Source organism: Candidimonas nitroreducens (assembly GCF_002209565.1).
Classification (GTDB): Bacteria; Pseudomonadota; Gammaproteobacteria; order Burkholderiales; family Burkholderiaceae_B; genus Candidimonas; species Candidimonas nitroreducens.
The window spans coordinates 56,957-167,400 of record NZ_NJIH01000013.1 but is presented as its reverse complement, the minus strand read 5'-3'; the positions used below and the strand labels follow the sequence as shown (position 1 = coordinate 167,400).

Here is a 110,444-nt window from a genome sequence, read left to right as displayed (position 1 = left end):
GGTGTAGTCGGGCGGTGCAGCGGGTGCGGCAGCGTCAGGCACCAGCCCCGTGAAAGGTACGGGTTCGGCCGGCCGGTAGAGATCCGCCATCGTCGCAGGCGTCGTCTGCATTGGGTTGACCTGCTGACCAGCAAGATCAACCATAGACGCCGGGTCATACTGCGGGCCGACGAACCGACCAGGGGCTTGTGGCCCCATCTCGTTGGCTGCCATCGCCGCGCGCTGGTCTACCGGGCCGGCAATCTGGGCACGACGCTGTGCAGTGGGTACATTCAGCCCAGGCACGGGCATCACCGCGCCGCCAGGTGCCGCAGGCTGCATGCCACGGGCAGCCGTGGGCGTGTCCAGATCCTTCGGCCAGCGCACCGTGTCCCCGTTGGGCGCCACAGACACGTTCATGTCTGAGCCAAGGTCGGGCGTTGCCTTCGGCGTGGAGTCAGTCAGATCAATCTCGCCTGTCTCTGTGCGGGGCGGCCTCGTGCGCATGCTCGCGTGCAACGCCATGGGCGCGGTGGTCAGTGCGCCCTGCGCCGCGGCGGCACCAACTCCTTGCCATAGGTCTTGGCCGGGGTTTACTTGCTGAAGCTCCTGGTTGCGGGCGTAGGTTCCATAGCCCTGGCTCGCGCCCTGCCCCACCGATTCCGTGGCGGTCGTGCGAGCTATCGTGCCAAGACGCCCCAAGCCGAACCGCTCCGGTAGCGTCGCTCCACCCAGCATCGACCGCTCAATCGTGGCCCCGCCAGGGACGAACGACAGGGCCGCAGCTGCGGCCGTAGTCTTAGCGTCCGCCCGCCCAGCCATTTCTGACGCCTGGTCTACCGAAGCGCCGTGTGCCCGCGCCTGGTCATAGGTATCCTGGCCGACTGCAGCACCCTGCATCTTGGCAAAGCCACCGACACCGGCTGCTGTACCCGCCACGCGCGCGGCGCCATCCCCAAGCCCAAGCAGCTTCGCGCCACCCTGAACCAGCTTACCGGCGCCACCCGCAGCGAGGAACTGAACCCCAAGCGGGATGGCGTCCTGCAGCGCCAGCTGGGGATTGTCCCAGTAGTTCTGCACGAGCGCCTTAGCCTCGGCTCCTAGCTGACCAGCACGGCTGGCCCCGCTATTCCTGGCGCGTTGTGCTGCGATCTGGATGTTGCGGTCTGCGCTAGCCTGCCGGTTTTGCAGTCCCTGGGATTCCATGGAGCCCAGGTCGTTGGATAGGCCACCAAAGAAATTGGTAACGGGATTATCGTAGGCATGCACGCCAGGGATGACAGCTCCACCGACCTCACCGGCGAGTTTGCCCAGGCCCAGCACAGCCTGGCCGCCGGCGATGGCCGTGTCGCCAAGAGCCTGGCCCCAGGTGCGGTTGTAGCCCTTGAACTGGTCGGCTATCGCCGCATAGTGCGGTGAGTCGGGGGTAATGCCATTGGACGCGGCAACGGCCTGCGTGATCTCATCGTCGGTGAGATTCGGCAGGCCGCCCAGCGCTTGGCGCAGCTCGACAAGGTTCATGTCACATTCCCATGTTCAGGCCATACTGGCTGGACGCATCCGGCGGCGCATTCGCGGGGATGACATAACCACTGCTCGGCGTACTGCCCAATGCACCCGCTGCCGGAGCGGCGCTTGGTGTAGCCATTGGTGCGGGAGTGCCCTTACCTTTGTTCAACTCGATCAACGCCTTAAGCGCGTCTGGCGTCACATTCAGCGACGGGGTGCCCGGCGCAGCGCCTTTGTTCTTCGCCACTATCTGCGCAGCGATCATCGCGGTAAGCGGATCTTTGTTATAGGCTCCGATGGGAGACATGCCAGGCACTGTTACGGGCGGTGCATACCCCACCCCATACGTGCCATCGCCATTGGGTATTCCATACACTGTCGACAACACCGTGTTTCCGTTCTTGTCCACGCCACTGATGGTGCGTGGCTGCGCGCCCTGTGGGTGGGTTTTCGTCCAGTCGAATTGCTGTTGCTGCAAATCAAACTGCTTGCCGCGCAGGGTCAGCCCCTGCTGTGCCACACCGACGTTGGCCATAGCCGCCGAGTGCGCCAGATCCTGGCCCCGCTGCGTAGTGGCTATCTGTGCATCAGCGATAGCTTTCCGTTGGGCCAACTGGTGCAGCGCCACCGCGTTGGCCGACGAACTCATGGCGGCGTTCTCGGCCATGTCGAAAAACGCGCCCATATCCTTGACCGGTTGGTCAAAGGTCTTGCCGGCCGCCGTGGTGGTGCGAAGCACCATGGCCCCGTTGCCATTACCCACCAGCGCAATCTTGCTGCCCGTGGGCGCGAGCGATGCGTTGTACGCCTGGATCACCGCTTGCGGATCCCCTGTTGCCCGCGCCTGGGCCACCGTGTCATAGAGCGCCGAGCGCCCCGTAGCCAGCGCGTCCGAATACGCCCTGCCATAGGCATCAGCCAGTTGAGGGTTACCGTATCGGTTGGCGATCTCCATGCGGCGCTGCATCTGCATGACCGGGGTGTTCTGGATCGCCGCCGCAGAGTTCGCCTGATCCTTGTCAGTAAACGTCTGGCCCGCCACCGAGAACGCGGGCGTCATCTGCGCGCTACCCCCATACGCCTGCTGCGCTGCCTGTGCGGTTTTCTTGTCCACATAGGTCTGGCTGCTACCGTCGGGCGTGGTCACCACGTAAGTCTGCACAGGCTTCACGGGCTGGCTGGTGGCCTGCAGTTCGTCCTGCATCGCCTGGTCTTTCTTGAGCTTGGCGACTTGCAGGTCATGCAGCTCCTGCTCGGCTCGCATCTTCTTACCAGTGATGAAGCCGTTGACCAACCCCGCGGCGAACGATCCCATTGCACTTGCCATAGTGTTCTCCTATTAGATCGCAGACGCCAGCTTCGCCGCGTTCGGCGATGCTAGGAAGTAGCCCGCACCACTACCCAGGGCGCTCATAAGCGGGTCGGTCTGCATGGACGCCTGTACCTGCGCCTGGTAGAGATTGGTGTACTCGTTCGCGGCATTACCTGCGGCAGTAACCCCCAGGCTGCCATAAGCCGCTGGCGTCCCCATGGTGCCGGCGGCTGCACCCGATGCACTGGTCTGCGCACCAGACGCTGCGGTGTTAGACCCTGTAGCCAGACCGTAGGACGCATTACCTGCACCCACTAAGCCGCGGCCAAGGTTTGCCACCCCCGCGCGTTCATTCCATGATTGCTGCTGGGCCTGCTCGCGCGCCGTGTTGCCGGCCGCGCCCACTGCCGCAGCGTTCGTGATGGCCTGCCCACGCATCGCCGATGTGTAAGCCCCCGAGTTCGGGTTTACGCCCATGCCAGCGAGCGTGCGCGCCAGGGCGGCTTGCGATGTCGCATTGGCGTTAGCCTGAGTCGCCATCGCGTCGCGGGCGAACTGCTCATAGTAGGTGGGGGTAGAGTCTTGCATAGCCTGGTCAGCCAAGCTTTCTTCGACCGGACGGAATACCTGCTTCTGGTAGTCGAACAAGTCTTTGCCCTGGGCGGCTTCTTCCTCAGCCAGACCCAGCTCGCGCTGGGATACCTGGTTGGAGATGTCATCAACCTTATCCTGGCGGCTCATGTAGTAATCCATCAGCGACTGCTGCTGATCCAGCTCGCGGTTGGATATCGCACTATTGGCCGCGATAGCATCTTTCGTCGCAGCAGAGGTGTCAGGTATGTCAGGTGCGCACATGGTCACCTCCTAAGATCTTTGTGTACTGTGTGCCCACGGGCTCGTAACCCATGCGCTCGATCATCGGGCCAACCTCGTTGACCAGCTTCACGGATACGTTCAACTCCCGCACACCCAGCTGCTCCAAAGCATGCTCCGCGTAGCGGATCATCGAGATACCCAGCCTGCCCCGCCGGTGCTCCTTGGCCAGAAACAGCGTGTCCTCGGTTGCCATTAAGGTTTGGGTGTGCATTGATCGGGAGATATACAGCCCATAGTTGCCGACCAAGGCGCCATCGATGTGGCGCGCGACGATAAGTAGATACCGCCCCTGCCACTCCAGATCCAACGCGCGGTTGTAATCTGGATTGAACTCAAGCCCCTGGCGGTGGCGCTCTGTCTCGCGCCAGTGCTGCAGGTGCAGCGCTTTCAACCCGTCCAGGTCGTCTGCCAGCCGGGAACATTCGACCAGGTAAGACCCCACGCGCTGGGGGGCAACGCCCTCAATGGAGATAGGGCCGTTGTAGCAGCGTGTAAGAACGTCCGCCGTCAACCTGGCCGCTACCTCGGGTGTCAGTGTTTGCCCCAAGTAGCCGCCCACTACATCGCAGAGAATGGGTCGGATTGGTAAGTCCATGTATTCATTCTGCTAAGTTGCTACTATTTTACCATCTTGATGGTACTAACGACGAACCTCGACGAACTCCCAGCCGTCATCCAGGTAGAACGGGTACTGGCCCTGCGGCCAGGGCTCGGCAGGCGGTGCGTCCTCGGTGTACTCACACCCGTCTGGGCAATCGTCGGGGTGATCCACCCAGCCTGCGTACTGCAAGAATCCGTTGTAGAGATAGACCATCACGACCCCCCATCAATCGGCTTAGGGTATTTCTGTTTGACCGCTTGGCACGCATCAATCCACTGCTCCACCTCGGGCGGCAGCGGGGTACCGGCGTCACGCATGGCCTGCGCGAGCTTGTAGATGGCATCAAGCTGGTCGCGCACGGGAGGATATGCACGGGCGCGAAGCTCCCTGTATGTGGGGGGCACATACCCCGTGTTATGCCGGATTTTCAATGGTGAACTCTTTATCGAGATAAGGGTGCGCCACGACCCTGACGCGGTACGAACCGGGAGCGTCAAACTCTAGGTCGGCGTGATCATCAGCGCAGTCGTAAGTTGTGCCATCGATGATGATCGCGCACGGCACGGGCAGTTTCGTGAGTGTCTTGCCAGTGAGCTTAGTGGCTTGCGTCGGCCGCAAAGCGGGGACTCCGGTTAGCACGTAATGCGTGTCCGGGTGTGCATCACTCTCGATAAGCTCGCCGCGCTCTACCATAGCAGCGCCAGGGATTTCATCCAGGCTGACACGGTAGAGTATGCGGCCCTGCGCGTCTGTGTGTATGTAGAATTTTTCCATCAACGCTGCCTCATGAAAGCCCACATTTTTAAGCTCGTGCCGATGGAGGAATAGTACGTACCTGTGTTGTAGGTTTGTATGGTGATCGTGATGGAGCCGCCCACACCTGGGCATATGCATGCACAGGACGCATTAAAAGGGACATATATGTAGTTATAGGAATCCCCACTTTCACCACCTGACGTAAACGTGGTGGTTGAACTCTGTATCGTCCACCGCGCCCACTCGCCACCATTTAGGAGGATACGCAAAGACTTGGTAGCATCCGGAGCACCGGAGTTTGTCTGTGAGCCTATGCCTACCTGGACGAGGATGAATAAGTCACCACCGGGAAATGTTAGAGATGACTGTGCAGCAGTATTCCACGCATCATCCCAAGGCACACCAGGCGCGCCAAAATCCCAAGTCGCTGCTGTAGTGATTGCATTGCCCGCGATATTCGCCGTGTTGATGACATTGGCCTGGCTTATTGTCAGCGTACCGTTGACGACCGAAAACCCTGGCGCATAAATCTGGCCATCGTAAGTGACCTGAAGGTACCTGCCGCTATTGGCATTGCCAATCAACAGGCCACTAGGCCCGAGGTAAGTCCCCCAGCTGCCAGCTGCTGGCCATGCATAACCGGTATACGCGCCTGTTACGAACTGCCCAGCACGCAGGTTTCCTGTAAACGTTCCGGTGGCGCTGCTAATGTCACCCGCAAATGAGCCCGCGGTCGCATACACAGTGCCCTTAATGACGGCCTGCATGAATGTGGCCGTACCGTTGTTGGCGAGCTGCCAGCCAACTGTAGACCCATCATAGTTACTAGAGTGGATGCCGTCCGCATCGATAGTGTTGCTGCCTATCTGGCCAGCCGTGGCGTACACAGTGCCACGCACAATGACATTGTTAAACTCCGCAGTGCCAGCACCGCTGATGTGGAACCCAGACACACCGGACAAATAGCCAGTAGACTCAATATACTCACCCACCGCGATCTGGCCTGCGGTGATTTTCGCCGCCGACACATTGGCAATGTTCGCGTCGTCCACAGCCAGCAGCCCGATCTTGGCATGGTCAATAACGCCATTAATCAGAAAGGCATTGGTCACATACACGCCAGGGGCAGCAGCGACGCCATTGACCGTTGTGGGTGTGGTCTGAATAAAAAACGGCGAGGCTGGGGCTACACCGTCCGATGCAGGCCCCGTGACCAGGAACCTGTCGGACAGGACGGCGAACTCTGTGGAGCTACCGTCATCCTCTGCAGGCGTGCTGGCAAGGCCATAGCCAGACACATAGCCATCCACGCTCGTTTTTATTGCGAGTTGATCCAGCAAACCCGACGTGTCAATGCCGCTGGTCACCGCATCCGTTACTGCCTGCACGTTCGGAGCGGTGCTGCCCTGGACACCCTCGACAGCGTTGAACGGACTTGTGCCTGCATCCGACACTGCCCGAACCCAGTAGTAGAACGTGGCGTTCTCGCCCACCGGGTCGGGATAGATCGTGCCATAGACCTGCGCGATTAGAACCGCATCCCCCAGTGCCGAGGTCGAAGACCGCCACACCTCGAAGTATGCGAGCCGAGTGTACCCACGAGCGAAGTTCCAGGACACGATGTTCGTGGACACCGCACCCGCCACGACGAGCCCGGTGGGGGTCGGTGGCACAGCCGGCTCGGGATTAGCTCCAGGGCCAGACACGGCAGCAGGCGTGGACTCCCGGTATATAGCCTGCGTCACCGCGGGCGTCATGACCCCAGCGTTCAGCAAATCACGCAGCGTGACACTGCGATCCATGCCGTCACCACGGGCGCCCTGGTGTACCTCGATCCACTCCTTCATTGCCTTGAGTATCGTGGCTGTATCCGCCGAGCCGATGTCGGGGATAGAGGGTGTGCGCGAGGCTTTGCCGTATTTCTGCGAGGCCATCACAAGTCCACTATCGAGTCACTCACCGCAGCGCGCAGCACCCGGCTGGTGCCACTCAGCTCAATCTCCCAGCTTCGAGCCAGCCTGTCGGGGAGAATAAACGGTTCATCGGACTGAACCGTCTCGGTATGCATCAGCGTGCCGTCGGCAAAGAGCTTGAACGTCACTGGGTAGTCACCCGTGACCCGACCAGCGGCAACGCCATACAGCGGGGTAACCACCTGCTGCGAGTGCCATGTATACGCGAGCGGGTCGCCGCCGCGGAACTCATGGATGTGGTCGCCTACACAGACGTACAGCTTGTCCGATACCGTGTCCCGATACATCGCCGTGAACGAAGTGTCGGGCATATCCGTCCATTCCTGCGTCGTTGGGCTGAACCGGAACGCACGGCGCCCCGAGCCGGGGTCATATGTGCCGATGTACCAGCCCTGGTGCCAGCACCCGATGATGGTTTCCGGATGCAGCGCTTCCCACTGCTTGGTAGTGAACAGGCCCTGCGTCAACACCTGCTCTCCGGCCGGGCCGATAGAGCACAGCCCTTCGGGGGAAGCCCACACGACATCGCCGCCCGACGCCACGGCATCGCCACCGGCTGTCGCCACGATGCTGGCCTTGGACACACAGGGCTGGAAGAACTTCGCCGGCGACACTGAAATATTTGCCGGATCCGTGCCTGTCATCAAGAACGGTTGACCCGTCGTCAGCACCACCAGAGTGGTTGCGAACCAGCCTAGGCCCACCACGGGGAAGTTCACCGTCTGGCGATAGCCCCCCGGCCACGCCTGGGGATAGAACGGCACGCAGAACAACACGTCGTAGCCGTCGGCCGCCGCCATCATGCCGTTCGGGCCAGCCGTGAGCGCGAACATGGTGTCGGGTGGCGTGTCCCAGTTGATGCTCGGGCACACTTCGTCGCCCAAGTCCGCGGCATCGATTGTGTCTGTATACGAGGTCTGGGCGATGGGGATTTCGTCGACGAAAATATACACACCCGCCTGGGCACGATAGATGCACTTAGTGCCCAGCACCGCACCGTTCGTCGCTGCAGTCTCTAGGTCGTCAAGCTGGACGCCCTGCCCGATGACGATATCCAGCGTGGCAGGCAGCGAGGGCGGCCCCTCGCGTCTGTCCTCGTTCTTGAATGTGTAGATGTACTCGCGCGTCTCGCTACCGGCGCCGACGGGGGGATCACCCACTGCAGAAAGCGTCGGTGCCATCGTCGGGGCAGGAACAGCGAGCGGACGCGACGCCGATGGCAGATCACTGCCCGCGGTGCCTATGTCGTTACGGGTGTACTTGGGTACGCCGTCGCCTGTCCATGCGGTGAACTCGGCCGTATCGTTGGCGATGGGGCCTTTAACGACATCCACAGCAATAGTCCAGCAGAACCAGTACTGCGTCGCGCTCGCCAGGGCCTGGCCGAATCGATAGATAGTCTGTACACCTGTCTTGGCCAGCGCCAGAATGTCAGCCGTGCCCTCAATCGGGCTGATACCGCCGTGCTCCGTGTTCACGTTGTCAGCCACCTGGGCATTGCCGTCGGGCAGCATGCGCTGATCCACGCGAGGCCGGATGCCGGAGAACTTGTCCCAGACCAGATTCATGATGCTGCCTTTGCTTGGCCGCCTAGCGCAGCTTGAAACAACTGCAAGTGCGCCGACGCCTGTGCGGCGTAGGTCTGGTCGTTGGCATTCTTGTTGAACGCGCGGAACACAACATAATCCACAGCAGCGATATCGTACCCATCGGGCAGGCCAAACAACTCGTTCGGGTCGTCCAGGGCAGTCTTGCCGCTGTTGAGCACGGCCACTGGTGCAGGAATGACGGACGCCTGAGCATAGACCTTTGTGCCAGCCACTACCGGCGGGTTCACATCGAACACAAACTCGTTGCCGGCATCCATCGCATACTCAGCTACCGCACGAGCTGTGGGCGTCACACTGCGCCAGGAGGGGAATGCGCTGTCGAGTATCGGCCGAGACACTAGCCGAATGGTGGCGCCCGTGGGCTTGTCCACCCCACTCGTTGTGTTCACATTACATAGCAGCTCCATCAGCCGAACCCACCGGGTGTCGGGATCAATGACACGCAGATCCTGGCGCGCGCCTTCGGCAAGAGTTAGAACCATGTACTGCGACGCCGACGGCGGCACGAGCTGCGCGATCTGTGTCTGGGCGTCGTTGATCCAGTCGGACATCTCTTTCATCGTCCAGCGTACAGCCGAGTAGTCCTTAGTGATGAACTGCACGCGGTCAATAATAGATTGGGTCGTCTTGTTCATCGTGCCCCCTGTACTTGTAAGACGCCTTTAACGTACAGCTGCAGGCCATTTATTTTGTCGGCGCGCCTGGCGTCGTCGGTAGCCAGCTGCTGATAGCTTGCTGCGCATGCTGCGAAACCTGAGATCCAGTCGGTTCCGGTGCCATCAATGCTGCCGCCGGCGGCGGAATGCGAGGCGGCGGCACGGGCACGCTTGGCAGCGGACAAACGCTGCTGCAGCCGCTGAGCAGTATCAGATAAGGTAGAAACTTGAGTAGCCGTGGAATCGACCAGTGCTTGATAATCATGATCGGCTTTCTCCGTAATATAGGCATACTGGGCGTCAGCCTGGCGCGCGGTGGCCTGGGCCATTGAGTTTGCAGTGGCCAACCCCGCAGTGAGTTTGGCGGCATCGCGCTGCGCGCTTAAGCTGCGGACGTGATAGCCAGCGAAGAAGCACCCCGCCGCAATGACAAGCGTGGCCGCAATATCTATGAGCCATGCGTATGGTTTCAGCCCATCGAACATAGCCATTCCTCTGTATCCCGGCGGTTAACCAAACCCTGGTATTTCCTGCCGCCGGCCAGTACCCACTTTCTATATTCAGTGCAAGCGCCGCGCTTGTCGCCGGCGTTAATCTTGCGCAGCAGTGTCGACGACATGAGGTGCCCCTCGCCCTCATTAAATGTGTAGTCGATCAAGGCACCTTCTTCTACATTGCTTAGCCGCACCTTGACGTGTCTATGCACAGCAGCCGTAGCCTTGGCAATGTCCTTGTCCTCGAACGCCTGGCACTCGGCCTCGGTATAGACCTTGTGAGGGATCACGTCGGGGCCAGTGTGACCACGGCACGCAGTCCATGTTCCATTGACATCTTGGTACGCGGGGTAGCTTGTGCCCTCGAAGTAGCCAACCAGTGCACCGGCTATAGCTACTGCGCTGGCACCGCCTGCGATTAGCTGCAACAGCCTAGTCTTTATTACCGGCGGAATCATTTACGTAACTTCCTAGCAGCGTTCCACAGCCAGCCAACAACCAGCAAGAGTGTGTAGAGCGCGGTGAGGATATACATCCAGTTTTGCCAGGTGATGCCGAGCAGCGTTGTCGAAGTGACCACCGCAGGCGGTGCCGCGGCGGCGGGCGCAAACTTGGAATCGACGGCAACATCAACCGCTGCCCTTGCGTACTCAACAACGGTCTTGATGATTTCCGGCACACTCGTCATGCAGAACCCCCATTGGCAGGCCAGCCTGTGGTAATGTCGTAGGCCACGAGCTGCTGATACGCAGTCTGAGAAACAGAATCTTTGATGGCATTGACTGCGGTGTAATGGGCCTTACCCGCGTCGAAACACGCTTGAACGTGCATACCTATCGCATCAGCAATGGTGACAAGATCATCCATGCTGATCGTTGCGTATGAGTTGTCGGGCTGTAGAAAGCTAACTTCGGTGAGCCCCAGACGTTGACCGTTGAAGACAGCATTGCTGATTCTGTTTTGGTCGTCGATGGTGGTTCTGACCGACATACCATTAGGCAAAGTGACGCCGCCCGTCTCGACCTGAAATTTCTTGGCAGAAATCGCGGCAAGCACCGCTTGCTTCGTGTCGTCGTCAGACCATGGCGTCGTACCCCACTGTTGATACCACTTACCGTCAGTCATCTGCGGGTCTACCTCAGCAACCTCCGCATATTCCACAGCGGGCATAGCAGTAGGCTCTACCCAAACGATGCCATCGGGCAACGCAGCAGTGCTTAGGTCTTTGGGCCAAGAGATATTCGGGTAGCTCTTGCGAAGATCTACGGGGTATTCAGTGATTTTGTCGTTTTCTACACGAGCAAACATAATCAATATGCCCCCGTTCTTTCGTTTACCCACGCTTCTGCCGCAGCTAGTTTGTCACTCGACAAAATGCCGCCATAGACAATGAAGCTATAAATGAAATTCTTCGTGTTAAATCCCGATGTATAAGGCTTACCAAGAAAAATTTGTGTACTTACAGGTGTGCTGCTAATAGTCGCGCTGGCATAAGTCGACAGACTTGCGTTAGTCCCGTTGGATCTCGCAGTCACGCTAGACAATGAGGACTTGGTGGCCCGAAGCGTCATGACGCTCTTTGTCGTTATCGAATACGACCCACCCTTAAAGTTACCTACATTAGATCCGCCGTTATCCCAATAGCCCCACCCCATGCCGGAACCAGGTACAAATTCCAGCTCCCACCCTTGCTCGTTGGACGAACTTGTCATCGCCGTGAAGATATAAAATGGGTACGAAAGATATCCTGTAAGACTGCCAATTACTACGCTTATGCTTGCTGTAGCGCTAAAAAACGCAGGAGAATAAAGCCCGTTCACAGAACTAGATGGATAATTCAACCGATAGCACCCATCACTATCCTGGGACAATTTGATGCCAGAAGCCGCAGACAGAATGACAGGCCCGCTGGGGTACGTGCCACTATATTTCGGGTAGACCTTGGAAACTGTCTGGCCAACGGCTGTAATAGAACTGCCATCAGATTGTTTTAACGTGCTGAAATCAGTCAGGTCATAAACCGCGCCCGTCGTGACACCATCACCGAATAAAATATCGCCAATGGTCGGGGCCGATGGTTGTCGTGCGGCAAGCAGTAGAATGTCGCTACTCATGCTATCGCCTGCCCCAGCACAAATATCATGTTCGTACTGGTGGTGGAGTCGCGCTTTACACCAAGCAAGTCCACACCGCTACTTGTTAACTCAGGTGCAGTGCCGCTGTCGTCGAACTGAGTCCCGGACGGCCAAGCTACTGTATGCGCCCCGCCATCCTCTATGCGCAAATAAACGACCTGCGACTCCCCCGATGCAGGCGCATTGGAGAACGCAAAGGTTGTGTCTCCAGTAACCGTCATTGTGAATTCGGTCGCGCTGGATAGGTCTATGGTTTGACTACCAGACACATTACCCAGCGCGGAGACGTTAAACCGCATCGCCTGGGCAAGGCCGTTATCGGCGTCTACCTTGTCACGGAACGCCTCCATATCCTGCGCTGTCACGCGCAGCCCTACTGTCGTGCCCGCCGTGGATTCTGTCGGAGCTGAGAATGCCTTTGCCGTCGTACCTTCCTGGCCGCGCGAAATACCGGCAAGCGTTGTGCTACCCGACGAGTGAGTCGTCACGTAGGCAATCTCAAACCCATCGTCATCTTGTAGAACTATCTTGAACATGTCCCCCGTCGATATGGTGGGGAATACGCTGCCACTGTCGGTTAGCGTCAACGACGTAGCCGTCGACGTGATGTCGGCAGCAAGCGTGGTGCGCGCGGCGTCGGAAAATAGCTGTGTCATCAGTAGTCCTTCACCGAAAACACCAGCTCGCTTTCATCGAGCCGGCCACCTACAGTGGTCGCCTGTATAGTCAACTTGTATTTATTGCCGTTCGTGCCGCCCGACATCCAAAACTTGCAGCGCAGAGTCGTGCGCTCCACCGAACTGCACACCAAGGAGGTGTCTGTCGCGTCAGTAGTACACACAACATCGGCGGTAACATCGTCAAGCGTGTCATCCATGGGTAACAACCACGGCGAATAGTCAACGTCGTAGTCCTTGATCTCGGACGGCTGCTTAATGTAGGTGGCCAGTATCATTGTTCGATCACCTCAACCTCCAGCGGGATCGCCGGTACGGCGACCTCGCGCACTTCTGCGGGCCGCTCTACAACACGCGACTCATCAGGCCGGGAGGCCGTACGCGCCTCAAGCAGGCGCTGCGCTATGTCAAACGCGGTGGGCATAGACACCAGCACAGGACGCCCAACCATCCACTGCTGCACGTCGTTACCCGCAGCATGCCAATCGAAGCCAGCAAATGCCTGCGCAAGAAACACCGCAGCGGCGGCGCTCTCAAGCCCAGCCGTCGAAGACACGAACATCAACGACTCGTTGATAAAGTCGGTTGCACCACGGCCAGTGACAATCAGCCGGGTGTCGATGAAAGTGAGGGCCGAGGACAAAATCTCTGCATTCCCAGCGCCCTCAATGCCTACGGATGTGTTGGCGCGTGCCTGACCTACCAAATTTGTGGAGGTAGCCCCCGACGTGTCCGTCAGCGTGTTGGCCGTGGCCTGGCCCAACATATGCGTAGCCCCCTGGCCGCCAACAGATAGCGTGGTGTTAGTCAGCATCTGGGCGCTAACCTGCAGCGCCGCCTCACCATCAGCCTCGTAGGTAGAGCCTGCATAAGCACTTCCTATCAAGTCAGTGCTTGCGGCGCCCGCAACGGTAGCAACAAGGTCTGCAGTGGCGGACGTGAACACCGCCACAGCCGCAGAGCAGAAGATGTCAAACCCAGCATCGGTAAGAGAATCGAACGTGGCATCAGAAACACAGTCCACATCGAATACAGCCAGCAGTACGTAACCGCCTTCCAGCTCAGTACTCGCGGTACCCGCAGCACCTAATTCGGTGCTGTACTGGGCCTGCCCGGCAAGCGCGGTAGAGGCCATGCCATCAGCGTCGAGCGCTGCCTGGGCATATGCACCACCCACCAGGGTCATGGACGCATCACCCTCCACGCCGAACGCAACATTGACATAGGCCGACGAGTCGAACGCACTGGTGTTCTCACCGGCAAACGAGAACGCCGCTTCCAGCACAGTCGCTGTGCCTTCCTCGCGTGCCAGCTCGAAGACCGCTATCTCTCCGAGGGCCAGCTCAATGCGAGGCCAGACCATATCAATCCTCGGTTATCGTCGATGTCGTGCGCAGGCGCGGGACGACGCCCACGTTGTACGCGACCGAGGGTGTGAGCGACCCGCTGTACAAAATCTTGCCGGCGCCGCTGGATGCAGTCCCCACAGATACATACGTCGCCGTACCTGGCGTCCCAGCTGTCATCTCTCCGAATTCGACAGCAGCGGCCGGGCTCACAGAGTTATCTGTGACAGTCCAGCCGGCAGACGTTCGAGCAACTGCCACACGGGCGTAGCCGGTGTAGGACACCTCACTGGTGTTCTGCGAGCCAGCCTCACCGGGGTCAGCCGTATGGAGCGCCAGGTAAAGATTAGTGAACGGGCTGGAGGCCGCGTTATCCGCGAGATTTGCAATCGCTGTGCCGTTGAATATCAGCTTCAGCAAATCGTTCTCGAAGGTGTTGGACTTGGACATGTGTGCTCCCTACAATTAGCTGCCGCTGCGGCGGTGCAGCTTGTCGCCGCGCCGATGGATAAGGGCGGGCTCGCCCGGATGGCGGCTGTCCTTTGCAGGTCGCACGCTGTACATCGTGGTGGCCGATGTGGTTCCCTGGTGCACAACGCCCGCCACAGTGCCGTGGGGACTTTTCGCGCCGCGGTACTTGAATCCGACTGGCGTGCCCACCGGCAGGGTCTTGGCTTTCGGTTTGCTGGTTGCCATGGCTAAACTCCTTCACCACTCGCGCATCTGCACCTGCACCTCGGCCGAACCGAGTGCGGTGTTCGCGCGACGTTTTGCGTTGTTGATGGCGTCGTAGAAAGGGCCGGCGTAGCCGGTCACGGCGTCGGGGGCATACCAGGGCTGGTTGCTCTGGCGGACAAGGCGGGCTTTCGCGCCGCAGGCGATGTACTCGCCGTACTCATCGAGCACGGAATCCGTGACATCTACGGACGTATTGCCAAGAGCGAGCGTGAGCGCCGCCTTGACGGTGAGCTGTGCGGCGTCAGCGGGCGGGCGGATCAGCTCGATGGTCGACGGCCCCCACTGAACGTAGCCACGAGGGCTACCATTGCCGGGCGTGTTATCGCGCAGGCGCGCCAGCTCAGTAGCAACCGGATAGACCTTCTTGCCGTCAACGCGGACATCCACCAACGCAACTAGCTGCAGTCCGGTGTCCAGGCTCACGTCATACGTGTCCTGGCCTGCAACGATGGCGATGGGGTCAAGACTGTCCTGCCACGCCCCGGAGCGAGTACAAAACTCTTTCGTGGCATCCGAGAGCGCGCGCAGTGCCACCGTCTGGGCGACGGCGGGAAACTCATCAAGCACACGAGTCAGGAGCGTGTCGAGCTTGGCCATGGCCTACTCCACCCCCTCCGGGGCCGCTGGCGCTGCTGGCTCAGCAGGCGGTTCCGGTGCCTGCGGTTGCGCTTCTGCGGCCGGAACCTCGGACGCTTGTGCACGCGGCTTGCGGGGTTTGCGCTCAACGGCAAATCCCTTGTCATCGACCTCGCCGTCCCACGGCGTCAAGTGCATGAGTTTGGCCAGGTGCTCCGTCGCGGTGTAGCAAAAGCCTTCCGCGTCCTTGAAAAATTTAGGCAACGACATGCGCCCTCTCCTGTTGCGGCGCGGGCTCAACGTCGAGCACGCGCAGTTCATCGAGCAAATCTCCAAGGGGGAAGCAATCGAGGGCCGTGTGTCGGCTGCAATTCACAACCGACACGCCGCGGCGCAGCGCATCGGCGGCCACAGCTTTAAAGTCCCCACGCCAGACGCGCACGGTGTCTGCGGTCGGGTTGTCTGTGCGGTCGTGAGCACCGTGCCAATGCGAGCCGTACTCAAGAGAGCAGTCGTAGCCAAGCAGCAGAATTCGGCTAGCGCCGCGCTCCATTGCCAGGTGGATGGCCGTGGCACCACTGTTGCCGCGTGTGGTCGGCAGCAAGTGCAGCCCGAACTCTTTGGCTGCCGGCGCGCTAGTCGTCCACTTCTGGGCACGAACATCTATTCCGTGCCAGTGCTGTTGCCACCAGCCGTGGTCAGCGGCAAACAGCACGTCGGCGAACGGCACAATCCGGTATGTGTCGTTGGTCACCACGGTGGGCAACCCGGCGACACGACCAACATCGAGCGCCGTCAGCGACGGGCCACTGGCGATACAAGCCACCGTGCGGCCAGACCAGACCCTACTCATGCGTTTCCCCAGTCTCTTTGCGAGACAGCCCACGAGGCGACGAATCACTCCGTGGGCTGTGTGGCTTACGCGGCGTAGGCGTACAAGTCGACCAAGCAGGTCGGATCAATCACCTTGTAGCCATAGACCTGCAGGCCGCGTACCGCATCGGCAAAGCGCTTTTCGAGGCGCAGCTTTTCCATCTCGGTCATCTGCGACGCGAAGGTCAGGCCGTTCTTGTGGCCGGCCAGCAGGTGGAATGCCTTGACGTTGTTGGGTGCACCCGAAGTACCCAGATTCACCGTCGCCGAAGGCAGCAGGTTGGACAGGTACAGGGTGAAGCGGTCGATCATGCCGACGCGACCGTTGCGCAGGATGGACTGGCCGTCACCGGTCAGCGACGCATCCTTCAGGTCGGACTTCTTGATGCGCGACAGCGCCCACGCGGGCACGATCAGGAAGCGGCCTTGCTCGGGGATGTTCTGCTCGTCCAGCACCTGGCCAGCGTCGACGATGGCGTCCAGAATGGTGGTGCTCGAAACACTGCGCGGCGCAGCGGACGTGCCCATATTCAGGTTGCTCGCGATGCGGCCCGCCGTGGCGCCCTTGTTGTGCGAGTCCACCTGGGTGTAGGTAGCCGCCAGCACGTCGGTGTCGATGGCGATCTTCATTTGCTCGGAGGCATCGGTCGCCCACTTGTCCATCACCTTCACGTCCTGCTGGTACGCGGACACGTCGTCGATCTGAGCGGCGTAATACTTACCCTTGTCGATTTCCAGGTCGATCACGTCGCCATCGGGCATGTCATAGGAGATGTCCGTGTTCCGCGTGTAGTCGCGGATCGCAGCAGTGGGCACCGTACGGATCTTCACCTTGTCGCCGAACTTTTTGATCTCGCCCTCGTAGTCGGTGTTCGAAATCGCGGCCAGGACGGTGGCGTCGTAAAACTTTTCAATCAGCTTGCCCGACCAAACCTCCGGGATGAAGGTGCGGGTGCCAGAGGGCGAGTCCGAGTAGGACGGTGCGCCGGATGCATTTGCAAGAGACATAGAGTGCTCCTTGGGAGGAAACAAAACGGGCCGGCGATAAGCCAGCCCGTCGTTCTCAGGAGCACTTGCGCGCTATCGGATTCGACCACTGGCCATCGCTGCAGCGATGCGTGCCTCCATGGCCTGGTGCTCGGGACTCTTGCGGTAACTCGGGTCGAGACTGGAACGCTTGTAATGCGCGTCGATTTCCGACCTGCTCACGCTGTTGTCCGGCTCTCGGGGGGTCTGCGCTACGGCAACACCCACAGCCCGAGGGGATGGCGATAGAGGCGGCGTTCCAGGGGTCGGTGCGGAAGCAGGACTGGGCTCAGCAGGTGGTGCTTCAACCCCAGCGGCTTTCTTGAACGCGGTGAACAGGGTTGCCACGCGAGCGTGGTCAAGACTGCCTGCTGCCGTGTCCAAGTAGGCCTGGCGCTGCACCCCACTCAAGGGATCTACTTCCTGCAGCCACGCCAACCACTTGGGATCTCCATTCACCTGCTTGTAGTCAGGAACCGCTTTTGCTAGCTCACCAAAGAACCTGTCCTGGGCCGTCTGGTAGACCTGTGCCTCGGCTTTGCCGATGCGCTCATTGGTCTGCTCCAGCGTGGGCTTCAGTTCCTCCAACCGCTTTGCGACGATGCCATCTGCAATTTCCTGGGCCTTGCGGCCAATGACATCCATCAGCTCCGGCCCATACGTCTCAACATCCTTGTCGGTAACCAAGGGCGCGGGGGTCGGTGCCGGCGCGGGCGGTGCAGCGGGCTGAGCGGCGGCCTGCTCAAGTGCAGTAGCGCGATCTTTGTAGACCTTCAGCTCAGCATGCAACCGTCCTGTCTCTGCGTTGAACACACCTTGCAAGGTCTTGTACTTGTGCTCCCAGTTTTCAGCAGCGGGGACAGGCTCAGGATCTTGGGGGGGTTCCGCAGGCTCGGCGGGAGGGGGCGGCGTAGGTGCCGCAGGTTCTATGGGCTTCACTTCCTCGGGCGGGGACTCGGGCGGTGCGGGAGGAATTTCCTCGGGCTCTCCGCTGGGGCCATTGGCCTGGCTGAGAAGTTCGTTAGCACGCTCGGCTTGCCGACGCACCTGATCTGGAATTGCCATAAAAATGACCTATGTGGTTATCTGCGTGTGGTGAGATCCACAGCCGCTCGGATAGTCACGAGTAGCTCGTCAATGGCCACCATGGCACCTTGCATCTGCCGGCTTCGCGCTGGGTCAGGGTCGAGGCTGGCATTGACGTACCGTTCTCGACTCTCACGCAGCCAGCCTTCGATGATTCCCCACTCTGCGGTCTTGCCGATACGGCCAAGTGCTGTGAGGGTGTCAGGGTTAGGTTTGACTAGCATTTAAAGCTTTATACCATCATGATGGTAACGCAGTCAAGCGACAATTCGATCAGTCAGCGCACCGATGGGCCTACCATTCTGTGGAGGCGCCGGCGGCGAACCGCCATTACCCATCGGCAGCATAGCTGGCTGGCCCGGCCGCCCAGGCATTTCACCCAGGCCCGGCTGACCAGGTTGAGGGAGCTGAGGCGCCATGGGCTGCTGCGGGTGATCCGGCACAATCTTATCGGTATCAAGCTCCAGGCTCTTGGCCTGCTCGCGCAGCAGGTATGCCCGACCATCAGGGCCAATAACCTGCATGTCGACCGGGTTGGCCGTCGCTTGCAGGAACTCGTTGCGCCGCTGTGCAAGCTGCTCGCGGGCCATCACCGAAGCCGAGCCGCGCGCCACGATGCGGATATCCCCCTCAAGCTCAGGGTATTCATTAAATGCGAACTGCATCAACCACGAGTGCAGACTTTCCAGCACGTCGACGATGACACGATCCACACCCCCTAGCACCGATTTCATCAACCGGTTTGCATTACCCACCAGCATGCTCAGGCCCGAGGACGTGCGGCCCGCCCCACCGATCTTGGTGTCGCCCGTCATGTACTTCGGCAGCCCGCTGTACTCATCGGCCAGGTTCGAGAAGAACGTAAACACGTTCACCAAATCCATGGCGTTGCTTTGCGGCTGGAAGAAATAGATGGGCTGCTCGGTGCTGCCCATCGGGCTCGACGTGAACTGGTGAACCTTCCAGGGGTAGAGCTGTGTCACGTTGGCGCCCACCGGCATGCGGTCTGTATTCACGCCTACCTGCGGCCCGGACGATATCGCCATGTTGTTAACCAGCGAGCGCGCTGCGGCATTACACACATCCTGTGTATCACGGATCAGGTCGGGTACACCATTGCCCCAGAACGCGCCGGGGATTTCCTCGTAGCATGCGCGCCGATAAGGCTTCTTACCCAGGGGATCCGGGTTGATCGTGGCCTTGATGATCCAGCGACCAATCATCCAGAGGTTGACGTTGTACGCTTTGTCGGGGTCGTCGACCTGCGGGTCATCCACGCCCCACTCAATCAGATATTTTCCCGGAACCTGGCCAAAGAACTCCAGGGCGTCGGCGGGGCCACCAGTAGACAGTAGCTGCTCGGGTTGGTTGATCTGGTCGGCAGTGTTATACCCGTTGATGCCCAGCCAGTTCTGCAGCCCATCGAACTCCTGGAGCACGCTGCGTATGGCTTCTTCGTCATAGCCGGGCGAGCCAATCATGGCATAAAGCGCGTCGCGCGTGAGGCGGTGATGCTCGAAGCAGTATCCGTTGTCCACATCCGTGGCCCATGAGGCAGGATAGAACTTAAACGGGTCAACCCGATACCAGCGCTTGACAAGCTTGTCCTCGACGACCGGTACCCAGCGCGGCAGCGCATTGGCGCCCCCTGACATCTTCTGCCAGGTCAGCGTAGGCTCGCGGTGAATGACTGGCCCTTTCAGGATAGCCGCCGGGTAGGTCACAAAGTCGTCGATGAACTGATCCAGTGCTTCAATAAAACCGCCCTCAATCAGCTCGTCCTCCAGGATGCGCTCGGTGTCCTCGGCCTTAAGCCGGGCCTGCTCGCGCAGCTTGGCCTTCAATGACTCGCGCGCCGCGTCCAGGCGCTGCGCCACCATGTCGGGCGGCATGTCCACCCCCATAGCACGCAGCATTCCCACCTCCTGGCCAACCTTCATCGCCAGCTGCTGCTCTGAGTCGTCCGGCAGCTGCGGGTTGGGCGTGGGCGATACCGTCCACGGCTTGTCACTACCCTGCCCCAGGAGCGCGTCGCGCAACCAGGACGCCGCGGCGCGGCACTTCACCGACGAGATCATCATGAAGATCTGCGAGCCGCCCACCTGCTTGATCTGCGACAGTTTGTCGGGCTCATACTCGCCGCGGCGCTGGCGCAAGCTCGCCAGTAGTCGAGGCCGAATTTCCTCTTTTGCCCGCTTGGCGTCTTCCCACAGTGGCATGATGTAGCCCGCCAGGCCCGTCAGGACTTCCTGTTTATCGCGCTCACTATCGCGCTGCGCCTGGGCAGCAGCCTGCTCTCGGCGCGTCAACTCGTCGTTCGATACGACCCGCAGCAATCCACGGCTACTGTCCATAGCTAATCCCCCCGGCCGCAGCCGTAGGCAACACATTCAGACAATTTTACCATCTTGATGGTAACTTAAACCCAACCACGCATGTCAACCTGCTGCACCACGCGCACCGCACCCAACCCTTTAGCCAGGTCACCGGCGGCGTCGACCACCAACGCGCCGTACTGCACGGCGTCGTGCGGATGACTGAACCGATTCTTCTCGGGGGTTTCCTCGTACTGGCCATCGCGCTTGCGCTTGTACCGATAGCCATGCTCGAACCCCGCCACGATGGTGGGGCAGCGCGACTTGTTGATGAGGAACATGGCCTCGCCGTCGATCTGCTGAGCCAGCAATTTTTCCACCGCACCAAGGCGTGGTGCGATGTCGTTGGTCGGTGGGCGCACTGCGACATACCCCATTGCCTTGATGATGTCCGCGCAGCTCTGCTCGTTGATCTGGCTTTTTGCCCAGCCAGCTGGATCACCCGCGATGGCCACACGAAACCCTGGGTAGCGGTCAGCCAGCAGTGGCCTCACCTTGAGGTCGATGAAGCGCTCCAGGCCCATGTTCTCGCTCACCAGCTCATCCTGCAGCAGCACGCGCCCGCGCGCATCGCGCTGGTAGAGCGCCGCAGCCGGCGTGCGCCCAAAGTCCATGCCGATGATGACAGGCGTGCCACCCACCACGTTCAACTCATCGCGCGTGTGGAAATCCGGCACGAACGTTTTCTCGTAGACCGGCAGCCCTGCCTTGGAACGCCCATACTTTGCGTGCACATGAACGTTGATCCAGTCCTCATCGGCGCCCTCCATGAGGTCTTGGTAATACGTCGCCGGCAGATTTTCCAGGTTCTCGGCGGCAGGATCCAGGCTGCCAGGCTGCTTGAAGATTTCCCAGCCGGCCGGCTTTTCCTGCTCGAACTTTTCATAGACCCAATGATCCGTCGAGGGCGGATTGGTATCCATGATGAGCCCGTACCACGTCGGCCCACCCTCTTTCTTGCTCGGGTAGCGACCCACGCGCGAGCGCAATGCGGTGATGATCTCCAGCGGTGTCTCGCGGGCCTCGTTGACGAACGCACCGGTCAACTCCAACGACAGCAACCGGCGCACGTCCTCGGGGTCATCCAGGGCACGGAACATGACCTCGGCCACCACGTCGCCAAAGCGCAGCGTGTAGGTCATGTTGCTCTCGTGCCAGCGCCCCGCCACACCGTCGGGGAACCACTCCAACCAGGACTTTAGCGTCGTGTCCTTCAACTGCTGCTTGGTGGAGCGCACGATGGCCCAGCGGGTGCGTCGGATGCCGTCTCGGCCAGGCGACTGCTGGCGCGCACGGCGCGCGATCTCGATGATGTTGCCCGTGGACTTGCCCGAACCAATCGGCCCCAACAACAGGCGCACCGGCGCGTCGCTGGCCATGAACCGCGCAATGGTGGGCGGCGCGGTGTAGTTGGTGACGATGGTTCCCGACATCACCACCCTGTCAGTATTGCCAGGTGAACAGCCGATGGGTGCATGCTAGGATGCCCTCGCAGTACTTCCGCTTGCCCTGGGTAACCCCTGGGGCTTTTTTCTGCACCGCACCTAACCGCGCCACGTCGCAGCCTTGACGGCCCACATTTGCGCACTCTGTGCCTCGGTGATGGCGATGTTGCACATGCGCGCCACCTCGGGGTCATCCGTCTCATGGCGCAACTTGTTGGCCTCGTCGATAAACGCCGCGGCGCGTGACTTGAGCAGGTGCACCGACGCGCTGCCGCCAGGGTTGAAGGTCAGGCCAACGGCACGTTCACCGAATGTGGGTTCACGAGTAACTTGTTGATCCATGGTTATTTCCTCAGAAGGGTGTCGAGGTCGTGCTTCGCGCGAACTATCTCGACGGGGTGCAGGCGCAGCACATCCACGCCATTGCCACAGTCGGACTGGAAGCGGCACGCGATTTCCACAGCCTCCATTGCCGACTTGCCGCAAGCCATGGCCGCCAGGGCATACTTGCGCCCAGTACCAGCAGCGTACTTGGAGTCCTCGATCAGCATCGGGTACGGCGCCGCGCAGTATTCTTCGATGCCAACGCTTGAGAAAACGATCAGCGACGCATCGTTCTTACGAGCGACCTCGGGGAACTTCTCAGGGCCAGCACCGCTAGCCCACCACTCGCGCATTTCCACCCCAACATCCCACGACCCGGTAACCGCCAACAGCGCATTCTTGCAGCGCCAGATTTTCGTCGTGGTGGCTATCGCACCCGCCCCGTCAACCGCGCGCTTATCCGCCGCCAGGGTTTCTCCGTCCCACGCGATCACAGTCATGCTGGCTCCATATCCACGGTGACGGGCGCTCGCGCCGCGGCGTCCATGTTGATGATGAGCTGGAACCCCGAGCCCATGCCGGCCGGGCCATCGTCCTTGGGGTCGACTCGGCCCACGCGGGCCAGGAGTGTTGCCAGCTTGATTTTCAGCTCCGGCTTCAAACCGCCTGCGGCCATGTCCTTGATGAGGTCGGCCAGCACGGCGCCATAGAACGCCCCGGATTTCAACTGCTGCTCGGCGGCCTGCAACCCCATGGCCTTCTCGATCTCCTTGGGGTCGACCTCGCGCAACATGACCGCCAGCTCGCTCTGCGCGTCCTCCGGGGTTACACCAGGGGGCATGCGCCCCATCGCCAACTCAGCCAGCTGGCCAATGCTCAACCGCCGAGCCGGGCGCTCGACAGGCTCCCCGCCATCCTCATCGATGTCATCGTCTTGCGGCTCAGGCAACGCAGGGACTCGGGGAGCCTGGAGCTGCGGCGTGGGCTGGACAGGTGCGGCAACTGGGGACTCATCACCCCACGGCTGGGCCATCACCGCATCCAGCGCTTGGTCAAAGCTATTGGGCGTTCCGGCCACGGCTAACCTCGTCGGCATACCGCTGCAGCTCATCCACAGCGGATAGCGGGAGGGCCATATGCACCACCCCGTCGATTACCTCATGCCCTGCGCACCAATCACGGAACGCTTGTACCGGGTACACCACCTTGCCATCCCGGTATTCGTAGGGCGGCCCGTACTTCAAGAAGCCCGCCTTCGCGTTGCGCACACGCCAAGATCTAATGGTGACAGGGTGCTTGCCAAGCCAAACGGCAATGTCTGTGGTTGTGTAGTACCTACCTCTTGCCGGTGATTCGGAGTCCATCTCGTCTACCCCTTCAAGGTTTTATTGGGACTACAGATTGCCACTTTTGATTACATTCAGACATTTTTAAGGTTGAAAAGACGCCCCAGACTCAACTGGGGCCAACGGGCCGACCATGCGACACCGGCTTACTAGGGATGGGCGAAGCATATACCATCGTGATAGTAACGGCAAGTTGTTTTGTATGTGCTACTTCGCGCTACATGGTTTTTTGGTGGGGCGCATATCTCGGAACCCCGTGAAGGCCACACACCACCCCACCCCCGTGTGGCCACACCCCTGACCCCCCTGCCCGCCTGAGCACTGTCACCCTGACCCCCCTGCCCGCCTGGCTCCACGCCAACACCACCCCACCACGGCCCCGCCGCGCGGCGTCGACAGCGCACGCTCATCCATTGTTACCATCGTGATAGTAACGGAAAATAGAGCCGTGCCGTCGCATGGTGCGACGGTCAGCCGGTTAACCCGGGTTAACGTTCAAAGGAACTCATCATGGCTACCAAGACCGCTACCAAGACCGCTACCAAGCGTACTGTTACCGCCGTTGCACATCGGCCCGGTACAGTTGAAACCAGCGTGCCGCTTCCCGATGCGCTTGAAAAAATCGCGCACGAAATATCCGGCGCGATCATTGAGGCCGAAACCGTTGGTCAGTCGCTTAACGCCACGCTAGGCGAGCTGGCCATCAAGGCCGCGAAGTACGCCACACCAACTAACCTTGGCGCATTCATCGGCGCGTGCAAACAGCTATGCGACGCCAGCACGGCCGTAACCGTAGAATCGACCAAGGTCTATCTGTCGCGGCTGCGCGGCGTCATCAAGGACATGATTGAAAAGGCCTACAAGCCCGCGAAGACAGGCGGCTTAAAGGCCATGTACCGTGACCGGCCAAGCGCCACCACGCGCGCGTCTAGCGGGGCGCGGCACGGCACGGATAGCGCCGATGCGGCCACGCCTGCCGCGCCTAAGCCCGCCACGTTTGAAGACCTTGTGCGCGGGCTATTCGGCACATTCACACCAGAGCTGGGCGCGGCCGTGGATTACGCCATCGAACATAGCGGCATGTTCATGTCCTGGGCATCCTCATCGGCAAAGGCTGCGCAAATAGCCGAGATCGAAAAGCTCGGCGCGCAAGTGCCGGTCATTGGGTCGCCGCAAAAGCCGGCCGAGCCGGCCAAGACGCGGCGCACGCGCAAGGCCGCGTAACCCCGCCACGGCTTAACCCTTTCACCCCGCCACCACGGCGGGGTTTTTTGTGCCTGTTAACTTAGTTCGGTACGCGGTTAACAGGCTGCGCATTGTTAATATGTTTACAGTGCGTGGTGGCGGGGCTATGGGGTGAGATGGTTTAGGGTTAAAACAACTGGGTCGCCATTAACCTGGGTTAACTAAGTAACAGTCAGCAGACTGCCCAAAAATAAAAGCGGCGCGCTTGTAGCGCCAGGTAATTAAAACGGGTGTCTGAAATCGCCACAAACCCGCATAAAGCCTAGTTATCGATAAAAAATGCCATCATGGCCATAAGACCCGGTTTATTGCGTAGCGCCACGGCTGGCGTAGCCAGCGGGGTTTTCCAGGGCTTTTTATTATCTACTCTATTCTATTAATAATTAATGTTACGTATAGAGAGGCGAAAGACCATGATGGTAGTGTGGTTGGCCACGAAACCACACTCTATAAAGGTGTCTTCAAAAACCAATTGTTTAATCACGGCTGAAAGATATAGAACCCGTGGATAGGCTTTTGAAAGAAGACAGAAACGATATGCGATAGTTTTTTACTCGCCTAAAGGGTTTTGAAAGTTCGCGCTATGCAGTGATGTTTGCCCCTGGTAGGCTATTTTCCATGGCCACTAACTTGCCGCTGGCAAACCCGGCGCCCTGTTTTTGGCTGGCAATTGTGACTAATCCTGTTACACGCAAAAGGAAAAAAGCCGTGGAAACCAATTACGAGCCCCTACAATCCCTGCCCTTTGACATCGACGAATTAGCGAAGCAAGCCGAGCTGAATGCAACTACATTAACAAAAATCAGTGACCGCGAGATGAACGGGAAGCACCTTCGCGTCTATACAACGTACGTCGGTGGCACGGTAGTTGGCGAGTGCTTCACCCTGGAATCCCTGGCGCACGTCATGGGCATACCCATGTCAACAATGAATGGGCGCTATAAGCGCGGCAATCTTGTCGCGTGGAAAGTTAACCTGCCCAATGCGGCGGGGCGGCCTGCCCGTGGCTTTCCCTTGCCGTTGCTGGGTGACGTAATGCGCGTGATTAACACGCCACGGCTGCGCGTGCATGTGGATTCAGACGGTACGCGCATTGGCGAATCCAGAGAGCGCGAGCACGTCCCGCTGGTACCTGTGACGGTGGCGGGCCAGCGGCATTACACCCTGGATTCCATTGCCTATGCCTTTGGCTTATCTCGTACCACGGTACGCCACAAGCTGCGCGCTGCGGGCTTGCTGCAATGCATGCGTGAGCTACCCTCGTCGCCGCGTGGTGGGCGCCCACGCCACGGCATGCCAGAGAACCGCATGGGTGAAGTGAAAGCCGTACTGGAAACGGGCGCGAGCTTTACATCCGAGCTGGATCGCGTCTTGCAGCAAGCCACGGGGCAATACCCGAGTGCCCAGGCACAGATGCAAGCGGCCATGGCTATCGTGCCGCATGTTGTAGAGGTAAGTTATGAGGTTGAATTGCCGAATACTGACCGGCCCGACTGGATAGCCCCGCCCTGGGAACTACCGGCCGATGTCTTGCCGGCGGGTGCCCCGCGCCCTGTTACCCAGTTACCCAATGATCCATGGATCGGTGCGCTGGCTGCCGAGCTGGAGGCGGTGGCGGCCACGGCTAAGGTACCGGAGAGTATGGCGGTGGCGGGCGCCACCGTGCAGCCAGAGGAATCCGAAACCCCTGAGCATCGGGCCGAGCGTGCGGTGAAGCTCCACTACGAGGCACTGACGCGCGAGCGGCCCACAGAGCAGGACTATGCCGACACGCTTACCCAGCTGGGTTTCGCTGGCGTGGATGATGCGCAGGCCGCTGATGTCATTGCGCGTGCCCGCACACACTGGGGTGAAACCAAGTAACCAAACGACCACGAAATCGCGCCCGGTTGGCCTTGTTACCATCTTTACATCATGATGGTAACGTAGTAACATATCGGTATGGTGACGGGGTTTGGTAACGGCCCTGCTCCATCCGAGTTAACCCAGGTTAATCCGGCGCGAGACACGGTACGCTGATGCCGGTGGCGGCGAGACAAGCCACGAAATGCCGATGGGTGATGAGCATGACCTACCATCGTTAAACGGTGCTGCCGGCGCGTGGTTTATAGCCACGCGCTTCGATGTGGCAATTGGGGCTCCACGATACACGCGCCTGGCCGAGCTGCCAGGCGGGGACAACATTACCGACCGAGTGGGTAGGGTAGCACCAAGGGCTTGCGACCATGGGTGTGTGATTCCAAAGCCGACGGCGTGTTACGTGCAGCAGCTATGGACGCAGAGAATGTACCGGGCGTGGCGATGTAGCCACGCTGCGAGTGCCAGTAGGTGATATTGGGCAAGTGCCACTCACCGACCGCATGAGCAACGGGAGGGTATCTGCGGTTCCCCCGAACGGGGTGTGGGCGACGCGACTATTCAATGATCTACGCGGCGCCTGGGCACCGGCAGGCGGGATTTGCTCGGATAAACAAAGCGGCCTGAGAGTGTGGCCCCCTATGCGAGAGATTGACAAGTTCAAAGCCCATTCCTGGTTAACCCAGGTTAACGAGACACGCCATTGTTACCATCATGATGGTTCTTGGAGTGGGCTTTGACGGCGCGGCAGGCGGCCGAGACAGCTTGCATGAAAGGAAACCACCCTGGAGAACACCATGAAACTGGAAAGCATCATCAAGACAGCAACAAACAACTTCGGTGAGCGCGTGGATATCTATCGGTTTGCCAATGGCTGGGGCGCACAGGTCGCTACCCTTAACCCCGACAGCCACAAGGATGCCCCGATATCGGATGAGCGCAAGGCCGAGCTGGCGGCGACAAAGTATCTCGCCGCGCCCGTTGTGTTTGTGGGGCCGGTGGCAGCGACCCTAGCCAGCAAGATCTGCATGGCAAAGACGGACGAGGAACTGGATAGCGCGCTGGAGGAATTGCAGTCGATGGCACCGTTCAATATCGACGAGTATCCGGAGCTGCGCGAGCACATCCTGGGTGAAGCGGCCAAGGTCATCGTGGGCAGCATGTTGAAGGAAGTGTTGAGCGGTATGGCTAGCAACGACGACGTGGCTGAGAACCACACGGTGCATTGATATGCAAGCCGGTGCACCGAGGTGCCCGGCCGTTAAGGGGAAACAAAATGGAAAAGCAAGAACTGGATCTAGTGATCCGGGAGGCCATGCGCGCCGAGCTGGCCAACGGCGCTCGTGCACACCACCACTGCTGGAAGCGACGCCTGGCGTTCACCATCGCGGTGGCGGGCGGCTTGATGTACCTGTCGCACGTCATCCACGTCAACGAGCTGGAGCGCTCGTGGGAGTTCGTCGCCGCATGCGTGGTCGACAAGCTGGTGTTCGGCATCGCCGAAGCCTGATTAACCCAGGTTAACAACCCCCGCTCCGGCGGGGTTTTTTATTGGAGCAACTATGGAACCAGATAAAGCCCTGGTGGGGCTCACCAAGGCTGAGTTCGAAGCTGCGCTTAGGGCGTATTTCGAAGACGGCGGGCATTCCTACGACCGATGGGACTTGGCGTGGGCATGGGGCGCCTACCAGCAAAACCCCGCCAACTATGACTACATCGTCCCATTCATACAGAGGGCATAACCATGAACAAAATCGAAGCACTGTCCCGCCTGACCGCCCTGGAAGGTGAAGCCAAACAACTGCGCGCCATCATCGAGGCACCCGAGCCTGGCCCGTCGCTGCTCACTGAACCTAGGCCCGGTAGCGGCGATAAGTATTGGGAGATAAACAACTTCGGCGGCCAGTTAGCCAGCATGTCGTGCGAGGCGCTCGACGAGCACCAACAACGCTATCAACACGGCACCATATTCCAGACCAAGGGGCTTGCGGCGGCATACGCCAGGGCCATCGACACCATGCTGCGGTTGCGCCACCAGCCTGGCACAGAATCACCGAGTAACAAGATACAGGCCACCATTGAGGTTGAGCGAGGTGACGATCAGAGCGTGGCGTCGATATACGTGACCGTGAGGGAGGACGTGTGCAACAAAACCCGTGGCATATCCCCCTGCTTCGACACTAAAGAACACGCCCAGTCAGCCATCGACACTATCGGCGCTGACCGCATCCTGGAAATGTTCAAGACGTTCCACCACATCTAACCCTTAACCCAGGTTAACCACAGCCACCCGTCGCGGTGGCTTTTTTATTGGAGATTCGAGAATGAAAATCGAAATGGGAAAAAAGTACAAGACCCGTGATGGTAAACCTGTGCGAATTCTGTGCGTGGATCGTGATAACGAGGTGTTCAAGGTCGTTGCGCTGGTTACGGGCCGCTACGGCGAGGAAACATGGAACTACACGGCAGCTGGCACCCGTGGAGCCGTTGACACCGGCTTAGATTTGGTCGAGGTCAAGCCCTCTGTGTTCCGCCCAGTCTGGAGCAATGGCAACGTCGGTGTGGCTTTTGGCGACCCCGAGCGGGCGGCGCGTGGCGGTCAATCCAGTTGCTCCGGGTTTGATGACGTTATGTTCATCGGCGTGCTGGAGCTGTTCCAGGACGGCAGCGCCCCGGTGTTTCACCCTGCGGGAGAGTGCAATGGCTAACTCACTCAGAAACTGGTGGCGCCGGTGGATAGATAACCCCGTGGCCCGCGTCATCGTTGCGTCGTTGCGTATAGAGCCGGAAGATTGGAGTGTGGGCAATATGTGTACCACCACGCAACCCTATACCATCGACAACGAGCACGGTGTCTCAATATGGTGGGCAAATGGCTGGTGGTTCGTGGCTATCTGTTGCCCTGCCGAAGAAAAGCTCGGGCTCATCGGCCGTACCCGTGTCTGGCTTGCCGCGCGCCGCTGGCTGCGCATCCATGGGGATATCTATAACAAGAACGCTGTCGCTATGGCCAAGCTGCTGGGCGGTGACACCTGCGACGAGCAAGGGAGCGGGAAATGAAAGCCTCTACCCTACTTCGCAAGGCCAAGAAATACTTGGGGAATGGCAAGGGCCTCGGCCTGAAGACTAGGTACATCTGCTACGCAGTTAGCAACGCAGCCAGGGACATGGGACTGTGCGCTTATAGCAGCGGTTGCCCCGCGCAGCGCCGCATTGCGCGCCGCATATTCAGGCATCTGGGGACGAACACTTCCTCATATGAGGGCTGGCTTCGTAAGCATCATCCAAGGCTGTGCAACCAATTAGACACACCTGTGGGTCGCATCAACGCCCAAGATGCTCGGCGGCGCTGGATGGATGCCCTCATTGCCGAGTTCGAGGCCGAAGGCGACTAGAACCTGTGCGAGTGGAACAACCACACAACCCCGGCAAGGAAACACGACGTCTCCACGGCTGGCAACGCCTTGCCCTTGAACATCGCCGCCAACCAAATCACCACCGCAAACGCGGTAATCAACCACACCACCCAGCGCGCCATGATTTTTCCCCTCGTTAACCCAGGTTAATAGTACGCGCGCTGTCACATCGTTTTCAACTGGCCCGCACGGCTTGCCGCACTGTGCGGGTCTTTTTATTTCGCGGCTCTTTAAGTCTTTAAGGAAACCACCATGAGCAAGACCATCATCAACATCAGCGAACTGAACGTCTTCCTGTCCCTGGGCAAAGCACCCTCGGAACTGGACTCCCTGGCCGTCATCCTGCACCACGCCGCTGAAGCAGCGGTGGATAGCCAGAGTGATCCCGAAACGACGCGCGCCGCTGGTGATCCCGAGCCGTCTACCGGCGACACCGCTGGCGATGCCCAAGCCTCCGAGACACCCGTCGAAGCGGCGGCGCCCGATGTGAGCGTCTCGCAGCGTGTCATCAACGCGCTGGGCAGCGATGAGCGCTACACCTTGCGTTCTTTCAGCGGGGTGGAGACCCAGCTGACTGACGTGTCCGGCGAAAGGGTGAGCCTCGCTCTGTCTGGGCTCATGTCCAGCGGCGATGTGTTTACCAAGCGCCGCCGCGGTGATCGCGCCGCGCTGTACGGCCTGACCCCAGCCGGCCACGCCAAGGTCACCCAGCCGCCGGTTCCGGCCGAACCCATTCCCACGGACGCCAGCGACACCATCAGCTCGGACGACATCCTCAGCTTCCTGCATAACGGCGAGTACAGCAAGCGCACGCTGTCCGCTATCCAGAAGGCATTCCCCAATGTGGCGAGCGAGGTCGTGGCCGAAGCGGTCGACGACATGGTGGCCGACGAGGATATCCGCCTGACCCATCGCCGCCGCGACGGCGTGTGCCTGTACGAGGCTGCGTAACGGCCTTGTAGTACCGCTCACGGTTAACCCAGGTTAACCGACTCACGACCCCGCCGGGAAACCGGTTGGGGTCTTTTTTATTGTTCAAAGGAAACCACCATGACTACGAACAGTGAACGCAGCAATGACTTGGATGTCGACGATATGGCCGACGAAGCGGTCGACGAGATTCACCCTCTCGTCTCGGCGCAAGGCGCGAACAGCTTTCTGGAAGCGATGAGCGCGGAGCTGCCGCCCGATCTTGAGCGGGCGCTGCGGGATGTGCGAGTTAGGGCCAACGATATAGCACGGATCTATCGGCCCCAGCAACGGGAGCAAATACCGGATGCATCGCCGACGGTTATCAACAGTTCGATTGCCAACGCCAGGATTATCGACACCCCCAATTGGGCTTATGAGATATCTCCTATCCACACCACGCCCGCCCAGGCACCGGTCGATGCGGGTCACACTCAAGCAGACACCGACCGGGCGTATTACGAGGAACAGTACGCCCGGCTCGGGCTTCGCGTCCTCACCGATGATGAAGTCGTTAACCGTGGGGCGTACGTGGTGTGGAAGGACTACGACCCGGCCTACACCGTCATCACATATCCATACCCCCGTGCGTTTTCTCATGGGATGGCGCGCGCCCTGGCGGGCCAGCGACCGACGGCAATCTATCTCGGCAACAAACCTCTGCGGGTGCGGGCGACGTTTTCTTATAACGATGGCTCAGGCATGGCCGTGCGCCACCTGAGTGCACGCGGTGACCGCCAGTTAGGCTTCAGGATCAGCTCAGCCGGCCGCCAGGATAGCCTGGGCGTGGGTGAGTATGTGATGGGGATGCGTACAAAAACGCATATGGGCGTCGTCCCCCCGGTACTGCGAACCAAGTTCATAGAGACATTGCGGCGCCGACACCCGTCTTACGCTACTCGTTGCCTACCTGTCTCTGCGCTGTCGCGCCGCGAGCCACCTGTACGTGCCGAGTATAGAGGCCAGATGTATACGGATGGCCTGTCGTTCGCCAGGGACAGGGCGCTATACAAAGAGGTCGGCCAAGTTATAGCGGCCCACGACGACGATACCATCCGCGATGTGCTGAACAACCTTTCTAACCTAGGGTTGCATCAAGCGCTGAGCCTGGCCATTAACGCCTGGAACAACCTGTGGCCGGAGGAACTAGAACTCTGCGACTGCGGGCATGTCGAGTGGGTCGACGAGGTGACCTACACCACAGATGGGCATGTGTGCCAGGAGTGCGCGGAGGGCTACGTCGAGACTGATGACACCAGCCGGTATGTCAGCCGCGACCAGGCGTACTACGACGAGGACGCGGGTCGATGGCTTGAGAACCGGCCACCCGATGCCGGCACTGTGCTGGGCTACACCACGAATGTTCTGGAGTACCTAAAGCCAGACACCACCGTCAAGGTATCTCCCTACGGCGACATCCTGATGGGCATCGAGCTGGAGGTGGTCGCTACAGAAAACCCCAGATCCAACGCCCATGATGTGGGTGACTCGCTGTGTCGTGGCTACGCCATCCTCAAGCGCGATGGCAGCCTGCCGCCCGGCGGTTTCGAGATCGTCACCGCCCCACGCTCACTGCAAGAACACACCAAGCGATTCGCAGAGTGGAGCCCGCCAACGGGGCTTATTTCGTGGGACACGGATCGGTGCGGCATGCATGTACACCTGTCCTCGGCAGGGTTCAGCCAGGCCGCCCTGGGCAAGTTCATCCAGTTCATCAATTCGGCCGACAACGCCCGCCTCATTATGGAGATTGCGGGGCGCCACCCTGCGAATAACACCAACGCACAGACCTACTGCCGGCAGGACGGCCAGCTCATCCTGGCCAACCCCAAGATGGCGGTCAGCTGCAAGAGTGCAAACCGGTACCGGATGGTCAACACGTCCAACCTGCCGCCCCCCGAGGTGCGGCGCCTGGGCCTGAACGAGGGTCACGGCGGTGGCCACGACGGGCGGTACATCGAGACGGTGGAGCTGCGCATCTTCCGCGGCACGCTCAATAAGCGCCGGCTGCTGGCCCAGATCGAGTTCGCCCATGCCGCAGCGATGTTCTGCCGCTGGACATCCATGCGTGAGCTAAGCCGCAAGCACTTCATTGCCTGGCTGCGCGACAACGCCGGTGTCTACCCCCACCTGGCCCGCTGGTTCGGCGTCAAGGCCAACACGACCCGCATCGAGACTACGCCAGCAGCCCGCCTGTTCGCGGAGATCTGAATGAAATCGCATAACCACGACCCGGTGCTGGTTAACCCGGTTAACCACACCGTCACCATCCCCCACTGGGGCATCACCCTGCGCACGCTCTACGGGGCTGTGCTCGCCGCATGGCCCCACCCAGCGCCCGGAGAACTTCAACGATACACGGTTCTGTACAAGGGCGCCCCCATCGCGGCGATCAACGTTCGTCAACACCGCAAGACCAACTGAAAGGAAACCACCATGTGCCTTTTGATAACCGGAACGTCCAAGCAAATCAGGGATACCCTGCTCAAGACCGAGGGCCTGGCTGAGGATATCTACAGCCACAACAGCGATGGCGTTGGCGCCATGTACGCCACGGCACGCCACCACCTCAAGACCCCAAAAGTTGTACCCAGCACGGTCAAACAGTTCATCGCCTTCATCAAGCGGCTGCCCAACGACGACAGGCCGCTGGCGCTGCACGCTCGGTACAAGACCCACGGCCATATCGACCTGGAGAATTGCCACCCCTATATCGTGCTGCCGGGGCGCCTCGCCATGATGCATAACGGCGTGCTCAGCCACGGCAACAGTGCTGATTCCACCAAGTCGGACACCTGGCACTACATCCAGGACTACCTGCATCCCATGCTGGATGCGTACCCGCACATCGTGAGTAACGTCGGCTGGCAAGCCCTGGTGGAAAGCGACATCGGATCCTCGAACAAGTTCGCTTTTATGACCGACCACGGCGAGCTGGTGGTGCTCAACAAGCAAGCGGGTATCGAGCACGACGGCCTGTGGTTTTCCAATACCTACGCCTGGAAACCAAGCCTGCTGATCCCTGGCTACGCCAAGCCAACTCGCTACTGGGGTGGCCAGAACACGGGCTACGGCTGGGCAGGCCACGACCGAGACTTCGACGACTACGACGGCACGCGCTACAGCAACGCTTGGTGGAATAACCGGCAGCAGAACAAAGTGGTGACGCTGGGAAAGCCCGCCGAAACCCATACGGGGCCGCAGTCAAGCGTCGCTACGCCGTTGCTCGAAAACCTCGGGTCGCCCAGCAACGAGGCCACCACCTATGAGGATGCGGCGGGCTACGAGGAAGACATTTGGCAGGCCGTCAACGACGCCGACGCCGACACCATGGCCGACCTGATTGCCGAACGACCGAACTTCACGCTTTCCACGCTGGTGAAAGGCGGGTCGTTTGTCTGCTCGGTCAACCCCGACACCGACTTGGGCGGGCGCGACGCAGCCATCGTCAAGCTGCTGATTGCGAAGGACTATGGGGCGCTGGCACGCATGTCGATGGTCAGTGACGCCAGCACCCAGAAGATTGCCGAAATTATCTGCTGGTACGGCGACTGGACGGATACGCCCAGCGCCGACGATGCCGATGACACCGCCCCCGAGCTTCCGTTCGAGGTCGTCACCGCAGCACATGCTGCTTAATTCTAGGAGAGAACCTATGAGCTTTGCCATAACCGAGCAAACCCAGCTCGTTCGGGAGCTGGTGCGTGACGTGCTTGTCACGGCGTCCGAGCCACTGACTGCGAATGATATAGCGGCTACCGATGCCGCGAAGGGACTGGGGTTTACCGCTATCCACATTTCCAACGCCCTGTCTCACCTGGCAAGCATGCGGGTTACGCCTTTCCCGATCATGCGCCGGCGCACCCATGGAAAGGGTAACGCCCTCTGGGAATATTACGACCCGACGCGCATAAGGCCCACGCCTACGACGAAACCGAACGTGCCGCGCCGCAAAGCCAAGGTTAGGCATCAGAGCACACCCGCTGCATTGCCCTCGGTGGCGACCACGAGCCAGGGCTATGCCACCTCGACGCCTGACGCAGGGCAAGCCAAGGCCATCGTGCTGTCGTTGGGTGGGGTCAGTGTGCGCATCGAGCTGGAAGGCGCGAAATGACGCGGGGCCAGTGGATAGATCTCGTGTGCCTGGCGGTGCTCATCGGTGCGCTGGCCGCCGTGATCTACACGGCATTGGGTGGGTAGGGGTTTAACCCCCTACCCGGTTGCAACTCCGGAAAGGAAACCACCACGTAACCAAACAGGCAGCCGCAGCTGCCATTTTACTAGAGATCATCATGACTGCCACCTCACCCATTGCGCACATTGTGGGCCAGATGCTACAGGCCCAGCGCAATGCTGCCCTCTCCCCACCCCGCAAGCGCAAGGTCGTCTGCGGCCCCATGACCCGCAAGCTTGGCCCGCTCGTGCTGGCCATGCGCAAACGTGGAATGGATACCGCAGCCATTGCGGGCGAGCTGGGGCTGACGTGTGGAGCAGTCGTGAACCATGCCTATCGATACCGACGGGCGAAAAAAGAAGGATTGATATGACAACCACGACTGAAGTTACCAAGACCCTGGTGCCCGAGGCCCAGCGCGAGCGGTTCCTACCCAAGCATCTCGGCAAGAACATGCTGCGATTTGAGGCCATGGTGTTCGACACCGCCAGCCGGTACTCGGACTACACCGGTGGCTACTGGGAGTTCTACGAGCTGTCCAACGGTGGCATGTTCATGGCCCCTTCGGGCGGCCCCAAGGACGGCTATCACTTCAAGAACGGGATGAACGACGCCGATGCGTACCTGTCGCCGGAGGCGCTGGGCATCGTGGCGTGCCTGTACGCATTCAGCCACTTGAGCTTTGCGGGTGACGGCCACGCGGGTGACCTGTTTCACCTGCTACTGGACTACGCCTACACCCTGCCCGAGGCCGCGGCCATCGGCAAGGCCATTGATTAACCCAGGTTAACCAGACTGCATGAATGCCCGCGGCGGGGCGAGGCAAGGTTGGGCTGGGCTGGGCGCGGTGTGGCGAGGCTGGGCGCGGTATGGCAGGGCAAGGCAAGGTTTTTAGACAAAGCCGCGACGGAGACTAGCCATTTTTCTAGTGGCGGAGCGCTGCCGGGCTGGGCGCGGCGTGGCTAGGCGCGGTATGGCGGGGCAAGGCAAGGCAAGGTTTTTTACACGAGGAAATCATGACAACTTCATCAGTATCCGACACGAGGCTCAACACTGTGGTGCGGCATGTCGCTATTCGCGGTGTCACGCCCATCATGTTCGACCGGTACGCCGGGGATAACCAAACGAGATTGGAATGGCACCAAAAGATATATCTGCGCAGCGGCACATCAAACCTGTGCCTGCCGACACTGAACCTGGTTTCGTTCTTTACCGCCCACAACACGAATTCAGCACCGAAGCGGTTGAGGGACAAGAGAATATACAAGTCGATATGCAACGCGATCCTGTCGTTCGTCAGCGTCGCGGACGCCGACGGCAACGCGGAGTCGATTCTGATTAAACGTGACGGGCAATCCATCGAGGTGGGCACGTTCACGGATCGGGTCGACGAGCAGAGTGGCATATATCTGCACCGCGCTGTTGCTCGTCTGGACAAGGGCATACCGAACCCGAAGGAACGCCCAGTGCTGCCGTTGCCGTGGTCTATGGAGTTCGACCTGACCATCTATCCGAACAAGGAAGTCAAGGAGCAGGAGATTAAGAATCTGCTTGCCGAAGGCGGCATGGCTATTGGGCTTGGCACATTCCGTGGCGTGTTCGGGAAGTTTGTGATTGACCGTTGGGAGTGATTTTTTACCGCGGTGTGGCGGGGCAGGGCGTGGCCACGCGCTGCAAGGCATGGCGAGGCGAGGCGAGGTAAGGCAAGGCGAGGTCTTTAACAGCAGCGACCACACGGTCGCTTTTTTATTGCCTGGATTAACCCAGGTTAACTAGGAGATTCACATGGAAGATAACAAATTCTGGCTCGGGTTCTGGGCCATCGCCGCAGTGTTGGGAGTTGTCATCGCCACGTACATCGCCATCACGACGAACCACACCACCGACAAGATCGCGGAGATGGTGAAGGCGGGTGCCGATCCCGTTCTGGCTGCGTGCGCGGTAACCGGCATGCCGGCGGGGCTATGCGCCCAATGTGCCGCGACGCTCAAGGGGAAAGGCCATGAGTGACGCCATTGAGCTGCCGTCGCTGCCCAAGTGGATGTCCGGCTACAGGATTCCGAACGACGAGTTCGGCGTTGAGAGGGATGACGATGTGTACCTGGATACCAGGATGCAAGATTATGGCCGCGCTGCCGTCGAACTTGACCGGAAGCGGCGCCGCCTAAAAGAGCGTGCCCAGCTGGACGCAGAGTGGGTGAAGGTGCGGGAGCTACAAGCAGCCTACCGCCGCGGCGCGCTCACAGACCTGCTCAGGAAGGCAAACGAGTTTCTGGTGGGGCTTGAGGATATAGGCCCGTTTGGTGAGGGTTGGCAGTCGCCCCAACTGGAGACTCTGATAGAGCAGATCCGAGCAGTAGTCAACGATGCCCAGGAGAAGAACCATGAGTGACGACCCGAAGCTACTACCCTGCCCGTTTTGTGGGCACGAGGCCGAGCACGTCCATATACACCACGGTGAGGAAGTGGTTCTCTGCGCCAACGAGGGATGCAACGTGCACCCTTCTGTCCACGGCAGCACGGCCGAGAAAGCTGCAGCCAGGTGGAACAGGCGTGGGATTAATAGCGAACCCGCAGTGAGAGCGTACCGCGACCGTGTGGAGCTGATGCTGGCAATCATCAATACTGGTCAGATACTGGGGATTGTCCGCCCCGACTTGGAAAGCGCCAGTACGGTGGAGTGTGCGCACATATTGGAGTGCATCACCAAGCCCGTGCTAGTAGCGCATGCATCAGTTGATGGCCATAGTCCGCCTACCCCGCTCTACGCGACACCCGTTGCGGTACAGCCCGCCGATCTCGATAGCGCCATCTCGCAAGAATGCGTGAGCGACCTGGATGACGAACAGAAACGTGTGTACTTTTCTGGCTTTAGGCAAGGATGGGTTAGGCGTGGCCGTGGCGCACTGCCTACCCCAAATGCGGAGCCATTGGTCGATATTGCTAAACGTCGCGCTGAGGAAGTAGCGCTCAATGCGCAGGGGCACCAGCAGGCGATCAACGCCATCGACTTCTGTGTGGCGAAGCTTGATGCCCACACTGCCGCGCAGCCAATTGTGGCCTGGCAGAACAAAGATAAGCCGGACGACATCCTGACCCACGAGCAGCTAGACCCCGCGTGGCGCTCCATGTACCTGCCGCTTGTCTACGACCTGCGCACAGTGCGCGACATCACACTCCCCGATGGCTCGGTGCGCCATAACGTCGGCAGCGACAACTTATCGGACGAAGACAGGCGCGCGATGGACGAGCAGGCTGTAGAAGGCTGGACGAAGATGGCGAGTTGGTCGGAGGCAGAACCGTTCCCGGTGCAGCCTGCCGCGAGTGCGGCGCCCCGCAAGATTGGGGTAATCCGTAACGGTGCGCACGGGCATCCATATGCGACATTGGAGACGGCTTATGACGAGCATGGCAAACACTGGAAAGGTGGCGAGGCTATCTATGCCGCCCCCATTGCCGCACAGCCAACGACTGCTCGCGTACCGGCCGCAACCGTCAGCCGAAAAGGCGGTTCCATCGGAAGCCTAGTCTGGACAGAGGCGGGTCGCATGGCCGATTTGCCGGACGGCACCATGCTTTTTGTGGGTCGCTCCGACACTACCGCTACTGGACAGCCCGACAGCTACAACCGCGAACTTTGCAGGCAGCTGGAGCAGGAGTGGGGTGTGCTGCGCGGCATGATCGACGCCGAGGAACGAGCAGCCATGACGCCTGCGGCGCGGGATGTCCTGGTCGAACGGCGGCGGCAAGTTTCAGTCGAGGGCTTCACGCCCGAGAAGGATGACACATGGTTTGGCGGTGTCTTGGCCAACGCTGCCCAAGCCTATGCCCACAACGCCACCTATACCATGCGTGGCCACACCACGTTCGGCGTGCCGCCAGTCCCATGGCCTTGGGCAGTTGAATGGTGGAAACCGTCAACGTCCCGGCGCGACCTTGTGAAGGCCGGTGCACTCATCCTGGCCGAGATTGAGCGGATGGATCGTAAGGCAGCCAAGGAGGATCAATCATGAAATTCCGCAAGAAACCCGTGGTCGTCGAAGCCTACCAGCTTCCACCCGCTGGCGTTGACGTGCCGCAATCTTTTCACGACTGGTGCGACGAGGTTGGTTTTACTGACTTCGAGAGCGACCGCGACGAGACACTGGTGATCCCGACACTCGAAGGCGACATGATTGCTAGCCCCGGCGACTGGATCATAAAAGGCGTGACTGGCGAGTTCTATCCCTGCAAGGCCGATGTTTTCGCGGCAAGCTATGAGCCCGCTTAAAGACCTGACTTTTTCCACCCCAGCGCCGGCACATGCCGGCGTTTTTCTTTTGAGGATCTAACCATGAACGACCAACTCCAACAGGCGCTCGCAGCGCTGCTCAACAAGACCATCTCCGGCCTAGACGCGGGCCAGCAGTTTCTATCTGCTCAGTTGCCCGATGTCATCCACCAGTTGCTGATATGGAAAGCCACCATATCGGGGCTGGCGTTTGCCGTAGGTCTGGTTGTGTTCATCGTCACCGTCGTGCTCGATATCCTTATATACAAAAACAAGGAGTATTGGAACGACCGCGAGCACCCCCCGGCGTATATGGTGGTTGTGTTTGTGTCGACTATCGGCGGAATCATCTCCATACCCATCCTCTTTACAAATCTGGAGTGGCTGCAGATCTGGCTGGCACCCAAGGTGTACCTGATCGAATACGCCGCGCATCTGGCCAGGTGACCTACCGTGTTAACCACTAAGGATGGCCAGCAGGTCTTTAAATCCACGGGATTCCCCCCACCAGACAAGGAAACAACCATGCTTGAAATTATGAACACCAAGATAGAAGACGGCTACTCATCCGCCGCTGTAGGCGTGAAGCTGCGCCATACGATGTCATCGTCCCAGGTATCCGAGGTCATCAGGATTGCCAAGGAGCTGTACGGGGCGGACTACGTCATCGAGGCAGCGGGACTGCGCAATATGTTCCAGCAGTCCGCTACGCCCAACAAAGGTTACATGGTGTCTGTAGATGGTGCCGACGCACCAACTATTGTGCACAACACGTTGAGAGATGCTGAGTACGAAGCGAAGCGCATCCTGAGCAGCATTGCGAATAGCGACCGCCCGCGCCTCGTCACAGCGCGTGTACTGCGAGTGGAAAAAGTATTCGGGATAGCAGTCAAGTGCGGTGATCCCGTGTACAAAGTCGTGGAGATATAGAGATGTGCCGCACACAACCACCTAGCGACCTTCGGGTCGCTTTTTTATTGGAGCCTCCACGATGAGTAATATTGAGCCTCCCCGACTCTACCTGACCGAGCCCGAGATTGCCGACATCTGCAAACCCCTGACGATGCCCGCAGCACAATACCGCTTCATCACTCAACGGTTGGGTATGCGCGCCGCCCGCAAGCCGAGTGGGCGTGTGCTGCTCGCCCGCTCCGAGTTCGAGCGTGTCCTGGGTGCGCCGCGCGATGACGCACCTGCTGAGGTGATGGGCGACCTGGAGAGTTTGCGCGCACGATGGAACCGCCATGGGGCGCCCGCGTAAGGGTGGCGACCCGCTGGGTCTGGCCGGCACGCGCCTAGCCTGGCAGCACGGCAAGTTCTGGTATCGCCACCGCAGTGGCAAGTGGGAGGATGTCGGCACCGACGTGGCGCGCGCCAAGGAACGCGCTGCGCTCTACAACGACCCCACTGGCGAGTACGGCACGACTGGGTACTGGCTGCGCATGTTTCTCGTGGACTGCGAGGCCAGGGTAAAAGCCAAGACCCTGGCTCAGCGCACCCTGGACGACTACACCAAAGCAGTCGAGGAGCTGAAGGTGTTCTTCGGCAAGCTGCTGCCCTTCACCATCGAGCCCCACCACATCCAGACCTACTTGACCGAGGGTCAGCGCGCGGGGCGCGCGGTGCCATCCAACCGAGAGATTGCGTGCTTGTCGTCCTGCCTGTCGTGGCTGATCCGTACCGGCAAGGTGCCCATGCGGGTTAACCCCTGCATGCGCGAGTCGGGGGTGAAGAAAAATTCTGAGCGCCGGCGCGAGCGCTATGTCACCCACGCCGAATACCGCGGTGTGTTTGCCTGTGCCCCGCCACCGGTCAAGCTCATGATGGAACTGACCTACCGCACGCTACAACGCCCCGAGAGCGACATCCTGTACTGGACGCCAGCCAACGTCCAGCAGAAGGACGGCGGTGAGGTGCTGCGGTTTACCCAGAACAAGACCCACGCGCGCCTGGATATCGCCCTGACTGGCCAGCTAGGCATGCTGGTGCATGCGGCCATGGGAGATAAACCCAATGACGAGCGGCCGCTGGTTTGCACCCGTAAAGGCGGCGTGTACACTTACTCAGGCATCACCGCAATGCTCACCTACGCCCAGAACAAGGCCAGGAAAAAATTCCCAGCCCTGGCTGATATGGCCTCATTCGGGTTCCGCGACCTGAAGGGTAAGGGAGCCACAGATCTATGGCGAGCCGGCGAGCAGCTAGAGCGCATCCAGCAGTTATGTGGGCACGCCAACAAAACCACTACTGAGACTTACGTTAAGGCGCGGTGGACGGAAACGGCCAGCCCCAATCCCCTAGAAATAGCCATGCTGTAGCGTCTCATATCGGGCCGTTGCGCCCAAGTTTCCCTACGGTGTGGTTAACCTGGGTTAACGATTTTATGAGACATATGAAAATCTAGTTGATTGATACTACAGGAAAAATTTCAGAGCTAAGGCGCGGACTCATAATCCGTTGGTGCCGTGTTCGACTCACGGGGGGGGCACCAGGAATACCAGGCGCTTGGGCCACCCTTCGGGGTGGCCTTTGCTATTGGTGCCGGATCTCAATTACCATCCCGAGCTATATCCAGCAGTTGCGCCAGCAAGACGGGCAATGCCGCCTGCAGCGTATCCCAAACAACATCTAAATTGATATCAAAGTACCCGTGCGCAATGCGATTACGCATGCCACGAATGTTGCGCCACGGGACTTCCGGACGCGCTTGCGCAAACTCGGGGTAGTTGTCCATTACCTTAGCTGCAGCCTCACCCAAAACAATGAGATTCAAGATAACGGCTTGTTGAGTGCGTTTGTCAGCCAGGAAGCCCGGCTTGTCCATCCCATCCACATAGTCAAGCGCATCGGCCGCAGCTTGCTGCATGTGACCGATGTAGTCGGGCAAGCGGCTCTCAATCATATCGGCCTGGCTTCCGCCAATACCTTTGCTCGGAATTTCGCTGGTAAGTCGGCCGGAGTAAGAAGATCAACGGGGACGCCAAGTAGCGTTTGCAACGCATCTTGCAACCCTCCCAGGTCGAACAAGGTAGCCCCAGGCAAGGCATCAACCAAGATATCGAGATCGCTGCCATCCCGATCGGTGCCGCGCACAACGGAGCCGAATACACGCGGATTCGCCGCGCGAAAGCGGCCAGTCGCCTCACGTATGGCGATTCGCTTCATATCGAGAGCTACCGACGGTCGCATGGATCCACCCTACGCAGCGCACCTCACAACTGGACTGGTAATTTTATGCGATATACCTTCATCTCGGCACAACTGTCGCCAGGCGTGACAAGCCGTTGCCTACACTGCCGTCAGCCCTGTTTATCGGGGCCACAACTCGCTTGAGCTTAAAAATATATATATAAATATTGTTTTTATATATATTTTTGCCTAGAATGCCCCTGACGGCACTTTCATTCCGGGTGTGCGGCGCTATTGGGCCGCACACCCGGCATCCGGCACGGCCGGGCGCGGCCTCCTTCATCCCATACACAGACACAGGTAAACACCCATGCGCTACGTACGTTTCATCTTCGAAGGCAAGAAACACCTGGGCGCCCGCGAGGGCGACAAGATCCGCATCCTGGGCGATGCATCGCTGGAATCGCTGCTGGCCCAGGGCGCAGACCTGGAAACCCACGCGTCGGGCAAGACGGGCGGGCAGCTGGTTTCGGAGCAAGACGTCACCTTCCTGCCGGTACTCGAGCGCCCCACCAAGATTTTCTGCATCGGCCTGAACTACGCCGACCACACCAAGGAAAGCAAGTACGAGCAGCCCACCTACCCCACTATCTTCCCGCGCTACCACACCAGCCTGGTGGGCCACGGCCAGCCCATCGTCCGCCCCAAGGTTTCCGACAGTCTGGACTATGAAGGCGAAATGGCGGTGGTGCTGAAAAAGGGCGGCCGCCACATCGCCAAGGCCGACGCGCTGGACTGCGTGGGCGGCTACGCGCTGTTCAACGACGGCTCTGTGCGCGAATACCAGTTCCTGACGCCGCAATGGACCGTGGGCAAGAATTTCGACGCCACCGGCGGCTTCGGGCCCGAGCTGGTAACCCCCAGCGAAGTGCCGCCGGGCGGGCGCGGCCTGCAGCTGGAAACGCGCCTGAACGGCAAGGTGGTGCAGTCGGCCAATACCGAAACCATGATCTTCGACGTTCCCACGCTGATTTCCGTGATCAGCGACGCCATCTCGCTGGAACCTGGCGATGTCATCGTCACCGGCACGCCCAGCGGCATCGGCTGGGCGCGCGAGCCCAAGCTGCTGATGCATGCGGGCGACGTCTGCGAAGTGTCACTGACGGGCTTTGCGCCGCTGCGCAATCCCATCGTTGATGAAGGCGCGCAAGGGCAAGGCTAGGCCGGCTCGCAAGACTAGGGCCGGCGCTGGGTTGGCGCCGCCAATGTGCACCGCAAACGTGCGCCGCACCAACGTGCGCCGCGCCAATGTGCGCCGCGCCAATGTGCAATTCCTAACCGTCAATCTTGGGGCCGGCTGACCCCAAGCGCCATGCTTCAAGCCCCGGCCCGCAAGCAGCCGCCACGCAGAACCGCCACGCAGGAGATACGCATCCATGGATCAGCATCACGCACAGCCGGGCTCCGCAGCATCCGGCGCCACGCCGGCCGGGCATGCCGCCGTGCATTCGATCGACCATTACGCGCTGACGGTGCCCGATATCGCCGTTGCGCGGCAATTCTTCACAGCCTTCGGGCTGGGCGTGACCGACGTGGCCGACGGCCTGGAGCTGCGCGCCGCCGACGGCCACCGCTGGGCCCGGATACTGCCCGGCGCGCGCAAGGCGCTGGCCTACCTGAGCCTCAATTGCCATGCCGCCGACCTGGAACGCATCCGCGCCCAGCTGGCCGCGGCGGGCGCGCGATCGGCCGACGGCCATCCGTACGCGCGACGGGAGGCCGGTAATGCCGGCACCAGCACCAGCACCAGCATCGACACTAGCACCCGCAGCGATGTCCGCGGCGGCGGCGACGTGGACACCGGCCGCGATACCGACGGCATCTGGTTCTTCGATCCCGACGGCAATCTGCTGCAGATCAGGCCGGGCGCCAAGACCATGCCCGACACCAAGAGCCCGCTGGACAATATCCACGTGGCGGCGGACGAACGCGGCTCGCTCTGCCGCTCGCAGCTTGCGCAGATCCGGCCGCGGCGCCTGTCGCACGTGCTGCTGTTCACGCCGGACGTGCTGCGCGCCATGCGCTTTTATCAAGACGCGCTGGGGCTGCGCCTGTCCGATCGATCAGGCGACATCATCGCCTTCATGCACGCGCCGCATGGCTGCGACCACCACCTGGTGGCCTTCGCCAAAAGCTCGGCGCGCGGCTGGCACCACGCCTCGTGGGATGTCGCCAGCGTCGACGAAGTCGGCCAGGGGGCCTCGCAGATGGCCGCGGCCGGCTACAAGCAGGGCTGGGGCACCGGGCGCCACGTGCTGGGCTCGAACTTCTTCCATTACGTGCTGGATCCTTGGGGCTCGTTCTGCGAATACTCGGCCGACATCGACTACATTTCAGCCGGCAGCAACTGGCCGGCCGGCGACTACCCGCCCGAAGATTCGCTGTACCAATGGGGCCCCGACGTCCCGCCCTATTTCATCCACAACACGGAAGCCGCAGCGGAACCCGCACATGAGTGAAGCACGAGGCGCCGCGGCGCAGGCCGGGCCCGAGCCCGGCGGCCGCACACAGGCCTCGATACTCGAACAGGCCCTGCGCCAGGATCTGATCAACGGCCGCTTCGAAGCCGGCGCCAAGCTGCGCCTGAAAGATCTCTCCGCCCGATACGGGGCCGGCGTCATTCCCTTGCGCGAGGCCTTGTCGCGCCTGTGCGCCAGCGGCTTCGTGGTGGCGGTGGATCAGAAAGGTTTTCGCGTCGCCGAGTTGTCGAAAGACGATTTGCGCGACATCACGCTGGCGCGCCAGCAGATCGAATCATTAGCCCTGCGCGAGGCAATCGCTCGGGCCGACCCCCAATGGGAAGGCGAGGTGGTCGCCGCCCTGCACCGCATCCGGCGTATGGCGATTACCGTGCCGGGCCAGGACAGGCAGATGAGCCCCGACTGGGAAAACGCTCATACCGAATTCCACGCCACGCTGCTCAAGGGCTGCGGATCCGTTTGGCTGCAGCGTTTTTCCACGCAGCTGCGCGACCAGACTTCCCGCTACCGCTATCTGTCGCTGGCCGTGGCCAGGCCGGAACGCGGCAGCGAGGTACGCACCGAGCACCAGGCCATCGTCGACGCGATACTGGCCGGCGATGCCGACCAGGCTTGCGAATTGCTGACGCGCCATTATCAAACCACGGCCGACCTGCTGCTGGCGCACATGGGCGCGGCACGCCCCGCGACCTGATCGAGCAAGGCCTCGCCCGCGGCGGGCCACGCCGCGCCGCGCCAGGCGACGTGCTGGTCGGGACGCACCAGGGTGTAGCGCGCGCCGTATAAGCTGGGCAGGGCGGGCTCGGCGCGCTGCACCACCTGCAAGGGCACGCCGCGCAGGGCGGCATGCCGCCGCGCCAGATCCAGCTCTGCGCAAGATGCATCGGGCATGGCCAGCAGCGTGAAGCCGGCGCCGAAATGGTCGTACAGCGAGCTGCCGTCGTGCATCCAGGCGTGCGGCGCCAGGCGGCCGGGCATGGCGGACGGCACGTAATTGATGAAGTCCGCCGCTGCCGCGCCGCCCTCTTCGGCCGCGACGACCGGCGAGTTCACGTAGCTGTCGCCCAGCACCACGCCCAAGGTGGAAAATTCCCGCAGCTTGGCCGCAGCGATGCGCGCGCCGACCTGCCGGCGCACATTGTCACCTTCAGGCCCTTCGGCTTCCAGGCCTTCGGCCACGAGCTGGTTGCCCAGCACCGCATGGTTGGCCACCGATTCGTCCAGCACCCGCAGATGCACCGGGCGGCGCTCGGCTTCGTAGCTGTCGAGCAAAACCGCACCGCCCCAGCCCTGCAGCACCGCCGCCAGCTTCCAGCCCAGATCGACACCGTCCGCAATGCCCATGTTCATGCCGTAGCCGCCGAACGGCGGATGCAGGTGGCAGGCGTCGCCGGCCAGGAACACCCGGCGCTCGCGATAGCGGTCGCAGATCAGCCGACTGGCCACCCATTCGTCGGTGCTCAGCACCTCGTAGGGCAAGTCGATGCCGGTGGCGCGGCGGATCAAGGCGCCGGCGTCCAGCTCACCGCGGCTCATGTTCTCGGGAACCTTGGTGGGCATGAAGAACCACTTGTCGCCGCGATCCATGGGCCCGATCAGACTCGGGGCGTCGCTGTTGATCTGCCAGTACATGATGGCGGGCCCATGCCGGTGCGCCGCAGCCAGCCCCGGCGCGCGAAAGACAATGTTGTAGTTGCGCGAAAGCCCGTACTCGCCCTGCATGGTTCCGCCTATGGCGGCGCGCACGGAACTGCGCGCGCCGTCGGCGCCGACCAGGAAGTCCACCGCGACCTCGCTGCTGGCGCCGCCTGCGCGGTCGAACAGGACGGCACGCACGCCGCGGCCGTCCTGCTCGAGCGACTTGAATTCGCAGTTGAAGCGCAGCTCCACGCCCGGCAGCGACTGGGCGTGTTCGCGCATGACCTCTTCCACGCGATACTGCGGGATCCATTGCGCATGTTCCGAATACAAGGGATTGCGTCCAGGCGCGCAGTAAAAGGCATTATCGAAGCGCGCCAGCTCGGCACCGGCCAGCCGCGTGACGAACAGCACATTGGAGGGATAGTCCACACCCAGGGGCGAGGCGGCCCGCAGCTTGCCGGCAATGCCCCAGCGGCGCATATGTTCGCGGGTGCGCACATTGGTGGTCTTGGCGCGCGGCGCGTAACCCACCCGGTCGTTGCGCTCGACCAGCAGGCACGGTATGCCGCGATGCCCCAGCTCTATGGCCAAGGCCAGCCCCACCGGGCCGGCACCCACGATCAGCACGCGGGCGCGACGCGGGGAAGTAAGGGAAATCTCAGAGGACATGAATACTCCTGCGGGCCGCCAAGGCCGCCATAGGCTTGAAGTTAAGCTCGAAGACTCGATTGCAGCCGCCGGCAGCTACAATGTATCTACATCGAAAAATACCGGCGCCCGCAAGGCGGCGCACGGTGCGCCGCAACCCGGACTTGCGAGGCATTCTACGGAGCCCCAGGAGATTCAGTAAGAGTACAATATGGCTCATCTGATACCAAAAATGAATCGCTAATGAAATGCCGATGCCGCGAAGCTTCGGCAGCGGTGGCCACGCAAGGCGACAACCCGGACGAGGAGACGGGCCCGGCCCATGCCGCCGGGCCGGCAAACGCACATGAAATTCAACGCCGTCAGAAATTTCATCGCGGTGGCCGAGCGCGGCAGCCTGCGCGCCGCCGCGCGCCATCTGGACATCCCCCAGCCGGCCATTACCCGCAGCATCCACGAACTGGAAAAAGAGCTGGGCGTGCCCTTGTTCGAGCGCAGCCACAAAGGTGTGCAACTGACGCCGATGGGCCAGACGTTCCTGCGCCGCGCCAACGCGGCCTGCAACGAGCTGCAGCTGGCCAAGGAAGAAATCGGCCAACTGCGCGGCCAGGCGCATGGCACCGTCACCATCTGCCTGTCGAGCGTGCCGCACCTGGCGCTGCTGCCCGAGGCCTTGCGACCCTTCCGCGCCCGCTTTCCCGGCGTGGCCCTGCGCATCATCGACGCCGTGTTTCCGCACGTCGAGGCATCGCTGAAGGACGGCACCATCGACTGCTACATCGGCCCCCTGCCCGCCCAGGTGCCGGTCGAGCTGCACAGTGAAAAACTGTTCGACAACACCCGCATCATCCTGGGCCGCAAAGGCCATCCGCTGGCGCGCGCCCGTTCGCTGCGCGAGCTGGTCGATGCCGAATGGATCACCACCTCCATCACGCACAAGGCCGAAGAAGAACTGGGGCCGCTGTTCGCCAAGCATGGCCTGCCCGCGCCGCGGCTGGTGATGCGCGCGCAGTCCTCGCTGACCTTCCTGGTGTCGATGGCCTACTCCGACCTGCTGATGATGATGCCGGTGCAATGGGTGCAAATCCCGTTGTGGAAGGACGTGCTGGAACCGATATACGTGCGCGAGTCCCTGCCCGCCCCGCCTATCTGCCTGGTGCAGCGCGCCGGCATGCCCCTGACGCCGGCCGCCGATTATTTCTGCACCCTGATCAGGCGCGCCGGCGGCCGGGTGCATCCGCAGGCTCCGCCGCACTGAATGGTGTATGCATGGCGGGTGCATGCCGGGCCTGCCGCGCACGCACCGCGCATAGGCTTACTGGGCTTGGATCCCGGCGGTATCGACCACCTTTTTCCAACGCGCCAGGTCGTGCTTGATGAGGCTGGAGAACTCGGCGGCGGAACTGGTGTGCACCGACAGCCCCAGTTCGGCCAGCTGGGCCTTGACCTGGCTGGCATTCATGACCGCGACGAAATCCCGGTTCAGGCCCTCGACGATCGCCGGCGGCGTGCCGGCGGGCGCCATCACGCCGTACCAGGCGTCCACCCCGTCCATGAAATCGATGCCCTGCTCGCGGAACGTGGGCACGTCGGGAATCAGCGGATCGCGCTGTGCGCCGCTGACGGCCAGCAGGCGCACCCGCTTGTCCTTCAGGAAAGGCAGCATGGTGTGTACGGTGGTGAACATCATCTGCACCTCGCCGCCCACCAAGCCGGTCAGCGCCCCGGCAATACCTTTATAGGGCACGTGCGCAATGTGCAGGCCCAAGTGCGACTTGAACAGTTCCATGGCCAGGTGCTGCGGCGTGCCGGTGCCGGGCGTGGCGTAGTTGACGTGTCCGTCCTGCGTCTTCACATAGGCGATCAGCGATTTCATGTCGTGCGCCGGCACCTTGGGGTTGATGGCAAAGGTATAGCCCGCGGTGGCCAGCTTGGCCACGGGCGCGAAGCCGCGCACCGGATCGAAGGGCAGATTGCGGTGCAGGGACGGCGTCATCGTGAAGGAATTGATGGCCATCAGCAGCGTGTAGCCGTCGGGCGCGGCGACGGCCACCTGGCGCGCGCCGATGTCGCCGCTGGCGCCGGGCTTGTTGACGACGATTACCGGCTGGCCCCAGCGCGCCTCGAGCTTGGGAGCGATGATGCGCGCAATGATGTCGCTGCCGCTGCTGGGCGTGAACGGCACCACCAGCGTCACGGGCCTGCTCGGGAATGCCGCGGCGTCGCGCGCGCCGGCGGCGCCGGGGACGGCCGCCGCCGACAAGGCTGCGGCAAATGCCAGGGAGGTCAGGATCTTCATGGATGTTCCTTGGGGGTTCACAGTTTCAGGATGCGCTCGGCGTTCAAATGGGCCAGCTTGGCGCGGTCGGTGTCGGCAATCGGCAGGGACTCGAACCAGCTGGAGGCCGCGACATTCGACTCGAAGGGGTAGTCGACGGAGAACAGCATGTTGTCGAAGCCGACGATGCTGGCCGTACACATGAGTTCGGGCGTGGAAAACACCCCCGCCGTGGTCACGCTGAAATGGTCGAGGAAGTATTCGCGCACCGATTTCTTCAGTTGCGGATACTTGGGCGTGAGCCGGCCGTCGGCGCGCCACAGCGCGAAGGGCAGCAGCTCGCCCATGTGGCCGATGATCATCCTGAGCCGCGGATAGCGGTCGAACACCCCGCTCAGGATCAGCCGCAGCACGTGCGTGCCGGTTTCCACGGCATAGCCCCAGGGCGCATAGCCCAGCGACGGATAGTCTTTGTAATAGGCCTCGTAGACCGCGGGATGCGGGTTGGCCGGGTGCAAGTAGATGGGCACGTCCAGCGCCTCGGCCGCCTCGAAGATCGGCCAGAAGCGCTGCTGGTCGAGATAGGCGCCGCGCGTATGGCCGTTTATCATCGCCCCCTTGAAGCCGAGCTGGCGCACCGAACGCTCCAGTTCGCGCGCCGCCTCGGCCGGTTCGGGCGTGGCCAGGGTGGCGAAGCCGGCAAAGCGGTCGGGATGCAGGGCCACGGCCTCGGCCAGGTAATCATTGGCGGCGCAGGCCAGCGACACGGCCAGGCGCCCATCGGTCATGTCCTGCACGCCCGGCTTGGTGTGCGACAGCACCTGCATGGTGATGCCGGCCTCGTCCATGGACTGGATGCGCGCATCGCCCAGCTCGTCCAGGCCGGGCACGCGCGAGGGCGACAGCAGCGCGCGGTCGACCTCGTCATACGTAGCGGCCACGCCGGCATGCAGGAAATGCTCTTCGAGTGCGATCAGGCGAGCGGGCCGCCTGGGAGGTGTGGGGCTGGTGAGGTTCATGCTGTATCTACGCCTGAAATGATGTGGTGAATCGAATGTGCGGGGCCAAATGCGCGCTAACCCGGGCCTTTCCGCCGCGGCGCGGCATCAACCCCGGCCGGCGGCGCGCTCATGGCGCCGCGTCTTCGGCCGCGCGCTGCTGCTCGGCCGCGATCAGCGCATCGAGCGCGCGCTGGCAGCGCACCGGCCCGATGTCGATCTCGAGCAGCACCGGGGAAACCCCCGGATGCCGGCGTATGTTTTCCTGCTGGGCGGTAAGCATGGGATCGTCCTGATCCTTGAATGCATGGCGCCGCAGCTCGGCGATGCGGGCCTTCAAGGCCTCCTCGCCCTCGTCGGGCACCGCGCCCAGAGGCCCCTGGCGCGCCGCCGCGGTGAAGTAATGGGTGGTATCCGCCGTTTCGGGGGTAAGAATATGGCACCCCAGCTGGCCCGAGAATTCCTCGCGGTCGGTGCCGGGCGCATAGGTTCCGACGTCATTGAGCACTGCGGCCGGCGCGCTCCAGCGTATCGACTGCCACATATTCACCGCGGCGCCGTCGCGCTTGAACAGCAGGTCGCGCAGCAGCGGCGGCTGGACGTTGTACATGTCGCGCCGCACGTGGATGTAGGGGCCGTCCTGATGCACCTTGATCTCGGCGGGTACGGTTTCGGCGTTGCCCAGCAGGCCGTCGTGCAGAAACGAGGCATGGCTCAGATCCATCAGGTTGTCGACGACGTACCGATAATTGGCCCGCATCAGGATCGTGTCGCGCCGGCCCACGTCATGCCCCGAGCCCGGATCCAGGTAAGCGAATTCGGGGATCAGATCCTCGTCGGGGGGCTCGTCGCCCATCCAGATCCAGGCCAGCGTATGGCGCTCCACCAGCGGATAGGCCCGCACCCTGCAATTGCGCGAAATGCGGCCGCTGCCGTGGGGGTTCCTGACACACTGGCCCGTGGCATCGAACTCCAGCCCGTGATAGCCGCATTGCAGGCGGCCGTCCGGCAGCAGCCTGCCCAGGCGCAAAGGCGCCAGGCGGTGCGGACACATATCGTCCAGCGCCACCGCCCTGCCGGCCGGATCCCGGAACAGCACCAGAGGCTCGTCGAGCAGCGTGCGCGCGAGCAGGCTGCCCGGCTGCAAATCTTCCGACCACGCCGCCGCATACCAGCAATTCCTCAAATAGGCCATATCGCCCACCTCCAAACCCGAACAGATCTGCGCATCCTAACCAGGGTGGGTGTATCGAGGAAGATGGCAATTGGCGCCAGCCGATAACAATATCAAATCACCTTCGGAGCCCTTTGCGGCGGCCCGGAGCCGCCGGCGGGGCCATCCGATCGCCACGGCCCCGATTTGCATGCCGTCCCCACAAGGATCACAATGGAGCCCCCTTTCGGCCGACCGCCTGCCTCTATATGGCGCTCGGCCTCTACGCATGCCCGGATCGCGCAAGCCCGATCCCGCCCAGATGAACGACACCGCCTTCAGTTTGAAAAAAATCGCCGTCGCGGCCTTCGGGCCGGCCTTGCTGTTCAGCATAGGAGAAGGCGCAATTCTTCCCATCATCGCGCTCAGCGCCCGCAACGAAGGCGCCTCGGTTGCCCTGGCCGGGCTGATCGTGGGCCTGATCGGCATCGGCTCGCTGGTCAGCAACATCCCCGCGGCGATGTTCATCGCCCGCTATGGCGAACGGCTGGCCATGGTCTGGGCCGCCGCGCTGAGCGTGGTCGCGCTGATTCTGTGCCTGATACCGGGCCAGGTCTGGCTGCTGGCGGTGGGCGTCTTCATGGTGGGCATGGCCACCTCGGTGCTGCTGCTGGCGCGGCAGACCTACCTGATCGAGGCCGTGCCGGCGCACATGCGCGCGCGAGCCATGTCGACGCTGGGCGGAACGCGGCGCATCGGCATATTCGCCGGCCCGTTCATCGGTGCGGCGACCATGCACTTCACGGGGCTGCCCGGCGCCTACTGGGTAGGCATCGTGGCGATCTTCGCCTCGGGCGTGCTGGCCTATATGATCCCCGATCTGGAAGACCACAAGCCCGGAGCCGCGGGCGCACCGGCCGCGCCCAAGATCGTCCACATCCTGCGCGCCCATTGGAAGGTCTACTGCACCCTGGGCTTCGGCATATTATTGGTCAGTGCGCTGCGCGCCTCGCGCCAGATCGTAATCCCGCTGTGGGCCGACCACCTGGGCATCAGCCCCACGGCCACCTCGATCATCTACGGCATGGTGGCGGCCATCGACGTACTGGCCTTCTACCCTTCCGGCAAGGCCATGGATCGCCACGGCCGCTTCTATGTGGCGTTGCCTTCGGTGCTGATCATGGGCCTGTCCATGATGTTGATACCCGCCACGGTGGGCATGTGGAGCTTCCTGATCGTGTCGATGGCAATAGGCCTGGGCAACGGCATAGGCTCGGGCATCGTCATGACGCTGGGCGCCGACGCCTCGCCGCGCGAGGGCCGCACCCAGTTCCTGGGGGTCTGGCGCATGATCGCCGACATCGGCGCCAGTGGCGCGCCCGCCGTGCTGTCGGCCATTACGGCGCTGGCTTCGCTGGCGCTGGGCGTGCTTGCCACCGGACTGCTGGGGTTCATGGCCGCCGCCGTGTTCTGGCGCTGGCTGCCACGATCCAAGTCGCAGCCGCAGCCGCGCTGAAAGGCGCTACTACTGGAGCCGAACCCATGAAGCACATCATGCAGTACATCAGGCAAATCAATCAGCGCCGCATGACTGCCTTCTATCTGTCCTCGCACGGGGACATCGGCGGCGACCCGGCACAGCACCAGATAGAAGTCTTCAAGCCGCTAGCGGATCGGCCGCGCTCGCTGCGCGAAATGTTTGCCGATCTGGAATACGAGGCCGACGCCGAAGACGACAACCCCTGAACCCGCACGCGGCTCAGCGGCCCTTGATGCCGGCTGCGCGGATCACGCGGCCCCATTTCGCCATTTCGGAATCGATGAATTTGCGGAACACGGCGGCATTGCCGGGGCGTGGCTCCATGCCCTGCGACAGCAGCCGCTGGTAGATGTGCGGGTCGTGCAGCGCATTGTTGATCTGCGTGTCCAGGCGGTCGACGATGGCCTTGGGCACGCCGGACGGCGCCATGAAGCCGTACCAGCCCGCGGCGACCACCTTGGGAAAGCCCTGCTCGGGCAAAGTGTGCGCCTGCGGATAGATGGCACTGCGTTCGGCCGAGGCCACGCCCAGCACCCGCAGCCTGCCGCTCTGTATGTGCGGCAGGGCCGCCGTGATGGCAGTAAGCGTCGCATCGATGCGCCCGCCCGCGAGCAGGTCGGTGTACGCCGCAACGTCGCCGCGATACTGCACCACGATGCCTTTCGAGCCCGATTCGCGCAGCACCAGCTCGGCCGCCAGGTGCGGCAGCGAGCCGTAGCCGGGCGAGCCGAAGGTCAGGCCGTGGGGCTGCGATTTACCGTAGGCGATGAGTTCCTGCGCCGTCTTCGCCGGAGACTTGGCGTTGACGATCAGGAACAGCGGCACCGTGATCGCCATGGCCACGGGCTGCAGATCTTTCCTGGGATCGTAGCTGAGCTTGCCGTACAGCGATTCCAGCGTCGAATAAGGCGCGGCGGCGTACAGGATGGTATAGCCGTCGGCGGGCGCGTGCGCCACGAAATTATTGCCCACGCGGGTACCCGCGCCGGTCTTGTTCTCGACCACGAAGGCCTGCCCCAGGTGTTGCGCCAGGTAGTCCCCGATCAGCCTCGCGGACAGATCGTTGGGGCCCCCGGCCCCGTACGGGGAAACAATCTTCACCGGGCGGGAGGGCCAGCCGTCCTGGGCAAAGACACGTGGCATCGCGCCGGCGCAGATACCCGCGGCAGTCGCACCCAGCAGCGTCCTTCGGTTGATTTTCATGCATGTCTCCTGAGTTCGAATAAGAATAAAAATGCAGAACCAAGGATAGAGTGTGTCAAACTATTCACACAAGCTTGAATTTCTTGATTATCTAGAAGGCTAAGTTATAAATTGATTTCCGCCCGCCACCAGCGGGCATCGACACCAAGAGGACACCTCATGGCACCCGAAGTTACGCTCAGGCAGCTGCGTGCATTCATGGCCGTACTCGAGCGCGGCAGTTTTTCGGAAGCTGCCGAAGCCATGCATTTGTCGCAGGCGGCGCTCAGCGGCCTGGTCAAGGAACTGGAGGGCCGTCTGGGCGTACGCCTGCTGGATCGCAATACGCGCAGCGTCGGCGCGTCGGTGGTCGGCACCGCGTTCGAGCCCATGGTGCGGCGCGTGCTCGCCGATCTCGACGAAGCGCTGAAGAACATCACCAACCTGAAGGAGCTGCGCCGCGGACTGGTGCGCGTGGCCGCGCCCGAGACGCTGTCGTGCACTCTGCTGCCCGAACTGATTGCAGGCTACGGCCGGCGCCACCCGGGTGTCGACATACGTTTCGACGATGTGCCGATCGAGGGGGTGCTGGCGGGCCTGCACGGCGGCAGCGCGGACATAGGCTTCGGGCCGGCCGGGGTGCTGACGGACGACGCGGTGCAAGCGCACCTGATCCGCATCGACCCCCTGTGGGCCGCGCTGCGCCCGGACGACCCGCTGGCGGCCGGCGCCGCGGTGAAGTGGAAGGATCTGCGCGAGCGGCAGCTGATCAACTACATGCCCAATCTGGCGCTCAATGTGCTGAGCCATGTGCCGCCGCGCCATCACCCCAGGGACATCATGCCGGTACACCGCGTCAACACGGCGCTTTCGATGCTGCGTGTGCGCCCCGGGTACGCGATCTGCCCGTCGATGGCGCATTCACTGGTGGAAGGCTTCGGGCTGGTCTTCCGCCCTCTGCTGCAGCCCACCGTCACATGGCACATCGCGATCTTCACGCGCGATCGCTCGTGCCTTTCGCCTGCGGTGGAGAGCTTTCTCGACTACACGCTGGAAAGCGCCACAAGCCCGGACGACGACGAGCCGACGCGCCGGGGCGGCACGCGCTAGGCGCCGGCGGCTGGTGCTGGCTCCGGCTCCGGCTCCGGCAATAAATAAGATTACCCTATAAATACCTCGGAATTCTCGTCTTGTCTGATAAAAAGCGGCCAGGTATCGTAGGCGCTCCAGCCTCGGGCATCCGCCGCGGCACGGCAAGCGCGGGCCTGCGCGCGGCACACGCCGCTTAGCCCGGCGCCGGCGCCAAACGAACCATGAATGCCGCAGGCGCAATGCATCGCACAGCTTCCTGCCGAACCCGCCACGCAGCCCATGACCCAGCCAGACACCGACTTCCCCGATCTCGATTCATTCCTCTCGCCGGCCTCGATAGCCATCGTCGGCGCCTCGGCCACGGCCGGCAAGATCGGCGCGGCGCCCTTGCGCTACCTGCTCAAGCACGGCTATGACGGCGACATCTACCCGGTCAACCCGCGCGGCGGGGAAATCGCAGGGCGGACGGCCTACACATCGCTGCGGGCAATAGGCCGGCCTGTCGATCTGGCCATCTTCGCGATCCCCGCCTCCGCCGCCCTGGAGGCACTGCACGATGCGATCGCCGCGGGCGTGCGCAACATCGTCGTGTTCTCGGCCGGTTTCGCTGAAATGGGCCAGCAAGGCGCGCAGGCGCAACGCCGCTACGCCGACACGGCGGCGGCTGCCGGCATCCGCGTGCTGGGCCCGAACTGCCTGGGTTTCATGAACATCGCCCGCTCGGTCTACGCAACCTTCTCCCCCGTGGTGTCGACCGGGCTCACCAGGCCGGGCAAGGTCGGCATCGTCAGCCAGAGCGGCGCCTTCGGAGCCTATGCCTACGCCATGGCGCGGCAGCGCAACGTCGGCCTGTCCGCCTGGGTGACGACCGGCAATGAATCGGACATCGACGTCGCCGCCTGCATCGCCTGGATGGCGCGCGACCCGGCAACGCGCATCATCATGGCCTACCTGGAGGGCTGCCGCGACGGCGCCAGGCTGCGGCGCGCGCTGGATCTGGCGCGCAGCGCGGGCAAGCCCGTAGTGCTGGTGAAAGTGGGCAGAACCGCACTGGGCGCCGCAACGGCCGCCTCGCACACCGCAGCGCTGGCGGGCGACGACGCCGCCTACGACGCGCTGTTCCGGCAGCACGGCGCTTGGCGGGCGCGCAATATAGAGGAATTCTTCGACATCGCCCATTGCGTGGCGGTTTCGGGCCTGCCGGCCCGGCCCCAGGTCGGGCTGCTGACCGTCTCGGGCGGGGTCGGCGTCATGATGGCCGATGACGCGGCCGCGGCCGGCCTGGATGTGGCCGAGCTGCCCGCAGCCGCGCAGGCGAAGATCCGGGCGCGCGTGCCTTTTGCCAGCACGCGCAACCCCGTGGACCTGACCGGCCAAGTGACGGCCGAACCGGAACTGCTGGAAGCCGCGGCCCGCATCATGCTGGGCGAGGCCGGCCACGGCAGCCTGCTGATCTTTCTTGCGGCCTTCGGCAGCACGCCGGCCATGCAGGATATGCAGCGGCAACTGGCGCGAGACCTGCGGCGCGAATTCCCCGATCGCCTGCTGATGTTCGGCATGCTGGCCGACGCGACGCAACAGCACGCGCTCGAAGCCCTGGGCTGCCTGTGCTTCGCCGACCCGGCACGCGCCATCCGCGTACTGGCCGCCATGAACTTCTTTCGCGTCCAACTACAGTGTCCGGCGGCGGAAGCGGTACCCGCCACGGCGCAGGCCGCGCTGCCGCCCGGCCCTTATAACGAGGCCGAGGCCATGGCGCTGCTGCGCGGCTGCGGCATACCCGCCGTGCCGTCTCGTGTCGCCGACAGCCGCGAGACGGCCATGGCGCATGCGCGCGCTCTCGGCTTTCCCGTGGCGATGAAAGTGCTGTCGCCCGACATCACGCACAAAAGCGACGTCGGCGGGGTGGCCCTGAACGTGGCCGACGCGGACGAAGCCGGCCGCAGCTATGAGCGCATCTTGACCGCCGCCGCGTCCGCCGCCCCCGGCGCGCAGGTCGACGGCGTGCTGGTGGCGCCGATGATACGCGGCGGCGTGGAATTGATACTCGGGGTGCGCCGCGATCCAGCCCTGGGCGCGATCGTAATGCTGGGATCCGGCGGTGTGCAGGCCGAGTTGACCGGCGACGTGGCGCTGCGCCTGGCCCCGGTGGATCGGCGCCAGGCGCACGCCATGATCGACGAAATCAAGACCGCGCCCCTGCTGCGCGGCTTCCGCGGTGCCGCGCCCGCCGACGAGGAGGCCCTGGCCGATGCCATCGTGCGCCTGTCGCGGTTCGCGCTGAGCGCCGGCGACACGCTGGAGTCGGCGGAGCTGAACCCCTTGGTCGTGCTGCCCCGCGGCCAGGGAGCCATGGCGCTGGATGCCGTGGTGCTGACCCGCAAGGCACAGCCTGCATCGTCGCCCGAACCTGCATCCTCGCCCACGCCTGCCCCCTCGCCTGCGCCCAAGACTTCGTCCATGCCCGCGTCTTCCCCCATGCCCACGACTTCCTCCACACCCACGACTTCCCCCATGCCCACGACTTCCTCCTCGCCCGCGGCTTCGCCCGCCCGCCAGGCAGTGATCGCGACCCTGCCGCTGTTCGAAATGGCACGCATGCGCGCCGCCAATACCCCACGCCGGCATCCCGTGCAAGGCTTTGCCGGCGACAGCCCCACATCGGGCATGCGCTGGGTCAACCAGTTCACACACACCCGGCGCCTGCGCGGCCCGCAAGACAAGGAAGTCGTCACGCCCAACAACGACACGCTGTTCACCAATGCCTGGCTGGATCTGTCGGCGGGCCCGCTGGTCATCGACGTGCCGGAAATGGGCGAACGCTACTGGGTGCTGGGCTTTCTCGACGCCTGGACCAACCCCTGGGCCTACGCCGGACGGCGCACCACCGGCGGCGCCGCGCAGCGCCTGTTCGTGCACGGCCCGGGCTGGACGGGCGAAACGCCGCCCGGCATGCACTGCATCAGCGCACCGGGCGACGATGTGTGGGTCATCGGCCGCATCCTGGTGGATGCCGATCCCGAGGATCTGCAGTGGGTGCATGCCTTGCAGGATCGCTACGCCATCCTGCGGCCGGACGGTTCGACGGCGCTGTCGCGCATCGACACGCTGTTGGGCAGCCATGGCGCGGGCGTGCCGCAGGCGGACGAATACCTGCATGTGCTGCGAACCATGCTGGCTCGCAACCCGCCGTGCGCTCCGCTGCCTGGCTGGCCGCCCTCGCCCGCGCAATTGCAGCAGGCCCTGGCCGCGGTCTACACCGAGCTGCGCGAAACCTCCCATGCTTCGGAACTGGGCGGAGGCTGGACGACCGCCGTTACTGTGCGCCACAGCTTCGGCGACGACCTGCTGACGCGGGCGCGCGTGGCGCGCAACTGGATAGGCACGCTGGGCATAGACGAGGCCATGTACATCATGGCCGAGGTGGACGACGAAGGCGCGGCGCTTTGCGGGGCACGGCGCTATGTGCTGCGCTTCGCGCCCGGCGGCATGCCGGATGTGGGCGCGTTCTGGTCCATTACGCTATATGGCCGCCGCGACTGCCTGCTGGTGGACAACCCCATCGGCCGCCACTCCATCGGCGATCGAACCCGCGGCCTGCAGCGCGACGCGGACGGCGGCCTGAGCATCGCTATCCAGGCCGACGACCCGGGGCCAGGCAAGAACTGGCTGCCCGCGCCGCCCGCAGACGGGTTCTATCTGGTGCTGCGCCTGTACCAGCCCGGGCGCTCCCACCTGGAAGGGACGTTCGACTACCCGTCGGTAAGGTGCAGGGACTGCAGCGGCGCCTGACAGCGAACCCGGCACAAACCACAGGAAGGAACCAGACCATGTCCAAACCTCTGCAATCCCGGGTGGCCATCGTCACGGGCGCCGGCGCCGGGCTGGGCCGCAGCCACGCACTGGAACTGGCGCGCCACGGCGCACGGGTAGTAGTCAACGACCTGGGCACAGGAGCCCACGCCGTGGCCGAAGAAATTCGCCAGGCGGGCGGCGCGGCAATCGCCTGCGTGGCGGACGTGACGCGATACGAGGCCATGCAGGACATGGCGGCCCGCGTGCTTGGGGAATTCGGACGCATCGACATCCTCGTCAACAACGCGGGCATCCTGCGCGACCGTACATTCGCCAAAATGCCGCTCGACGATTTCCGCCTGGTGCTGGACGTGCACTTGATGGGCTCCGTGCATGCCGCCAAGGCGGTCTGGCCGCAGATGCAGGCGCAGCACCACGGACGCATCGTCATGACGACCTCGTCTTCGGGGCTTTACGGCAACTTCGGCCAGTCGAATTATGCCGCCGCCAAGATGGCGCTGGTCGGCCTGATGCAGACCCTGGCGCTGGAAGGGGCCAAGCACGACATTCGCGTCAACTGCCTGGCGCCCAGCGCCGCGACCGCCATGACCGAGGGCCTGCTGCCCGGGGACGCCGCATCGGTCCTGACGCCCGAGCGCGTCAGCCCCGCCCTGCTTGCCCTGGCGGGCGACGATGCCCCGACCCGCATGATCCTGCTGGCCGGCGGCGGCAGCTTCGAATGCGCCCACGTCACCATGACGCAAGGCATCCATATCGGCGGCGCGCAAGACCTCGCCGCAACGCTGTGCCGGCGGCTGAAGGAAGTCCAGGAGCAGGACGGCCAGTTCATCCCTGCCTCGGGCTGGGAGCAGCCACGGCACGAATTGGCCAAAGCCGCAGGCGAGCCGCGCTGAATCCCCCGGCTCCGCCGCGCCAGCCAAGCCGCAGCAGCAGTTCCACCCAGTCAGTTTGGCAGCATCAAGACGGCATCAGCTCGGCGAGGTCTGCCATTGCATCCAGTTGCATGAGCCGTTCGTACAAGCCATCGGGGTCATCGCTGCGGCCGGCGGTCGCCGCCGCGCAGTCCAGGAATTTACGGCGCAGCTCTCCCGGAGCCAGCGGACTGCCCGGGGTACCGCGCGCGGCATAGACTTCACCGCTGTCCAGCCGGGCGCCATCATGCAGCTCGACCACCAGGCGGTCACTGGCAGCCAGCGAGGGTTCGTCCGGGTTCACGCTGTCGACGGTGGCGATTTCCACCCGCCGCATCAATGACTGCACCTCGGCGCTTTGCACGAAGGCATCGTCCATCTGCTCGAGCCCGAGCCGATGCGCGGCCAGAGCCGCGGCCACGGCGAACTCGATGCTGAACTTGGCTTGCAAAGCGGTTTGCGGGGCGTGGTTGCGCAGCATGGCTGCCTGCGCCGTGCCGATCGTCACCCGTGCGCGCGCCACGTCGGCCGGGCGCAGGTCATGCTTGTCGCACAGGTCGAGCGCGGCATCGACGATACGATGCGCGGCAAAGCACATGGGATATTTCTTTACGGTCAGGCCCAGCCGCGCCAGGCGTAGGTCGGTGCCGAAAGCGGCGGCGCGGCGCGTATCCACCCTCCCGCGGGGCGACAGCGCCGCCAGCAGGCCTGCCGGATGCTCCAGCACGTCGGCCGAAGCCTGCAGGCCGGCTTCGGCCATGTCCGCCGCCATGATGCCGGCGGCCGCCGCCCTGCCCGCGTGGAAGGGCTTGACCATGCTGCCGAAATTGGCGACCACGCCCGCGGCAAGGCTGGCGGCGATGCCCAGCGCATGGGCGGCAAGGGCCGGATCGAGCCGGCGCAGGTTCACCACCGCCGCCGCCACACCCAGCACACCGAATACGGCAGTCGGATGCCAACCCTTGACATGGTGCTGATCCGCATCGCGGCCGATCAGTTCCGCCCACACCTCGTAGCCGACGACGTAGGCGCGCATCACATCCATGCCGCTGCGATGCAGCCGTTCGCCTTCGGCCAACAGGGCGGACACCAATACCGCGCTGGGATGGCCGCACAGCCCCACGTCGTCGAAGTCGAGCGCATGCGCCGCCGTGCCATTGACCAGCGCCGCGTCGCCGCTGCGGGCGTATTCAGGCCCCAGCAGTATGCGCGCATCGCCGCCGCGGCCCTGCTGCGCGGCGACATAGGCCCGCACCGCCTGCACTGCCGGTTCGCGCCGGCCCGCCAGCATGCAGGCCACCGTATCGGCGAAGCCTCCGCGCACCGCGGCCATGACGTCGCTCCCGGGATCGGCGAGCCCGCTGCTGGCATAGTGGGCCACCTGGCCCGTCAGACCCATGGCCGGCATCAATAAGACCTCGGCATGCCCAGCACATGCTCGCCGATGTACGCCAGGATCAGGTTGGTAGACACCGGGGCGATCTGCTGGATGCGCACCTCGCGCCACTTGCGCTCTACATCGTATTCGCGCGCGTAGCCGAAGCCGCCATGCGTCTGCATGCAGGCCTCGGCGGCATGCCAGGCCGCCTCGGAGGCCAGCAGCTTGGCGATGTTGGCGTCTTCCCCGCAAGGCTTGCCCGCCTCGAACAGCGCCGCGGCCTTGCGCAGCATCATGTCGGCCGCCTGCGTTTCGGCATAGGCGCGCGCAATGGGAAACTGCACGCCCTGGTTCTTGCCGATGGGCCTGTCGAAGACGATGCGCTCGCTCGCGTAGGCCGACGCGGTGCGGATGAACCAATGGGCATCGCCCAGGGACTCGTGCGATACCAGAATGCGTTCGGCGTTCATGCCGTCCATGATGCAGCGGAACCCCTTGCCCTCGGGCCCGATCAGATTGGCCACGGGCACTCGCATCTGGTCGAAGAATATTTCCGTCGTGTTGTGGTTGATCATCGCCGGCAGCCGGCGGATTTCCATGCCATTGCCGCGCGCTTCCTGCATGTCCACCAGCAGCACCGACAGGCCGTCGGTCTTTTTCTGTACCTGATCCACCGGCGTAGTGCGCACCAGCAGCAACATCAAGTCGGAATACAGTGCGCGCGAAGTCCAGACCTTCTGTCCGGACACCACATAGTGGTCGCCGTCACGCACCGCGCGCGTCTTCAATTTCGTGGTGTCCGTGCCCGTGGTCGGCTCCGTGACGCCAAATGCCTGCAGGCGCAGCTCGCCGCTGGCGATGCGCGGCAGATAGGCTTGTTTTTGCTCCGGGCTGCCATGGCGCAGCAAAGTGCCCATGGTGTACATCTGGGCATGGCATGCGGCCGCATAGCAGCCGGCGGCGTGGCACTCCTGCAGGATCACGCCGGCCGCGCGCACCGGCAGCCCCGCCCCGCCATACTCTTCGGGGATCAAGACCGCCAGATAGCCGCCCTCGGTCATGGCCCGCACGAACTCGTCGGGGTAAGCCTCTTTGGCGTCGATCTCGCGCCAGTACGATCCGGGAAAATCGGCACAGATGCGCCGTACCCCTTCGCGGATTTCGGGATAGTCTTCTCCCAGTTCTATGCATGTGTCGATAGCTTGGTCGCTCATGAGTCTCTCTGTTGCAATGAAAGAAAAGCCATCCGGAACGGCCGGACGAGGGGATCAGATCAATGGGCCGCACCGACGGGCGCGGCGGGGCTGCGGCCGGCCGGCCGATAGCCGGTGGGCAGGCCCGCCCGCGCAAGCGCGCCGTGCAGGGGTACGGACGGCAGATGATCGTGCAGGATGCGCCTGACCTCGAGCAGGCGCTGCAGATCCACACCCGTGCGCATGCCCAGGGATTCCAGCATGAAGCAAAGGTCTTCCATGACGATATTGCCCGTTGCGCCGGGTGCAAAAGGGCAGCCCCCGAGCCCGGCCAGCGACGCATCGAAGCGGCGCACGCCGCAGTCCAGGGCCGCAGCGACATTGGCCAGGCCTAGTCCGCGCGTATCATGGAAGTGCGCCCCCAAAGCCATCGCATCGCCCAGCGCACGCCGCACTGCACCGAAAACGGCACGCACCTGCGCCGGCCCGGCATAGCCCACGGTGTCGGCGATCAGCAGTTCGTCGGCGCCCGCCTCGGCCAATGCCTGGGCGTAGCGGCACACGTCATCCACCGCGATACTGCCTTCATAAGAGCAGCCCAGGGCCGTGGACAGACCGCCGATCAGCCTGGGCCGGGAGCCCGCGGGCAGCGACTTGAGCATGTCGGCGATGCGCCGGAAGTCCTCGACCGATTCCTCGCGTTCGCGCCGCACGTTCTTCAGATTGTGCGTGCGGCTTACCGACATCACGAAATTGAGCTTGTGCACACCCAAGGCCACCCCGCGCTCGGCCCCTTTCAGGTTCGGCACCAGGCCCACCACCGTCAGCCCCGGCAGGGCCAGGGCCCCAGCCACGACCTCGGAGGCATCGACGAACTGCGGTACCAGCTTCGGCGGCACGAACGAAGTGACTTCTATTTCATGCATGCCCGCGGCATGCTCGCAGCGGATCCAGTCTATTTTGGCGGAGGTGGGCAGGAACTCCTGCACCATCTGCAGCCCGTCGCGCAAACCGACCTCGCACACTTCGACGCAGTCGTCGCTGCTCCGAGCCATTGCCGTTCTTTCCTGTGCCATATCACCGCCCCTTGAACAGCGGCGCACGCTTCTCGTTGAATGCGCGCACGCCCTCGTGCCGATCTTCGGTTACCACCAAACGGTTATAGGCTTCTATTTCGTAGCGGTAGCCGCTGAGCAGATCCGTCTGCAAGCCGTGGTGCACCGACTTCTTCGCCTGGCGCACCGACAGCGGCGCATTGGCGGCTATCTCGCCCGCAGTGGCCAATACCCGGTCGCGCAGTTCGCCGACGCTGTCGCACAGCTGGTTCACCAGGCCCCATTGTTCGGCCTGCCCGGCGGAAAACGGCCGGGCCGAAAGAATCAATTCCTTGGCACGCCGCTCGCCCACCGCCCGCGCCAGGGTCTGCGTGCCGCCGCCGCCCGGCATGATGCCGAGACGGGTTTCGACCAGAGCAAAACGCGCCTGCCGCACCGCGTAGACGAAGTCGCAGCCCAGCACGGTTTCACAGCCGCCGCCATAAGCATGGCCGTTGACGGCCGCGATCACGGGCACGGGGCATTCCAGCAGCGCCACGAAAGCACGCTCGAACAGCTCGTGCTGGCGGCGCCACTGCTCGTCGCTCATGCCATTGCGCTCCTTCAGGTCGCCGCCGGCGCAGAAGGCCCGGTCGCCGCTGCCCGTCAATACCACGCAGCGTATGCCGGCGGCGTCCTCGGCCAGGCGCGTCCATAGATCCAGCAGCTCGCGGCCCATGAGGGTATTGATGGCATTGAGGGCCTGCGGCCGATCCAGCGCCACCCACAGCACATGCGGCTGCGGAGTGCCCACGGCAAGACATTGGTAGGCGGGAAATACTTCTTGAACACTCATTCAACTATCTCTCGAATCGGAACCAACGGACGACAGCGTGTCGGCGCCCAGGGCCGGCGAGCCGTGCGGGCCGTGGGGACGTTCGCCGTCGAACGACAGCGGCAGGCCGATCAGGGGGATGCTGGAGCCCGGCACCTGCCGCAGAATATCCAGCGCCCGGGTCTGCGGATGTTCCAGCATCTGACGCACGTTCTGCACCGGAGCGCAAGGGATGCCCTGCTCTTGCAGTAATGCGATCCAATGCGCATTGCCATGCCGCAGCATCTCTGGCTCGAGCAAGGCATACAGAGCCTGCGCGTTGCGCACCCTGTCCGGATTGCCGGCGAAACGCGGGTCATCCGCCCATTCGGGGTGGCGCAGCACGGTACAGAACCCGCGGAACAGGCCGTCGTTGCCCGCCGCCACGACCAGTTCGCCGTCAGCGGTGTCATAAGCGCGATAGGGCACGATGCCCACCTGCCCCGAGCCCGCCTTGCCGGGCAGCTGGCCGCCGGCCAGGAACTGCGCGGCATGCATCGTCATCCAGGCGGCCGCCGTCTCGAACAAGGAAACATCGACCACCGAGCCGCGGCCCGTGAGCTGGCGGCGCAGCAATGCCGAGACAATGCCCAGGGCCGCCCACATGCCGGTGCCCACGTCTATGATCGAGGGGCCGACGCGCACCGCGGGGCGTCCCGGTTCGCCCACCACGCTCATGATGCCGCCGAAGGCCTGCATCAGCGGGTCGTACCCGGGTTGGCCGGCCAAGGGCCCGCGCGCGCCGAAAGCCCCCAGATTGCAATACACCAGCGAGGGCTTGAGCGCCAGCATGTCCTGCGCGCCCAGGCCCAGCCCATCGAGCTGGCCGGGCCGCAGATTCTGCAGCACCGCATCGGCACGCGTGCGGATCAGGTCTTTCAGGGCATCGCGATCGGCGTCGTCGCGCAGATTGAGCACCACCGAACGCTTGCTGCGATTCAAGGCCTGAAAGGTCGCCGACGCGCCATCGACGAACGGCGGCCCCCATTTGCGCGCATCGTCGCCGCCGGGCTTCTCGATCTTGACGACCTGCGCACCCAGATCGCCCAGAACCTGCCCGGCGTACGGCGCCGCCACGCTGTGGCCGAGCTCGACCACGAGCATGCCGGCCAGGGGCCCCTTGGCATCGGCCGCCGCCTGCGTCATCGCGGCACCAAGCCAGACGCCTTGATCAGCTTGCCGGCCTTGTCAAAAGTGGCTTTCTGCAGGCGGGCGAAATCTTCCGGCTTGTCGGCCACCACCAGCAGCCCCATGGAAGAAAGCTTGTCGCGCACCTGCGGGGTGCGCAAGGCCGCGACGATCGCCGTATTCAGCGTCTGCACGATCGGCTTGGGCAAGCCGGCGGGGCCGAAGAAGCCCAGCCACGACGAAATCTCGAAACCCGGCAGGGCCTCGTCGATGGCGGGAACCTGCGGCAGGCCTTCGTAGCGGCTTTTCTCGGTAACGCCCAAGACCTTGAGCTTCTTGCTCTTGATGTAGGAGTCCACGGTGGCCAGGCTGGAGAAAATCAGCGGGATCTGCCCGCCCAGGACATCCACCGCCGCCGGGCCGCCGCCCTTATAGGGCACGTGCATCATGTCGGTACCGGCCAGCTCATTGAACAGCACACCCGCCAGGTGGTGCGGGGAACCGTTGCCCGAACTGCCGAACGAAACCTTGCCCGGATGCTGCTTCACATAGGTAACCAGTTCGGGAAGGGTGTTGGGCGGAAACGCGGGATTCGCCACCAGCACCACAATGTTCTTGACCGCCATCGTGATGGGCGTGAAATCGGTAATCGGGTTGTACGGCGGATTCTTGGTCATGAAATAGTTGGATGCATGCGTGGCATCGGTGCCCAGCACGATCGTGTAGCCGTCGGGCGCCGAATGCGCCACGTGCGCGGAGCCGATTTCGCCGCTGGCTCCGCCGCGGTTCTCGACGATCACGGGCTGATGCAGCGTGCCGCGCAGCTTGTCCGCGACCAGCCGCCCGACCAGATCCGTGGTGGCGCCCGGCGGGTAGGGAATCACCAGATGCAGGGGCTGATCGGGGTAAGCTTTTTGTGTAGCAGCGGGCGCGGCCGGCGCCACGCCGAGCAGCGTAGCCATCAGGCCGCAGCAGAATACGAGTGCACGGGATTGACTGCCCATACTTGTCTCCTCATTGTCGATGAATTGTCGGCGAGCATGTCGATGAACATGTCGTACGGTTGTCCGTACAATATATTAATCGAGTACCGGCCAAAAAGTAAAGGCCGGAAATACATGTGCCGGCGATATGCCGCAGCCGCGGGGTCTGCGGCGCATCGGGTCGCTATAGCTATACTATGCGCCATGCCTTCTTCCAGCAGTCCTCGCTACCAGCAATTGGCCGATGTACTGGCCCGCCACATCGAAAGCGGCCGCTACCCGGTCGGCAGCCTGCTGCCCCCGGAAACCGACCTGGCGCAGCAATACGACATGTCGCGCCACACGGTGCGCGAAGCCATACGCAGGCTCGCGGACATGGGCCTGATACTGCGCCGCCAGGGCGTCGGCACGGAAGTGCGCGCCAGGCAGCCCGAATCGCGCTATGTGGCAGCCTTGAATACATTGAGCGATCTGTTCCAATACACGCAACGCACCAAGCTCAAAGTGATGGGCGAGGAATGGGTGATCGCGGACGCAGAGCTGGCCGCGCAGCTGCATTGCGAACTGGGCCAGCGCTGGCTGAAGTTCCTGACCTGCCGCTACCCTACCGACGGAAAAATTCCCATCTCGTATACCGAGATTTTTGTCTATCCGATGTATGAAGGCATACGCGAACAGATCAATAACCGCAGCGCCTGGGTGCACGGCCTGATCGAAAGCGAATACGGGGAAAAGATCGTCGAGGCGCGCCAGGAAATCGAGCCGGTGCTGCTCAGCGCCGACATCGCGAAGCTGCTGCGCGCCTCGGCCGGCGCACCGGCCCTGCAGGTCAGGCGCTATTATTTCGGCGCCCAAGGACGGCTGCTGTCGTCGTCGAACAATATCTATCCGGAGAAGCGCTTCAAGATCAGCACCAGCTGGAGGCTGGAATGGGCCAAGTAGCCGCGCCGGGCACCCTCCCCAGCCAGGCCGCGCCCGTGGATTCCGGCGCCTTGCAGCGGCTGGCGGATTACGTCATGCCTTACGGCAAATACAAAGATCGCCCGCTCGCCGAGCTGCCTGGCCATTACCTGGGCTGGTTCGCCCGCAACGGTTTTCCCGAGGGCGAGCTGGGCCGCATGCTGGCGCTGATGTACGAACTGGATCACAACGGGCTGCGGGAACTGCTGCGCCCCTTGCGCGCCTCGGGCGGCGACCGCCGCGGCGGCGCCGAAACGTAAAGCCTCTATCTACACCTAACGCTTATTTCCCATACACGCAGACGATGCCGCAAACTCGAGAAGCTCCGCTGTACTCCACCTTGTCCCCGACCGACGTGCGCTCCGTCATCATCGGCCTGATGCTTGCCATACTGCTGGGCGCGCTGGATCAGACCATCGTCTCGGTGTCGCTGCCCATGATGGCGGCCGATCTGCAGGGCGTGGATCTGCTGGCCTGGGTGGTGTCGGGCTACCTGATCGCGGTCGCCGTTGCCACGCCCATCTACGGCAAGCTCGGCGACCTGTACGGGCGCCGGGTGATGCTGTCCTCGGCCATCATCATATTTTTGCTGACATCCATCGCCTCGGCCATGGCGCCCAGCATGCCGTTCCTGGTGGGCGCCCGCATCCTGCAAGGCCTGGGCGGCGGCGGCCTGATCTCGGTGGCCCAGGCCATCATCGCCGACGTGGTGGCGCCGCGCGACCGCGGCCGCTACCAGGGCTATATCAGTGCGGCCTTTGCCGTGGCCAGCGTCACCGGCCCCGTGGCGGGCGGCCTGCTTACCACATATCTGTCCTGGCGCTGGGTGTTCTGGATCAATCTGCCGCTGGGCCTGGTCGCCCTGCTGTCTTCGCGCCGCGCGCTGGCGCTGCTGCCGGTGCCCAACGTCAAACGGCCCATCGATTTCCTCGGCGCCGTGCTGCTGATCGTGGGGCTGGCCACCTTGCTCATAGGCATTACCCGGGTCGGCCAGGGCGCGGCCTGGCTCGACCCGCTCAACAGCAAGTTGTTCGGCGTGACCCTCGCCGCCCTGCTGGCATTTTATTGGCAGGAGCGGCGCGCGGAAGAACCCATTGTGCCGCTGCGCATGTTCAGCAACCGCACGGTCAATGTGTCCTGCGCCATCCTGTTCATCGCCTTCATCGAGGTCGTGTCGCTGTCGGTGCTCATCCCGCTGCGGCTGCAGATGCTCACCAAGGCCGGCGCCGACGGCTCGGCGCTGCAGCTGGTGCCGCTCAGCCTGGCCATACCCTCCGGCGCCTATATCGGCGGGCGGCTGATGACGCACCTGGGCCGCTACAAGCACCTGCAGATGTTCGGCGCCCTGCTGGTGCCGGTCGCGGTGCTGGGCCTGGCCTTTCTTCCTCCCGATGCGGCGCTGCCCACCATGGTGTGCATGGCGATCACCGGCCTGGGCATAGGCTTGCAGCTGCCCACGTCCACGGTCGCCGTGCAGAACGCCGTCGAGCACCGCTACGTGGGCATCGCCACCGCGGTCTCGGCCTTCTGCCGCTCGCTGGGCGCGGCCATGGGCATTGCCGTGCTGATGGCGCTGCTGCTGGCGGCCCTGCAGGCCGACGCCCCGGCCTCGGCCGCGGGGTTCTCGGGCGCCGAAATCATCAAGGTTCTGATCGGCGATGCCCAGGTGCACGTGGATGCGATGATCAAGGCCCAATTGGCCGGCAGCGCCGTGGAAGCGTTCCGCAAGATTTTCTCGGTGGCGGCGGGCATAGGATTCGTCGCCTTCGTCCTGAGCACGCTGGTACGCGACGAGGCCCTGGGCGAGCGGACGCCGGTCGAGCGCCCCCGGCCGGCCCATTGACCCTGGCCCGGTGGCCGGCGCCGCGGGTGTGCGCCGGCCCTCGAATCGCCCCCGCCAGTACACGCACCCGCCACCCGGCCGCTGCCCGCGCAGCCCGCCGTCCGCAAATCTGCAATAATTGCGCCACTTCTTCCGCCGCCTCCACATGTTCGACATTTTCTCCGGCCTGCACTTCTGGATAGGCTTCAGCCTGGTGCTGGCGCTGGCATTCGTGCTGGCCTTCGAATTCATCAACGGCTTTCACGACACGGCCAATGCCGTGGCCATGGCGATCAGCACCAAGGCCATAGCGCCGCACCTGGCCGTGACCCTGTCGGGCATTTTCAATTTCCTTGGCGTGCTCACCGGCGGCGTGGGGGTGGCCTACGCCATCGTGCACCTGCTGCCGGTGGAACTGCTGGTACATATCGACACCGGCCACGGCCTGATCATGGTGTTCTCGATGCTGGCCGCAGCCATCGCCTGGAATCTCGGCACCTGGTATTTCGGCATTCCCTCCTCCAGCTCCCATACGCTGATCGGCTCGATACTGGGCGTGGGCATTGCCAACGCCTGGCTCACGCACACGACGGTGGCCAACGGCGTGAACTGGGGCAAGGCCCTGGAGATCGTGCTGTCGCTGGTGATCTCGCCCATCATGGGCTTCGTCCTGTCGGCCCTGCTGCTGTGGGCGGCGCGGCGCTGGAAGCCCGGCTCGAAAATGCACCGGACTACCGAACAGCGGCGCGAAATCGACGGCAAGAAGCACCCGCCGTTCTGGAACCGGCTGGTGCTGGTGCTGTCGGCCCTGGGCCTGAGCTACGTGCACGGCTCCAACGACGGCCAGAAAGGCATAGGCCTGATCATGCTTGTGCTGATCGGCATCGTGCCGGCGCAGTTCGTACTGAACCTGAACGCCACCAGCTACGACATCGACTACACGCGCAATGCCGCCACCCACCTGGAACAGATCCTGGAGCGCAGCGACCCGGCGCTGCAGCGCCAGATTCTGCGGCAAAGCGTCACGGTCACCGACGCCCCGGCCTGCGACCCGCGCAACACGGGGCGCACTACGGCCACGCTGCTGCAAGACCTGCAGGGCATCGATAATTACGGCGCGCTGGCCGGCGACAAGCGCGTCGCGGTGCGCCGCTACCTGCTGTGCCTGGACAACACCGCCAAGACCATCGAAAGCATGGCCGGACTGTCTGCTCCGGAACGCGCCGACCTGGCGCGCGTGCGCAAGGATCTGACCGCCACCACCGAATATGCGCCGGTCTGGGTGATTGCCGCGGTCGCGCTGGCGCTCGGCCTGGGCACCATGGTCGGCTGGCGCCGCATCGTCCAGACGGTCAGTGAAAAAATCGGCAAGCAAAGCATCACCTACGCCCAGGCCATGTCGGCCCAGCTGACCGCGGTGGCCTCGATAGGCCTGGCCAATATCTTCGCCCTGCCTGTTTCCACCACCCACGTACTGTCATCGGGCGTGGCGGGCACCATGGTGGCAAACGGCAGCGGCGTGCAGGGCAAGACCGTGCGCAATATTCTGCTGGCCTGGGTGCTGACGCTGCCCGCCGCCATGTGCCTGGCGGCTGCGCTATTCCTGCTGGGCATGAAATTCGCCTGAAGCGGCGCCGCCTCAGGGGCTTCCGGGCGGCCACCACAGAAGTAAGGGGCCGCCGGCGGAGGGCTCTCCGGGCGCCCCACCGTGTAGCCGAAGATACGTTTAAGTCAATATTCAGCTTCACACGCGGATAATGCTTCGTTGCGCATTTTTTGCACATTATCTTCCCCATATTATTTCGGCTCGAACCGAAAGGGCAGGCCCGGCATGCTGGTCGCTGAAAACCTAGAAACAGAAATCGTCGCCATCGTCGAATCGGTCATACTCAAGCCCGTCGCCGCCAACGCCTCGCTAGTCAAGTCCGGCCTGGTCGATTCGATGGCCGCCGTCGACATCGCGCTGGCCATCGAAGAACAGTACGGCTGCGGCATCCCCGCCCCGGAAATCGCCGAAATCATGGAAACCGTGCAGAGCATCTGCCTCTATGTGGCGGCACACGCTTAAGGGCCTGTACCAGCATCTGCTCGCCGCACTGACCGCCGCCGGCATTGCCCTGCTGGCCTACCTGGGCCTGAATTCCTACCTGACGCACAGCCTGCATCCCCGCGCCACCGACGGCCTGGATGTACGGGCGGGCATCTACCTGCCCAATATGGGCGACAACTGGAACGAGCAATCGGTCAACTTCGTGCGCATGGGCCAGGCTCTGGCCGACGGCACGCTGGTCGTCATGGGATCGTCGGAGCTGTCGCGCCACGGCCTGCGCTTCGTGCCCTACCGGTTTTTCCCCACCGAACTGGGCGTGCCCACACTGGCCTACGGGCACGCCAAGCTGCAATCCTACGGCATATTCCGCGTGCTGCAGTCCTTGTCGGCCAGCTTCACGCCGCGCACCAAGCTGGTCATCATGCTTTCGCCCGCCTGGTTCGCCGCCGAAGGCGAGCTGCCCTCCAGCGCCTTTGCCGAACATATTTCCGGCCCGGTGCTCGACAGCCTGTGGAGCCGGCCGCCGGCCCGCGACGGCCTGATCTACTGGGTGCGCCACCACGAAACCTGGGGCATACTCGGCCTGCTCGCACAGGCGCGGCTGGCCACATTGCGCGACAAGCTGCAGATGTGGCTGACGGGTCGGCCGATCGCCAGCGGCGCGGCCTACGACCCGACTCCGGCGGCGCGGGCGGCCACGCGCCATGCCGCCCTCCCCGTGCCCAACGCGCTGCCGCAGGCCGACTGGCCGCGCCTGCTGGAGGAGGCCCGCGCCACGGGCCGCCTGCTCAGCGGCGCCAACCCGTACGCGGTGCGCAACCATTACTACCGTACCCACCTGTCGCTGGTTCCCGACCCGACCCACCAGGAATTCGCCCGCGGCGACCCGCTGGCCGCGCGCGAATTCACCGACTTGTCGCAGCTCATGGAATACCTGGCGCACAAGCAGGTGCGGGCCTTCTTCATCATGCAGCCGCTGAATTCCAGGCTGGTGCTGGATACCGAGAGATTCATACCCACCGTGCACAGCATCATGGCCATGTGCAGGCGCTACGGCATGGCGTGCCTGAACATGTACCCGCTGCGCCCGGTGCCGGGCATCTTCAACGACGACATGCACCTGGGGGAACTGGGCTGGGCCTTGGCCGACCAGGCCATAGACGAGCATTTCGCGTCCGACACACCCTGGAAGCCGTCAACGCCATGAACATCATGACCGCCTCGAACGCCGCGAACGGCATGCAACTCCCGGCATGAAACGCTATCTCTTCCTCGTCTGCCTGTACCTGGGCCTGATCGCGGTATGCCTGCTGCAGGCGCGCGCGCCGTCCGACCTGGGCGGCCCGATCAAGGTCGAGTACGAGTACCAGCAGTTCTGAACCGCCCGGCGCCCCACCCCACATGGAACTGTACGCAAGCTTCGACTTCTTCCTCTACGCGCTGCTGGCCGGCCTGGGCGTGTCGCTGGCCGGGCGGGCGGCCGCATGGGCCAGGCTGCCGCTGCGCTATCCGCTGGCCTGCCTGGGCCTGCTGACCGCCGCGCTGGTCTTCCAGCAGCGGCCGCTGCAGCCGCTGATCGTGTTTGCCGTCCACGCTCTGGCGCTGTGGCTGTGCCGCCGCAAGCTGATCGCCACCCGGGTGGCGGTGGTGGCAACCATGCTGCCGCTGCTGCTGGTCAAGACCCACGCCCTGGGCTGGCTGGGCATGCTGGGCCTGTCGTTCATGACCTTCCGCGCCGTGGACGTGCTCTTGTTCGCCCACGGCAACGAACGTATCCACCCTGTCGACTACATCACCTACCTGTTCTTTCCGCTGACCCTGCTGGCCGGGCCCATGTACCGCTGGCGCACCTTCCAGGCCGATCTGCACAAGGGCTATGCGCAGGTCAATATGGGCCACTGGCGTGCGGGCTACGAGGCGCTGCTGCTGGGCCTGATCCAGAAGTTCGCCATCGCCCACCTGGTCTGGGTCGCCGGACTGGCGCGGGTGGCGCCCGACGACTACAGCCTGCGCGGGGTGCTGCTGAACACCGTGCTGTACAGCGTCTACCTGTATTTCGATTTCGCCGGCTATTCGAACATGGCGCTGGGCCTGGGCAAGATGTTCGGACTCAACCTGCCGGCCAATTTCAACAACCCCGTGCTCAGCCGCAACCCGCAGGATTTCTGGCGTCGCTGGCACATCAGCCTGTCGGAGTGGCTGCGCGACGTGGTCTTCATGCCGATCTACAAGGCGCTGTCCAAGGACGCCTTCTTTTCGCAGCACCGCTACGCCGCCCAGAACATCGGCATCTTCGCCACGCTGTTCTGCATGGGCATCTGGAACGGCCTGCAATGGCACTACATCGTCAGCGGCATCATGTTCGGCAGCTACTCGGTCATCCACAACTGGCTGCTGCGGGCCGCGCGCGAGCGCCCGGCCCTGCAGCGATGGCTCGCGACCCGGCCCGCCCGCCTGCTGGGCCGGGCGCTCACCCTGGCCTCGGCGATGCTGGCGCTGTACGTGTTCAGCGGCCGCAGCCCGGTGTGAGGCGCCACGGCCCGCACACGCGACGCGCAGGCGGCCCATCCCGCAGCCGGCATATGGCCATATATCTACATTGAATCTACATAAATAAAGAGGCCCTCATGTATTTCGACCTGCACGAAATGCAATTCGCCGACGTCGCACTGGACGGCGAGCGGCTCGCGGTAGCCGGCAGCGACCGCGGCCTGAGCTGGAGCGCGCTGCGCGAGCAAGCCGGGCTATGGGCGCAGCGCGCCCGCAGCCTGGGCGCGGGGCCGGACGTGCCGATCGTGCTGTCCGGCCACAAGCAGGCTGCCTTTTTCACCGCCATGGCGGCCTGCCTGATGCTGGGCGCGCCCTTCGTGCCGGTGGACAGCATCTACCCCGAAGAGCGGCGCCGCCGCATCACGGATCTGGTCGGCGCGCCGCTGATCTACCATGCCGGCACGGACGCGTTCGAGACGACCACTAACGCCGCAAAGCCGCTGGCCGAAAAAGGCCTGGCGTATGTGCTGTTCACCTCGGGCAGCACGGGCGAACCCAAGGGGGTGCAGATAGGCCGCGAAAGCGTCCGGCTGCTGGCGCAATGGATGCAGGCCAGCTTCCGGCTGGGCGCCGCACCCGTCTTCATGAACCAGGCCCCCTTCAGCTTCGACCTGTCCATGTTCGAGGTGTTCGGCACGCTGTCCCAAGGCGGCACTTGCGTCCTCAACTCGCGCGAGCAGATCCCGGACGGCCCGGCCTGGCTGCAGCACCTGGCGCGCGAGCGTATCAGCTGCTGGGTATCCACGCCTTCATTCGCCCACCAGCAGCTGCTGAACAAGGAATTCTGCACCGCCGGCCTGCCCTTGCTCGACACCTTCCTGTTTTGCGGCGAGGTGCTGCCGCATGCCCTATGCAGGCGGCTCAAGCAGCGCTTTCCGCAGGCCCGCATCCTGAACACCTACGGCCCCACCGAAGCCACGGTCGCCACCACACTCATCGAGGTCGACCAGGCCGTGCTGGACGCGCACCCCGTGCTGCCGGTGGGCTACGCCAAGCCCGACTGCGAGATCGAAATCCACGACGGAGAAATCTGCATCGTCGGCGAGCACGTCATGCGCGGCTACCTGAACCAACCCGAACTGAACCAGGCCAGGATGTTCCGCCATCCCAACGGGCGGCGCGGATTGCGCACCGGCGACCTGGGCCGCCTGGACGACGATGGCCTGCTGTGGTGCCTGGGGCGGCGCGACGACCAGGTCAAGCTCAACGGTTACCGCATCGAACTGTCCGAGATCTCGCTGGCCCTGCAGGCGCTGGACGAGGTGAAGAACGCCATCTGCCTGGCGCTGCGGCGGCCGGATCACACCGTGGTGCGCCTGATAGGTTTCGTGGAAATGGTTCGGGGCACGAACGTTCAGGGCACGAACGTCCGGGGCACGAACGTCCGGGGCACGAACGTCCGGGGCGCGAACGTTCAGGGCACGAACGCCCGTGACACCAACGCCTGGGGCGCGGGCGCCTGGACACCGTATCCCGCCGCCAGCTGGAAGCCGGCACTGGAGCGCCGTCTGCCCTCCTACATGCTGCCATCTGAAGTCGTGACGGTGGATGCCTTCCCCATGTCGGTCAATCACAAGATCGACGGCAAGGCGCTGCTGGAAGGCTATTTGCAGAATCCGAAGCAATAGGCCGGGGCGCTGCAGGCCATCAGCCATGCGAGGCGTGGCGGTTGTCGCGGCCCAGCCCGAGCATTTCTTCCAGGCCCCGCACCAGCGCGGCGAGCCTGGGCGGCACGGCGCGGGCCAAGTCCTGGAACGAGCCCGCCTCGGCGGGCAGGCCGCAATTGAAAACAAATAACTGCGAATTGACCGGCTGGCGCATCGGCACCGCAAAACCATACGAATGCGCCCGCCATTCCCTGTCGCTGCCGCAGTAGCCCAGGCGCCCGAAATCGCGCAGCGCGCGCTGCGCGCCCTTTATGCTGCCCGCATATTGTTCCGGCGCCTTGACGCGCAGGCTGTTGAGCACGTCTTCGCGCTCGCGGGCAGACGCGCCGCTCAGCCAGGCGCGGCCCGCCGCGGTGGCAAGCATGGGCAAGGTCGAGCCGATATCGGGATGCGCCCGCAGGCTCTCGTTCGCCCTGGCCGTTTCCACATAAAGCATGTCGATTCCGTCGCGTATCACCAGCGATGCCGCGCCATTGATTTCGCGCGCCAGCTGCGTCAGCAGCGGCCGTGCCATCTGCCTGATCTGCATGCTGGCCAGCAGGGGATGCGCCAAGGTCAGCAGGCCGAAGCCCAGCAGATAGCGCCCCTTTTGCGCCGGGTCGCGCCGCAGATAGCCCAGCCGGATCAGCGTGGCGGCCAGGCGTGCGACGGTGGGCCGGGGAATGCCGGTGCGCTCGGCAATATCACGGTTGCGCAAGCTGGGCTCGCCGGGCCGGAAAGCGCCCAGCACATCGATGCCCTGAGCGGCGGTGGAGGCGAACTGTGGATCCGCGGCTTCCGGAGTGAGCGCCTTCCAGCGATTCATGCCGCGCCTCCCAGCCGCGCCACATCGGCCGCGGCCCGCAATAAATCGCGCCCAGCCACGTCGGCAATGGGCCGGCCGTCCAGCCGCGCCACGGTGATGCCGCAATTGAGTATCAGCGGCCCCTCGTTGACCTCGATGTCCAGCGGTACGGCAACGGCGTGCACGTCCGCGAACCACGCCCCTTCCGAGACGCAATAGCCCAGACGGCCGTATTGTTCCCGCGCAGCGTGGAAGATTTCGTCCGGATCCGGCAAGCCGGCTTGCGCTGCGCGCAGCAGATCCAGAGCCTGCGCGCGCGCGCCGTGCCGTGCGCCGCAAAGCCAGGCCCGCCCCATGGCCGTCGCCAGCAGCGGCAGGGACGCCCCCAGATCGGGGCGGAACGACGCCAAGTCGTGGCTGCGGTTGGTCTCGATATAGACCATGCGCGTTCCGTGCCTTACCCCCAGCGACACCGTGCCCCCCGTTGCCGCGGCCAGCCGCCGCATGATCGGGCGCGCCTGCTGCCTGACGGGAATCCCCGCCAGCAAAGGATAGCCCAGCGACAGCACCCGCGAACCAAGGCGGTAGCGGCGCAGCTCGGCGTCGTAATTCAGCAGCCCGCGCAGCGCCAGCGTATAGGTCAGCCTGGAAATGGTGGCCTTGGACAGCCCGGTGCGGGCCACCAGGTCTTTGTTGCTGAGCAGCGGCTCGCTGGTGCGAAAGCATTCCAGCACCGAAAACCCGTGCGCCAGCGTCGTGGCGAACGAAGGGTCGGTGGCGGTAGCGGCTGGCCTGGCTTTGCTCATCGATGGGTGCTTCCGTGTGTATTAGCGGTCTATTGGCGGTCTATTGGCGGTCTATTGGCGGTCTATTGGCGGTCTATTGGCGGTCTATTGGCGGTCTATTGGCGGTCTATTGGCGGTTTATTGGCGGTTTATTGGCTGTCTGTTGGCTGTGCCCAGCGGCCATGCCTAAGCGACCGGCCGGCCGTGGAATCGGCGGCAGGATCGGCGCCGTCCCGCATATGGCACGCGCCAGGCAAGGGCAGACACCAGCGGCGATCGCATCGGCATGATCGCACCGATTGCACGGCACGCCAATTTCTTTACGTTCAATATATCAAAACTTCTGCACCCATACTTTAAACACATTGCTACGCTTGACGCAAATACCGGCAAGCGCGCCACAAGGCTGCAAGCCGCAATCCTCCCCGACCTCAGGAACCCGCCATGATCCGCGACAAGGACAGCTTCGACCCGTTTCTTGATTCTCTCCGTGCATTCGTACGCGAACGGCTGGTGCCCAACGAAGAGCGCGTCGCCCGCGAAAACGCCGTGCCCGACGAGCTGGTCGCGGAAATGGCCGCACAACACATGTTCGGCTATTCCATCCCCGAAGCATACGGCGGCCTGGGCCTGACCATGGAAGAACTGGCGCTCGCGGCCATAGAGCTTTCGCAATGCTCCGTGGCGTTCCGCGCCCGGGTCGGCACCAATACCGGCATCGGCTCCGAAGGCCTGGTCGCCGACGGCACCGCGCAACAAAAGCAGCGCTACCTGCCCGACCTGGCGGCAGGCAGAAAGACGGCCTCGTTCGCCCTGACCGAGCCCGAGGCCGGCTCGGACGCCACCGCGCTGAAGACCTCGGCACGCCGGGATGGCGACGATTTCGTGCTCAACGGCACCAAATGCTTCATCACCAACGCGCCGATCGCCGACCTATATACCGTCATGGCCCGCAGCGATCCCGACAAGCCGGGCGCGGGCGGCATTTCGGCCTTCCTGGTAGAGCGCGGCACCCCCGGCCTGTCGGTCGGCAAGCCTTACGACAAGATGGGCCAGGCCGGCTCGCCGGTATCCGAAGTGCACTTCGACAACTGCCGGGTGCCCGCCGCCAATCTGGTCGGCGGTCTCGAAGGACATGGCTTCAAGACCGCCATGAAGGTGCTGAACAAGCAGAGAATCCATCTGGCGGCGCTGTGCATCGGGCCCGCGATACGCATGCTCAACGACGCCATGGCCTTCGTTGCCGGACGGCGGCAATTCGGCCAGGCCCTCATGAACTTCCAGCTGGTGCAGGCCATGATCGCCGACTGCCAGACGGAAATTCAGGCGGCCCAGGCGCTGGTTCTGCAAACCGCGCGCCAGCGCGATGCGGGCGAGGACGTCACCATGAACGCCTCCATCTGCAAATACTTTTCATCCGAAATGTGCGGCCGCGTCGCCGACCGCTGTGTCCAGATGCTGGGCGGCTACGGCTATATCGCCGACTACGGCATGGAAAGGTTTTATCGCGACATAAGGCTGTTCCGCCTGTACGAGGGCACCAGCCAGATACATCAACTGACAATCGCCCGGCACAGCCTGAAACAGGCCGGCCACCCCGTGGGCAGGTAGCGTGCGCCCGATCCCGCAGCATCGGCCCGCGCCTGCCCGATAAAGACGACTGCTCCCCTACCCGTCCGCCTCCATGGACAGCACCCACTCATACCCCGAAGGAGACATCTCATGCGACACCTCGACAAACTGCTGATCGCGGCAGTCGGCCTCTTGCCCTGCCTGGCCAGCGCCGCAGACTACCCCGCCAGGCCCATACATCTCGTCGTGCCCTACGCGGCCGGAGGCGGCACCGACACCGCCGCGCGGATACTGGCGAAGAAGCTGACGATCCGTATCGGCCAGCCGGTGATCGTGGAAAACAAGGCCGGCGCCGCAACCCAGATCGGGACGCAATACGTGGTTCGCTCTGCCGCCGACGGCTACACCTTGTTGATGGGCACCGCCAACCTGGGCACCAACCCCGCGTTCTACAAGCACATGAACTATAACGTGCAGAAAGACCTGGTGCCGATCGTGCAGGTCACGGATGTGCCGGTCTACATATTCGCCAGCACGCAGGGCCCGATCAAAGCTTTCGACCAGTTGCTGGCCGCGGGCCGCTCTGCCAGCGGCCTGTCGTACGCGACGGCGGGGGTCGGCAGTATTCCGCACCTGACCGCCGAATTGTTCAAGCGCGCCGCGCACCTGAAGCTGCAGCACGTGCCCTTCAAGGGCAGCTCCGAAGCCGTCATAGCGGTGTCCAGCAACCAGGTGCCCATCAGCTTCGACAACCTCGCCCCCGCGCTGGGCCAATTGAAGGGCGGCCGGATCAAGGCGCTGGCGATTGCCAGCGAACACCGCAGCGAGGCGCAGCCGCAAGTGCCGACGCTGGCCGAGCTGGGATACCCGGTATCGGCCTCGTCGTGGTGGGGAGTCCTGGCGCCCAAAGGCACCTCCCCGGAAATCATCGCGCGCCTGAACCGGGAAATCAACGCCGTCGTCCAAGATCCCGAAGTGCGGAAATATTTCCTGGAACAAGGCATGCACCCCGTGGGCGGCACGCCGCAGGCCTTCGCCAAGCACATCGCCGACCAGACCACCAAATGGCAGGCCATCGTCACCAAGGCGGGCATCAAGATCGGCGGCTGAAGCAACAGGCAGCCATGGCCCCGAAAGCCATGGCGCGATTCCGCCGCAGCAATACCAAGGGCGCGAACCAAGCGCAATGCGGCCTCCGCCGTCCACGACATACACATCCCCTGGCCATGAAACCGACACCCTCCATTCCCCCGTTCAAGGCATACAGGCTGCATGCCGCCGGCGCGGCCCCGCGGGCAGAGCTGGTCACGCTCGGCATCGACGAACTGTCCGCGGGCGACACCATCGTCCGGGTCGCGTACGCCAGCCTCAACTACAAGGACGCGCTGGCCGCCGCCGGCAAGGGAAATATCGTCCGCGACTACCCACGCATCGGCGGCATAGACCTGGTGGGGCACGTGGTCAGCTCGCCCGATCCCACCCTGCACGAGGGCTGTGCGGTGATCGTGCACGGGCTCGGCGTCGGCGTCGACCACGACGGCGGGTTCAGCGAATACGCACGCGTGCCGGCCGCATGGGCCCTGCCGCTGCCCGCCGGCCTGTCGCCCATCGACGCGGCAACCCTGGGCGTGGCGGGCTATACCGCCGCACTGTCCCTGCACTGGCTGGAACACTGCGGGCTCACGCCGGACGCGGGCGAGGTGGCGGTCAGCGGCGCGACCGGAGGCGTGGCCAGTGTCGCCATCGACATCCTGAGCCAGCGGGGCTATGCCGTCTGCGCCATTTCCGGCAAGCCCGAGGCAAAGGACTATCTGCTGGGACTCGGCGCCCGGCGCGTGATGGCCTATCCCGACGCCGCAACCGTCAAGCCGCTGGGCAGCGGCCTATGGGCCGGCGCCATCGACTCCGTCGGCGGCAAGACCCTGGCCTGGCTGCTGAGCACGACCCGCAACGAAGGCGCGGTGGCGGCCTTCGGCAATGCCGGCGGCATGGCATTGGACATCACCGTGTTTCCCTTCATACTGCGCGGGGTGAAACTGCTGGGCATAAACGGCAACAGCCCCATGGAGCTGCGCCGGAACATCTGGCGCAAGCTGGCCGGCGCCTATCGCCCCCGGCATCTCGAGCGCATGCGCCGCGTCATCGCCCTAGAAGACATAGGCGGCAGCCTGAACGACATGCTCGAGCGCCGCCATTCCGGACGCACGGTGGTGCGGATGTGACGCGCGGCGCCCGGCGGCACCCGCGCCGCCCGCCGATCAACGCAACGCGGCACGCGGCACACCGAAGCAAGCACGCCAAAATACTTATATCCGCCATGACTACAGATTCCGCATCGCTGCAAACCCTGTTCTCGCCCGCCAGCATCGCCGTAGTCGGCGCATCCAACACGCTGGGGAAAGTGGGCGCGACGCCTATCCAGCTATTGAAGCAATACGGCTACCCAGGCCGCATCCTGCCCGTCAACCCCAAGGAACACGAAGTGCAGGGCCTGGCATGCCACGCCACACTGGGGCACATCGAACAGGACATAGACCTGGCCATACTGGCACTGCCGGCGCGCCACGTTTGCGAAGCCCTGGAACAAGCGCGGCCCGGCCAGATCCGGAGCGCCGTGCTGTTGAGCTCGGGCTTCGCGGAAACCGGCCCCGAGGGCCGCGCCGCGCAAGCGCGCCTCGAGCGACTCGCCGGCGAGCGCGGCATACGGCTGCTGGGGCCGAACTGCCTGGGCTTCATGAATATGCGCGAGCGCGTCTATGCAACTTTCAGCCCGGCACCCCTGAAGGGCGCGGCGCCGCTCGGACACGTCGGCATGGTCAGCCAGAGCGGCGCATTCGGCGCCTACGCGTACACCATGGCGAAGCAGCGCGGGCTGGGGCTTTCCTTCTGGGCCAGCACCGGCAATGAAAGCGACGTGACGGTCGCCGACTGCATAGAATGGCTGGTTGCAGATCCGGCCACGCGGATCATCATGGCCTACATGGAAGGCTGCAAGAATGGTGAAAAGCTGAAGCGGGCGCTGGACGCGGCGGCTCGCGCCGGCAAGCCCGTAGTCGTCACCAAGATCGGCCGCACCGCCTCGGGCGCCCGCGCGGCGGCTTCGCACACGGCGGCACTGGCCGGCGACGATGCCATCTATGACGCGCTGTTCCGGCAATACGGCGCGATCCGCGCCCGCAGCATAGAAGATTTTTTCAACATCGGGCATGCGCTCAGTGTCTGGGGGCGGCGCCCGCCGCAGGCCAGTGTGGGCATCGTGTCCATTTCGGGCGGAGTCGGCGCGCTGATGGCCGACGAAGCCGACGACGGCAAGCTCGCACTGCCCGCGCTTCCGCCCGAAGCACGCCGCAAGCTGCTCGACCGCACCGCGTTCGCCAGCGCCGACAACCCCGTCGACGTTACCGGACAGGCCGTCGCCGATCCGGCCGTGCTCCAGGAAACCATCGTCGGCATGCTGGATACCGGCCGCTACGGGGCGCTGGCCGTCTTTCTTGCCGCGGCCGGCTCTACCGACGCGCTATGGCCCCATATATGCGAGCTGGCGGATGCCGCGCGCCGGCACCCCGATGCCCGCCCGCTGGCCTTGTGCGCCCTGCTGCCCGACGAGAAGCGGGCCGAGCTCGAGCGGCGCGGAGCCATGGTTTTTTCCGACCCCAGCGCGGCGATACGCACCATCGCCGCCGCGCGGCCGCGCATCCAGGCCAGCCCGCAGGCGCCACAGGCAGCCGCAGTCGAACTGCCCGCGGGCGCCGGCGCTCTCGACGAGGCGCAGTCCATGCAGGTACTGGCGCGGGCAGGCGTTCCGGTAGTGAACAGCAAGGTGGCGCATTCAAGCGCCGAGGCCGCCAAGCTGGCGGAACAGGCGGGCTGCGCGCTCGCAATGAAAATTCTTTCGGCCGACATCCCGCACAAGAGCGACGCCGGCGGCGTGCGCCTGGACGTCAGCGGCGCCGGCGATGCGGCGCAAGCTTACGACGCCATCCTCGAAAGCGTCGGGCGCCACGCGCCCGGGGCGCGCATCGACGGCGTCCTGCTGGCGCCCATGATCAAGGACGGAACGGAGTGCATCATGGGCGTGCACGTGGATTCCGTCTTCGGCCCCGTGGTCATGTTCGGCCTGGGCGGGATCTTCGTGGAAGTGCTCAAGGACGTGAGCTTCCGCCTGGCGCCGTTCGACGTGGCGCAGGCCCGCAGCATGATCGAGGAAACCCGTGCCCTGGCCCTGCTCGAGGGCGCGCGCGGCCAGCCTCGCGCGGACATCGATGCCATTGCACAGGCGCTCTGCGCCCTGTCGCAGTTCGCCCATGCGGCCCGCGACCGGCTTGCCTCGGTGGACGTCAACCCCTTCGTCGCCCTGCCCGCGGGTCGAGGCGCAATGGCTCTGGATGCTCTGGTGGTGCTGAAGGCCTAAAACCCGTTGACATTACCCCCTAGCCGGCACGACAAGCCCTGGCCTCAGGAATTACGCAGCATGTCGATGCGGCGCCGATCGCGCTTGGTCGGGCGGCCCGCGGCGATGTCGAGCGCGGGCTCGGGCGCCAGCCGCCGCAGCTCGGCCGCACGTTCGCGCGCGGCCACGCTTTCCGGCGTTTCTTCATACAAGCCGCGAGCCACCGCGGCCGGCCCGCGTACCGCACTCAGCGCACGCACCCGCACATGGATGGGTGGGCCGTCCTTGCGCACGGTAACGAGCTCGCCCACGGCCAGCTCGCGCGCCGGCTTGGCGGGCTGCTCATTGACCAGCACCCTGCCCTTGCCGATCTCCTGTACCGCCAGGCTGCGCGTTTTATAGAAGCGCGCCGCCCACAGCCACTTGTCGAGACGGATACGATCCATGGCAATCGCTCCTGCTGCGCCGGCCATCAGGGCCTGGTTCGATCGGCCCGGCGTGCCGCCGGCGTAATTGCGTGTTCAGGCATCAACGCATATTGCCCGTGTGCCCCAGTGAATACCGGCCGGGCTGCGGCCAGACGGTCAGGCCGTGCGGCTCCATGCCGACACGGATCTTGCGCACGGCGCCGGTGGTGGTGTCGAAGGCGTACACCACATCGTCGAAGCGGCCCGACAGCCACAAGTACTTGCCATCGGCACTGACATTGCCCATGTCGGGGCTGCCGCCGCCGGGGATGGGCCATTCGGCGACCACCTTGCGGGTGGCGAAATCCAGCACCGAGACGCTGCCCTTGCCCTTGGTGCGGCCGTGGATCATGTTCGAGCCGCGATTCGAGATGTACAGCTTGGTGCCGTCGCGGCTGGGGTACAGGCCGTGCGTACCGATGCCAGTGCGCACGAAGCCGATCTTGCGGAAGCTGTCGCCGTCGATCAGATGCACGCCGTCGGCCATCATGTCGGCCACGTAGAACACCTTGCCGTCGGGCGAGATGCGGATGTCCTGCGGCATGCTGCGCTTGGCCAGCTTCAGGTAGCCCATCACCTTGTGGGCGACCATGTCGATCTTGACCAGGCTGCCGTCGAACTCGCAGGTGAAAATGGCATAGCGGCCGTCGATGGCGAAATCGGCGTGGTTGACGCCGGCGCAGCCAGGCACGGGCAGCGAGAACTGCAGGGCCATGGTGTGCGGATCGCGAAAATCCAGGCGCTTGAGCGATTCGGCCACCACAATCGCCGACTGGCCGTCGGGCGTGAAGTACATATTGTAGGGGTCGGCCACGGGTACCGCCGGCCCGGGCTTGCCGGTGGTCGGATCGATCGGCGTCAGGCTGCCGCGCGTGGTGCCTTCGGCATTATTGGCCACCCAAAGCGTCTTCAGATCCCAGGAGGGAACCACGTGCTGCGGGCTGAGCCCGACCTTGAACTTGTCCACCACTTTGTAGGTGGCGGGGTCTATCACGTAGACGTCGTTCGAGCGGACATTGGGCACATAGACCCGCGGCAGCGCGCCGGCCACCGCCGGGCTGAGCTTGCCGGCGGTGGTTTCGCTGTAGAGATTGTGCGGGTCGATGACGGGGGGCATGCCGGGCACCGTATCGATGCGGTCGCCGGCGGCGCGGCTCACGGTGTCCTGCGCTGCCGCACCCGGGCCGGCAGAGCCCGAAGGCCGAAGAGCCGCAGCGGCGGCGCCAGCTGGAGCGGCAGGAGCATCCGAAGTACCCGGAGCTGCCGGGGCGACCGTAGTGCCCGAAGTATCCGAAGCCGCCGGGGCGACCGCAGTGCCCGAAGCAGCCGCGGCAGGCGCAGCGGCCGGAGCAGGCGCTTGAGCGGCTTGCGCCGACTTACTTGCCTGGGCCTGCACCGCGGCTGCGGCACTGCCCACATCGGCGTCGGCGGCGTAGGCGGTATGCAGGCCGGCCAGAGCCAGCGCGGCACACAGGGCGGTCTGGGCGTATCGTAGCTTCATGTTGCAGAGTCCATGGAATGAAGTCGGGAACCGGGCACGGCAAGTGGCGCGCGGCAAAAAGGAGCATCGCCAGCTCGGGACGCGCAGGCTGGGCGGGCGGGTCGTACGGGCTGAAAATACTTCGGCCTCGTGCTGGGGGCTTGCGCTCCGACTGGCATTCATGGCCGGGCGGTTTCCTTGCGCAGCGCGGCAACAGTACGTTCGACTATCAGCCGTACACCTAGTTCCCCGAGCTGAGCACTGGCGCGGCGCGGGTCGCCGCCGTAGATGCCATCGGCCGTACCGGGCCGCGGCGCCGTCTTCAGACGTTGGGCACGCACCATACCCGGCGCCACGGCCAGCTGCAGCGCAGTATCGGCCAGACCCGCGTGGGTGCCGATCTCGTCGTCGCGATAGCCGCGCTTGCGCAGCAATTCGTCGAAACCCTGCGAGCTGGCCTGATAATAAGCCGCCGGCACCAAAGCCCGCGCCCCGGTGCCGCCCCACTGCTTGTTCAAGCGCGCCGCCACCTGGCGCAGGTCACGCTGGTAGCCGCCGTGATCCCCCAGGAACACGATATTGCGAAAGCCATGCACCCGGAAGCTCTCGGCGGCCGAACCCAGCATGGCTTCGAAGGCGCTGTCGGGAATAGTGATGGTGCCCGGGAACCGCATGTGCGAGCTGGGCGGATGCAGGCCGCCTTCGGGCACATAGGCTATGACCGGCGCCACGATGGCGTTGCCCAGGCCCTGCGCGATCTGTTGCGACAGGGCCAGCACGCGGGCATTGTGCTTGCCCAGGGCCACATAGGGGCCGCTCTGCTCGGTACCGCCCACGGGAATGATGATAGTGGTCTTGCCGGCGCGGATCTGATCGCGCAGCTCTGTCCAGGTCAGGTCGGCCAGCAGCACGTCGGGTGCGGCGGCCAGCACGGGCGCGGCACGCAGGCACAGCAGCAGCAATGCCGCACAGGCCGTGGTGGTGAAACCGGGTATTCTCATGGCAGCCGTTACCTGGCCGTTCTTAGCGGCAAGTGATCCAGTCGGGCGAGGCTCGGCTGGAGCCTCGTGGCGCGAAGCAATGCGCAACCAGGAATTATATGCCCGCGCCACGGCACGGCGGCAAGCGCCTGCACGCTCAGGCGCCGCGCTGGCGGCGCTGCATGAGGTGCGCCAATACAACCAGCAGCCCCACCAGCAGAATGAACAGCGTGGCCAGGGCATTGATCTCGGGGCGCAGCCCCAGGCGCACGCGCGAGAAAATTTCCAGCGGCAGCGTGGTATAGCCCGGGCCCGACAGGAAGGCGGCGATCACCACGTCGTCCAGCGACAGCGTGAACGACAGCAGCCAGCCGGCCACCAGCGCCGGCACGATCAGCGGCAGCGTGATCACGAAGAACACCTTGAGCGGGGTCGCCCCCAGATCCAACGCGGCATCTTCCAGCGAACGGTCGAGTTCGCGCACGCGCGACTTGATCACCACCGCCACATAGGCCACGCACAGCGTGGTGTGCCCGGCCCAGATGGTGAACATGCCGTTGCCCGCCGGCCAGCCCAGCGCCTTGCTGCTTTCGACGAACAGCAGCAGCAGCGAAATGCCCAGCACGACCTCGGGCAGCACCAGCGGCGCAGTGAGCATGCCGATATACAGCGCGAAGCCGCGAAAGCGCCCCATGCGCACCAGCACATAGCCCGCCCAGGTGCCGATGATGGTGGCCGCGGTGGCGGTCAGCAACGCGATGCGCAGCGACAGCCAGGCGGCACTGAGCAGCGCCTGGTCGCCGGCCAGCTGCTGGTACCACTTCAGCGAAAAACCCGACCACGAGGTCATCAGCGACGACGAGTTGAACGAGAACACCATCAGGCAGGCGATGGGCAGATACAGAAACAGGTAGCCCAGCGTCAGGCTGGCGGTGCGCCAGGTTTGCGCCCGATCTTTCATCGCAAGCCCCCGCGCGGCCGCCCTTGCAACTGCTTGACTTCGTTGATCTGGAACAGGGCCAGCGGCACCAGCAGCAGCAACACCATGACGCAGGTCACGGCCGCCGCCATCGGCCAGTCGGCATTATTGAAGAACTCGTTCCACATGACGCGGCCCATCATCAGGGTGTTGGCGCCGCCCAGCATTTCCGGGATCACATATTCCCCTACCGCCGGGATGAACACCAGCATGGCGCCGGCCACCACCCCCGTCATGGACAGCGGCAGCGTAATCTGCAGGAATGCGCGCCAGGGCCGCGCCCCCAGGTCGTAGGCCGCCTCCAGCAGCCGCGCGTCCAGCTTCACCAGCGTGGCGTACAGCGGCAGTATGAAGAACGGCAGGTAGGCATACACCAGGCCTATGTATACCGCCAGGTCGGTGCGGTAGATTTCCAGCGGCTGGTGGATCACCCCCAGCCACAGCAGCAGATTATTGAGCAGGCCGTCATTGCGCAAGATGCCCACCCAGGCGTAGACGCGCAGCAGCATCGACGTCCAGAACGGCAGGATCACGCCCAGCAACAGCAAATGGCGCACGGCCGGGCGCGAGCGCGCGATGGCGTAGGCCATCGGGTAGCCGATCAGCGCGCAGCACAGCGTGGTAATGGCGGCGATCTTCAGCGAGCTCAGATACGTCGCAATGTACATGCTGTCGGAAAACAGCAGCGCATAGCCGCGCAGGTGCAGCGCCACGGCCAGCGCCTGGTCTTTCAGCTCGAGCAGCGGCGTGTAGGGCGGAATGCCGAACTTCAGATCCGCGAAACTGATCTTGAAGACCATCAGGAACGGCAGCAGCAGGAACAGCGCCAGCCAGAAGAAAGGCGGCGCTATGGCCAGTGCCCGCCCCGAAAACAGGCCGCGCAGGCGTGCCAGGCGGTTCATGACGGCAACACCGTGGCGCTGTCGCTCGACCAGGCCACATACGCCTCGTCGCCCAGAGCCGGCGCATCGGCCTGCGCCAGCGACAGCGCGGGCACGCTGGCATGTACCGCCAGGCCCGAATCCAGCTTCACCTGGTACAAGGCGTAGCTGCCCATCCAGGCCACGTGCGCGACCTGGCCGTGCGCCCAGTTCGAATCGCCGTCGGGCTGTTCGCGCAGCACTCGTATGCGCTCGGGGCGTATCGATACGTGCACGTCCATGCCCAGGGGTTCGCTGACGCCATGATCCACATACAGCGGCCGGGCGAGTTCGGGGCTTTCGATCACGACGTGGTCGGACTCGTCGACCACGATGGTGCCGGCGAACAAATTGGTCGAGCCGATGAAACTGGCGACGAAGCGCGAATTCGGAAAGCTGTATACGTCGTGCGGGGTGCCGCACTGCACGATCTGGCCCTCGGTCATGACCGCCAGGCGATGCGCCATGGTCATGGCCTCTTCCTGGTCATGGGTGACCAGCATGCAGGTCACCCCCACCTGCTCCAGGATCTTGACCAGCTCGATCTGGGTCTTCTGGCGGATCTGCTTGTCCAGCGCCGACATGGGCTCGTCCAGCAGCAGCAGCTTGGGGCGCTTGACCAGGCTGCGCGCCAACGCCACGCGCTGCTGCTGGCCGCCCGACAACTGATTGGGCTTGCGCCGCGAGTAGGCGCCCATCTGCACCAGATCGAGCGCCTCGAAGACCCGCTCGTGGATTTCGGCGCGCGGCACGCCCTCTTGCTTCAGACCGAAGGCCACATTGGCCTGCACCGTCATGTGCGGAAACAGAGCGTAGGACTGGAACATCATGTTGACCGGGCGCCGGTACGGCGGCAGGTCGGTGATGTCCTCGCCGTCCAGGTAGATGCGCCCGGAGGTGGCCGACTCGAAGCCGGCCAGCATGCGCAGCAAGGTGGACTTGCCGCAGCCCGAGCTGCCCAGCAGCGCGAACAATTCATTGCGGCGTATGGACAGGCTCACGGACTGCACGGCGACCGTCTCGCCATAGATCTTGGCCACGCTGTCGAGCTTGACGAACTCGTCCGGATCCTGCGACAAAACAGGTGTTGCGGCTTGGGCTGCTGTCATGGCCGGGTCTACCTGCCTGATTTCAGTTCGGCCCACAAACGCGTCTGCAGGCGCTGGATCGCGAAGGGCTGGGGCTTGATCACGAACAGCGTCTTGGCGACTTCCGGCGGCGGGTAGATCTCGGGATTGTCGGCCACCTCTTTGACCACGTACTTGCGCGCCTCTTTATTGGCGTTCGGAAAGAACATGGTGTTGGTGATGGCCGCGTGCACCTGCGGCGTCTCGATGTAATTGATAAAGGCCCAGGCCTCTTGCGGATGCGGCGCGTCCTTGGGCACCGCCATGGTGTCGAACCAGGCCGGCGCACCGCCCTTGGGGATGAAGTAATTGATCTCGTAGGACTTGTGCGCCTGCTGCGCGCGGTGCCGGGCGATCATCACGTCGCCCGAATAGGCATACACCATGCACAGGTCGCCGCCGGCCAGCTCGTCGATATAGCCCGAGGAACTGAACTGCCGGATGTAGGGCCGGATCTTTTTCAGGACTTCCAGGGCCGCCTTGTAGTCGGCCGGATTGCTGCTGTTGGGATCCTTGCCCAGATAGTGCAGCACCGCCGGGAACACCTGGGCCGCCTCGTCCAGCATGGAAATGCCGCAGGACTTGAGCTTGGCGGCATTGTTCGGGTCGAACAGCGTGTCCCAGCTGTCGAGCTTGGCGTCCGGCCCGAGTATCTGGCGCACCTTGGTGACGTTGTAGCCCAGCCCGTCGGTGCCGTAGCCCCAAGGCACCAGGTATTGATTGCCCGGGTCGACCGGCTCCAGCAGCGACATGATGGCCGGATCCAGGTACTTCAGGTTGGGGATCTGCGACTTGTCCAGCTTCTGGAAGATGCCGCCCTGGATCTGGCGCGCGGCGTAGTGCGTGGAGGGCACCACCACGTCATAGCCCGAATGCCCGGTCAGCAGCTTGGCCTGCAGCGTATCGTTGCTGTCGTAGACGTCGTAGCGCACTTTGATGCCGGTGGTCTTCTCGAAGCCCGACAAGGTGTCCGGAGCGGTGTATTCCGCCCAGTTGTAGACGTTGACCACCTTTTGCTCGGCCTGGGCGCCCACCGCCAGCGCCGCCACCGCCACCCCTGCCGCCCAACGCAGCACACGCTCGAATTCCATCGCCAGCGCCCTCCCCCTTTACCGACAACGACAATATGGAAAAGCGAGATATTAAAGCCTTTTTCGCAAAAAAATTATATTTTGATACTTCTGCACCCAAATTTCCCCGCTCGGCCGTCGAACCGTGCCCTCCAGGGGCGCACCGCGACGCGAAAAACCGGGCATGGGAGGCGCCCGAGCGGCCCGCGGCAGGCCGTCCCACCCGCGCCCGCCGCTGCCGCGCAAGTTCACGCCGGCTTCTTCAAGCGGCCAGGCGCGCCACCCAGTCGGCGTAGGCATTGATGAAGCGCGTCAGGTACTTGCGGCCGTCTTCGCGAGGCTCGCCGGCCTCGTCGAACAGTTTGTGAGCCTGGCTCAGGTAGGTCTCGGGCTGCGCCATGCACAGCACGTTCAAGCACATCACCGACTGGCGCAGGTGGCTGCTGGCGCCGAAGCCGCCGTGCAGGCCGGGCGAGGCGCTGATGATCGCACCAGGCTTGCCGCTCCATAGATTCTGGCCGGGCGGGCGCGAGGCGATGTCGATCGCGTTCTTCATGGCCGCAGGCATGGACTGGTTGTGCTCGGGGGTCACGAAGATCACGCCGTCGGCCTGCCGGATCTGTTCGCGGTATGCCGCGTAGGCCGCGGAAGGCGGCTCCAGGTCGAAGTCCTGGTTGTAGAGCGCGAGGCCGCCGATGTCGATCAGCTCCAGCGACAGCGAGGGCGGTGCCAGTTGCACCAATGCCCGCGCCGCCTTGCGGTTGATGGAGTCCTTGCGCAGGCTGCCGACAATGACAGCGATACGTTTGCTCATGTGTGTCCTTGAAAGAGTCAAAAACGAAAATCATGGGCCCTTGGGCGTCACACCCCCGGCCAAGGCAGCGGCGGCGGCATCAGGCGCGGCCCGGGGCCTACGGGTATATCGCCGTAGCGCCCGGCGCCGCCCCGCTCCCAGTCGCGCTGGGCACGGGCGATGTCGGCCTTGCTGCGGCCTACGAAATTCCACCAGATGAATACTTCCTCGGTCTCGGGCACACCGCCCAGCAGCAGGATGCGGGCAGGCCCGTCTACTTGCACGCCCAGGCGTGCATGGCCGGTATCCAGGTAGGCCAGTTCTCCGACGCCGTAATCCTGACCGTCGACCCGCACGCCGCCAACCAGCGGCGCCACGGCATATTCGAAGGCCGGATCCAAGGACAGATCCAGCGTGGCCGGGCCATCGGCCAGCAGCTCGACGCCGACCAGCGGGGAGTAAATACGTGCCGGCGCCGTACGCCCGCCGTAAGAGCCGGCCAGCAGCGTGCACTGCACGCCCTGCTCGACCCAGCGCGGCAGCTCGGGATAGTGCTCGAAGCCCGGCGCGCCGGCGGCCTGTTCGGGCGGCAGCGCGATCCACAACTGCGCGGCATGCAGCCGCGGCGGATCCGCCAGCGACTGCTCGGTATGGGCGATGCCCGCGCCGGCCGTCATCAGGTTGACCTGGCCCGGACGTATGACCTGCTCGTTGCCCAGGCTGTCGCGATGCAGCACCTCGCCTTCTATCATCCAGGTGAAGGTTTGCAGCCCGATATGGGGATGGGGCCCGACCTGCATGCCCGCCTCGCCCGGCCCGAACTGCGCCGGCCCGGCGTGGTCGAGGAAGCACCAGGCGCCCACCAGGCGGCGCTGGCGCGAGGGCAGCAGCCGGCTGACGGGAATGCCGCCCACGTCGGCGACACGGCCGGCGACGCGCTGCGCGGCCTGGCCCGCGCTCTCGCCGGCGGCGGGCATGGCGGTCTTGGGGGTGGATTCGGGCGTACTCATGGCGGACTCCTGCGTAGAGGCCGGCGCCCGGGAAGGCCCTGTGCGCAATGCCGCGCGGCGGCATACACCCGCCGCGCCGGCTACGCCAGCCCAACCGTCCGCCGAAGCCATTGCACCCCGCGGACGGGCGCCCCGCGGCGTAAAAAAATCCCGGGCGCCGTGTAAGGGACTGCCTGGGATTCTACCGCGCCCGCGGGCCGCCTTGCGGCGGCCCCTGAACCGCGCTTTATTGCCCTTCGAGGAAGCTCTTGAGCTTGTCGGCGCGGCTCGGGTGGCGCAGCTTGCGCAGCGCCTTGGCTTCGATCTGGCGGATGCGCTCGCGCGTGACGTCGAACTGCTTGCCGACTTCTTCGAGCGTCTGGTCGGTGCTCATCTCGATGCCGAAACGCATGCGCAGCACCTTGGCCTCGCGCGGCGTGAGCGAGTCCAGCACTTCCTTGACCACGTCGCGCATCGAGCCGTGCAGCGCGAATTCCGAGGGCGACAAGGTGCCGGTGTCCTCGATGAAATCGCCCAGGTGCGAATCGTCGTCGTCGCCGATGGGGGTTTCCATCGAGATCGGCTCTTTGGCGATCTTGAGGATCTTGCGCACCTTGTCCTCGGGCATGTCCATCTTCTGCGCCAGCGTGGCCGGATCGGGCTCGGCGCCGGTTTCCTGCAGGATCTGGCGGTTGATGCGGTTCATCTTGTTGATCGTTTCGATCATGTGCACCGGAATGCGGATGGTGCGGGCCTGATCGGCGATCGAGCGCGTGATGGCCTGGCGTATCCACCAGGTGGCATAGGTCGAGAACTTGTAGCCGCGCCGGTACTCGAACTTGTCCACCGCCTTCATCAGGCCGATATTGCCTTCCTGGATCAGGTCGAGGAACTGCAGGCCGCGGTTGGTGTACTTCTTGGCGATCGAGATCACCAGGCGCAGGTTGGCCTCGGTCATTTCGCGCTTGGCCTTGCGGGCCTTGGCCTCGCCGGTCGCCATGCGCTTGTTGACGTCTTTCAGGTCTTTCAGCGGCAGCACCACCCGAACCTGCAGATCCACCAGCTTCTGCTGCAGTTCCTGCACGGCCGGGATGTGGCGCTCGAGCGTGGCCGAATAATCGCGGCCCGCCGCCACCTCTTGCAGCACCCAGTCGAGATTGGTCTCGTTGCCCGGGAAAGACTTGATGAAGTGCGCGCGCGGCATGCCGGCGCGATCCACGCAGGTATGCAGCACCGCACGCTCGAGCTTGCGCACCTCGGCCACCTGCTCGCGCAGGGTGTCGGCCAGGCGCTCGACCATCTTGGCGGTGAAGCGTATGCCCATCAGCTCGGCGAGTATGGCTTCCTGGGCCTCGGCGTAGGCGTGGGCCTCGTAGCCTTCCTTCTCGAAGGCCTTGCGCATTTTCTCGAACCAGCTGGCGATCACGTCGAACTTCTTCAGCGACTGCACCCGCAAGTTCTCGAGCTGCTTGCTGCTCATGCCGCCGGCCGGGCCGTCTTCGTTCTCGTCGCTGTCGGAGCTGACGCCGGCACCGGCGTATTCCTCGCCTTCCTGGTCGATCAGGCCATCGACGATTTCGTCGATCTGCGCACTGCCGTCGCGCACGCGCTGCACGTTGGCGAGGATCTCGTTGACCGTGGTCGGGCAGGCGGCAATCGCCATGACCATGTGCTTCAGGCCGTCTTCGATGCGCTTGGCGATCTCGATCTCGCCCTCGCGGGTAAGCAGTTCGACCGTGCCCATTTCGCGCATGTACATGCGTACCGGATCGGTGGTGCGGCCGAAGTCGGAATCCACCGTGGTCAGCGCGGCCTCGGCCTCGTCCTCGACGTCGTCGTCGTTGGAGGCCACCGGCGCGTTGTCGCTCATGAGCAGCGTTTCGGCATCGGGCGCCTGGTCGTAGACCGAGATACCCATGTCGCTGAAGGTGCTGATGATGCCGTCTATGGCCTCGGCGTCGACCAGATCGTCGGGCAGATGGTCGTTGATCTCGCCATAGGTAAGATAGCCGCGATCCTTGCCCAGCTTGATCAGCACTTTGAGCCGGTTGCGGCGCGCCTCTTGTTCTTCGGGCGTCATCTGGCTGCGGGCCGGCGCGTCTTTCTCGGCCTTGCCGCGCTTGCCGCCGCGCTTGGGCAGGGGCTTCAGATCGGGTATGACCTCGGTTTCGCCGTCGCCGTCGTCATCGACGAAATCGGCCCCGTCATTGGCGTTGTTCTTGGCCGGGCGGCCGGGCCGGCGTCCGCCGGGCGCCGGGCGCGCCGCTTTCGCGGCCTTGGAGGCTTTCTTGCCTTCGACCGCAGCGGTGATTTTATCGAGCGCAGCGTCGTCGCTGCCCGCGGCTTTTTTCGCCGTCTTCCTGGCCGGCGCTTTCCTGGCCTCTGCGGCCTTGGCCTCCCCTTTCACCTTGACGGCCGTCTTGTCGGCCGGTGCGGCCGCCGCGGCGGTTCGAGTTTTTTTCGCAGCGGCGTTGTCCGCTGCCAAAGAGGTTTTACCAGTAGATTGGGTCATAGTCGCTTCCGTAGACGCAAACGCCGCCGGCCCTGACACGAGCCGGACGTTGCTGGACAGAACTTCCTACGGATCCCAGGCCGAAAAGACAAGCGCGTCGCTGCGCCCTGCCGTACGGCGAATGCCGCCGAGGCCGCGAGCCCTGGTCTGTTTCCGGCCGGGAATCCGTTACTCACACACATCGCGAAGACGCGCATAGCCGCCCGGGCACAGGTTCCGAGATCGAAGTCCGGGGTATAGGATTCCTTGGCGCAAAGGCTGCAAGGCTGAGGGACTCTTCGATCGGGCGAAACCGGCGCCGGGGCGCACAAGGCCGCAAGCGCACGAACCAGCCCGATTTTCTGCCCCCAAGGTTTTTCCCTGCTGGGCTTTACCCTCGGGTTTTACCCGTCATGGGGCATCGGGCCGGCCTGCTTTTGCGGCACCACACTGCTTGTACTATACAAAGACTTCGCGAAAACTCTCTATTTTACAATAACTCAGCGCAAGGACACCGTACTCAGTAGTGTAATGCGCCGCGTCAATTCTTGATACCGGCTGCGCGCGGCCTCTTCGGCCAGCCCGCCCTGCACCAGGGCCGATTGCTCGGCCTTGAGCGCATCGAGCTCGATGCGGCGCAGCGCATCGTTCCATTCGGTCTGCGGATCGGGCAGATCGTCCTGATCCAGCAGCTCGGCCGACAAAGAGGCCAGCACGCCGGCCAGATCCGATTCGGGCTCGGCGGCCTGCAGCAATGCCCCCACGTGGCGCGCGCCGCTGGTATGGGCCAGGGCGATCAATTCCCTGACAAGTACTAGATGGGGGCCCTGCTCCAGAACTTCAAGCTGCTGGTCGCCCAGGCTGTCGACCAGTTGCGGATGAGCCAGCAGCAGGCGCAGCAGCCGTTTGGCCATGGAAGCCACCAGGCGCGGCTGGCGGCCGCGGCGCCCCCGGGCCGGAGCCGCGGCCGCCCGCGGGAACAAGGTCTCGCCTTCCGGCGCGGCCTCGAAATACGGTGGCGGCTCGTCCTGCGGAAAATCCGGCATATCGAAGTGATCCGCGGGCGGCCCGTCGTAGTGGCCCCCCGCAGCAGCGCCTTCGGCGCCCGGCCCGGGCGTCGCCGCAGCCGGGCGGCGGCCCGGCTCCACAGTCAGCGGCCGCCGGGACGCTGGCTGCGCGGCCAGCATCGCTGCCAGCTCTTCGGGCGTAAGCAGCACCTGGCGGGCAAATTCGCGCTCGATCTGCAGCCGCAGCGTCGTGCCCTCGGGCAGCATCGCCAGCAGCGGCCTGGCCTCGTGCACGCAGGCGGCCCGCCCCTCGGCCTCGTCCATCGGGTGGCGCGCGGCCAGCTCTTCCAGCAGGAAGCGCGACAGCGGCACCGCATCGTCCATGCAGGCCCGGAATGCCTCGGCGCCGAAAGCGCGCACATAGGAATCGGGGTCGTGCTCGGTAGGCAGGAACAAAAAGCGCACCGAAACATCGTCGCGCAGCATGGGCAGGCAGGCCTGCAAGGCGCGCCAGGCGGCACGCCGGCCCGCGGCATCACCGTCGAAACTGAAAATAATCCTGTCGCTGGTGCGCAACAGCTTCTGTATGTGGTCGGGAGTCGTGGCCGTGCCCAGCGTGGCCACGGCATTTTCCACACCGAGCTGCGCCAGGCCCACCACGTCCATATAGCCTTCGACCACCAGCACGCTGCCCTGCGCGCGGATGCCGGCACGGGCTTCCCACAGGCCGTAAAGCTCCTGCCCCTTCGAGAACAGCGGCGTCTCGGGCGAATTCAAATACTTGGGCTCGCCCTTGCCGATGATGCGCCCGCCAAAGCCGATCAACTTGCCGCGGGCATTGCGGATCGGAAACATGACCCGCTCGCGGAAACGGTCGTAGCGGCGCCCGTCCTCGGCCTCGATCACCAGGCCGGACTCGACCAGCGTCGGGTCTTCGTAGTGCGGAAACACCGCGGCCAGCCCGCGCCGATCCGTCCCCGACCAACCCAGCCCGAAACGCGCCGCGATGGCGCCCGTCAGGCCGCGCCCCTTCAAATAAGCGACCGCCGCCTCGGAACCCTTGAGCAGGCGCAGATACTGAGCCTGTGCCGTTTCCAGCGCTTGCTGGTGGCGCGATACCTCTTCCTTGCGGCGGCGGCTTGCCGCCTGCTGGCGCGGACTGCGCGGCTCTTCCGGCACGGTCATGCCGACATTGCCCGCCAGCGCGCGCACCGCCTCGGGGAAGCTGGCCCCGGTGTGCTCGATAAGGAACGTGATCGCGGTACCGTGCGCCCCGCAGCCGAAACAGTGATAGAACTGCTTGGTGGGGCTTACCGTGAAAGAAGGGCTTTTCTCGTTGTGAAAAGGACACAGGCCCAGCAGATTGGCCCCGCCCTTGCGCAACTGCACATAGCGCCCGACGACGTCCACCACGTCGACCCGGGCAAGCAGGTCCTGAACGAAAGATTCAGGAATCATACGGATTCACAATCAAGATGATGACGGCGCTGCTGCGCCATGCCGCATCAATTGTACTGTCTGCGGCCTCGCGCCCGGTTGCCCGGGCACGGCTGCCGCAACAAGGTACTGCTACAGCTGGTACAACTTCCACTGCCGCGCGCCGTGGCCTGGATCGCCACAAACACAGCTACTACCGCGTCGGGTACCCCGCTCGAGCTGCCCCGGCATCAGCGGCGCGGGCCGCTTCGGTAGAAGCATCCTCGACACGGGCTCTGGCTTAGACCACCTCGGCACGGGCCAGCCCAGACTGCCCCGGCATTGCCGCCCGGCAGAGGCTGCCCTGGCATGGGCCACCCCAGCTCAAGCTGCCCCGGCATGGGCTAGCTCAGGCTGCCTCGGCACCGGCGGCCCCTACACTCACAAACCCGTATCAATTCATTGGCGGCCGATCAATACAAGCGCGGGGGCAGTTGCTGGCTACGGATGCGCTTGTAATGGCGCTTGACGGCGGCGGCATGCTTGCGCTTGCGCTCGGCCGTGGGCTTTTCATAGAATTCGCGCGAACGCAGCTCGGTCAACAGGCCGATTTTCTCGATGGTGCGCTTGAAGCGGCGCAAAGCGGCTTCAAAGGGCTCGTTTTCTTTCAGGCGTACAGTAGGCATGTAGTCGTAAGGCCTTGTGTTTAGAAATTTGTGTTAAGAAAAAACAATAATGATGCGAAAAACAGATAAAGCCGGAAACCCTAACTGGAAGTAGCGCAAGCACGGCGCGCAAAACAGCAAAAACACCGCAAAAAGCAGCGTAAACATTGCCAAATCATCGCCAAACCGCAACCCTTGCGGGTAGGCTTACGTATAGATCCATGGTCAACCTAAAATTTTAGCATGAAACCGCTATAACAGATACAAGGCCGCGCCTCTCGGACGGATTCCCTGCCTCCCGGACGGATTCCCTGCCTCCCGGACGGATTCCCTGCCTCCCGGACGGATTCCCTGCCTCCCGGACGGATTCCCTGCCTCCCGGACGGATTCCCTGCCTCCCGGACGGATTCCCTGCCTCCGGACGGATTCCCTGCCCCGACATATTCCCTGCCCCGACATATTCCCTGCCCCGACATATTCCCTGCCCCCGACATATTCCCTGCCCCCGACAGATTCCCTGCCTCCGACAGATTCCTTGTCTCCGGCAGGGCGGCCAGGCAGACCAGCCCAAGCCCTGCTCCACCGCAACGCGTTTCGAAAGCGACGACAGGCACAATCAGCACTTCCTCCCTACCCACGCTACCGTCCAGCGCCGTGGGTGGCTGGGCCAGGCCGGCTCGTCCGAGCCCGCCGCCACCGCAGGGCATTTTGGGGGAGGCAAGGGAAGCACTGTCTGAGGGCGACGCTTGCTGCCAGTCCGGGGGACTGGCAGCCGCCCGGAGTTTGCTGACCGCCCCCAAAATGTCCGGAGGTCAAGGGCAGTGCCGGCGCAGCCGGCACCGGGCGAGCGAGCCGGCCTGGCCCAGCCGCCCGCGGCGCGGGTAAAGAACAGAGCGCGCACCAACTTGCAAGAAGAACAGCCTACGACAACGACCCGGCGGCAGGCAAAAGCCACCCGAAGAATCAGCCCCGCTTGCCCTTCCGCACCCACGCCTCGAGCTGATGCGGCCGCAGGCTGTCGTAATCCTCGAAAGGCTGATGAATCCAGGGATTAGTCGGCAGCTTGTCGACGAAATAATCGGGCGTGGCCTTCGAGTGCCCCTTCCACCACAGCACCGCGCTGCGCAGCTCGGTGATGGCCGGGAATTGCGCACGCAAGTGCTCGCCCACCTTGATGAAAGTCAGCCCCGTATCGACCATATCGTCGACCAGCAGCACCCTGCCCTCCAGCGTGCCGCGCGTAATCGTAATGAACTGCGCGATGTCGAGCTGCCCCTGCTGCGTGCCCGCCGCCTCGCGATAACTGCTGGTGGCGAGAATGCCCAGCGGCACATCGAAAATGCGCGACAGCACATCCCCCACCCGCACGCCGCCGCGCGCCAGGCAGACAATATTGTCGAATTCCCAGCCGGCCTCGAAGACGGAAAGCGCCAGGCGCTCGATCAAGCTGTGATATTGATCCCAACTGACCCAAAGGTCGCGGTCTGTGCTCGGAGGCAGATTCATACAGTCGATTCCGGAAATTGCGGTTTGCGAGGTTCGTCATCATAAACCCGCGGCCGCGGCGAGAAAAGCCGCGGCCCACCGCGCATCCGCAAGACTCAGTTCTTGAAGGGATGGCGCAAGACGATGGTTTCGAGCCGGTCGGGGCCGGTGGACACCATGTCGATCGGCACCTCGCAAAGATCCGAAATACGCTCCAGGTAGCGGCGCGCATTGATGGGCAGCTTGTCGTAATCGGTAATGCCCACCGTCGACTCGCCCCAGCCCGCCAGCTCTTCCAGTACCGGCTCGGCCTCGGCCACCGCGTGGGCGCCATAGGGCAGCACATCCAGGAATTCGCCGCGATAGCGATAGCCCACGCCGATCTTGATGCGATCCAGCCCGTCGAGCACATCGAGCTTGGTGATGCACAGCCCCGAAATGCCGTTGATCATGACCGAACGCTTCATGGCCGCGGCATCGAACCAGCCGCAGCGGCGCGGGCGCCCCGTCACAGAGCCGAATTCCTTGCCCACCGTGGCCAGGTGCGCCCCCGTTTCGTCCAGCAGCTCGCTGGGGAACGGGCCCGAGCCCACCCGCGTGGTGTAGGCCTTGGCGATGCCCAGCACATAGTCGAGGCACTGCGGCCCGACACCCGCGCCGGCGGCGGCCGCGCCGGCCACGCAATTGCTGCTGGTGACATACGGATAAGTGCCGTGGTCGATGTCCAGCAGCGAACCCTGGGCGCCCTCGAACAGTAGGCGGTGGCCGGCCTTGCCGGCCAGGTTCAGGTTGTGGGAAACGTCGGCCACCATGGGTTCCAGCTCGGCGGCAAACGACATGGCTTGCTCGCGCACCTGCTCGAACGGCAGCGCGTCCGCATTCAGATAGTGAGTGAGCACGAAGTTGTGATATTCCAGCGTTTCGGCCAGCTTGTCGTCGAACACCGGCGGGTTGTAAAGATCTTGTACACGCAAGGCACGGCGCGCCACCTTGTCTTCGTAGGCCGGGCCGATGCCGCGGCCCGTGGTGCCGATCTTGCCTTCGCCCTTGCGTTTTTCGCGCGCCTGGTCGACCGCAATGTGATACGGCAGAATCAACGGGCAGGCCGGAGAAATCTGCAGCCGGTCGCGCACCTGCAGGCCGGCCGCCTCGAGCTCGGCGATTTCCTTCAGCAGCGCCTCGGGCGACAGCACCACGCCGTTGCCGATGTAGCAAGTCAGGCCCGGATGCATGATGCCCGAGGGAATCAGGCGCAGGATGGTCTTCTGGCCATTGATCCACAAGGTATGGCCGGCATTGTGGCCGCCCTGGAAGCGCACCACGCCTTGCGCCGACTCGGCCAGCCAGTCGACGATCTTGCCCTTGCCTTCGTCACCCCACTGGGTGCCGATCACAACAATGTTCTTGCTCATGTCTCGAACCGAAAAAACATCAGCCCCAGGCAGGGCCGAAGGAGTTTAAATCATGCGATGCCGCCGTTACCGCCGGCGCTGGCGCCCTGCCTGCCAGGCAGACAGGCCGCTAGATCGCCCTCACTTTCCATGTATCGCCATCGGGAACCAGTTCCCGGTCGACGGTGAATTCATCCAGCCGCTGCGCCTGGCCCGGCAGGGTCTGCACCACGATCTCGCCGGCCTGGCGCAGCGCCTGCAGCGCCCGAACCAGGCTGGCCTCGGTGCCCCAGGGGGCGCGGATGGCTCGCGCCAGAGGCGGTGGCGGCAGCCCCGACGACAGCTTGCGCAGGTCGAGGCTGAAACCGGTGGCGGGCCGCGCCCGCCCGAACGACTTGCCCATGCCGTCGTAGCGCCCGCCCTTGACCAGGGCGTCGTGCCAGCCTTCGGCATAAATGGAGAACACCACGCCCGAGTGGTAGCCATAGCCACTGCCTACGTCGGCCAGGTCGATGCCGAACTCGTGGTCGGGCAAGGCGCACAGCAGGGATTCCAGCCCGCCCAGGGCCGCCTCGATGCCCGGCAGGCCCGGCAGCTCGCGCCGCGCGCGCTGCAGGACTTCCGGCCCGCCATACAAGGAAGGCAGCGCCAGCAGCGCCTTGCGGCTGTCCGGCCGCAGCCCGGGCAGCCGCGCCGCCAGCTCGGACAGCCCCGGCACGTCTTTGTTGGAAAGCAGCACGGAAAGCTCCTCGGCCGATTCCGCCAGGGCCTCGTCGGCCTGCACGATGGCATGCACCACCCCGGGGTGGCTGAGATCGAGCCGGGCGCCCTCGACGCCGGCGCGGCGCACGCTTTCAAAGGCCAGCTGGATGATTTCGATATCGGCCTCGACCCCGGCATGGCCAAACAGCTCGGCACCGATCTGCAGCAGCTCGCGGTCGGACAGCAGGTCGGCCGGCCGCGCATGCAGCACCGAGCCGCAATAGCACAGGCGCGTGACGCCCTCGCGATTGAGCAGGTGCGCATCGATGCGCGCCACCTGCGGTGTCATGTCCGGGCGCACGCCCAGCGTACGGCCCGACAACTGGTCGACCAGCTTGCAGGTGCGCAGGCCCAGGTCGCCGCCATTGCCCGTAAGCAGCGAATCGAGGTATTCGACCAAGGGCGGCGCGACCAGCTCGAACCCATAGGTACGGTACAGATCCAGCAAGGCCCGGCGCAGCTCTTCGATGCGGCGCGCCTCGGCGGGAAGAATATCGGCCAGGTGTTCTGGCAGCAGCCAATTGGACATCTTTCGTGGATGAAAAAACCAAAAAAACAGCAAGCCGGCGCCGCCGGCCACGCCCCCGAGGGAGCCCCCTTTCAGTATTTCCGGCCCTAGGGCCGGTTCTCAACCCAGCCTTCGGCCGGTTTTTTGCCGGCGGCCGGCGGCCGCCCCGGCTCGCCGGCTACGGCACGACCCTAAAGGGCCGCGCCGCGTCGAGGCTTATTCCATTTCTGAATCGACCACGCACTTCGGCGGCTTCGCCCGCCGTACTACGCGCACTGTCTGCGCTTCGCTTGCGCGTTCACGACCGATCTGGAAATGGATCATTGCCCGGGCGATTTTTACCCCCAGCCACCCGACGGCAAAAAAAAACGACTGGGGGCGTAAGCCCGCCCAGTCGCTCGCGGATGAATCTATCAAACTTACAGGCTATTGTACCCTGATGCAAGCACTTACCCAAGTGGGCAGCGCAGCCTTTGTGGCAAATCCGCCATGGCAGGGCCGAGCCCGGACACGAGCAGCCCTGCGGGCCGCCTGCGCCAGGCGCAGGGCCAGGCCTTAGCCCCGGCGCGGCCGGCAAGGCGCGCAACATCGCCCTGCCCGCGCCGACATGATTTCATGGGCGCGAACTGCCAAGACACGCCACTAGGCTAGGGCTGGGCCGGCTTGGCCTCTGGCGCCGCCTTGGCCCCGTCGGGCGAATTCCAGTACTTGAAGAAATCGGACTTCGGGCTCAGCACCAATACGTCGCTGGATTTCGAGAACGCCGCCCGATAGGCTTCCAGGCTCTTGTAGAAGCTGAAGAACTTCGGGTTCTTGGCATAGGCCTCGGAATAAATCGAGTTGGCCTTGGCATCGCCCTGGCCCTTGATGCCCTGCGCCTGGGCGTAGGCCTTGGCCAGCACTTCCTGGCGCTCGCGGTCGGCCTGGGCGCGGATCTTCTCGCTGTCGGCCGCACCCGTGGCGCGCAGGCGGTTGGCCTCTTGGGTGCGCTCGGCCTGCATGCGCCGGTAGACCGATTCGGAAATCTCGGGCGCGAATTCGATGCGCCGCAGGCGCACGTCCACCACCTGTACGCCCAGCGGCTTGGCGCGCGCCTCGACCGTATTGAGCACTTCCTGCATGATCTTGTCGCGCTCGGTGGAGACGACCTCTTTGACCGTGCGCACGTTGACCGAGGCGTTCAGCGCGTCGCGGATCTGCGCCTGCAGGCGTTCCTGCGCGGCGCGGTCGTTGGCCCCGAACGTGACGTAGAACTGGCGCGGATCAATGATGCGCCACTTGACGAAAGAATCGATCAGCAGGTTTTTCTTTTCGGCCGTCTGGATGCGCTCGGGATCGGTGGTTTCGATGGTCTGCAGGCGCTTGTCCATCAAGACCACGTTCTCGAACGGCGGCGGCAGCTTGAAATACAGGCCGGGCTGGGTAATGGTTTCACGCACTTCGCCCAGCGCGAACAGCAGGGCCGAATTGCGCTCGCGCACGATGAACACGCAGGACGACAACAGCGCAAGCACTATCACCAGGGCGACCAGGGCAGATATCAAACGTTGCATGGTGGCCTCCGGCTAGCGCGAATAACGGTTGATCGACAAGGAGTCCTGCAGCGAGGGCAGGTCAGTAGCCTTGTGTCGTGCCGCCGAGTTGGACGAAGACCGGGAATTCGACTGCGAAGTAGCGGTGGCAGCCGTGGCGGCGGCCGCCGCCGCGGCCGCGCCCGTGCTGCCCGAAGGCGGCGCGGACTGCGCGGCCTGCTGGATGATCTTGTCCAGCGGCAAATACAGCACATTGCCGCCGCTGGGCGTATCGACCATCACCTTGCTGGCGTTTTCCAGAATTTCTTTCATGGTAGCCAGGTAGAAGCGCTCGCGCAGAATGCCAGGATTCTTGGCGTACTCGTTCTCGATGCTCAGGAAGCGCGCCGTGTCGCCCTGGGCGTCGCCGATGACCTTGGCGCGGTAGCCCTCGGCCTGCTGCACCATGCGCGCCGCCTGGCCCTGCGCCTCGGGCAGAACCTTGTTGGCGTAAGCGTTGCCTTCATTGATCTGGCGTTCGCGGTCTTGCCCGGCCTTGACCGCGTCGTCGAAGGCGGCCTGCACCTGTTCGGGCGGCTGCACGTTCTGGATGGCCACGGTGCTGATCTGGATGCCGGTCTGGTAGCGGTCGAGTATGCTTTGCGTGAGCTTCTGCACCTCGGCGGCCACCTGGGTGCGGCCCGAGTACAGGATGAAGTCCATGGGCTTCTTGCCCACGATTTCGCGCATCGCGGTCTCGGCCACCTGGCGCACGGATTCGTCGGGATGGCTGGTCTTGAACAAGTAGTCGGGCGCGCCGTCGGCGCGCAGCCGGTACTGCACCACGAACTGCACGTCGACGATGTTCTCGTCGTTGGTAAGCATCAGCGATTCGGGCAGGATCTTGTTGCGCGCCGTGCCGCGGAAGCCCACTTCAAAGGTGCGCAACTGCGAGATATTGACCAGTTGCTGGTTCTCGATGGGGTACGGCAGGCGCCATTGCAGGCCCGGCCCGTAAGTGGTCTTGTACTTGCCGAACTTGGTAATGACCGCGACCTGGCCTTCCTGCACGATGAAGAAGCCGCTGACCAGCCACAGGCCCAGCAAGATGATGATCGCAATGGCGATAGCACGCGGCGTGTTCTTGGGCAGAGGAATGCGCGTGCCGCCATTGCCGCCGCTGCCGCCATTACCGCCACCGTTGAAATTGCCGCCGCGCCGCGGCTTGCGGCCGAACAGCGCGCCAAGCCGATTGTTGAAATCGCGCCAGACCTCTTCGAGATCGGGAGGGCCGTCGTTCTTGTCCGGGCGCCGCGGGGGCTCCGAACCGCCATTGCCGTTGCCGCGCCCCCAGCCCGGGTCATTCAGATTAAAGATTTTCGACATGAAACGCATTATTTCCCGCGATTTGGTGCGCCTCGGCAACGGCCGCGCGCAGCCCATCCAGGCCGCGGCGCTCGAGTGCGCTGAGGAATACTCGCGCAATGGTACCATGTTCGTTGCGCTCGACCCGGGGCTCGTAGCCCGCCCCGCAACCCGCCGCGTCGATCTTGTTGTAGACCAGAATACGCGGGATGTCGGCCGCGCCGATGTCGGCCAGCACCTTGTCGACCTCGGCGATCTGCTCGTCGCGCTGCGGGCTGGCCGCGTCCACCACATGCAGCAGCAGGTCGGCGTGCACGGTTTCTTCCAGTGTTGCCCGGAAGGCCGCTATCAGGGTCGGCGGCAGGTCGCGGATGAAGCCGACCGTATCCGACACCACCACTTGCCCCGCCCCTTCTATCCAGACCCGGCGGGTGGTGGTGTCCAGGGTGGCGAACAGCTGGTCGGCCGCATACGCCCCGGCGCGCGTCAGGGCATTGAACAGCGTCGACTTGCCGGCATTGGTGTAGCCCACCAGCGACACCGACAGGGTATTGCCGCGGCTGCGCGCGCGGCGCTGGGTGCCGCGCTGGCGCTGCACCTTCGCCAGGCGCTCGCGCAAGACCCGCACCTTGGCGCCGATCATGCGCCGATCCATTTCAAGCTGCGACTCGCCTGGCCCGCGCATGCCTATGCCGCCGCGCTGGCGCTCGAGGTGAGTCCAGAGGCGGGTCAGGCGCGTGGACAAATGCTGCAGCTGCGCCAGTTCCACCTGCATCTTGCCTTCGTGGCTCTTGGCGCGCAGGGCGAAAATATCCAGGATCAGCGCCACGCGGTCGACCACGCGCAGATTGAAGCCGCGCTCGAGGTTGCGCTGCTGGGCGGGCGTCAGCGGCTGGTCGAACAGAATAATGTCGGCATGGGCCTGGCCGGCCAGCAGCACGGCCTCTTCCAGCTTGCCCGAGCCGATGAAATGGGCGGCATCGGGCCGCGCGCGGCGCGCCACGACCGTGCCCACGATCTCGGCGCCGGCGCCGCGCGCCAGCATGGCGAACTCGTCGGCGTGCGCCTGGAAATCGGGGCTGCCGAGATCCACACTGATGATCAGGGCTTTCATGACAAACGAAACGCCCGCCGGCGCGGCGCGCACGGCGGGCTGTGCGGAAAAAGAAGGCGGCGTAGGCTATTCAGCGGATTCGTCCGCTTGGAAGTTGACGGGCCGGGCCGGTACGACGGTGGAAATCGCGTGCTTGTACACCATTTGGGTCACGGTATTGCGCAGCAGGACGACATATTGGTCGAAAGACTCGACCTGGCCCTGCAGCTTGATCCCATTGACCAGATAAATCGACACGGGCACGTGATCCTTACGCAGCGCATTGAGAAATGGATCTTGTAGTGTTTGCCCTTTGTTGCTCATTGGCGAGGCTCCGATAATGTTGTTATTGAGATAGAAACTCAAGTTGGTACTTTACAGGGTTTTCCCTCAAGGCGCTACGCGCCCGGGTACCGGGAATTCAAATATTTATGTTTCATATTAATGCCGATCGAGCACGGATCGTACCCGGCCGGGCGTGCAATCGGCGCCTGCCGGACATCGGCCCGATACCGGCTCAATGCGCCCCCAGAATATCGGCCAGCACATTGCACAGACGCTCGCAATCCGCGGGAGTTCCCACTGAAATACGTAAAAATTGTTCGATGCGCGGCATCTTGAAATAACGCACCAGTATGCGCTGCTCGCGCAGCGCGGCGGCAAGCCGCGCCGCGTCGTGTGCCGGATGGCGGGCAAAGACGAAATTGGCCCGGCTGGGCAGCACTTCGAAACCCAGGGCCGCCAGGCTGCGCACCAGGTCGTCGCGCGCCTGGATGACCGCACGGAGGCCCTGCTCGAAATGTTCGCGGTCTTCGATGGCGGCGACCGCAGCAGCCTGCGCCAGGCGATCCAGCGGATACGAATTGAAACTATCCTTGATGCGCCGCAGCCCTTCCACCAGTTCGGCGCTGCCCAGCGCATAGCCGACGCGCATGCCGGCCAGCGCACGCGACTTCGACAGGGTGCGCACCAGCAGCAGGTTCGGGTAGCGGGCCAGCAGGGGCACGGCGCTGCGCGCGCCGAAATCCACATAGGCCTCGTCGACCACGACGGGTATGTCGGGGTGCGCGCGCAGGATGCTTTCAATATCGGCCTGCGACATCTCCATGCCGGTGGGCGCATTCGGGTTGGCGAAGATGATGCCCGCCAGCGGCCCGCCGTGGTCCGCATAGTCGGCGGCGCGGATCGAAAAATCTTCGGCCAGCGGAATCAGCTCGCAGTCTATGCGGTACAGGCGGCAATAGGTTTTGTAGAAGCTGTAGCTGATGTCGGGCATCAGCAGCACCCGGCCGGCCTTGCGGAACAGCCCGTCGAAAATGTGCGCCAGCACCTCGTCGGAGCCATTGCCGGGAAACACCTGGGCCGGGTCGATGCCGTGCAGGGCCGCAACGGCCTGGCGCAGCGCCACTGAATCGTAGTCCGGATACAGGCGCAGGGCATCGCCGGCGGCCGCGCGTATGGCTTCGAGCGCGCGCGGCGAAGGGCCGTACGGATGCTCGTTGGTATTGAGCTTGAGCAGGCCTTCCACACGCGGCTGTTCGCCAGGGGTGTACGGAGCCAGATCGCCGACGTGATCGCTCCAGTATGGGTGCGTCGACGCGCTCTGCCCGGACTGCGCGGGCGCGGCCGCTGGACTGCCCTCCGGTCGCTGTGCGACATCCGCGCCCCGGGAGGGCGCGCTCTGGCTAGCCATTTAAGACCCCTGTACGTATGGGTTGTGCGAAGACTTGAATTCTATGCGCAAGGGCGTGCCGGCAAGGTCGAAGGTCTCGCGGAAACGCGCTTCCAGGTAGCGCCGGTACGAGTCGGACACCGCGTCCAGCGCGTTGCCGTGGATGATGATCAGCGGCGGGTTCTGGCCGCCCTGGTGCGCATAGCGCATCTTGGGGCGGAAGATACCCTTGCGCGGCGGCGGCTGCTGCTCTACCGCCGCATGCAGCGTGCGCGTCAGCCGCGGCGTGGACAGCTTGGCAAACGCCGCCGCGTGCGCGGCGTTGACCGACTTCAGCAGCGACTTGACACCCTGGCCCTTGAGCGCCGAGATCGTATGCATGCGCGCAAACGACAAGAAGCGCAGCTTGCGCTCGAATTCGCGCTGGATGCGCTCGCGCTGGTCGCGGTCAGTGCCGTCCCACTTGTTGATGGCCACCACCAGCGCCCTGCCCGTCTCCAGCACGAAGCCGGCGATGTGCGCGTCCTGGTCGGAGATCTCGGCGCCCGCGTCCAGCATCAGCAGCACCACATTACAGGCCTCGATGGCCTGCAGCGTCTTGATCACCGAGAATTTCTCGATCGCCTCGAACACCTTGCCGCGGCGCCGCAAACCGGCGGTGTCGATGAGCGTATAGGAGACGCCGTCGCGTTCGAATTCGATCTCGATGGCGTCGCGCGTAGTGCCCGGCAGGTCGAAGGCGATGACCCGTTCTTCGCCGAGCAGTGTATTGATGAGCGTGGACTTGCCCACGTTGGGCCGCCCGACGATGGCCAGCTTGATGCGGTGATCCACGGCCTGCGGCGTATCACCGGTGCCGGCATCGGCATCGGCTTCGGCCAGCTGCGCATCATGCTCGTGCACCCGATGCGAGCCCTCGTCGATTTCGAATTCCGCGGCCGCCGCGGCGTGGGCATCGCCGCCGCCGTCGGCATCGCCACCGTCATCGGCTGCCGGCTCGTCCAGGTAGGACAGCGCCTGCTCGATGAGATCGACCACGCCGTCGCCGTGCGAAGCCGATATGGCATGCGGTTCGCCCAGCCCCAGCTCGTGGAATTCGGCGGTGGCGCCGCCATGGCGCATGCCTTCCGCCTTGTTGACCGCCAGGTAGACGCGCTGGCCGCTGCGGCGCAGCAGCCGCGCGATTTCATGATCGTGCGCATTGACGCCGGCGCGCGCGTCGACCAGGAAGATCACCACGTCGGACTCGGCGATCGCCTGCTTGGTCTGGCGCGCCATCTCGAGCAGTATGCCGTCCTTGGCCACTGGCTCGAAGCCGCCGGTATCGACCACGATGAAGGGCCGCTCGCCCACCCGACCCTCGCCGTAATGGCGGTCGCGGGTCAGGCCCGAGAAGTCGGCCACCAACGCGGCGCGCGAGCGTGTCAGCCGGTTGAACAGCGTCGACTTGCCCACGTTGGCGCGGCCAACCAGGGTCACGACCGGCTTGAACATGGCATTACTCAATTGACACCGATCATCACGAGGTGGCCATTGCCGGACTGCGCCAGAAAGCCGCGGCTGGTGGCCAGTAGCGGCGAGAGCACCGCATCGCCGCCGATCTGCAAGCGGCCCAGCAGGTGGCCGTCGGCCGGCGACAGAAAGTGGACGTAGCCCTGGAAATCGCCCACAGCCACCGCCTGCGACAGCACCGCCGGCCCGGACAATTGGCGGTAGCGCAGTGCTTCCTGCTTCCACACCTGATGGCCGTCGGCCAGGTTGAAGGCGTACACGATGCCGCGCTGGTCAGCGGTATACACCTGTTGAGCGTCGGCGGCCAGGCCGGTGGCGCTGGAAACACGCTGCTGCCACACCGTGCGCCCGCCCTGCGATACGTCGAAGCACTTGACACGCCCCTGGTAGGCCGCGGCGCACAGCAGCGGTCCAAGGATCAGCGGCGCGCCGACCACGTCGGAGATGCGATCCAGGTCGGTGGCGCCTTCGGACGCGGACACCGAACCTTCCCATTGGATATTGCCGCTGTGGGCATTGATGGCGATCAGCTTGCCGCTGGGCAGGCCCGAAATCAGCAGGCCCTGCTCCAGCACCATCCGCATATTGGTCTTGAGCGCCAGCGCCGGCCCCGGCTGCTGCACGTTCCACATGGGCTTGCCGGTATTCTCGTCGTAGGCCTGGATGCGATAGTCGCTGCTGCGCACCACCACCACGCCATCGCCCACGGTGGGCGGTATATCGACCTGGCTGGTGGCGCGGACGCGCCATTTTTCATGGCCCTGATCGTCGAAGGCAACCACCTCGCCGCCCACGGTGGCCACGGCCGTGACCTGGCCGTCGGAACCCACCCCGGCCGACAGCTGCGTCTTGGCGCTGCTCTGCCACAGCACGCGGCCCGAGGCCAGGTCGACCTTGGCCACCGAACCGTTGGGGGTGGCGGCGTAGGCGGCCTGCCCCACGGCCACCGGGGCGAAGCCATAGCCACCGCCGCTGCCGATGGAAGTGGACCAGGCGACGCGCGCCGAGACACCCGCCGG

115 protein-coding genes and 1 tRNA gene (1 of these 116 cut by a window edge) are annotated in these 110,444 nt (G+C 63.8%); 48 read left to right on the top strand and 68 right to left on the bottom strand.

The window, feature by feature from the left end:
* From CEY11_RS21490 to CEY11_RS25285, 30 genes are all read right to left on the bottom strand, one after another.
* Window positions 1–1,500, bottom strand: a 1,500-nt coding sequence (locus tag CEY11_RS21490; RefSeq protein WP_143323006.1) for a hypothetical protein, incomplete at its 3' end; no start/stop codon positions are given.
* Window position 1,501: 1 nt separating this feature from the next.
* Complete coding sequence (locus CEY11_RS21485; protein ID WP_143323004.1) at window positions 1,502–2,815, bottom strand: hypothetical protein; 1,314 nt, start codon at window positions 2,813–2,815, stop codon at window positions 1,502–1,504.
* 12 nt (window positions 2,816–2,827) lie between these two features.
* Window positions 2,828–3,655 carry a hypothetical protein gene (locus CEY11_RS21480; RefSeq protein ID WP_088605470.1) on the bottom strand — a complete coding sequence of 276 codons (828 nt, stop codon included), beginning with the start codon at window positions 3,653–3,655 and terminating at the stop codon, window positions 2,828–2,830.
* A complete protein-coding gene (locus tag CEY11_RS21475; protein WP_088605469.1) occupies window positions 3,642–4,271 on the bottom strand; it encodes a GNAT family N-acetyltransferase in 630 nt (209 codons plus the stop codon). Before CEY11_RS21475 ends, CEY11_RS21480 begins: the two co-directional genes overlap by 14 nt.
* Window positions 4,272–4,316: 45 nt before the next feature.
* Window positions 4,317–4,490, bottom strand: coding sequence for a hypothetical protein (locus CEY11_RS25465; RefSeq protein WP_158215406.1), 174 nt, complete (start codon window positions 4,488–4,490; stop codon window positions 4,317–4,319).
* Window positions 4,490–4,636 (bottom strand): hypothetical protein, encoded by a 147-nt coding sequence (locus CEY11_RS25295; protein WP_198958957.1) that lies wholly within the window; start codon window positions 4,634–4,636, stop codon window positions 4,490–4,492. Before CEY11_RS25295 ends, CEY11_RS25465 begins: the two co-directional genes overlap by 1 nt.
* 55 nt (window positions 4,637–4,691) lie before the next feature.
* A complete protein-coding gene (locus tag CEY11_RS21470; RefSeq protein ID WP_088605468.1) occupies window positions 4,692–5,051 on the bottom strand; it encodes a hypothetical protein in 360 nt (119 codons plus the stop codon).
* Window positions 5,051–6,967 (bottom strand): phage tail tip fiber protein, encoded by a 1,917-nt coding sequence (locus tag CEY11_RS21465; protein ID WP_088605467.1) that lies wholly within the window; start codon window positions 6,965–6,967, stop codon window positions 5,051–5,053. The genes CEY11_RS21470 and CEY11_RS21465 overlap by 1 nt, the downstream gene beginning before the upstream one ends.
* On the bottom strand, window positions 6,967–8,574 hold the full coding sequence (locus tag CEY11_RS21460) for a hypothetical protein (protein WP_088605466.1): 1,608 nt from the start codon (window positions 8,572–8,574) through the stop codon (window positions 6,967–6,969). The genes CEY11_RS21465 and CEY11_RS21460 overlap by 1 nt, the downstream gene beginning before the upstream one ends.
* Window positions 8,571–9,251 (bottom strand): phage adaptor protein, encoded by a 681-nt coding sequence (locus CEY11_RS21455; RefSeq protein WP_088605465.1) that lies wholly within the window; start codon window positions 9,249–9,251, stop codon window positions 8,571–8,573. Before CEY11_RS21455 ends, CEY11_RS21460 begins: the two co-directional genes overlap by 4 nt.
* Entirely contained in the window at window positions 9,248–9,763 is a 516-nt protein-coding gene (locus tag CEY11_RS21450) for a hypothetical protein (protein WP_143323001.1), read from the bottom strand. Before CEY11_RS21450 ends, CEY11_RS21455 begins: the two co-directional genes overlap by 4 nt.
* Complete coding sequence (locus CEY11_RS21445) at window positions 9,742–10,224, bottom strand: lysozyme (RefSeq protein ID WP_088605463.1); 483 nt, start codon at window positions 10,222–10,224, stop codon at window positions 9,742–9,744. The genes CEY11_RS21450 and CEY11_RS21445 overlap by 22 nt, the downstream gene beginning before the upstream one ends.
* Complete coding sequence (locus tag CEY11_RS21440) at window positions 10,221–10,454, bottom strand: hypothetical protein (RefSeq protein WP_088605462.1); 234 nt, start codon at window positions 10,452–10,454, stop codon at window positions 10,221–10,223. The genes CEY11_RS21445 and CEY11_RS21440 overlap by 4 nt, the downstream gene beginning before the upstream one ends.
* Window positions 10,451–11,074: a DUF4376 domain-containing protein gene (locus tag CEY11_RS21435; protein WP_088605461.1), complete on the bottom strand. Its 624-nt coding sequence runs from the start codon at window positions 11,072–11,074 to the stop codon at window positions 10,451–10,453. Before CEY11_RS21435 ends, CEY11_RS21440 begins: the two co-directional genes overlap by 4 nt.
* Before the next feature lie 2 nt (window positions 11,075–11,076).
* Entirely contained in the window at window positions 11,077–11,880 is an 804-nt protein-coding gene (locus CEY11_RS25290) for a hypothetical protein (protein WP_143322999.1), read from the bottom strand.
* On the bottom strand, window positions 11,877–12,557 hold the full coding sequence (locus CEY11_RS21430) for a hypothetical protein (protein ID WP_088605460.1): 681 nt from the start codon (window positions 12,555–12,557) through the stop codon (window positions 11,877–11,879). The genes CEY11_RS25290 and CEY11_RS21430 overlap by 4 nt, the downstream gene beginning before the upstream one ends.
* Entirely contained in the window at window positions 12,557–12,856 is a 300-nt protein-coding gene (locus tag CEY11_RS21425) for a phage fiber-tail adaptor protein (protein WP_088605459.1), read from the bottom strand. The genes CEY11_RS21430 and CEY11_RS21425 overlap by 1 nt, the downstream gene beginning before the upstream one ends.
* Entirely contained in the window at window positions 12,853–13,941 is a 1,089-nt protein-coding gene (locus CEY11_RS21420) for a hypothetical protein (protein ID WP_088605458.1), read from the bottom strand. The genes CEY11_RS21425 and CEY11_RS21420 overlap by 4 nt, the downstream gene beginning before the upstream one ends.
* A 1-nt stretch (window position 13,942) precedes the next feature.
* On the bottom strand, window positions 13,943–14,374 hold the full coding sequence (locus tag CEY11_RS21415; RefSeq protein ID WP_088605457.1) for a phage tail fiber protein: 432 nt from the start codon (window positions 14,372–14,374) through the stop codon (window positions 13,943–13,945).
* A 15-nt stretch (window positions 14,375–14,389) separates the two neighbouring features.
* Complete coding sequence (locus CEY11_RS21410) at window positions 14,390–14,620, bottom strand: hypothetical protein (protein ID WP_088605456.1); 231 nt, start codon at window positions 14,618–14,620, stop codon at window positions 14,390–14,392.
* Between the two features lie 12 nt (window positions 14,621–14,632).
* Entirely contained in the window at window positions 14,633–15,259 is a 627-nt protein-coding gene (locus CEY11_RS21405; protein ID WP_088605455.1) for a phage adaptor protein, read from the bottom strand.
* A gap of 3 nt (window positions 15,260–15,262) precedes the next feature.
* Complete coding sequence (locus CEY11_RS21400; RefSeq protein WP_088605454.1) at window positions 15,263–15,508, bottom strand: hypothetical protein; 246 nt, start codon at window positions 15,506–15,508, stop codon at window positions 15,263–15,265.
* On the bottom strand, window positions 15,495–16,091 hold the full coding sequence (locus tag CEY11_RS21395) for a hypothetical protein (protein ID WP_198958956.1): 597 nt from the start codon (window positions 16,089–16,091) through the stop codon (window positions 15,495–15,497). The genes CEY11_RS21400 and CEY11_RS21395 overlap by 14 nt, the downstream gene beginning before the upstream one ends.
* 65 nt (window positions 16,092–16,156) lie before the next feature.
* Window positions 16,157–17,119 (bottom strand): phage major capsid protein, encoded by a 963-nt coding sequence (locus CEY11_RS21390; protein ID WP_088605453.1) that lies wholly within the window; start codon window positions 17,117–17,119, stop codon window positions 16,157–16,159.
* Between the two features lie 72 nt (window positions 17,120–17,191).
* Window positions 17,192–18,202 carry a hypothetical protein gene (locus tag CEY11_RS21385; protein WP_143322997.1) on the bottom strand — a complete coding sequence of 337 codons (1,011 nt, stop codon included), beginning with the start codon at window positions 18,200–18,202 and terminating at the stop codon, window positions 17,192–17,194.
* Window positions 18,203–18,480: 278 nt separating this feature from the next.
* The gene (locus CEY11_RS21375; protein ID WP_088605450.1) at window positions 18,481–20,577 is read right to left on the bottom strand and encodes a proline-rich domain-containing protein; all 2,097 of its coding nucleotides are present in this window, start codon (window positions 20,575–20,577) and stop codon (window positions 18,481–18,483) included.
* A gap of 65 nt (window positions 20,578–20,642) precedes the next feature.
* Entirely contained in the window at window positions 20,643–22,031 is a 1,389-nt protein-coding gene (locus tag CEY11_RS21370) for a terminase family protein (RefSeq protein WP_088605449.1), read from the bottom strand.
* A 111-nt stretch (window positions 22,032–22,142) separates the two neighbouring features.
* Window positions 22,143–22,385, bottom strand: coding sequence for an Acb2/Tad1 domain-containing protein (locus tag CEY11_RS21365; protein ID WP_088605448.1), 243 nt, complete (start codon window positions 22,383–22,385; stop codon window positions 22,143–22,145).
* A gap of 2 nt (window positions 22,386–22,387) precedes the next feature.
* Complete coding sequence (locus CEY11_RS21360) at window positions 22,388–22,867, bottom strand: hypothetical protein (RefSeq protein WP_088605447.1); 480 nt, start codon at window positions 22,865–22,867, stop codon at window positions 22,388–22,390.
* Complete coding sequence (locus tag CEY11_RS25285; RefSeq protein WP_143322994.1) at window positions 22,864–23,208, bottom strand: hypothetical protein; 345 nt, start codon at window positions 23,206–23,208, stop codon at window positions 22,864–22,866. Before CEY11_RS25285 ends, CEY11_RS21360 begins: the two co-directional genes overlap by 4 nt.
* A 1,015-nt stretch (window positions 23,209–24,223) precedes the next feature.
* Here CEY11_RS25285 and CEY11_RS21345 point away from each other — a divergent pair.
* The 9 genes from CEY11_RS21345 to CEY11_RS21305 all read left to right on the top strand — a co-directional run bounded on the left by CEY11_RS21345 (window position 24,224) and on the right by CEY11_RS21305 (window position 30,210).
* Window positions 24,224–24,937, top strand: a complete 714-nt coding sequence (locus tag CEY11_RS21345; protein ID WP_088605444.1) for a hypothetical protein — start codon at window positions 24,224–24,226, stop codon at window positions 24,935–24,937.
* A gap of 639 nt (window positions 24,938–25,576) precedes the next feature.
* Window positions 25,577–26,821 carry a hypothetical protein gene (locus CEY11_RS21340; RefSeq protein WP_143322992.1) on the top strand — a complete coding sequence of 415 codons (1,245 nt, stop codon included), beginning with the start codon at window positions 25,577–25,579 and terminating at the stop codon, window positions 26,819–26,821.
* Between the two features lie 791 nt (window positions 26,822–27,612).
* The gene (locus tag CEY11_RS21335; RefSeq protein WP_088605442.1) at window positions 27,613–28,044 is read left to right on the top strand and encodes a hypothetical protein; all 432 of its coding nucleotides are present in this window, start codon (window positions 27,613–27,615) and stop codon (window positions 28,042–28,044) included.
* Between the two features lie 47 nt (window positions 28,045–28,091).
* Window positions 28,092–28,325, top strand: coding sequence for a hypothetical protein (locus CEY11_RS21330; protein ID WP_088605441.1), 234 nt, complete (start codon window positions 28,092–28,094; stop codon window positions 28,323–28,325).
* A gap of 52 nt (window positions 28,326–28,377) precedes the next feature.
* Window positions 28,378–28,557 (top strand): hypothetical protein, encoded by a 180-nt coding sequence (locus tag CEY11_RS21325; RefSeq protein ID WP_088605440.1) that lies wholly within the window; start codon window positions 28,378–28,380, stop codon window positions 28,555–28,557.
* 2 nt (window positions 28,558–28,559) lie between these two features.
* Window positions 28,560–29,078, top strand: a complete 519-nt coding sequence (locus CEY11_RS21320) for a hypothetical protein (RefSeq protein ID WP_088605439.1) — start codon at window positions 28,560–28,562, stop codon at window positions 29,076–29,078.
* 61 nt (window positions 29,079–29,139) lie between these two features.
* Entirely contained in the window at window positions 29,140–29,523 is a 384-nt protein-coding gene (locus CEY11_RS21315; protein ID WP_143322990.1) for a hypothetical protein, read from the top strand.
* On the top strand, window positions 29,516–29,875 hold the full coding sequence (locus CEY11_RS21310) for a hypothetical protein (protein WP_143322989.1): 360 nt from the start codon (window positions 29,516–29,518) through the stop codon (window positions 29,873–29,875). The genes CEY11_RS21315 and CEY11_RS21310 overlap by 8 nt, the downstream gene beginning before the upstream one ends.
* Entirely contained in the window at window positions 29,872–30,210 is a 339-nt protein-coding gene (locus tag CEY11_RS21305) for a hypothetical protein (protein WP_088605436.1), read from the top strand. The genes CEY11_RS21310 and CEY11_RS21305 overlap by 4 nt, the downstream gene beginning before the upstream one ends.
* Here CEY11_RS21305 and CEY11_RS25460 read toward each other — a convergent pair.
* Complete coding sequence (locus tag CEY11_RS25460; protein ID WP_158215405.1) at window positions 30,207–30,353, bottom strand: hypothetical protein; 147 nt, start codon at window positions 30,351–30,353, stop codon at window positions 30,207–30,209. The genes CEY11_RS21305 and CEY11_RS25460 overlap by 4 nt on opposite strands.
* A 130-nt stretch (window positions 30,354–30,483) precedes the next feature.
* On the opposite strand from CEY11_RS25460, the gene CEY11_RS21300 reads away from it, so the two are divergent.
* The 17 genes from CEY11_RS21300 (at window position 30,484) to CEY11_RS25455 (ending at window position 42,135) form a co-directional block, all read left to right on the top strand.
* A complete protein-coding gene (locus tag CEY11_RS21300; RefSeq protein ID WP_088605435.1) occupies window positions 30,484–31,182 on the top strand; it encodes a hypothetical protein in 699 nt (232 codons plus the stop codon).
* Between the two features lie 99 nt (window positions 31,183–31,281).
* Window positions 31,282–33,411, top strand: a complete 2,130-nt coding sequence (locus CEY11_RS21295; protein WP_088605434.1) for a hypothetical protein — start codon at window positions 31,282–31,284, stop codon at window positions 33,409–33,411.
* Entirely contained in the window at window positions 33,412–33,624 is a 213-nt protein-coding gene (locus CEY11_RS21290; RefSeq protein WP_088605433.1) for a hypothetical protein, read from the top strand.
* Between the two features lie 12 nt (window positions 33,625–33,636).
* The gene (locus CEY11_RS21285; RefSeq protein WP_088605432.1) at window positions 33,637–34,839 is read left to right on the top strand and encodes a class II glutamine amidotransferase domain-containing protein; all 1,203 of its coding nucleotides are present in this window, start codon (window positions 33,637–33,639) and stop codon (window positions 34,837–34,839) included.
* Between the two features lie 16 nt (window positions 34,840–34,855).
* Window positions 34,856–35,314: a hypothetical protein gene (locus CEY11_RS21280; protein WP_088605431.1), complete on the top strand. Its 459-nt coding sequence runs from the start codon at window positions 34,856–34,858 to the stop codon at window positions 35,312–35,314.
* A 178-nt stretch (window positions 35,315–35,492) separates the two neighbouring features.
* Entirely contained in the window at window positions 35,493–35,747 is a 255-nt protein-coding gene (locus CEY11_RS21275) for a hypothetical protein (RefSeq protein WP_088605430.1), read from the top strand.
* A complete protein-coding gene (locus tag CEY11_RS21270; protein ID WP_088605429.1) occupies window positions 35,744–36,154 on the top strand; it encodes an antirestriction protein in 411 nt (136 codons plus the stop codon). The genes CEY11_RS21275 and CEY11_RS21270 overlap by 4 nt, the downstream gene beginning before the upstream one ends.
* A 236-nt stretch (window positions 36,155–36,390) precedes the next feature.
* Window positions 36,391–37,005, top strand: coding sequence for a hypothetical protein (locus CEY11_RS21265; protein WP_088605428.1), 615 nt, complete (start codon window positions 36,391–36,393; stop codon window positions 37,003–37,005).
* A 154-nt stretch (window positions 37,006–37,159) separates the two neighbouring features.
* Entirely contained in the window at window positions 37,160–37,384 is a 225-nt protein-coding gene (locus tag CEY11_RS21260; RefSeq protein WP_088605427.1) for a hypothetical protein, read from the top strand.
* The gene (locus CEY11_RS21255) at window positions 37,377–37,766 is read left to right on the top strand and encodes a hypothetical protein (protein WP_088605426.1); all 390 of its coding nucleotides are present in this window, start codon (window positions 37,377–37,379) and stop codon (window positions 37,764–37,766) included. The genes CEY11_RS21260 and CEY11_RS21255 overlap by 8 nt, the downstream gene beginning before the upstream one ends.
* Window positions 37,759–39,387, top strand: coding sequence for a Lar family restriction alleviation protein (locus CEY11_RS21250; RefSeq protein ID WP_158215404.1), 1,629 nt, complete (start codon window positions 37,759–37,761; stop codon window positions 39,385–39,387). Before CEY11_RS21255 ends, CEY11_RS21250 begins: the two co-directional genes overlap by 8 nt.
* Window positions 39,384–39,644 (top strand): hypothetical protein, encoded by a 261-nt coding sequence (locus CEY11_RS21245; RefSeq protein WP_088605424.1) that lies wholly within the window; start codon window positions 39,384–39,386, stop codon window positions 39,642–39,644. Before CEY11_RS21250 ends, CEY11_RS21245 begins: the two co-directional genes overlap by 4 nt.
* Window positions 39,645–39,707: 63 nt before the next feature.
* Entirely contained in the window at window positions 39,708–40,091 is a 384-nt protein-coding gene (locus CEY11_RS21240) for a hypothetical protein (RefSeq protein WP_088605423.1), read from the top strand.
* 78 nt (window positions 40,092–40,169) lie between these two features.
* Window positions 40,170–40,574 carry a hypothetical protein gene (locus tag CEY11_RS21235; protein ID WP_088605422.1) on the top strand — a complete coding sequence of 135 codons (405 nt, stop codon included), beginning with the start codon at window positions 40,170–40,172 and terminating at the stop codon, window positions 40,572–40,574.
* A 61-nt stretch (window positions 40,575–40,635) separates the two neighbouring features.
* Window positions 40,636–40,905, top strand: a complete 270-nt coding sequence (locus CEY11_RS21230) for a hypothetical protein (RefSeq protein WP_088605421.1) — start codon at window positions 40,636–40,638, stop codon at window positions 40,903–40,905.
* Window positions 40,889–41,962 (top strand): tyrosine-type recombinase/integrase, encoded by a 1,074-nt coding sequence (locus tag CEY11_RS21225; protein ID WP_198958955.1) that lies wholly within the window; start codon window positions 40,889–40,891, stop codon window positions 41,960–41,962. Before CEY11_RS21230 ends, CEY11_RS21225 begins: the two co-directional genes overlap by 17 nt.
* A gap of 47 nt (window positions 41,963–42,009) precedes the next feature.
* A tRNA-Ile gene (locus CEY11_RS25455) sits at window positions 42,010–42,135 on the top strand.
* A 57-nt stretch (window positions 42,136–42,192) separates the two neighbouring features.
* Here CEY11_RS25455 and CEY11_RS21220 read toward each other — a convergent pair.
* The gene (locus tag CEY11_RS21220; RefSeq protein WP_088605420.1) at window positions 42,193–42,546 is read right to left on the bottom strand and encodes a HepT-like ribonuclease domain-containing protein; all 354 of its coding nucleotides are present in this window, start codon (window positions 42,544–42,546) and stop codon (window positions 42,193–42,195) included.
* On the bottom strand, window positions 42,543–42,833 hold the full coding sequence (locus CEY11_RS21215; protein WP_088605419.1) for a nucleotidyltransferase family protein: 291 nt from the start codon (window positions 42,831–42,833) through the stop codon (window positions 42,543–42,545). Before CEY11_RS21215 ends, CEY11_RS21220 begins: the two co-directional genes overlap by 4 nt.
* A 310-nt stretch (window positions 42,834–43,143) precedes the next feature.
* On the opposite strand from CEY11_RS21215, the gene CEY11_RS21210 reads away from it, so the two are divergent.
* From CEY11_RS21210 to CEY11_RS21200, 3 genes are all read left to right on the top strand, one after another.
* The gene (locus CEY11_RS21210) at window positions 43,144–43,995 is read left to right on the top strand and encodes a fumarylacetoacetate hydrolase family protein (RefSeq protein ID WP_088605418.1); all 852 of its coding nucleotides are present in this window, start codon (window positions 43,144–43,146) and stop codon (window positions 43,993–43,995) included.
* Between the two features lie 214 nt (window positions 43,996–44,209).
* Window positions 44,210–45,292 (top strand): VOC family protein, encoded by a 1,083-nt coding sequence (locus CEY11_RS21205; RefSeq protein ID WP_088605417.1) that lies wholly within the window; start codon window positions 44,210–44,212, stop codon window positions 45,290–45,292.
* Window positions 45,285–46,007 (top strand): GntR family transcriptional regulator, encoded by a 723-nt coding sequence (locus CEY11_RS21200; protein ID WP_088605416.1) that lies wholly within the window; start codon window positions 45,285–45,287, stop codon window positions 46,005–46,007. The genes CEY11_RS21205 and CEY11_RS21200 overlap by 8 nt, the downstream gene beginning before the upstream one ends.
* Here the strand turns inward: CEY11_RS21200 and CEY11_RS21195 are convergent.
* Window positions 45,950–47,623, bottom strand: a complete 1,674-nt coding sequence (locus tag CEY11_RS21195) for an FAD-dependent monooxygenase (protein WP_088605415.1) — start codon at window positions 47,621–47,623, stop codon at window positions 45,950–45,952. The genes CEY11_RS21200 and CEY11_RS21195 overlap by 58 nt on opposite strands.
* Before the next feature lie 325 nt (window positions 47,624–47,948).
* Here CEY11_RS21195 and CEY11_RS21190 point away from each other — a divergent pair, with 325 nt between their 5' ends.
* Window positions 47,949–48,860 carry a LysR substrate-binding domain-containing protein gene (locus tag CEY11_RS21190; RefSeq protein WP_088605483.1) on the top strand — a complete coding sequence of 304 codons (912 nt, stop codon included), beginning with the start codon at window positions 47,949–47,951 and terminating at the stop codon, window positions 48,858–48,860.
* Between the two features lie 57 nt (window positions 48,861–48,917).
* Here CEY11_RS21190 and CEY11_RS21185 read toward each other — a convergent pair whose 3' ends face one another.
* The 3 genes from CEY11_RS21185 to CEY11_RS21175 form a co-directional block, all read right to left on the bottom strand.
* On the bottom strand, window positions 48,918–49,901 hold the full coding sequence (locus tag CEY11_RS21185; protein WP_088605414.1) for a tripartite tricarboxylate transporter substrate binding protein: 984 nt from the start codon (window positions 49,899–49,901) through the stop codon (window positions 48,918–48,920).
* Window positions 49,902–49,918: 17 nt separating this feature from the next.
* A complete protein-coding gene (locus CEY11_RS21180; protein WP_088605413.1) occupies window positions 49,919–50,899 on the bottom strand; it encodes an amidohydrolase family protein in 981 nt (326 codons plus the stop codon).
* 109 nt (window positions 50,900–51,008) lie between these two features.
* Window positions 51,009–52,073 (bottom strand): aromatic ring-hydroxylating dioxygenase subunit alpha, encoded by a 1,065-nt coding sequence (locus tag CEY11_RS21175; protein WP_143322986.1) that lies wholly within the window; start codon window positions 52,071–52,073, stop codon window positions 51,009–51,011.
* Window positions 52,074–52,320: 247 nt separating this feature from the next.
* On the opposite strand from CEY11_RS21175, the gene CEY11_RS21170 reads away from it, so the two are divergent.
* Together CEY11_RS21170 and CEY11_RS21165 are read left to right on the top strand one after the other, a co-directional pair.
* Window positions 52,321–53,547: an MFS transporter gene (locus CEY11_RS21170; protein ID WP_233155012.1), complete on the top strand. Its 1,227-nt coding sequence runs from the start codon at window positions 52,321–52,323 to the stop codon at window positions 53,545–53,547.
* Window positions 53,548–53,573: 26 nt separating this feature from the next.
* Window positions 53,574–53,777: a hypothetical protein gene (locus tag CEY11_RS21165; protein WP_088605411.1), complete on the top strand. Its 204-nt coding sequence runs from the start codon at window positions 53,574–53,576 to the stop codon at window positions 53,775–53,777.
* A gap of 13 nt (window positions 53,778–53,790) precedes the next feature.
* Here the strand turns inward: CEY11_RS21165 and CEY11_RS21160 are convergent, their stop codons facing one another.
* On the bottom strand, window positions 53,791–54,774 hold the full coding sequence (locus CEY11_RS21160; RefSeq protein ID WP_088605410.1) for a Bug family tripartite tricarboxylate transporter substrate binding protein: 984 nt from the start codon (window positions 54,772–54,774) through the stop codon (window positions 53,791–53,793).
* A gap of 159 nt (window positions 54,775–54,933) precedes the next feature.
* Here CEY11_RS21160 and CEY11_RS21155 point away from each other — a divergent pair, with 159 nt between their 5' ends.
* From CEY11_RS21155 to CEY11_RS21145, 3 genes are all read left to right on the top strand, one after another.
* A complete protein-coding gene (locus tag CEY11_RS21155) occupies window positions 54,934–55,863 on the top strand; it encodes a LysR family transcriptional regulator (protein ID WP_088605409.1) in 930 nt (309 codons plus the stop codon).
* A 261-nt stretch (window positions 55,864–56,124) separates the two neighbouring features.
* Window positions 56,125–59,637, top strand: coding sequence for an acetate--CoA ligase family protein (locus CEY11_RS25830; RefSeq protein ID WP_332888381.1), 3,513 nt, complete (start codon window positions 56,125–56,127; stop codon window positions 59,635–59,637).
* Between the two features lie 38 nt (window positions 59,638–59,675).
* Window positions 59,676–60,554, top strand: coding sequence for an SDR family NAD(P)-dependent oxidoreductase (locus CEY11_RS21145; RefSeq protein WP_088605408.1), 879 nt, complete (start codon window positions 59,676–59,678; stop codon window positions 60,552–60,554).
* Window positions 60,555–60,618: 64 nt separating this feature from the next.
* Here the strand turns inward: CEY11_RS21145 and CEY11_RS21140 are convergent, their stop codons facing one another.
* From CEY11_RS21140 to CEY11_RS21115, 6 genes are read right to left on the bottom strand one after another with little or no spacing between them, the layout of a single operon-like run.
* Window positions 60,619–61,980 carry an MmgE/PrpD family protein gene (locus CEY11_RS21140; protein WP_088605407.1) on the bottom strand — a complete coding sequence of 454 codons (1,362 nt, stop codon included), beginning with the start codon at window positions 61,978–61,980 and terminating at the stop codon, window positions 60,619–60,621.
* Window positions 61,980–63,164: an acyl-CoA dehydrogenase family protein gene (locus CEY11_RS21135; RefSeq protein WP_088605406.1), complete on the bottom strand. Its 1,185-nt coding sequence runs from the start codon at window positions 63,162–63,164 to the stop codon at window positions 61,980–61,982. Before CEY11_RS21135 ends, CEY11_RS21140 begins: the two co-directional genes overlap by 1 nt.
* Window positions 63,165–63,223: 59 nt before the next feature.
* Entirely contained in the window at window positions 63,224–64,198 is a 975-nt protein-coding gene (locus CEY11_RS21130; RefSeq protein ID WP_088605405.1) for a hydroxymethylglutaryl-CoA lyase, read from the bottom strand.
* A gap of 22 nt (window positions 64,199–64,220) precedes the next feature.
* Window positions 64,221–65,033 carry an enoyl-CoA hydratase/isomerase family protein gene (locus CEY11_RS21125; protein WP_088605404.1) on the bottom strand — a complete coding sequence of 271 codons (813 nt, stop codon included), beginning with the start codon at window positions 65,031–65,033 and terminating at the stop codon, window positions 64,221–64,223.
* The gene (locus CEY11_RS21120; protein ID WP_233155010.1) at window positions 65,034–66,197 is read right to left on the bottom strand and encodes a CaiB/BaiF CoA transferase family protein; all 1,164 of its coding nucleotides are present in this window, start codon (window positions 66,195–66,197) and stop codon (window positions 65,034–65,036) included. It abuts the gene before it with no gap.
* Window positions 66,194–67,183 (bottom strand): Bug family tripartite tricarboxylate transporter substrate binding protein, encoded by a 990-nt coding sequence (locus CEY11_RS21115; RefSeq protein WP_088605403.1) that lies wholly within the window; start codon window positions 67,181–67,183, stop codon window positions 66,194–66,196. Before CEY11_RS21115 ends, CEY11_RS21120 begins: the two co-directional genes overlap by 4 nt.
* A 183-nt stretch (window positions 67,184–67,366) precedes the next feature.
* Between CEY11_RS21115 and CEY11_RS25450 the strand changes: the two genes are divergently transcribed.
* The 9 genes from CEY11_RS25450 to CEY11_RS21070 all read left to right on the top strand — a co-directional run bounded on the left by CEY11_RS25450 (window position 67,367) and on the right by CEY11_RS21070 (window position 76,172).
* A complete protein-coding gene (locus CEY11_RS25450) occupies window positions 67,367–68,104 on the top strand; it encodes a GntR family transcriptional regulator (protein WP_158215403.1) in 738 nt (245 codons plus the stop codon).
* Between the two features lie 35 nt (window positions 68,105–68,139).
* Window positions 68,140–68,382 carry a DUF3820 family protein gene (locus CEY11_RS21105; protein ID WP_269845301.1) on the top strand — a complete coding sequence of 81 codons (243 nt, stop codon included), beginning with the start codon at window positions 68,140–68,142 and terminating at the stop codon, window positions 68,380–68,382.
* Between the two features lie 44 nt (window positions 68,383–68,426).
* Entirely contained in the window at window positions 68,427–69,965 is a 1,539-nt protein-coding gene (locus CEY11_RS21100) for an MDR family MFS transporter (RefSeq protein WP_088605401.1), read from the top strand.
* A gap of 145 nt (window positions 69,966–70,110) precedes the next feature.
* Entirely contained in the window at window positions 70,111–71,571 is a 1,461-nt protein-coding gene (locus CEY11_RS21095) for an inorganic phosphate transporter (protein WP_088605400.1), read from the top strand.
* A gap of 204 nt (window positions 71,572–71,775) precedes the next feature.
* Window positions 71,776–72,012, top strand: a complete 237-nt coding sequence (locus tag CEY11_RS21090; RefSeq protein WP_088605399.1) for an acyl carrier protein — start codon at window positions 71,776–71,778, stop codon at window positions 72,010–72,012.
* Complete coding sequence (locus CEY11_RS21085) at window positions 71,993–73,201, top strand: D-alanyl-lipoteichoic acid biosynthesis protein DltD (RefSeq protein WP_088605398.1); 1,209 nt, start codon at window positions 71,993–71,995, stop codon at window positions 73,199–73,201. Before CEY11_RS21090 ends, CEY11_RS21085 begins: the two co-directional genes overlap by 20 nt.
* A gap of 46 nt (window positions 73,202–73,247) precedes the next feature.
* Window positions 73,248–73,373: a hypothetical protein gene (locus CEY11_RS25975; protein ID WP_088605397.1), complete on the top strand. Its 126-nt coding sequence runs from the start codon at window positions 73,248–73,250 to the stop codon at window positions 73,371–73,373.
* A gap of 22 nt (window positions 73,374–73,395) precedes the next feature.
* The gene (locus CEY11_RS21075; protein ID WP_088605396.1) at window positions 73,396–74,523 is read left to right on the top strand and encodes an MBOAT family O-acyltransferase; all 1,128 of its coding nucleotides are present in this window, start codon (window positions 73,396–73,398) and stop codon (window positions 74,521–74,523) included.
* Between the two features lie 98 nt (window positions 74,524–74,621).
* Window positions 74,622–76,172 (top strand): AMP-binding protein, encoded by a 1,551-nt coding sequence (locus CEY11_RS21070; RefSeq protein WP_088605395.1) that lies wholly within the window; start codon window positions 74,622–74,624, stop codon window positions 76,170–76,172.
* 19 nt (window positions 76,173–76,191) lie between these two features.
* Here the strand turns inward: CEY11_RS21070 and CEY11_RS21065 are convergent, their stop codons facing one another.
* Both CEY11_RS21065 and CEY11_RS21060 read right to left on the bottom strand, forming a co-directional pair.
* Complete coding sequence (locus tag CEY11_RS21065; protein ID WP_088605394.1) at window positions 76,192–77,016, bottom strand: IclR family transcriptional regulator; 825 nt, start codon at window positions 77,014–77,016, stop codon at window positions 76,192–76,194.
* Window positions 77,013–77,801: an IclR family transcriptional regulator gene (locus CEY11_RS21060; protein ID WP_088605393.1), complete on the bottom strand. Its 789-nt coding sequence runs from the start codon at window positions 77,799–77,801 to the stop codon at window positions 77,013–77,015. Before CEY11_RS21060 ends, CEY11_RS21065 begins: the two co-directional genes overlap by 4 nt.
* Window positions 77,802–78,224: 423 nt before the next feature.
* Here CEY11_RS21060 and CEY11_RS21055 point away from each other — a divergent pair, with 423 nt between their 5' ends.
* The 4 genes from CEY11_RS21055 to CEY11_RS21040 all read left to right on the top strand — a co-directional run bounded on the left by CEY11_RS21055 (window position 78,225) and on the right by CEY11_RS21040 (window position 83,763).
* The gene (locus CEY11_RS21055) at window positions 78,225–79,391 is read left to right on the top strand and encodes an acyl-CoA dehydrogenase family protein (protein WP_088605392.1); all 1,167 of its coding nucleotides are present in this window, start codon (window positions 78,225–78,227) and stop codon (window positions 79,389–79,391) included.
* Window positions 79,392–79,502: 111 nt separating this feature from the next.
* On the top strand, window positions 79,503–80,462 hold the full coding sequence (locus tag CEY11_RS21050) for a Bug family tripartite tricarboxylate transporter substrate binding protein (RefSeq protein WP_088605391.1): 960 nt from the start codon (window positions 79,503–79,505) through the stop codon (window positions 80,460–80,462).
* Between the two features lie 116 nt (window positions 80,463–80,578).
* A complete protein-coding gene (locus CEY11_RS21045; protein WP_088605480.1) occupies window positions 80,579–81,574 on the top strand; it encodes an acrylyl-CoA reductase family protein in 996 nt (331 codons plus the stop codon).
* A gap of 95 nt (window positions 81,575–81,669) precedes the next feature.
* Entirely contained in the window at window positions 81,670–83,763 is a 2,094-nt protein-coding gene (locus CEY11_RS21040) for an acetate--CoA ligase family protein (RefSeq protein ID WP_088605390.1), read from the top strand.
* Between the two features lie 44 nt (window positions 83,764–83,807).
* Here CEY11_RS21040 and CEY11_RS21035 read toward each other — a convergent pair whose 3' ends face one another.
* From CEY11_RS21035 to bamB, 22 genes are all read right to left on the bottom strand, one after another.
* Complete coding sequence (locus tag CEY11_RS21035) at window positions 83,808–84,188, bottom strand: RNA-binding S4 domain-containing protein (RefSeq protein WP_088605389.1); 381 nt, start codon at window positions 84,186–84,188, stop codon at window positions 83,808–83,810.
* 82 nt (window positions 84,189–84,270) lie between these two features.
* Window positions 84,271–85,710 (bottom strand): YncE family protein, encoded by a 1,440-nt coding sequence (locus CEY11_RS21030; protein ID WP_332888380.1) that lies wholly within the window; start codon window positions 85,708–85,710, stop codon window positions 84,271–84,273.
* A 158-nt stretch (window positions 85,711–85,868) separates the two neighbouring features.
* A complete protein-coding gene (locus CEY11_RS21025) occupies window positions 85,869–86,690 on the bottom strand; it encodes a creatininase family protein (protein ID WP_088605388.1) in 822 nt (273 codons plus the stop codon).
* A 136-nt stretch (window positions 86,691–86,826) separates the two neighbouring features.
* A complete protein-coding gene (locus CEY11_RS21020; RefSeq protein WP_088605387.1) occupies window positions 86,827–87,630 on the bottom strand; it encodes an ABC transporter permease subunit in 804 nt (267 codons plus the stop codon).
* A complete protein-coding gene (locus CEY11_RS21015) occupies window positions 87,627–88,550 on the bottom strand; it encodes an ABC transporter permease subunit (protein WP_088605386.1) in 924 nt (307 codons plus the stop codon). Before CEY11_RS21015 ends, CEY11_RS21020 begins: the two co-directional genes overlap by 4 nt.
* Complete coding sequence (locus tag CEY11_RS21010) at window positions 88,547–89,677, bottom strand: ABC transporter ATP-binding protein (protein ID WP_088605385.1); 1,131 nt, start codon at window positions 89,675–89,677, stop codon at window positions 88,547–88,549. The genes CEY11_RS21015 and CEY11_RS21010 overlap by 4 nt, the downstream gene beginning before the upstream one ends.
* 8 nt (window positions 89,678–89,685) lie before the next feature.
* Window positions 89,686–90,786: a polyamine ABC transporter substrate-binding protein gene (locus CEY11_RS21005; RefSeq protein WP_088605384.1), complete on the bottom strand. Its 1,101-nt coding sequence runs from the start codon at window positions 90,784–90,786 to the stop codon at window positions 89,686–89,688.
* 241 nt (window positions 90,787–91,027) lie between these two features.
* Entirely contained in the window at window positions 91,028–91,579 is a 552-nt protein-coding gene (locus tag CEY11_RS21000; RefSeq protein ID WP_088605383.1) for an NADPH-dependent FMN reductase, read from the bottom strand.
* A 47-nt stretch (window positions 91,580–91,626) separates the two neighbouring features.
* Complete coding sequence (locus CEY11_RS20995) at window positions 91,627–92,568, bottom strand: pirin family protein (protein WP_088605382.1); 942 nt, start codon at window positions 92,566–92,568, stop codon at window positions 91,627–91,629.
* Window positions 92,569–92,794: 226 nt separating this feature from the next.
* Window positions 92,795–95,059 carry an RNA polymerase sigma factor RpoD gene (gene rpoD / locus CEY11_RS20990; RefSeq protein ID WP_088605381.1) on the bottom strand — a complete coding sequence of 755 codons (2,265 nt, stop codon included), beginning with the start codon at window positions 95,057–95,059 and terminating at the stop codon, window positions 92,795–92,797.
* A gap of 479 nt (window positions 95,060–95,538) precedes the next feature.
* Window positions 95,539–97,503 carry a DNA primase gene (gene dnaG, locus CEY11_RS20985; RefSeq protein ID WP_088605380.1) on the bottom strand — a complete coding sequence of 655 codons (1,965 nt, stop codon included), beginning with the start codon at window positions 97,501–97,503 and terminating at the stop codon, window positions 95,539–95,541.
* Window positions 97,504–97,934: 431 nt separating this feature from the next.
* The gene (gene rpsU / locus CEY11_RS20980; protein WP_017524081.1) at window positions 97,935–98,147 is read right to left on the bottom strand and encodes a 30S ribosomal protein S21; all 213 of its coding nucleotides are present in this window, start codon (window positions 98,145–98,147) and stop codon (window positions 97,935–97,937) included.
* A gap of 942 nt (window positions 98,148–99,089) precedes the next feature.
* On the bottom strand, window positions 99,090–99,632 hold the full coding sequence (locus CEY11_RS20975) for a phosphoribosyltransferase (RefSeq protein WP_088605379.1): 543 nt from the start codon (window positions 99,630–99,632) through the stop codon (window positions 99,090–99,092).
* Window positions 99,633–99,727: 95 nt separating this feature from the next.
* Window positions 99,728–101,023, bottom strand: a complete 1,296-nt coding sequence (locus CEY11_RS20970) for an adenylosuccinate synthase (RefSeq protein WP_088605378.1) — start codon at window positions 101,021–101,023, stop codon at window positions 99,728–99,730.
* 109 nt (window positions 101,024–101,132) lie between these two features.
* Window positions 101,133–102,293 carry an ATP phosphoribosyltransferase regulatory subunit gene (locus CEY11_RS20965; protein WP_088605478.1) on the bottom strand — a complete coding sequence of 387 codons (1,161 nt, stop codon included), beginning with the start codon at window positions 102,291–102,293 and terminating at the stop codon, window positions 101,133–101,135.
* A 626-nt stretch (window positions 102,294–102,919) separates the two neighbouring features.
* Entirely contained in the window at window positions 102,920–103,825 is a 906-nt protein-coding gene (hflC, locus tag CEY11_RS20960) for a protease modulator HflC (RefSeq protein ID WP_088605377.1), read from the bottom strand.
* A gap of 12 nt (window positions 103,826–103,837) precedes the next feature.
* Window positions 103,838–105,178, bottom strand: coding sequence for an FtsH protease activity modulator HflK (gene hflK / locus CEY11_RS20955; protein WP_088605376.1), 1,341 nt, complete (start codon window positions 105,176–105,178; stop codon window positions 103,838–103,840).
* A complete protein-coding gene (hflX, locus tag CEY11_RS20950) occupies window positions 105,153–106,262 on the bottom strand; it encodes a GTPase HflX (protein WP_088605375.1) in 1,110 nt (369 codons plus the stop codon). The genes hflK and hflX overlap by 26 nt, the downstream gene beginning before the upstream one ends.
* A 66-nt stretch (window positions 106,263–106,328) precedes the next feature.
* On the bottom strand, window positions 106,329–106,565 hold the full coding sequence (gene hfq / locus CEY11_RS20945; protein WP_088605374.1) for an RNA chaperone Hfq: 237 nt from the start codon (window positions 106,563–106,565) through the stop codon (window positions 106,329–106,331).
* Window positions 106,566–106,758: 193 nt separating this feature from the next.
* Complete coding sequence (gene hisC, locus CEY11_RS20940) at window positions 106,759–107,934, bottom strand: histidinol-phosphate transaminase (RefSeq protein WP_088605373.1); 1,176 nt, start codon at window positions 107,932–107,934, stop codon at window positions 106,759–106,761.
* Window positions 107,935–109,407, bottom strand: a complete 1,473-nt coding sequence (der, locus tag CEY11_RS20935; protein WP_088605372.1) for a ribosome biogenesis GTPase Der — start codon at window positions 109,405–109,407, stop codon at window positions 107,935–107,937.
* 8 nt (window positions 109,408–109,415) lie between these two features.
* Window positions 109,416–110,444, bottom strand: the 3' portion of a protein-coding gene (bamB, locus tag CEY11_RS20930; protein WP_088605371.1) for an outer membrane protein assembly factor BamB. It continues 138 nt past the right edge of the window; the window shows 1,029 of its 1,167 coding nt (coding positions 139–1,167); the start codon falls outside the window, past its right edge; the stop codon is at window positions 109,416–109,418.

Excerpts from the sequence above, each read along its gene's own strand:
- CEY11_RS21365 (WP_088605448.1), bottom strand. The coding sequence starts at position 22,385 with ATGGATCAACAAGTTACTCGTGAACCCACATTCGGTGAACGTGCCGTT.
- CEY11_RS21130 (WP_088605405.1), bottom strand. The coding sequence starts at position 64,198 with ATGGCTCGGAGCAGCGACGACTGCGTCGAAGTGTGCGAGGTCGGTTTG.
- CEY11_RS21160 (WP_088605410.1), bottom strand. The coding sequence starts at position 54,774 with ATGAAAATCAACCGAAGGACGCTGCTGGGTGCGACTGCCGCGGGTATC.
- CEY11_RS21285 (WP_088605432.1), top strand. The coding sequence starts at position 33,637 with ATGTGCCTTTTGATAACCGGAACGTCCAAGCAAATCAGGGATACCCTG.
- CEY11_RS21210 (WP_088605418.1), top strand. The coding sequence starts at position 43,144 with ATGCGCTACGTACGTTTCATCTTCGAAGGCAAGAAACACCTGGGCGCC.
- CEY11_RS21260 (WP_088605427.1), top strand. The coding sequence starts at position 37,160 with ATGGAAGATAACAAATTCTGGCTCGGGTTCTGGGCCATCGCCGCAGTG.
- CEY11_RS21420 (WP_088605458.1), bottom strand. The coding sequence starts at position 13,941 with ATGGTCTGGCCTCGCATTGAGCTGGCCCTCGGAGAGATAGCGGTCTTC.
- CEY11_RS21125 (WP_088605404.1), bottom strand. The coding sequence starts at position 65,033 with ATGAGTGTTCAAGAAGTATTTCCCGCCTACCAATGTCTTGCCGTGGGC.
- CEY11_RS21405 (WP_088605455.1), bottom strand. The coding sequence starts at position 15,259 with ATGGCCAAGCTCGACACGCTCCTGACTCGTGTGCTTGATGAGTTTCCC.
- hflC (WP_088605377.1), bottom strand. The coding sequence starts at position 103,825 with ATGCAACGTTTGATATCTGCCCTGGTCGCCCTGGTGATAGTGCTTGCG.
- CEY11_RS21470 (WP_088605468.1), bottom strand. The coding sequence starts at position 5,051 with ATGGAAAAATTCTACATACACACAGACGCGCAGGGCCGCATACTCTAC.
- CEY11_RS21425 (WP_088605459.1), bottom strand. The coding sequence starts at position 12,856 with ATGATACTGGCCACCTACATTAAGCAGCCGTCCGAGATCAAGGACTAC.
- CEY11_RS21120 (WP_233155010.1), bottom strand. The coding sequence starts at position 66,197 with ATGACGCAGGCGGCGGCCGATGCCAAGGGGCCCCTGGCCGGCATGCTC.
- CEY11_RS21450 (WP_143323001.1), bottom strand. The coding sequence starts at position 9,763 with ATGGCTATGTTCGATGGGCTGAAACCATACGCATGGCTCATAGATATT.
- CEY11_RS21415 (WP_088605457.1), bottom strand. The coding sequence starts at position 14,374 with ATGTCCAAGTCCAACACCTTCGAGAACGATTTGCTGAAGCTGATATTC.
- CEY11_RS21375 (WP_088605450.1), bottom strand. The coding sequence starts at position 20,577 with ATGGACAGTAGCCGTGGATTGCTGCGGGTCGTATCGAACGACGAGTTG.
- CEY11_RS21300 (WP_088605435.1), top strand. The coding sequence starts at position 30,484 with ATGAGCAAGACCATCATCAACATCAGCGAACTGAACGTCTTCCTGTCC.
- CEY11_RS25450 (WP_158215403.1), top strand. The coding sequence starts at position 67,367 with ATGCCTTCTTCCAGCAGTCCTCGCTACCAGCAATTGGCCGATGTACTG.
- CEY11_RS21020 (WP_088605387.1), bottom strand. The coding sequence starts at position 87,630 with ATGAAAGATCGGGCGCAAACCTGGCGCACCGCCAGCCTGACGCTGGGC.
- CEY11_RS21045 (WP_088605480.1), top strand. The coding sequence starts at position 80,579 with ATGAAACCGACACCCTCCATTCCCCCGTTCAAGGCATACAGGCTGCAT.
- CEY11_RS21170 (WP_233155012.1), top strand. The coding sequence starts at position 52,321 with ATGCCCGGATCGCGCAAGCCCGATCCCGCCCAGATGAACGACACCGCC.
- CEY11_RS21270 (WP_088605429.1), top strand. The coding sequence starts at position 35,744 with ATGACAACCACGACTGAAGTTACCAAGACCCTGGTGCCCGAGGCCCAG.
- CEY11_RS21275 (WP_088605430.1), top strand. The coding sequence starts at position 35,493 with ATGACTGCCACCTCACCCATTGCGCACATTGTGGGCCAGATGCTACAG.
- CEY11_RS21395 (WP_198958956.1), bottom strand. The coding sequence starts at position 16,091 with ATGAGTAGGGTCTGGTCTGGCCGCACGGTGGCTTGTATCGCCAGTGGC.
- CEY11_RS21085 (WP_088605398.1), top strand. The coding sequence starts at position 71,993 with ATGTGGCGGCACACGCTTAAGGGCCTGTACCAGCATCTGCTCGCCGCA.
- CEY11_RS21360 (WP_088605447.1), bottom strand. The coding sequence starts at position 22,867 with ATGACTGTGATCGCGTGGGACGGAGAAACCCTGGCGGCGGATAAGCGC.
- CEY11_RS21155 (WP_088605409.1), top strand. The coding sequence starts at position 54,934 with ATGGCACCCGAAGTTACGCTCAGGCAGCTGCGTGCATTCATGGCCGTA.
- CEY11_RS21485 (WP_143323004.1), bottom strand. The coding sequence starts at position 2,815 with ATGGCAAGTGCAATGGGATCGTTCGCCGCGGGGTTGGTCAACGGCTTC.
- CEY11_RS21175 (WP_143322986.1), bottom strand. The coding sequence starts at position 52,073 with ATGGCCTATTTGAGGAATTGCTGGTATGCGGCGGCGTGGTCGGAAGAT.
- CEY11_RS21440 (WP_088605462.1), bottom strand. The coding sequence starts at position 10,454 with ATGACGAGTGTGCCGGAAATCATCAAGACCGTTGTTGAGTACGCAAGG.
- hflK (WP_088605376.1), bottom strand. The coding sequence starts at position 105,178 with ATGCGTTTCATGTCGAAAATCTTTAATCTGAATGACCCGGGCTGGGGG.
- CEY11_RS21455 (WP_088605465.1), bottom strand. The coding sequence starts at position 9,251 with ATGAACAAGACGACCCAATCTATTATTGACCGCGTGCAGTTCATCACT.
- CEY11_RS21015 (WP_088605386.1), bottom strand. The coding sequence starts at position 88,550 with ATGAACCGCCTGGCACGCCTGCGCGGCCTGTTTTCGGGGCGGGCACTG.
- CEY11_RS21250 (WP_158215404.1), top strand. The coding sequence starts at position 37,759 with ATGAGTGACGACCCGAAGCTACTACCCTGCCCGTTTTGTGGGCACGAG.
- CEY11_RS21230 (WP_088605421.1), top strand. The coding sequence starts at position 40,636 with ATGAGTAATATTGAGCCTCCCCGACTCTACCTGACCGAGCCCGAGATT.
- CEY11_RS21095 (WP_088605400.1), top strand. The coding sequence starts at position 70,111 with ATGTTCGACATTTTCTCCGGCCTGCACTTCTGGATAGGCTTCAGCCTG.
- rpoD (WP_088605381.1), bottom strand. The coding sequence starts at position 95,059 with ATGACCCAATCTACTGGTAAAACCTCTTTGGCAGCGGACAACGCCGCT.
- CEY11_RS21070 (WP_088605395.1), top strand. The coding sequence starts at position 74,622 with ATGTATTTCGACCTGCACGAAATGCAATTCGCCGACGTCGCACTGGAC.
- CEY11_RS21235 (WP_088605422.1), top strand. The coding sequence starts at position 40,170 with ATGCTTGAAATTATGAACACCAAGATAGAAGACGGCTACTCATCCGCC.
- CEY11_RS21335 (WP_088605442.1), top strand. The coding sequence starts at position 27,613 with ATGAAACTGGAAAGCATCATCAAGACAGCAACAAACAACTTCGGTGAG.
- CEY11_RS21255 (WP_088605426.1), top strand. The coding sequence starts at position 37,377 with ATGAGTGACGCCATTGAGCTGCCGTCGCTGCCCAAGTGGATGTCCGGC.
- CEY11_RS20970 (WP_088605378.1), bottom strand. The coding sequence starts at position 101,023 with ATGAGCAAGAACATTGTTGTGATCGGCACCCAGTGGGGTGACGAAGGC.
- CEY11_RS21185 (WP_088605414.1), bottom strand. The coding sequence starts at position 49,901 with ATGAAGATCCTGACCTCCCTGGCATTTGCCGCAGCCTTGTCGGCGGCG.
- CEY11_RS21200 (WP_088605416.1), top strand. The coding sequence starts at position 45,285 with ATGAGTGAAGCACGAGGCGCCGCGGCGCAGGCCGGGCCCGAGCCCGGC.
- CEY11_RS21000 (WP_088605383.1), bottom strand. The coding sequence starts at position 91,579 with ATGAGCAAACGTATCGCTGTCATTGTCGGCAGCCTGCGCAAGGACTCC.
- CEY11_RS20995 (WP_088605382.1), bottom strand. The coding sequence starts at position 92,568 with ATGAGTACGCCCGAATCCACCCCCAAGACCGCCATGCCCGCCGCCGGC.
- CEY11_RS21030 (WP_332888380.1), bottom strand. The coding sequence starts at position 85,710 with ATGAAGCTACGATACGCCCAGACCGCCCTGTGTGCCGCGCTGGCTCTG.
- hflX (WP_088605375.1), bottom strand. The coding sequence starts at position 106,262 with ATGAAAGCCCTGATCATCAGTGTGGATCTCGGCAGCCCCGATTTCCAG.
- CEY11_RS21290 (WP_088605433.1), top strand. The coding sequence starts at position 33,412 with ATGAAATCGCATAACCACGACCCGGTGCTGGTTAACCCGGTTAACCAC.
- CEY11_RS21295 (WP_088605434.1), top strand. The coding sequence starts at position 31,282 with ATGACTACGAACAGTGAACGCAGCAATGACTTGGATGTCGACGATATG.
- CEY11_RS21195 (WP_088605415.1), bottom strand. The coding sequence starts at position 47,623 with ATGTCCTCTGAGATTTCCCTTACTTCCCCGCGTCGCGCCCGCGTGCTG.
- CEY11_RS21385 (WP_143322997.1), bottom strand. The coding sequence starts at position 18,202 with ATGGCAATTCCAGATCAGGTGCGTCGGCAAGCCGAGCGTGCTAACGAA.
- CEY11_RS21390 (WP_088605453.1), bottom strand. The coding sequence starts at position 17,119 with ATGTCTCTTGCAAATGCATCCGGCGCACCGTCCTACTCGGACTCGCCC.
- CEY11_RS21325 (WP_088605440.1), top strand. The coding sequence starts at position 28,378 with ATGGAACCAGATAAAGCCCTGGTGGGGCTCACCAAGGCTGAGTTCGAA.
- CEY11_RS21035 (WP_088605389.1), bottom strand. The coding sequence starts at position 84,188 with ATGGATCGTATCCGTCTCGACAAGTGGCTGTGGGCGGCGCGCTTCTAT.
- CEY11_RS21330 (WP_088605441.1), top strand. The coding sequence starts at position 28,092 with ATGGAAAAGCAAGAACTGGATCTAGTGATCCGGGAGGCCATGCGCGCC.
- CEY11_RS21410 (WP_088605456.1), bottom strand. The coding sequence starts at position 14,620 with ATGGCAACCAGCAAACCGAAAGCCAAGACCCTGCCGGTGGGCACGCCA.
- CEY11_RS25290 (WP_143322999.1), bottom strand. The coding sequence starts at position 11,880 with ATGAGTAGCGACATTCTACTGCTTGCCGCACGACAACCATCGGCCCCG.
- CEY11_RS21430 (WP_088605460.1), bottom strand. The coding sequence starts at position 12,557 with ATGACACAGCTATTTTCCGACGCCGCGCGCACCACGCTTGCTGCCGAC.
- CEY11_RS21215 (WP_088605419.1), bottom strand. The coding sequence starts at position 42,833 with ATGCGACCGTCGGTAGCTCTCGATATGAAGCGAATCGCCATACGTGAG.
- CEY11_RS21345 (WP_088605444.1), top strand. The coding sequence starts at position 24,224 with ATGGCTACCAAGACCGCTACCAAGACCGCTACCAAGCGTACTGTTACC.
- CEY11_RS20975 (WP_088605379.1), bottom strand. The coding sequence starts at position 99,632 with ATGAATCTGCCTCCGAGCACAGACCGCGACCTTTGGGTCAGTTGGGAT.
- dnaG (WP_088605380.1), bottom strand. The coding sequence starts at position 97,503 with ATGATTCCTGAATCTTTCGTTCAGGACCTGCTTGCCCGGGTCGACGTG.
- CEY11_RS21140 (WP_088605407.1), bottom strand. The coding sequence starts at position 61,980 with ATGCCGGCCATGGGTCTGACGGGCCAGGTGGCCCACTATGCCAGCAGC.
- CEY11_RS21005 (WP_088605384.1), bottom strand. The coding sequence starts at position 90,786 with ATGGAATTCGAGCGTGTGCTGCGTTGGGCGGCAGGGGTGGCGGTGGCG.
- CEY11_RS21480 (WP_088605470.1), bottom strand. The coding sequence starts at position 3,655 with ATGTGCGCACCTGACATACCTGACACCTCTGCTGCGACGAAAGATGCT.
- CEY11_RS25460 (WP_158215405.1), bottom strand. The coding sequence starts at position 30,353 with ATGGCGCGCTGGGTGGTGTGGTTGATTACCGCGTTTGCGGTGGTGATT.
- CEY11_RS21025 (WP_088605388.1), bottom strand. The coding sequence starts at position 86,690 with ATGAGAATACCCGGTTTCACCACCACGGCCTGTGCGGCATTGCTGCTG.
- CEY11_RS21225 (WP_198958955.1), top strand. The coding sequence starts at position 40,889 with ATGGGGCGCCCGCGTAAGGGTGGCGACCCGCTGGGTCTGGCCGGCACG.
- CEY11_RS21465 (WP_088605467.1), bottom strand. The coding sequence starts at position 6,967 with ATGGCCTCGCAGAAATACGGCAAAGCCTCGCGCACACCCTCTATCCCC.
- hfq (WP_088605374.1), bottom strand. The coding sequence starts at position 106,565 with ATGAGCAACAAAGGGCAAACACTACAAGATCCATTTCTCAATGCGCTG.
- CEY11_RS25465 (WP_158215406.1), bottom strand. The coding sequence starts at position 4,490 with ATGGTCTATCTCTACAACGGATTCTTGCAGTACGCAGGCTGGGTGGAT.
- CEY11_RS21240 (WP_088605423.1), top strand. The coding sequence starts at position 39,708 with ATGAACGACCAACTCCAACAGGCGCTCGCAGCGCTGCTCAACAAGACC.
- CEY11_RS21055 (WP_088605392.1), top strand. The coding sequence starts at position 78,225 with ATGATCCGCGACAAGGACAGCTTCGACCCGTTTCTTGATTCTCTCCGT.
- CEY11_RS21050 (WP_088605391.1), top strand. The coding sequence starts at position 79,503 with ATGCGACACCTCGACAAACTGCTGATCGCGGCAGTCGGCCTCTTGCCC.
- CEY11_RS21115 (WP_088605403.1), bottom strand. The coding sequence starts at position 67,183 with ATGGGCAGTCAATCCCGTGCACTCGTATTCTGCTGCGGCCTGATGGCT.
- CEY11_RS21245 (WP_088605424.1), top strand. The coding sequence starts at position 39,384 with ATGAAATTCCGCAAGAAACCCGTGGTCGTCGAAGCCTACCAGCTTCCA.
- CEY11_RS21460 (WP_088605466.1), bottom strand. The coding sequence starts at position 8,574 with ATGAATCTGGTCTGGGACAAGTTCTCCGGCATCCGGCCTCGCGTGGAT.
- CEY11_RS21180 (WP_088605413.1), bottom strand. The coding sequence starts at position 50,899 with ATGAACCTCACCAGCCCCACACCTCCCAGGCGGCCCGCTCGCCTGATC.
- CEY11_RS21075 (WP_088605396.1), top strand. The coding sequence starts at position 73,396 with ATGGAACTGTACGCAAGCTTCGACTTCTTCCTCTACGCGCTGCTGGCC.
- CEY11_RS21400 (WP_088605454.1), bottom strand. The coding sequence starts at position 15,508 with ATGTCGTTGCCTAAATTTTTCAAGGACGCGGAAGGCTTTTGCTACACC.
- CEY11_RS21205 (WP_088605417.1), top strand. The coding sequence starts at position 44,210 with ATGGATCAGCATCACGCACAGCCGGGCTCCGCAGCATCCGGCGCCACG.
- CEY11_RS25830 (WP_332888381.1), top strand. The coding sequence starts at position 56,125 with ATGACCCAGCCAGACACCGACTTCCCCGATCTCGATTCATTCCTCTCG.
- CEY11_RS21340 (WP_143322992.1), top strand. The coding sequence starts at position 25,577 with ATGGCCACTAACTTGCCGCTGGCAAACCCGGCGCCCTGTTTTTGGCTG.
- CEY11_RS21100 (WP_088605401.1), top strand. The coding sequence starts at position 68,427 with ATGCCGCAAACTCGAGAAGCTCCGCTGTACTCCACCTTGTCCCCGACC.
- CEY11_RS21065 (WP_088605394.1), bottom strand. The coding sequence starts at position 77,016 with ATGAATCGCTGGAAGGCGCTCACTCCGGAAGCCGCGGATCCACAGTTC.
- CEY11_RS21320 (WP_088605439.1), top strand. The coding sequence starts at position 28,560 with ATGAACAAAATCGAAGCACTGTCCCGCCTGACCGCCCTGGAAGGTGAA.
- CEY11_RS21220 (WP_088605420.1), bottom strand. The coding sequence starts at position 42,546 with ATGATTGAGAGCCGCTTGCCCGACTACATCGGTCACATGCAGCAAGCT.
- hisC (WP_088605373.1), bottom strand. The coding sequence starts at position 107,934 with ATGGCTAGCCAGAGCGCGCCCTCCCGGGGCGCGGATGTCGCACAGCGA.
- CEY11_RS21305 (WP_088605436.1), top strand. The coding sequence starts at position 29,872 with ATGAAAGCCTCTACCCTACTTCGCAAGGCCAAGAAATACTTGGGGAAT.
- CEY11_RS21315 (WP_143322990.1), top strand. The coding sequence starts at position 29,140 with ATGAAAATCGAAATGGGAAAAAAGTACAAGACCCGTGATGGTAAACCT.
- CEY11_RS21010 (WP_088605385.1), bottom strand. The coding sequence starts at position 89,677 with ATGACAGCAGCCCAAGCCGCAACACCTGTTTTGTCGCAGGATCCGGAC.
- CEY11_RS25975 (WP_088605397.1), top strand. The coding sequence starts at position 73,248 with ATGAAACGCTATCTCTTCCTCGTCTGCCTGTACCTGGGCCTGATCGCG.
- CEY11_RS21445 (WP_088605463.1), bottom strand. The coding sequence starts at position 10,224 with ATGATTCCGCCGGTAATAAAGACTAGGCTGTTGCAGCTAATCGCAGGC.
- CEY11_RS21435 (WP_088605461.1), bottom strand. The coding sequence starts at position 11,074 with ATGTTTGCTCGTGTAGAAAACGACAAAATCACTGAATACCCCGTAGAT.
- CEY11_RS21190 (WP_088605483.1), top strand. The coding sequence starts at position 47,949 with ATGAAATTCAACGCCGTCAGAAATTTCATCGCGGTGGCCGAGCGCGGC.
- CEY11_RS25285 (WP_143322994.1), bottom strand. The coding sequence starts at position 23,208 with ATGCCCCCTGGTGTAACCCCGGAGGACGCGCAGAGCGAGCTGGCGGTC.
- CEY11_RS21165 (WP_088605411.1), top strand. The coding sequence starts at position 53,574 with ATGAAGCACATCATGCAGTACATCAGGCAAATCAATCAGCGCCGCATG.
- CEY11_RS21090 (WP_088605399.1), top strand. The coding sequence starts at position 71,776 with ATGCTGGTCGCTGAAAACCTAGAAACAGAAATCGTCGCCATCGTCGAA.
- CEY11_RS21040 (WP_088605390.1), top strand. The coding sequence starts at position 81,670 with ATGACTACAGATTCCGCATCGCTGCAAACCCTGTTCTCGCCCGCCAGC.
- CEY11_RS21060 (WP_088605393.1), bottom strand. The coding sequence starts at position 77,801 with ATGAGCAAAGCCAGGCCAGCCGCTACCGCCACCGACCCTTCGTTCGCC.
- CEY11_RS21145 (WP_088605408.1), top strand. The coding sequence starts at position 59,676 with ATGTCCAAACCTCTGCAATCCCGGGTGGCCATCGTCACGGGCGCCGGC.
- CEY11_RS21135 (WP_088605406.1), bottom strand. The coding sequence starts at position 63,164 with ATGAGCGACCAAGCTATCGACACATGCATAGAACTGGGAGAAGACTAT.
- CEY11_RS20965 (WP_088605478.1), bottom strand. The coding sequence starts at position 102,293 with ATGTCCAATTGGCTGCTGCCAGAACACCTGGCCGATATTCTTCCCGCC.
- CEY11_RS21265 (WP_088605428.1), top strand. The coding sequence starts at position 36,391 with ATGACAACTTCATCAGTATCCGACACGAGGCTCAACACTGTGGTGCGG.
- der (WP_088605372.1), bottom strand. The coding sequence starts at position 109,407 with ATGTTCAAGCCGGTCGTGACCCTGGTTGGCCGCGCCAACGTGGGCAAG.
- rpsU (WP_017524081.1), bottom strand. The coding sequence starts at position 98,147 with ATGCCTACTGTACGCCTGAAAGAAAACGAGCCCTTTGAAGCCGCTTTG.
- CEY11_RS21280 (WP_088605431.1), top strand. The coding sequence starts at position 34,856 with ATGAGCTTTGCCATAACCGAGCAAACCCAGCTCGTTCGGGAGCTGGTG.
- CEY11_RS21310 (WP_143322989.1), top strand. The coding sequence starts at position 29,516 with ATGGCTAACTCACTCAGAAACTGGTGGCGCCGGTGGATAGATAACCCC.
- CEY11_RS21370 (WP_088605449.1), bottom strand. The coding sequence starts at position 22,031 with ATGTCGGGAACCATCGTCACCAACTACACCGCGCCGCCCACCATTGCG.
- CEY11_RS21475 (WP_088605469.1), bottom strand. The coding sequence starts at position 4,271 with ATGGACTTACCAATCCGACCCATTCTCTGCGATGTAGTGGGCGGCTAC.